The sequence below is a fragment of the Fenollaria sp. genome (assembly GCF_057222035.1).
On sequence record NZ_JBXXYC010000005.1, the window covers coordinates 1 to 114,140 of the forward strand.

Sequence of the window (114,140 nt, forward strand, 5' to 3'; positions counted from 1 at the left end):
ATTGTCCAAGTGGATTTTGTTTTGAAAAGATATCCACCTTTATAAGTTTACCAATGAGCCAAGACAGCGGTAATAATGGGCATGAACAGCAAAACACCAATAAATTTTTCATATTCATATTGATATCTAAAATTGACACAATTACTATCAGAAGCCATATAATCACCGATGCCATGATAAATGGTAATCCTTTTTTCTGCTGAATTGCAATTTCTTTTCTTAATTTATCCATCATTTTCGTCTCCACAACTTCTAATTTATCTAGTTATATTATATCACATAGTCCCTCGCCTGTCTAGACTCTTGCAGTAAATATTACAATCTTGTTATCACTTTTTACTAATATATATATATTGTATGCCCATGCAATTATAAATAAAAGGAATTTCTTGATTCTTAATAAATTTGTAATAAAGCGTTAAAAAAGCTCTCACTAAAGTGAAAGCCTTTAATAATATTTATTCAATAAATACCAAAAATTTCTTTATTTTGCTATACCGTGATTTCGTAAGCACAAAAATTTCGCCTGATTTTTTAGATTAAAGAAGAACCCCACCCTTCCACGATGCTTCGCATCTGGCGGGCACCCGGGAACCTTGGTGCTTCGCACTACGATGGATTTGCGTTTCCCATCAAAAAAGCTCCATTTGCATGGAGCTTAATTAAAATCTTATATATTTCAAAAATTTATTTATTTTGCTATACCGCGATTTTAATGCAAAAGTGCATTAGTCTTGTGTATATGGTAAAAGCGCCACTTGTCTTGCTCTTTTAATAGCTGTTGTGATTTCTCTTTGGTGTTTAGCGCAAGTGCCTGTTATTCTTCTTGGTAAGATTTTACCCTTTTCTGTGATGTATTTTCTTAGTTTTGCTACATCTTTATAATCTATGTGTTCATTCTTTTCTTGGCAGAAAGCACATACTTTTTTTCTAGGTCTGAATCTTCTTTGCATTATATTCCCTCCTTTAATTAAAATGGAATATCCCTATTGCTTCCAGGAGCAAAGCCTTCGTCAACGTTTGAAAAATCTTCGTCGGTACTGAAGTAATCTTCGTGTGATTGGTTAGGAGATTGTGAGGTAATGTTTCTTCTTTCTAGAAATTCTACTGATGAAGCTATGACTTCTGTTACATATCTTTTTGTACCGTCTTTAGCTTCGTATGTTCTAGATTGAATCCTACCTGTTACTCCAACCATGTTGCCCTTTGAAACATAATTACTGATATTCTCTGCAGTTCTACCCCAAGCTACGATGGAAATAAAGTCTGCTGTTGGCATGTTCTTTGCTTCCATTTCTTCTCTTTTTTCTCTTGATAAACCCTTATCAACAGCTATAGTAAATGTGATAACTGCTTGATTTGTGTTAGGTGTGTATCTTAGCTCAGGATCTCTTGTTAATCTTCCGATTAAACTACATACGTTCATCTCTTCACCTCTTATTTATCTTCGTCTGTTACTATCATGTGACGTAGCAAAACGTCAGTGATTCTTGCAATTCTTGTAAGTTCTAGAATTACAGCTTCTTCTGCTTCAAAGTTCATTAAGAAGTAGTAGCCTTCAGTTTTGAATTTGATTTGGTATGCTAATTTTCTTAGACCCCAATCATCAGTGTTAGTTACTTTACCTTCTTGTGCTTCGATAACTGATTTTATCCTATCAAGGAATTTATTTCTAGCTTCCTCACTTGTTTCAGGATAAAAAACATACATTGCTTCATATTTTTTCATCTTTCCACCTCCTTTTGGACTTATGGCTCTTTAATAAATAAAGAGCAAGGTTACCTTGTTAGTATATAATAATTTTCCCCATTTGTCAAGAATTTTTTATAAAGATTATTTATATAAATCATCCGCTTGACGTTTAAGCGCATTTCTAACCCTCTCTACCCTTTCAGGCGCCGCATCCCTCTCATTTACTATATGAATGGCAGTGTTCTCAAGCCTTTCTTTTTTATCAAATTCACTTAAAAGTTCACTGTCAAGATGCTCCCTGCAAATATCTTTGTCAATGGCTGTGAGCATGAAGGCTCTTTTTGTCCTTTCGCTCACCGATTTACCTAGTATCATATCGTCAATGGCAATCTTCATTAAATTCACTCCGCCAAGTGTAGCGTAATAAAAAGTTCTGCCTTGTCTAATATTCATCTCAAGTGTATAAATTTTGCCAGTTTTTGAATCTTTTTTGAAATCAAAATTAAATAGTCCTTTATAATCAAGACTAGAAACTATTTTTTCTGCTGTATTAAACATCTCTTCATCGAAATGATCAACTTGAACCAAATGATTACCGACCCACATAGGCCTCATATCAGAGAGTAGATTTCTTGCTAAGACCATTGATACCTTGCCATCGTGCGCTCTGTAGCCATTAAGTGAGTACTCAGTTCCTTGGCCGCCATGAATATAATCTTGAACTATGATGGAGCCAGTATAATTACTCTTGTAAATCTCTTCAAGTATAGCTAGCGTCTCGTCTTTCTTCATCGCGTGATAACCTTTTTGTATATTGGTAGCATTTGACTCTAAAAAATCATTATACTCATCAGCTTTTAAAAATGCTTCGCCATTGATATTAACGATTTGATAATTATTTTTATTCGCTATAAAAGTTTTTGGATAAGCAACTCCAATATTTTCAAGAATTTTATAAAATTCAGATTTTAGTATGAGTTTTTCAGCCTCTTTTGGATCTGGATATGGTATATGCGCCTTGAAATCGAATTTATTCTCGTTCCTTACAAGTAAGTCAACATAGTGCTCAGTTGGTGCGAAGAAAATAAAGTCCTCTTCTTCTCTTTCTTTTGCAATTTTATTTAATGTATTTACAAAAACATCATCATCGCTTGAAAAATCCTTAACTATGTGTATATCGGCGATTGTGCTTGCAACGAAAGGCACAAGCAGAGCCGCTCCGACAACTATTGGCTTTTCATTATATGCTTCAAAAAAACTTCTTGCAACTGAGTATGAATTGTGATCAGTTCCAAGAATTATAGCGTTATATTTCATAAATTTACCTCCAAATCTAATTATATATTTAGTCTACACCATAGACCACGCTTTGTCAACGATTTGGCATAAAAAAAGAAGACTGAATAATCAATCTTCTTTCATATATTTATCCATGAGTAAAATTTCATCTTTCTCTAGTGTCCTCTTCACATCGATAATCCTTTGATTAGAGGAGCCTCTGAACTTTAGCTTCAAATCTTTTAAGTCTTCTACGAAGCGTCCGTCCACCAAAACATCTATATTCTTCAAGACATCTATAGCCCCTTCCTTTTCTAAAAGTTCTTCAAAAGTGTAGCCGGAGTAAACCCAAATGTCTTTTTCGCTCTTTGCTCTCACTTTTTGAATGAAATCCTTAAGACCAGCTAGGTTATCAAAGGGCTCGCCACCTAAAACCGATAAACCGTGGATGTTTGCATCGCTTAAGCAGTCCATGACCTCATCAAAGGCATTATCATCAAAAACTTTTCCGAAATGAAAGTTTTGATACTCTTTATTGAAACAGTTTTTGCAGTTTAAAGTGCAACCCGTTAAGAATATAGTCGTTCTAACGCCAGGGCCGTTCGCTATGTCGTACTTCCTAATTTGCGCGTAATTCATTTTATATGTGAAGTACCCTTTGCTTTATCTCCTTAGTTTTGCCTTCATTCCAGAAGTTTTCGCCAAGGTAGCCGCATGTCCTTCTTGTAACATTCATCTTAGCTTGATCCTTGTTGTGACATTGTGGGCATTCCCATTCGTTATGATCATTGATTATGATTTCGCCGTCATAACCGCAAACGTGGCAATAGTCTGATTTTGTATTAAATTCTGCATATTGAATATTGTCATAGATATAGTTAACTATAGTTTCAAGCGCTTCTAAGTTATGACCCATGTTAGGTATTTCAGCGTAGCTTATGCAGCCGCCCTTTGAAAGTGTTTGGAACTGAGCCTCAAATTTAAACTTATCAAATACAGATATTTTTTCTCTAACATCAACATGGAAGGAGTTTGTATAATAGCCTTTGTCAGTTACATTTTTAATTTCTCCGAATCTTTCAAGGTCCTTCTTAGCAAATCTATAGCAAAGACTTTCAGCAGGAGTACCATAAAGCGCATAACCAAGACCATCTTCCATCTTCCAAGAATTTAATTTTTCATTCATAGTTCTCATAACTTTTAGAGCAAAATCAGTCGCGTGCTCGTCAGTATGAGTAGTATGGCGAACTAGATAAGTCGCTTCATATAGACCGATGTATCCTAAAGTTACAGTCGCATAACCATTCTCAAGAAGTGGTCTGATTGGCTCATGCTCTTCAAGTCTTGCGATAGCGCCGTGTCTCCAGTGAATTGGAGATGAATCGCTTGTAACGTTCTTTAATATATCGTATCTAAGTAGACAAGCCTTTCTACAAAGGTCAAGCCTCTTGTCAAGAATTTCAAAAAATTTATCTTCGTCGCCGCCGCTAACTATAGCTATTTGCGGTAAATTTAGAGAAACAACACCCATGTTGAATCTACCGTCAAATTTGTAATTGCCGTCCTTATCCTTCCATGGCGATAGAAAGGCTCTGCAGCCCATAGGCGCAAAAACATTGCCTTCGTAATTTTCTCTCATCTTTTTAGCAGAGATATAGTCAGGATACATCCTCTTAGCAGTACATTTTATAGCAGTTTGAGTTAAATAATAGTATTTTGAATCCTTGTGAATATTATTTTCATCAAGCACATAAACAAGCTTTGGAAAAGCTGGTGTTACATAAACACCACATTCGTTCTTGATGCCTTGAATTCTTTGCTTTAAAATCTCTTCGATAATCATAGCAAGCTCTTTTTCGTACTCAAAACCTTCATCTTCCATGTGCATGAAAAGAGTAACGAAAGGCGCTTGACCATTCGATGTCATAAGAGTATTTATTTGATATTGTATAGTTTGTATACCACTTTCAAGATCCCTTTGAGTAAGTTTTCTTGCTAGCTCGTCTTGCTTTGAGCTGTCATCAAACATTTCCTTAGCAAGCTTTAAATTCTTTTCGTAGCTGCGTCTTAAGTACTTTGCAAGACATTTTATGTCAATGGATTGTCCACCATATTGGTTTGATGCGATTTGAGCAATTATTTGCGTCATGACATTACAAGCAACTTGGAAAGATCTTGGGCTTTCGATAAGTTTACCGTTAACAACAGTGCCGTTGTCAAGCATGTCCTTCATATTAACAAGGCAGCAGTTAAACATTGGTTGAATGATGTAGTCCATATCGTGCAAATGGATGGAGCCTTCATCGTGCGCTTGAAGAAGGTCATCATCAATCATAAGTCTTCTAGCAATATCCTTAGATACTTCGCCAGCAATCAAATCCCTTTGAGTAGATGCGATGTGAGCATTTTTATTAGAATTTTCTTTCATTAAATCACTGTTTTTTCTATCAAGAAGACCGATAATGCTCTCGTCAGTAGTATTAATCTTTCTTTTAAAAGCTTGAACAGCCTTGTAATTTTCATAACTTCTAGCAGTAGCCGGATTTTTGTTCTCGATAAGCTTGTAGTAAACCTTGTCTTCGATATCATAAATCGAAAGAGGTCTCTCAGCTACAACAGCTTCCCTTTTAATTTCGTCAGCTATCTTTTCAGCAAGACCTTCTTCATATACCCCAGTTGAAGAATTCATCGCTTTTTTAATAGCTACAACAATCTTAGATTCGTCAAATGGCACTTTTTCGCCGCTTCTCTTGAATATATACATCTTTTACCTCCACAATATTTTGATTGCTTCTCCTCTTCGCAAATATTATTATACTACATATAGTGGCGATTGGCAATAGTAAATTCGGATTAAATTATTAAGATTTCTTCATATTTTTTCTTGTAATGAAGCGATGAAAACGTTGAATATAGTTTTCATAAAAAAAGAAGGCATAAGCCTTCTTTAATAAAATTATTTTATTAGTAACCAGTCCTCTTCTATCATGCCTTTGTAGCGTCTCACATATTCGTGAGTATTAGTTGCCTCAACCATATCATTATATCCCCAGAATGTTTCGTCAAGGTCGATAAATCTCTTTAGCATCAAGGCGTTTTTGCATTTTGCAAGTGACATTGCATCGTAGTTTCTTTCGAATATTTTATTTAGTATAACTGCTGCTTCGGCTCTTGTGATGTCAGCGTCTGGTCTGAATAATCCATCTGGATAGCCTGTGATTCTCTTTGCTTGATATTCACTACCTATTGCTCTTTCTGCCCAATGTCCTTTTACGTCTATAAATGGCGCTTCGCCATATGGCTTGTTATCTATTGTAGATATCATTTGAGTAAATTCTGCTCTGGTGATAGGCGCATTTGGTCTGAATCGTCCGTCTGGGTAGCCTTTCATTATGCCTCTTGCTACAACTGAGTTGATGGCTTTGTTGTACCAAGAGCTTTCTGTGTCTTTGAAGTTTGGTTTTGCTGATGAGCCGATGGCTTCGATGTTTAGTAGTCTTGCTAGCATCGCTGCTGCTTCTGCTCTTGTGATGTTGCCGTTTGGTCTAACTGTTCCGTTCGGATAACCAAAGATATAGGCTTTGTGTTCTTCGCCTCTAATTTCTTCTGGTTCTTCATGTTTTTCTATTTCTGCTTTTTTCCAAATTGCATATAAAATTGTGTCCGAATAAATTCTTTCTTCTGGTTTTACTTCGTCAAGATGTTTTCTATCGTAGCTCCAGCCTCTAAAGATGTATCCTCTTCTGCGTGGAATATATAGATATGGAGCGATTAGCTCTCCTTCTTCTACTTCATGATCTGTAATTTCTCCACCGCGATAGTTTTCGTCTAGTGTTAGGATATATTTATTTGGCTCTTGTGGTGTTGGTGCTGTTTTATCTTCTTCCCAAATTGCAACGAATAAAAAGTTTGACTTTAATGTAACCTTTTCTCCAGGCTTATACATTCTTTCAAACGAAAGAATTTCTTTTTTAACTTTTTCTATAACAAACTTTAAAATTTCATCTATATTGCCACCAGGAATGTATCTTGTGCCTTTCCAGCCCAAGAATTTGTAGCCATCTCTCTTAGGCGCTTGTAATATAATAAATTCTGCACCTTTATCTTCGCCGTTCTCTTTAACTCTATCTTTTTCAGTCACCTTTATATCCTTTGGATTAGCTTCATTTGCAAATTCTCCGCCATTTGGATCAAAATAGGCTCTTATTTTTGTATTTTTAAAATTAACATCATAATTATTTAGTAGTGACTTAGACATATTTTGTTTGCCAAATCTCTCCGTAAAAGTATTTTCAACGAAGCCTAAAAATTTATATTCTTCATAATTATCTGGTGAATCAGCAAAGCCACTTAATGCTAAATTATCTTTAAATAAAGTATCATTACTTATGCTTAAGTTTCTATACCCTTTTTCCTTAAGAACACCTTTATCAACATCGCTTCCATATCCCTCTATTTCATATAGATATGGTATTGTATATATAGCTCCTCCTTGTCCTAAGCCACAAATATTTCCTATAAATTTTGTGCCTTCAGAAATTTCTACACTTATATTGTCCTTCAAAGACTGTATGTCTCTGTTTGCATCATTATGTCTATTAACACCATTGATACTTAATGCTCCTCCTGAGCCATAAGCATAATTACCCTCAAAAGTAGTGCCTTTGATAATTGTTGTGTTGTTTATAACTTCAACAGCTCCACCTGTTCCTGAATAATGCGGATTCTTTTCATCATCACCCTCGCTAAGTGCTGCTTTGTTATTCGTAAATGTAGAGCCAATAATTTCACTTGGTAGCGAAGTATAAATGCCTGCACCTGAATAAGATGTATTATCTGTAAATATGCTTGAAGTAACCTTTATACCTGATTTATTTAGGTCTAGCCCCTCTACATTTATTAAAGTACATATACCAGCCCCTCTAGCTGCATTATTTTTGATAAATCTTGAACCTTCTACTTCTAACTTAGAATTTTTCCCAATAAAAATTCCTGCCCCTCCCGATGGTGCTGAATTTTTCTCAAATAAAGTATTTGTTACCTTTGTAATGTTAGGCGCATTTTTATCAATATATATGCCTGCACCTTGAAATTCGATACCTCTCCAATTAGTATTTTCAATGAATTTACTTTCTGTAACATTTATTCCTTCTCTAGTATATATACCGGCTCCATAATACATCGCAGTATTTTTTTCAAATGTTGTATCATTAAAACTTGAGTTTCCGTCGTCAAAAACTGCTCCGCCAAATTGCGCCTTGTTTTCTGTAAACTTAGAACTATTAATGTATGCAGCTTTTTCAGCATAAACAGCTCCGCCATTTACAGACTGATTATTTACAAAAGTAGCTTTATTTATTTCTGCTTTATCTCTAGCGCAAATAGCTCCACCTTTTTTACTAGCTATATTTAATTCAAAAATACAGTTATCAGATATATTTACTGAACCAAATGCATAGATAGCTCCACCACTAGTGCCAAAGTAATTTCCTTCTTGGGTCATAAATATTCCGTTTCCTCTAAAAGTGGATTTAGAAATATCTGCATTAGCACCATTAACAAGTGCACCTCCGTAATTAGCCATGTTGCTTTCAAAAGTACATTTGTCAGATATACTCACTTCATTAGCAGAATAGATAGCTCCGCCCATATTGGTAAAGAGTATGCCTTGTGGAATAACTAATATACCATTGTTTTTAAAAGTTGATTTTTTTATTTCAAACTTAGAATCATTTCTATGATAGATAGCTGCACCGTAGGCTTGGGCAAAATTACGTGTAAATGTAGTATTTTCTATGCTTGTATTAGATTGAGTATAAATTGCTCCACCATATCCATAGCCATTTTGCGACATTAAAATTGCTTGATTATTATCAAAAGTGGCATTTTTTATATTTATAAAACTATCATCTTTTAAAGAGCATATTGCTCCGCCTAGGTCTGCACGGTTATTTGAAATATTTGAACCATCGATGTTTATGACAGTTTTTGAACTTGAGGCATTTATCGCTCCACCTCTTATAGCAATACAATCTGTAATTGACGAATTATCATACATATTAAGTTTTGTCTCTCTACCTAGGCTAATTCCTGCGCTGAAATTGTCTTGCTCTGTAAAACCTTTTACAATTTGAACATTTTCTAAATTTAATTCTCCCTTGTCATGAAGCTTTATGCAGCTAACTTTTTCACCACCATCAATAGTAAGGTTCTTAAGTGTTGCTGTTACAAGTTTTGCACTAGATCCATAATATTCAGAACCAAGCTCTAAAATTGTATCTTTCTGATTGTCGGACCTATAAATTTTATGTCCATTACCATTTAGCTCTACATTGTAGTACATATATATAGGTCTAGTTCTAGCGTTATCTGTATAGCCTTGTGTCGCTTTAATATCCCAGTCTTTGTTTAACTCTATTGACCACGTTAACTCTTCTTGACCGGCCACTCTCACAGGCGAATAATTTCCAACAATATTAGTATCATAGACCATATAATCTCTAAGATGCATTTCTGTAAGTAATGCATCAGGTTTTCCGGAATAATTTGGTGTTGCATCATTAATATCTCCATCGCCCATCTTGGCATCATTAAGTTTAAAAGGCTGTCCGTCTTTTCTTTTGAAAGTCATTAAAAAATTTTGAGATAAGGTATTATAATCTTCTTCGCTTATTTCGTAGAAATACTTAGTCAACACATTATCCCAAGTGTTTCCATAGTCTTTAACGCCATAAAATTTTCCATCTGCGCCCTTAGCTACTGTATTAATCTTATTTAAATCAAAGGCAGCTGGTTCGCCTACTACCTCGGGTACTCTCTCTTCGCTTATTTCAAGTGTATCATCTGAATTTTCAAGATGATTTTCTTCTTCAAGCGTACTCGCTTCTGACTCGATTGCCTCAACTGGCTTTATGTCCTCAGCTGCTGGCGGCTCTGGATCTAGCTCGTCAGAATTTATTTTTGTGTTTTCAAAATAAAATCCCTTTGCATCTGAAAATTTTATCTCTGAGAAGTTCACTGCTTGCGCTGTGTTTATGCACAGAGAAAACACCATCATAAAGGCTAGTAAATAACCCATCCATTTCTTTTTCATATTAATCCCCCTTAATTATTGTCTCCTTCATTTTTTCTCTATTATTCTTCTGCTATATATAAATATATACCCTATCAACTTAAGTATAACACCCCTTTCCAATAATAATCAAGTTTTAAGCGCTTTTGTAATGGGTTTGTAACAATAGCACAAAAAAAGAAGGCAATTGCCTTCTTATAAAATATATTTATTTAAAATTCTTGAAATAAATTGATTCGCTCCAAAATATCTTTTTTCACAAATTCTTGAAATAAATCGATGCATGGGGCGAAGTTTAGTGAGCGCACGTCCGAGGTGTACATAGAAGTAATCCGCAGGACGTAAGCGAGCGTTACGAGCGCCAGGCGCGATTTAGACAAGAATTTACTTGAAGCGGTAATCTCCAAACCACGGATACACCTTCTCATCTATCTCTTTTTGTGTAATCTTTTGTGCACTAAGCTTTCCAATATGGCCTTCAGTTCCTACTAGTGAAGCTGTTTCCATCTTATCTGCGTGGACTCTACCTATACCAACTTGCAAGATGGATGTGGCTATGGTTCCTCCTGGGATATTTGTTTTAACGTTTTTATTGATTGTGTTCCAAATTGATCCTATCTTTAATATATTTTCTGGTCTTAGAACTTTTTTTGCAAGTGCCTTCATAAAATCTTGTTGTGTCTTTTGTCTACCATAGTCTTGAACGCCGTATTTGTAATCATTGTAGCCTTTTCTAAATCTTAAAAGACCTATAACGTTATCCTTAGTGATAGTTTGCTTGCCTTTTTTAAAGTTGATGTGTAATTCGTTACCCTTTGTTGTGTCGTGGTATTTCATGTCAACTGGCACGTCAAATTCAACTCCACCAACGATACCTACTAGCTCTTCAACTGCTTTGTAGTCAACTCTTACGTAGTAGCGAACATCAAGCTTTAACCAGTCTCTAACTGCTTTAAGTGTTAGCGCTGGTCCGCCGTATGAGTGAGCGTGTGTTAATTTATCATCTTTACCTCTAATCTTTACTATACTATCACGAGGAAGGCTTAGCATCTTGATTGAGCCGTCATCGAAGTTTACTTTGCAAAGCATCATTGTGTCTGATCTTTGTCCTCTCATCTCTTTTTGACCGGCATCTCTTTTGTCTATACCCATAAGTAAGAAGCAAAGCTCGTTACCGTGCTCTTCTTTAAGTACTTTCTGATCGTCTGGGAATATTGGGTTTAGCTCCTCTTCTGTTTCTTTGTTCTCTTCAGACGCTTCGTCCTCTACTTCGTTTTCTTCTATATTATTATCTTTTAATTCTCCGTTATCTATCTTGGTTTGCGCCTTGTAAAATACAAAACCAAATGCCAAGAAGGCAACTATGAAAGATATTACAAATTTCTTTTTCATAATCAAACTCCTTTTACTTCTCATATTATAATACATGGGAAGAGATTTTTCAATAGGCTTTGCAAATTTGTTAAAATTTTGTTAATTCTTTAATTTTTCCATAAAAATAGAGCCGCATAAACGGCTCATGATGATATAAATTTATTTTGCTATAAATTTTTTAAATTTATCTGCGAAATTTTTGATTCTTTCTTTATTTTCTTGAATAAATTTTCCTTCTGCATCTGCAAATGGTACAGCTATGAAATTACTTGCGTCGATATTTGCTCTTAGTTGGTGAAGTATTGCTATGAGTTCTTTTTGTGCAAGTCTTGTTCCATCTAGTCCCATTGTGACTCCAACTAAGGCAAAATTTTTGCCTCCTATAAAGTATTTTCCCTCTTCGTTTGGTCTCGATAACCAGTCAATCATGTTCTTAACTGTGCCTGGAACTGAGTAATTGTACTCAGGTGAAGCAATGATAACGCCTTCTGCTTCTCTGATATTTTCTCTAATCTTCTTAATCCAGTCTTCTTCAGGTTTTTCAAGGTCCCCGTTAAACATTTTAAAATCGTTTGGATAATATTCTACGATATCGTAATCATCAAATTCTTTTTCTATTTCCTTTGCTAATAGTTTATTCAGTGAGCCCTCTCTTTGTGAGCCTATTAAAAATACTAATTTCATTTCATCACTCCTTCCTAAACTATATACCCAAATCTATTAATTATAATGCTTAAGCCCCAAAATCAAGTCTCTGAATACGCTTGCAAGATAGAGTGAACCTGCAACAACTATGAGCGCATCCTCTGTATATAGCTCAAGTGCCTTCTTGTATGCCTCTTTGTTATCTTTAATAAAGTAGATGCCATCCTTGTCGCCGATGGCCTCCTCAAGTTTTTCGAACTCAAAATCTCTGCCCTTGAAAACAAGGCTAGTCACGATAAATTCAGCGTTTAGTCCCTCAAAAGTCTCGAAAACTTTTCTATAATCTTTATCTTTCAAAAACGATGTAATCATGATGACTTTTTTATTTAGTCCAAGCAAATATTTTTTAAGCTCAGCAGCGCTCGCCTCGTTGTGTGCACCATCTATGATGATGTATGGGTCTTTCTTAACAGTCTCTATGCGGCATGGCCACTTAACTTCGCTAAGTCCTTTTTTTATGGCCTCATCGCTTATATCGAGTCTAAATCTATCATTAAGGTCTTTTGCCACCCATACTGCCATGGCTGCATTTTTTGCTTGAAATTCGCCAGCTAGGCTTACGCTATAGTCCTCGCCATCATATGAAAATTCAGTCTCTGTGCCAGTTTTTCCTATGCACAAGGATTTATCATCCAAAACTTTTACCTTGGCGTCAACTTTTTTTGCTTCGTCCTTAATGACATCTATAACATTATCCCCTTGAGGGTAGACGTAAACCGTGTCAAATGGCATAATGATGCCGGCTTTATTGAAGGCAATCTCTTCTAAAGTGTTGCCAAGTACATTTTGATGGTCATAATCAATCTTCATAATGACATCAGCTGATTTTTGTAAAAAACAATTAGTCGAGTCATAAAGGCCACCAACGCCCACCTCGAAGATGGCGAAATCTACGCCTTCATCGGCAAAGTACATAAGTGCGATGAGTGTAACTATTTCAAAATAAATGCAATTTATCTCAAGCTCATTAATTTTATCAACTATGGTTTTTAAATAATGATAAAACTTTTCTGGCGGAATAAAATCGCCATTGATACGGATTCTGTCGTTCATCCCTTCAATCGAAGGTCCAACGAAAAGTCCTGTCTTAAGATTCGCCTCTCTTAAAATATTGTCAAGTATTATACAAAATGAACCCTTGCCAACAGTTCCTGCAACGTGAATCACATTTAACTTACTTAGGTCAACGCCAAAAATTTCTATGAGTCTCTTCATGTTCTCATTGCTAGTCATATCGCGCTTGTGCTTAGTCGCGCCATAAAGCCCATCAAGTATCTCGCTTGATTTTTCAAAATAATTTATCATTTCAATATATAACCTATGGACCAAACAGTTTTGATGTATTTATGGTCCGGGTCAATCTCCTTTAGCTTATTTCTGAGGTTTGATATGTGTACGTTGATGGTGTTGTCTGAGTAGATATCGTCCTCCCAAACTGATCTGTAAAGATTTTCCTTGGTGAAAACTTTTTTCGGATTTTCGATTAAAAGCCTTAATAGCTTATACTCCATGCGAGTTAAATTAAGAGGCACTTCTTTAAAACTGATAACATTGTTATCGTTATCAAGATAAAAGTCCTCGAAGTGCACAGCCTTCTCGCCAAGCCTATTGTAAGCGTTTGAACGTCTTAGCTGAGCTCTAACACGGCTAATAAGCTCGTCTGTATCAAATGGCTTAGTGATGAAGTCATCGCAGCCAAGGTCAAGGCAGCCAAGCCTAGTCGCCTTGTCAATCTTAGCCGATAAAACTATGATTGGCATCTTCATGTTCATGGATCTCGCGTAATTAATCACGTCCTCACCCATTAATTTAGGCATCATAAGGTCAAGAAGCATTAAATCCACCTCGTTATTCTTTAGGAAGTCAACCGCTTCAGCACCGTCAAATACTTGCTTCGTCTCAAAACCGCGCTCACTTAAGAGCTCCTTAATTAAATTGTTTATGTCTTTATCGTCTTCAACTATTAATATCATAAGAACACCTCATCTTAATTATATAATGAAATCGGGATAATAGCAAGAAAAAAGTGGATAGATATCTATCCACTAAGTATTAATACGCATTTATTAAATTGTGTAAACCAATTTTGCTTTGATAAACCTCACGCATAAGCTTTTCAATGGTATAGCCCTCCATGAGTTTTGTTTTAACAAAGGTCCTTAGCTCGTCATAAAAATCAAAGGTGCGCTTAGTGCTCTCAAGCCTTGTATAAACCTTCCAATAACGGCAATAAACGTAGTTTTGGCCTTGATTTTCAATAAAGCCAATAACATCGTCAAGAGGGAAACCTAAAAAGATACCAATTTCATGAGGAAACTCAAAGTGCCTAAGCTTAGATTTAAGAACCGAGATACAAACATCTAAATCGCTTGACTCATATCCGTATTCACTTAAAAATTTAGCAATCCTTGATTTTTTAAGGTGCCTAGCAAGCCTTTCTTCGTTATATACAAAAAGCTGCATCCTCTCCTCGCACTCGCAAAGCTTTTCAATCGCTATGCCATAAGGCTTTAAAAGGCTTTTGTAATTAGAAAGAAATTCTTCATTACTTGCAAAATCCATCTTAGATACAGATATTAAATTCGATAGCTTGGTCCCCATAAGCACAGGAGAACAGTGATTGGCAAGGATATGCTCAAATTTTGCGTCTCGCATGAATCTCTTCCTTTCATTTTATTGGTTAGCCTTAACTAACCTCTTATTGATATATTAGCATAAGCTAACTAATATGTCAAGCCTTTTTTATTCTATCGATAGATATAAAATGAGTGGATATGTTATGAAAACAGCTAAACTGCCAACGAATATACATATATGAGCCTCAAATCTATTTGCTAAAAATCCGTAGAACATATTGCCAAGAGGTATCGATGATAGAACAAGCATTCTAAGTACTGATAAAATCCTACTTCTGTACTCATCCTTGACATTCTTTTGAAAGAAAACCTGTGTCGCTATATTAAGAGGCATAACTGAACTAATTATTAAGCAGTCAAAAATAGTTATTAAAATAACGCTAATAATTGCATTATTTTCCAAATCCAAACTGCCGTAGTAAACAGCGGCTCCCATTAAAAAGATGCATGTGGCTATAGATAAAGAAGCATACTTCAATAATTTTAAAGGCTTAAATTTTTTAACTACAGGAAGTATTATAAATGGCAGAGTTATGCTAACTAATGAAGTTATCGTTCTATAAACACCATAAACATATTCATCAAGCTTAAAAACTTCTAAAAAAACATAAGTTATAATTACCGAGCAAACCGCATCAAAAGAAAAATTTATTAAAGGAGCTACAACGACAAAGACTTTAGCGAATTTATTTTTGCTTAGCTCAAGTAGACCATCTTTAAAATCTATAAAATAGCTTTTAAAAGAATTTTTCTCATCGTGATTGACCTTGACCGCAAAAGGCGTTTTTATAAAGAAATTTAAAATAAATGTTAAACTCATCAAAGCGCAAACCAAAATAAAAGATCCACTCAAAGCAAATTGCTTGTAGATAAATGCCGCAAGCATAGGTGTAGTCACATATACAATGCCATCATCCACCTTTGAAAAAGCGACAGCCTCTTCCATAAGATCCTGATCAATAATCTCAGCGAGTATCGAATTTTCCGCCGCATTGTAAAAAACCTCAATCATCTCAAGAAGAATTACAAGAGCGTAAACCGCAATAAGAGAAATGTTTTTGTAAAAAATTGCAAATATCGCATATATTAGCATAAGAAGAGCCTGGGCAAAGTTTAAAACCTTCATTATATCTATACGTCTTAGCCTGTCGCCTAAAACGCCAGCTATGGGTGTCAGTATTATCCTCGGAATTATGATTATAGAAAGTATAGAGGCATAAATCAAGGGCGAGCCAGTCATATCCAAGATGTATAGAGCCAAAGCAAATTGCAAAATATTTGACGAGCCCATCGACAAAGCGCTCGCGAAAAAATAGCTTAAATAACTTTTGTTTTTAAGTAAATTTTTCATAGAAAGCTTCATTAATAAGCCTCCTTTCTTTAAAAACATTAATATTGATTACATGTTAGCATATGCTAACTAATATGTCAAGAGTTTTTATGTTGATAATATTTTTCGCTCAACAATTAAGGTAGATAAAATGTTTTTAATCCTTCAAAATATTAATCCAAGCAAAAAATTTTAGCAAAAGATATTTATATAAAATAAAATCGTGATCAAAAAACAATTCTTATTCAAAAATAAAATCACAGTAAAAAAACAATTCTTATTCAAAAATATATTTGCATTTAAAAGATAATTTACAGCAAAAAATAAATTTACAGTGAAAAATATAGTTTTGCAAAAAACAAAGCGTTCACCTAAGTGAACGCCTTGTTCTTTATATGGTTTTAAAGAAGAAATTACTTTTTAGCCTCTTCTGTTTTCAATTTTTCCATCTCTTCTATTGCTTCGCTCTTTCTTCTTATAGAGTGAAGTATAAGTGTAACTGTAACGACTGCGTATGAGATGAATGTTCTTAGGTACTCACCTATCATTGAGTTACCTGTGATATTAGCTCCTGCTGTAGGCATTACTATAAACATCAAATGGAAAAGTACTGTACCTACAAGGGCGTTTTTGATTGTCGCCTTCGATACGCTCGCGCCGCCTATTAGTAAGGCCGCTGCTGCATATAGTGCTGTTTGGTCTGCGCCGTTATATGTGTTTAAGTTACCGATGTTTTGTAGGTAGATAATTTGTCCGAATGACGCCATAACTGTTGAGATGACGATGGCTTTAAGTCTTGTCCTGTCAACGTTTATACCTGCGTCTTCGGCTATCTTCATATCGGCTCCAACGGCTCTCATGTCTTGGCCTAATTTTGTTTTTCTAAACCAAACTATGAAAAGACAAGCTAGTACGATAACTATGAATGTTGCTATTGGTAATTGAATACCTAGAACTGATATGTCTTGACCAATGATTCTATCAAATAGTTTATCAAGTCCTTTTTGACTTTGTAGGTCGATTGCATTTCTAACGCCGTAGCCACGTGATAAAATTAAGCTCTTGTTAGCGAATGGAATTACTCCACCAAAAATATATAATACAAAGAATTGATAAACACCTGTCATGAAGTATCCAAGTATCATGGATGTGATCATTTCTCTTGATTTTGCTTTGTTTAATACGCCACCTGCGAATAAACCAAGTATAATTGAAATAGGGATGGATACAAGTGCAGCAATTATAATTGCTGGTAGGCCTGTAATACCCCAGTTTTCAACGAATATAAGTGCAATTTGTCCTGCCATGGCTCCTAGTACCATACCAAAGTTTATGCCTAGACCGGCAACTATAGGTATTAGTAGTGAAAGTACCAAAAATGCGTTTCTTGCAAATCTTATAACTACTTGTGAAACCAAAAATTGTGGTGTGAATCTACTAAAAACTATACCTATCGCGCATATGATGATAAACATCACAGGAACGGTGTATTCATTTACTGTAAAGAATTTATTACGCTTTTTCATTATCTTCCACCCTCCTTACGTGTTAAGGCAAATAGTATAAGTCCGTTTGATATTATAAGTCTTAAAACTTCTGATATATCTACCTTTATTGCTGTGTTAATAACTGTTGGTGTCATTGTTAATATACCTTGGAAAAGTAGTGTACCTATTAAAACGTTCTTTATATTAGCTTTTTTAATGGATGCACCGCCAAGTAGTATGGCTGCAACGCTTGGGAAAGCGAAGAATTGTGGTGCGTTATACATTTGAACGAAGCCGTAACTTTGTTCATAGATAACCATACCCGCTGCGCCTATAGCACATGAAAGGATTACTGCTAGCATCCTTGTCTTGTTGATGTGTGCACCTGCTGCTCTTGCGTAATTTTCGTTTGAGCCAACAGCTGTCATTGTAGTACCTTTTTTAGATTTAAAGAAAAGATAAACTAAATATGCAAATATTGCAAAAACTATAAACATACCTACTGGTATAAGTAATTTGTCTCCTAATTCACTTGCTGTATCAAGCTCTATACCAAGTATACGAGAGAAGGCTTTCTCCCAATATGCCTTTAAAGATATAGTTGTTCTTAAACCTTCACCATTGAAACCCATAACTGATTCTGGATTTCTAAATGGAAGTACTACCCAAAATATATTCATTAGTGCGATGAATGAGAAACCAACGTATGTTGCGATAATCATTTCGTCGCCTTTTACTCTATTTAAGATTAGGCCATAAACCCAGCCAAAGATTGCTCCGAAAAGCATTCCTAGACCAAGTGCAAATGTTACGCCGCCTATACCTGTTAATCTTAATTCAAGTGATAAAACTGCTCCTAGCATACCACCTATAAGTCCAACTGGCAAACCAAAGTTAAGTCCGCAGCCCGCTTGTATCATAGGTATCATTGATAATACTAGTATTGCGTTCATACCGAAACGTGTTAGAACGTCTATGAATGATCTTTTTAAGTCAACGCCTATAAAGGATCCAACTATGAAAAGTCCTACTATGAAAAAGAAAATAATTATTCTAGGAAGTCCGACTCTTTTAACAAAACTTTCTTCTCTCATATTCTACACCTCCTCCGGTTTTGTTCCGGCCATCATTAGTCCAAAGTACTCTACCGGATCTGTAGGTAATAGCTCTCCAAAAACTTTTCCTTCGAATATAACAAGTATTCTGTCAGCTATGCTTCTTAACTCTTCAAGTTCACTTGATATGATGACTATAGATGTTTCATGCTCTCTGTTATACTTTCTAAGTGCTTCAAGTACAAGTGATTTCGCACCGATATCTATACCACGAGTTGGTTCTGATACAAATAAGAATTTTGGCTCAAGTGCAAATGCCTTTGCCAAACATACCTTTTGTTGGTTACCACCTGATAAGTTCTTTGCTTTTTCACTTGGACCTTGAGTCCTTATTTCAAGCTCGTCAATGTATTTAAGAGCGGCTTCTTTCATCGCCTTGTCATCTCTAAACTTAAATGGTCCGACCTTCTTTGTGAATCTATCGTTAACCATCATAGCATCGAAGGCTATGTTCCAGTCAATTCCTTCATCAAGAAGAAGTCCAACACCACGACGATCCTCTGATACAAAGGCTAAATTTTTCTTTAAAACTTCCTTTGTATGATTTATATCTAGCGGCTCTCCTTCGTAGGTAACAGTTCCGCCCGATGGGTATAGACCCATGATTCCGTTTGGAATACCAAGTTTACCTTGACCAGCTAGGCCGCATACGCCAAGTATTTCGCCTTTTTTAACCTCGAAGGAAACATCACGAACCGACTCACCTGGCATATCTACATAAAGGTGTTCAACCTTCATTATAGTCTCATTGCAAACTTCTCTTAGCTCTTTAGTTTGTTCCTTCTTTGACATATCACGGCCAACCATCCAGCTTGCTATCTCCATGATATTAAGGTCTTTATTTTCAGTATCTTTTATAATTTCTCCGTCACGAAGAACTATGACTTGATCACAAACATCGATTATTTCACGAAGTCTGTGTGAGATGAAGATGATGGCTATACCTTTTTTGGCAAGTCTCTTCATCGCATCAATAAGTATATCTGCTTCCGACTCAGTTAGTACCGCAGTCGGCTCGTCCATGATAATAATTTTTACTTTTTCTTTAGAAAGCTCTCTAGCTATCTCCAAAAATTGCTTGTGACCAACTGGCATATCTTTTGCTAGCGTCTTTGTGTTTATGTCTACTCCAAGCTTTTCGATAGCTTCTTTAGCCTTCTCCTCCATCGTAGATCTCTCTAATGTTTCCAATTGTTTGCCAAATACAGCAGAGATTGGATTCTTTTTAGTAATTTCACGATTTAACAATATATTTTCTGTTGCAGTAAACTCTGGAATCAATGAAAACTCTTGATGCACCATACCGATACCGGCATTTAGTGCGTCTATAGGGTTTTTGAAGTTAACCTTTTCACCATTGATAAGAACATCTCCTTCATAGCCACCAGTCTCTTTAATGAAACTCATTCCAAAGAGTATGTTCATCATGGTCGATTTACCAGCACCATTTTCTCCTACAAGTCCTAGGATCTCTCCTTCTTTAAGTTTGAATGAAACATCCTTTAAAACATGGTTACCGGAGAAGCTTTTTCCTACATTTCTAAACTCTAATATTTCGCCCATAAAAAACCTCGCCTTCCAATAATGTTAAACGGAGCAGCAATGAAGCCGCTCCGTCCATTAATCAATATGTCTATTTCTTAGATTGATAATCTTCTAGCATCTTATAGATATCAGGAACTTCTTCATCAGTCATCTTTAAGAAACCTTTACCAAATACGTAAGTGTCTTGTAGTACTAGTAAGTGATTCTTTCTTTCTTCCATGCTTGTTCTGTCTTTATAAACAGTAGCCTTCCAAGCAGCACCTGGAGTCATGTCAGATAATACAGCTGCAACATCGTCAGTGTTCATCATGTCTTTTCCAGATTCAACCATTCTCTTACCAAGTTCGATTAGAGCTTGAGTAGTAGAGAAACCGTATGAATAAGTCCAAGTACCCATTCTACCAGGGTTCTTCTTAGATAATACTTCTTCTTCTTTTTCTACAATCTTAGGGAAATCTCCGGCAGCGTCTTTAAGGTCAAGTCCTAGAGCTCCTGGATATCCAAGTATTGGAGATGGTAAGTCTTGTTCTACGAATAATGCGCCTAATTCAGAAATTTTTAAAAGCATTGGTTCAGTATGAGCATCGTTTGTTGCAAAGAATGCAGTATCTTTACCATATTTTTGTACCCAAGCTGGCATTTGTTCCAAAATAAAGTTTTGTGCGCCTGGGATACCGATATCACTTGTTGGGTCTGGTGCAGTTTCCATAGCAAATTCCATACCGATCTTATCACAAGTTGCTTCCATTATATCTTTTCTTAAAGACAATAGTTCGATTGACATATGTCTTGGGAAAGAAACGTGAACGAATTTCTTAGCGCCCATCTTTTGAGCTGCTAGTGGGATTAAATATCCACGAGTAACGTTATCTGGGTCGATAACTAGGTCAGCTGCGCTTTCGATAAGGTTAGGGTCTTCTTGAGAGTTAGATACGAAGCAGTAGATGTCAGGACGTCTTTCCTTAACTTGCTTAAATGCTGCTGCAGTTCCAGGAACACCTTGGTTAACAACGATAACTTTTAGTTTAGGGTCGTCAGCAAGAGAAACTATTTGTTGGATAGTTGTTTCTTGTTCAGCAGAGAAGTTATCAGGATAGTTCTTGTGAACTATAAGTCCACCTTCCTTAGCGTCTCCGTACTTTTTGATCATAGCTTCACAACCACGTTGTTCGTCTTCAGATTGTGATACAGTACCAGTTACAACACCGATGTGAAAATCACTAGCTTCAGTAGCTTCGCCATCTTTAGCTTCGCCGTCTTTAGCTTCGCCATCAGTAGCTTCAGTAGTTTTTTCGCCTTCAGTCTTGTTAGCGTCAGTAGCAGGTGCATCGTTTTTGTTACATGCTACTAGAGAAAACATCATAATTAGCGCGATTAACATCGCAAGTACTCTTTTCATCATAAAACCTCCTCGTACTTTAATGTCCTCTTAGCTTAAGATAATTTCAAAGGATCTTAAGTTATAATTCAAAGAGCCCTAATCTCGTGATATAACTCCCTTAGCTTGAATAGCCTAACGGTGTTTCTTGTAGTCACGATAGCTATGTTACACTTTATCAAGTGGAAGCTCTTTTATATATTATAGCACTTTATGTTATAAAATACAAGTCTTTTTGAAATTTTTATATAAAAATTTGCAAATATGTGCATACAACACTACTTTATGAGTATCATATGCAATATATGAGTCACTTGCTTGCAATATTTTTACCTACTTAAGCAAGAAAAGTGCTAAGATGCTATAAGGCTTTTCATAAAAAATATAGCACCCATATATATATGAGTGCTACATAGATTATAATCTTTCTCTACAATAGTTTTTCTACTTCTTTCTCTAGTGCCTTTGGTGTCTTTTGTGAAGCAAATCTATCGACAACGTTTCCTTCTCTATCTATCAAAAACTTTGTGAAATTCCATTTGATATCGTCACCTAAGATGCCGCCCTTTTCTTTTTTCAAAAATTTGTATAATGGATCAGCGCCATCACCATTGACATCAATCTTTGACATCATAGGGAAAGTTACACTAAATGTAGAAGTGCAGAAATTTTTTATCTCAGCATTGCCGCCTGGCTCCTGCGATCCAAATTGGTTGCATGGAAAGCCTAAGATGACAAAACCTTGGTCCTTATACTTTTCATAGAGTTCTTCAAGACCTTCGTATTGCTTAGTAAAACCGCACTTACTAGCTGTGTTAACTATGAGTACTACTTTGCCCTTATACTCTGACATAGAAACCTCTACGCCTAATATGTTCTTAACTTTATAATCGTAAAACATTTTTACCTCCTTATATATAAGTAATTGTCCTCTATATTATATATACCCATAAGTACGAAAAAAGTCTTATGGACTTGCCACAAGACTTTTTTTACATTTTATAAAAGCTAAATTAATTTATTCACTGTATAGTAATTGAAGAGCCTCGTCCATAAACGTCCGAGAACCTTGGTGCTATGATGGATTGAGTAAGGTGCCTGTACGAAGTCGCCCAAACACTTAGTTTGCAGAGAAGTTGAGATGATTTTGCGTTGTACAGAATTTTTTGGAGTGAGGTGTGCAAATGCGCACTCCGCAGCGACATAAAATTCGAAACTAGCAAAAGGGCTCAACTTAATGCGAAATAAGTCGAGCATTGCCAGAGCGCGAACGAGCTCAAGGGCTAATTTTAACAAAAATTAACTGTAAATTTAGTCTAGTTCGTCATACATCGCTAACGCTTTCGCCCCATACGCAGTTCCCGGTCCACCATTCATAAGGATACAAGTTTTGATAACGTCGATAAGTTGTTCTCTTGTACCGCCTGCTTTTTTAAAGCTTGTGATGTGAGCTAGCATACATGGGATGCACTTGATTGTGATTGAGATGCCTAGAGCAACCATTTCTTTTTCAATGAGTGTAGCAGCGCTTTCTTTTGTGTAAACAGCGTGTAAATCACCAAATGCTTTCATGATTTCTGGTGATGAATTGATAAGCTCCTTGCTTAATTCTCCGTTTAATTCTCTTTCTTTTTTGTAATCCATAATATTACCTCCTATTATATTTTCTTTCAATTATATATTACCCATTAGCAAATGGCTTTGTTATTGTATTTATTTATAGTTTCGCCGTATATTATAAGATAAAAAAATAGTAGAGAGTATCTACCCCTACTATTTTGATTTCTATAGTTCATATATAAATTCTATACTTATGTTAAACCCTTTTTTCACTCCGCTATAAACCATATCCATATCCAAAACTTCTCTCATAAATTTATCAGCTTCTTCTTTTGTGATATCATCTATATAATAATACACTTTGATTTTAATCTCGTCTATGCGCGGCGCTTCATCAACGCCGACTACTTTTAGCGTGCGAAGTGGGTTTGTCGTCTTTACTTCTGCCTTTGCTTCAATCTCATCTAGTGAAAGCTTCTTAATTTTGGCTTCTCTAATGATTGTGAGCATCATCGACTCCAAAATTCCTGCCAAAAATATCTCCACCGACGATAATTCTTTTTTCTCGTTATCGTATGGCAGCTCTTGGTCTGTGGATATAAAAGCCATGTCGCCGTAGCTGTTAACGGTTTTGATGTCGTTCGATGTCGCTCTCATAGTAAAATCAAAGCGGCTCATCTCTTCCGTGCTATTGAAATTACCGTAGCTACTCATGTTTTTCCTTCAATTCTTTAACTGCTTTTTCAAGCTCTGCTAATTTTTTGTCAATTATTTCAAGTGTTGATACAGGTCTATTTGCAAAAGTAGCGAAACCGCAGTCTGGGTTTAAGAATAATCTTTCTTTGTCGATGTAGCCAAGTGCTTCTTCGGCTCTCTTGACCATATCTTCATGCGATTCAATCTCATCAGTTCTTGGGTTTATAACGCCAAGACCTAGAATGTAATTTTCTCTAATTTTGTCTGAAGCAAATAAACTTTTTAACTCGCCCGCTCTCTTTGTTGAAAATTCAAGGAATAACGCGTCTGTATCTATGTCTTCAAATAATTTAATTAAAGGTGTATATGGTCCTTCTAGCAAAATGCTTTCATCTTTGGACCAATTGCCGCGGCAGACGTGAAGTGCGCGCATCGACTTAGTCCTATCGATATGGCTCATGCATGACTTAATTAAGTGAGTTGCAAATTTTAGCTCCTCTGTCGGATCCTTCTTTTCAGAAAGTGCTGCACACATGAAGGTACGTGGCTTTCCTTCGGTAAATACGACTTCTGTTAAAACTGGTTCATCAAACTGAATTATGTCAACGCCTATCTTTTGAAGCTCTTCTATCTCTTCCTTATAAATCTTGATAACGTCTTCACCAAGCTCTTCCTTTGAGCCATAAGCCTTGCTAGATAAGTTATATAGCCACATTGAACGAGTTACTAGATAAGGTCCTGGCAAAGTGATTTTTACCTTGTGATCAGTTCTTGCCTTTAGTCTCTTTAGCTCGTCGCAAACGATATTGGTCTTACGAGAGACTTTTCCTGTGCATATAGCGTTCTTTATGCTTATGGCTGGAACGTCAAGTATAGAAAGTATTTGCTCGAAGGCTTTTTTATCATCGATATACTCAAGCATCTCAGACATGGACATCATTTTAACACCATTTAACTTTGTCGATATAAATGAAACGTAGTTATCTCTTGATAATTCGCCTGATGTGACGTAGCTGATGCCGTGTTTTTCTTGCATGCGAACAACGGCTTCTTCCTCAGCATCTATCGTCTTAATAAAATCCTCTTCACTTAGAGAACCCTTAGATCTCTTTCTAAGGGCTCTTAATATATCTTCATTTCTTGGCATGCTTCCTATAAGTGAAGTGGAGAATACCCTAGTCACGATACTTGCCGAAGAAGTCTAGATACTTATCGGCATTAGTTATTTGTTCGAAGCCAGTAGTTCTGCCTTCAACCCATTCAGTAAGGCCTTCAAGGTCCATGATCTTCTTGTGTTCTGGATCGTTGTAATCCATTTGAAGAAGAATTTTAGCCCAAGCTTTAAAGTCTTCTGATGGGAAGCCTACGCGAGCTGAGAATATACAGTGATCGAAGTGAGGTGTTTCGCCTAAAACTTCTAATGCGTTTGCATCGATAGTACCGTCTTTTGACCAAGCGTTGAAGTTTAGATCGATAGTGAAAGCGCAGTCAACATCGCCTGCTTCAAGTGCTTTCACAGCGTCAAGTTCGCCGCCAACGTGGTCACCGTTAAGACCAACGCCCTTGTCGAAACGAACTTCTTCATAATCTTTGCCATATTCTAAGCCTTTAGTTTTTAAATAATAGATAGGTATAAGTCTTGCTTGAGGGCTGTCAAATGCACCGAAGCCTATCTTTTTGCCCTTAAGATCTTCAAAAGACTTAATGCCTGAGTCTTTTTTAACTAAGCAGATAGTCTTTCTGTCTCTATCTGTGTCTCTCATAGGACCATTTTCACTTTTTCCGTGAGTCCTGATTTGAGTTTGTAACCAAGCTAATGGTGAGTTCCAAGCGATATCAATATCGCCGTTAACAACAGCATCTACTTGTAAATCATAGTCTTTGAAGTAAACGCCTTCAACTTCCATGCCTCTTTCTTCAAAAAATTTGTGGATCATATCCCAAATGATACTAACCTTTGGATCATAAAGAACTGCTCCAACTTTTATCTTATCAGTCATCTTTCCTCCTATGGTATTGGTTGATCTGTGATCAATTTACCAAGCCAAATTGTAAGCACGTCTACTGATGGTGCCATGATTTGACTTGCGTATGCGTCTCTCATGTATTTTTCTATAGGGTTTTGTTTGTTATAGCCCTTACCGCCAGCAACTCTCATTGCATCGATAGATGTCTCAATAGCTGCTTCACTTGCGTTAACTCTAGCTGCGATGATGTCAACAACTGCATCAGCGTCTCCTCTTTCAGCCTTTTCAGCTGCAAGCTTTGTAAATGCTTCTGCTGCGTGAGTTCTGTTGTAAATCTTAGCTAAGTGTATTTGAACTGTTTCAATATTTGCAAGAGATTGACCTGTAGGGTATTTTCTCTTCATAGCGTGTTCGTTAGCTGCTGTAGAGATGGCTTTGCCTAGACCTGAGTAAACACTTGCTAGACCTAAGATGAAGTATGGTGCAACAACTGAGAATACTTGTGCTTGACCGCTACCCCATTCGCCAATTCTATACATATTTTCTAGTTCAACGTCCTTAAGAAGCATTGGACAAGATGCGTTGCTTCTCATACCCATACCGTTCCAAGCTTTCATTTCAAAATGAACGCCTTTTTTATCTATAGGAACTACCCAGTTATCGATTTCCCCTTCTTTTTTAGAAGGCACTAATACTAAGTAGTAGCTAGCGTATTCAGCCGAAGTAACCATTGACTTAGATCCGTTTAATACACAAGAGTTTTCTTTGTGTTCAATACCCATCTCTGGCATGTAGAAGTGAGTTCCTGTGCCAAATTCGCTGTATGCAAGTGCACATAATTTTTTATCTTCAAGAATTTCTTTAACAATCTTGTTTTTAAGCTCATCATTGCCATTAGCTAAGATACACATAAGTGCTACGTTATGCATCATATAGCATAAACCAACAGATGCGCAGCTTTCAGCTAATGCCATACAGATTTGTGAGTGGTCCTTTATAGTACCGCCTTCACCGCCCATTTCCTTAGGTATCATTATCTTAAAGAAACCTTCTTCTCCTAGTTTATCAAAAATTTCCTTTGGAAATTTTGCTTCTTCGTCTAATTGTTTAGCAACGGGATCAATGTATTTTTTAGCAAATTCCCTTGCTCTTTCAAATGAATTCATAATAAACCCTCCCTTTCGTGATTGTATCGATATCACTATCGATTTAAGTATAGCACAAGATTGAGTTCATTACAAATAAGATTTTTCAATAGTTTCAGCCGTTTGTATAAGATTTTTTTATATATATTTTTCTCTGATATTTTAAAATTATATAAGCTGTATAAAAAAAGAGCTAGACCACTGGTCTAACCCTAAAAATATTTAAGCTCTTAGATTAAATATCATTGCCAAAACTGTTACATTTACGAATATCATTAGCATGGTCGCTGAGAGATAAAAAACAAGTTTTATTTTGCTTGTCTTGTCATTTTGATCAAATTTTTTTCTTGCCCATAAAATAAATTCAGCTAGACCCAATATGCTAAACAATATTAATGGTATGATAAACATAAGATTACTATCTGAGCCAAATTTAAATGTGAAAAGGCTTATGAAGTATAAAATTTCTAGTATTATAGTCATTTTTTTATATAAAGTAGCTCACTACGCCAGCTTCACTGATGTCTTTCATGCCGATGGCCTTGTAAAACGCATTGGCAACTTCATCTTCGCCATCGGTATTAACTTGTATCCAGCGAACGTCCTTGTACTTTTCGAAAACTTCTTTCATAAGCTTTTTCGCTAGACCCTTGCGTCTATAATTCTTCTTAACGATAAGATCTTGCACTAAAACCACGTGTTCAGCGTCTCCTACGCATCTTACAAAGCCTAGAAGCTCGCCTCCATCCATATACGCAAGCGTTAGCAAAGAATTTTTTATAGCATTTTTAAGTTTTTCATCATTACCCAAATATGAGCTCCAGCCCGATTCTTCGTAAAGAGCCTTTATTTGTGATAAATAGCTTTCATCTATTTCTATTAGCTTCACTATTCCACTTCCCAAACTACTGTTACTGAGTCATTGACATCGATATCATCAGCATCTATGTCTATATCGAATGAGTTAGATATCTGCGCACTTTTACACTCGCAGGCCTCAAAACTTATTGGGTGCGAATATATCTCAATTTCGCCCCAAGAGTAGTTAATGTCCACAATCCCCTTAAGCTTAACACCTGCCGCCTCGCTAAGGACTTCAGCCTTCATCTTCGCGTCTTTAACAGCTTCTCTAAGTAAATCATTCTTAGCCTTCTCAATGTCCTTAACAGTGTAGCTTATATCGAATTCCACATCAAGAGGCGATGTGCTCACCTCATACAAAAGCCTACCTAGGACTTTATTGTCATTATCAATCTTGATATGTGAGCTATGAGTGTACTCGTAGCCGATAAACTTTTGATGCATATGGTCTTTGTCGTCATAATAAGATTTGTACTTTGGACTTACTTCAAGATTTCTAGTCTTAAGAAGCTCGCTATCGATGCCAGCCTTTGCTATGACAGCCTTTAAGTCCTTAGTCGCCTCGCTCGCCATGGCAATAGCTTCTGCATAATCATCATAAACTGCACTAGAAGTAAATTTTACGACTATAGTATCCGGCTTTAATGATAATATTCCTTTTCCTGTTACTCTTAATTGTCCCATGTATTTTCCCCTCCATTAATATATCCTTTTGCATTCAATTGGCGGCTAAAACTCGTTCGCTTTTCGGCAATGCTCGAGTACTTGTATGTACACTCCGCTTACCTCAAAGCTCCACTTCGTCCCATCCATCCAATTACTCTGCAAAAGTTTTTAATCATAAATTAATTTTAACATAAATATACCTATATTTAATTATACCCAAAATAATAGCGCTCACTAAGAAAAATTTGTGAACGCTATTATAAAATATTTTTAAAACTAGTTTATATTGTCATTTGCTTTTGGTTTCGCCACTATACTCACCACTATAAATACAATTGCAAAACCCACCATTATTAATACATTCGGAAGCATAGTGCTAAACTCTGGCTTCTCCATAAGCATGTCGTTACTCTGAATGTAGTAAAAACCTGGAAAGACTCTTCCTAATGTCAAGGCTGTATCACCAAGCAGCTCTTGCGGAGCAAAGGCACCGCACAAGAATGACGAGCCGAGTGAAACTACATTCATCACGCCTGAGATGGCATTTTCGCTCTTAATTAGATTTGCTATCATCACCGACATGGCTACTACTGTAATCGTAAATATAAATGAGTTAAGCATCATAAGATTGATGTGCGTCTTAGTAAAGTCGTACTTATACATAAGCACGAAAAGTACCATATAAAATAGCCATAAGAATAGACCTGTAACGATGTGACCGAGCATCATTTGAAGATTAATCTTCGCTCTTGGCATAGGCGATACAAGATTTCTCATAAATATAGGCTTTTTCCTATAAACTTTGACTATGGTCGCTACAACCATGATTGCTTGTGAGAGTAAAACATAATTTAGGAAGTTAAAGTAAATGCGTGAATTATCTCTCTTGGTATCGACGCTGCCTTCTTTTATCTCAACATCAAACTTTTTATCCAAATCTTCTTTAGTATACTTAATGGCATCATCCTCACTAAAGCCTGCCGCCTCGTATGCAGCTACTTGACTTAAGTAGATATTGACCTTCTCCTTAACGCTCATGCCGTACATCTCATCTGGTGCCGCCTTATATAAAACTTTCTTCGTTTGATCAAAGTCCTTAGGTATTTCAATTGCGCAGCTGATGTTGGCGTAGAAAAGCTTGTCTTCTACCAAAGACTCGTCCATGTCTATAGGTTTTGCGTTAGTATTTAAATAATCACAAAGTGCTTTAGAAAGGCTTGTGTTAGCGTTATCTTTTAAATATATTCTTACATCAATACTTTTATAAGAGGCCTCTTTTGTACCCTTTGTACTAAAACTCATTATGACGGCAAAAATAATCGTATAAAGAATTATGGCTGTCTTGTGAGCCCATACTATTTTGAAATAATTTTTAAAGACTTTCATACTCTTTACCTCTCATGAAAAATAGTGAAGCCACTACGAATAACAAAGTAATCAAAGCTAGATTAATCATATCCCAATTAAACCTTGCCATCGAATCGTAGTAGTATAACGAATAAACCGCATCAGTCACTATTGCAACTGGATTTAACTTGTTGATGATGGGTGCCTTCTCAGCGATAATTATCTTTAAGTCCGATACCATCATACCAGCTAAAAACGACATAAGCATAGTTATGGCGATGCCTAAACCAATCTTCGTGTCTAAACTTGCCTTATTTGAAACGCCAAGCAAGACGCCAAAGGCAACACCACTTAGTGACGCTAGTGCGCTAAGCACAATAAGTGGAAGGGCTCTACCACCAAAGTCAATGCCGAGACCATATTTTAAATAAATAATAAATATCAATATTATAACGAAGTTAATAATCCAGCTGACCAAAAGCGATGCCGATAGCATAGTGCTCTTCTTTGTTGGCGAAATCGCATTACGCTTCGCATTAGTCGATAGATTTGCTTCGTATTGATAAATGACAAACATACCCCACATGTAGCCATATATTGCCGTCATACCAAGTAGCGTGTAGAAAAAAGTGTTTGTCATATCCATATTTTTACGCGAAACATCTTTTATATGATCATCCACACCCACAATTTTACTTAAATCAGTAGTCGGATCCTTTTGCATTATCCTAGCTATCATAGAGAACTTTTGTGAGTAAACGTTCATTATGGTCTCAACCATGGTCTCAGATATGCCCGACTTCTTCGTATAAATCTTGTCCATTGATTCGATGTAGGCCTTAGGAGCATCTTTTTCGTCTAAAACATCCTTGTCTTTCGCTTCAGTCACATGGAAATATTCCTCGTCCTCCATCTCCTTCATAAAACGTTTAAAATTCTCATCCTTCATAAGGTTTTCATTCACAGCCACGTCTATGGTCTTGAACTTATCCATCTCAGTGATATTGCCAAAGGCAAGCTTAAAGAATACTCCTAGAACTATAGGAAATATTAAAGCCCAAAATAACATTGCCCTCTGCCTTAAAAGGTATCTAAATGTATTTTTAAATGAGTGCAGCCACATACTAATCCCTCAAATCTTTGCCAGTTAATTCCAAGAAAACGTCATTAAGACTTGGCTTTTCAACATTTAGAGAGCTGTAGTGAATTTTGTTCTCATCAAGAAGCTTGATTAAATTCATTAAGTAGCCATCACCATGAGAAAAGCTTAGTTTGACAGAACCGTCCTTATTCTCATAACTAAGCAAATTATCAAGAGCCTTAATCTTTGTAATAAGATCCTCATTAAGTTCCTTCGATGTAAAGCTAATCTTTTCATTCATAGTGATCATGTCCTTAAGCTCCTCAGAAGTGCCCTTTGCGATGACCTTGCCCTTGTCAATTATGACTATATCATCACACAAAAAGTCAACCTCGTCCATATAGTGCGAAGTGTAAATGATGGTCGAGCCCTCATCGTTAAGCTTTTTGATCCCTTCCAAAATATTGTTTCTTGATTGAGGGTCGACAGCAACAGTCGGCTCGTCAAGAATGATAATCTCAGGTCTGTGAGCAATGCCGCAAGCAATATTAAGTCTTCTTAGTAGACCGCCAGATAGCTTTTTAGGCTTAAATTTTACAAAATCATTAAGACTAACAAGGTCAATCGCCCTTTGTACAAGCGCCTTCCTCTCAGCCTTATCAATAATGTATAGACCGCAAAAGTAGTCGATGTTCTCGTAAACACTTAGCTCATCATAAACAGCCACATCTTGAAAAACAACGCCTATCCTTCTCTTGATATCGTATGCATCAGCGCTCATCTCCTCGCCAAAAATCTTCACAGTGCCCGCATCCTTCTTAAGAAGAGACAAAATGCAGTTTATGGTAGTTGATTTACCACTACCATTGGGACCAAGAAGACCAAGTATCTCGCCCTTTTTCACGTCCAAATCCAAATTGTCCACAGCAGTGAGCTCCTTGTATTTTTTAACAAGACCCCTAACCTCTATAACAGTATCCATAATTACCTCCTATATTACCATTACTATAATTATATCACTAAAACCATTAAGATGTAATAAAAATTATGTAAAATGCATGTAAATATGTCTAAGACGAATAATATTATCATAAAGAGGCCCATATCACTTGACAATATCAGATATAAGTCATACAATATAGGCAAGATTGGGGGTAATAGTTTTGAAAAAAATATACCAAGGAAAAACAAAAGACGTTTACGAACTAAACGACAAAGAAGTTTTATTAAAATTTAAAGACGACGTAACAGGCAAAGACGGCGTGTTCGACCCAGGCCAAAACCAAGTCGGCTTGACAATGGAAGGCGCAGGACACAGTGCTTGCCTACTAACAAAGTTCTTTTATGAAAAATTAAACGAAAAAGGACTAAACACACACTTCGTTTCAGCAGATCCAGATAAAAACGAAGCAGTAGTTAGAAAAGCAAAAGTTTTTGGTAACGGCGTTGAAGTCATCGTGAGATACAGAGCAGTTGGCTCCTTCATTAGACGCTACGGCCAATACGCAGAAAGCGGCATGAAACTACCTTCATACGTTGAAATCACACTAAAAGATGACGACAGGAACGACCCACTAATTACAAAAGACGCACTAGAGATACTAGGCATAATGACAGGAGCTGAGTACGACGAGCTTGTTGGCCTTGCTAAAAAGATAGGCGAGTTCGTAAAAGAAGAGCTTGCAAAGAAAGACCTAGAGCTATACGACATAAAATTCGAGTTCGGCATGGTCGATGGTAAAGTCGCTTTGATAGATGAAATATCAGGCGGCAATATGCGTGCATATAAAGGAGACGAGTACGTAGAACCACTTAAATTGGAAAAGATATTGCTAGAAGACGTTAAATAGATTGAGTTGAATTGAAGAGATAAGAAAAAGGCTGCCATAAAGGTAGCCTTTTTTGTGTGGGTTATTTAATTTTCTTTAACTATACTACTAATCATAGAAACAATATCATCATTTTTTAATTGCTTCTTAAATACAACGTTTACTCCATCCTCTTTCATAGTCTCAAAGAACTTTTCAGCTGATCTTATTCTTAAATCTTCTTCACTTCTAAGAGACTTTTCATCTTTCATGTCCTTTGTCTCTACAATAAAATTAATTTGTGACTCACCATCTTTTTTGTTTATTACATACATAAAATCTGGACTTGTTGTTCCTCCAGTAAATAGTGGTATCTGTATAGATCTACGAGGTATTTTACCAAAAACAACTACATCTGCAATATCGCTTTTTACTAAAGTTTCTTTTTCCTTTGGACTATCGTATACTACAGCATCATAAATGAATTTTTTAGGCACGGCACAATTATCATCTCTATATAAGCCTAATAGTCCTTGAGATATACTGTCTACCACTTCGCCTTTATAGTTAGTTAAACTAGTTTCTTTTATATTTACATCTAGAGCTTTATATGAAAACTTCTTTATAAGTTCTTCATCTAGCCAAGTATTAAACTCACTTACAACAGCTTGTATGCTTTCCTTAGTAAATAGTCTATCATCTATACGTTCATAGTCGTGATAGTACTTGCAAAGCGCTTGATGAATTAAATTTACAGGTACCGCAATTTGTTTATTCATTTGCTTTAAAAATTCAGAATATGTCAATTTTTCATCAACCGTGAAGAAATTACTTACTCTATCTTTTAAAACTACCGCACCATTTTCTGATTGAAGCCTTGATGTTTTTGTCAATATATTAGTGTCTTTATATACATCTGAACTCAATATCTTATATAAGGCATCAACAAGTTCTTGATCTGGAATGCTTTCAAACTTCATATAGTATTTTTGATTTACTTTTTCCCAAAGTTTTCTAATAGAAGTAAATTTATCTTTTCTAATATTAACAACATTTTTCTTTTTTCTTCCATCAATAATTTTACTTGGCTTTAAGTTATTTATTGCTTCAGGATAGTCTTGATACAAGTCATCAAGCTTTTCTGTTTTTATATTGCCATCCATATCAATATATTTTTTGCTAAGCATATCAAGGAAAATATCATCTTTGTCTTTACTCATAATAGTCGACAACTTAGGCAATATAGTTTTAACGTTCATAAGCTTGTTGGCTTGGTCTGAATTTATTTCATCTAAAAGTTTGCTTGCAAAATCTTTTTCAGAATAATCAATCAAATACTTTAAATAAAATTGTTCATCAGAAATTCTTTGACCCTTTTCATCAACTGGTAGTCTTAGTCCTCTGCCTACTTCTTGAAGTTTGCTAATTTCAGAGCCTGAAGACCTTAGTTTTACAATTTGAAAGACATTAGGATTGTCCCAGCCTTCTTTTAAAGTCCACTTTGAAAAAATAAATCTCATTGTGTTCCATTTGCCTTTATCATCCTTAAAATTGAGTAAATAATCTTTATCTTTAAGAATTTTATCAATTTCTTCCTGAATTTCCTTATCAGATGATGCATTGTCTTGACTAAAATAACCGCCATTAGTTTTGCTAATATCTTCTAAAGAACTTTCTAAGTATTCTTTGTACTCTAATAATTTTTCATCTTGTCTAGTATCTAGTTCTTTATCAATATTATTTATTTCATGTTTTATATGCTTTTTAAGTAAATCTTCAAACTTTAGTCTTAAACTACCTTTACCACCGTTTTCATCTCTGTATGAACTAACAGAGTCTATAAAAAATAAACTAAGCGTTTTTATTTTTTTACTTCTCATAAAATTTTCTTTTTCAGATTCAAAATGATTCACTAAGGCTTGTTTAAGCATGAGCTCTTGATAAGTATCTGTATATATGCCACCATATATAATATCAGACTTAGAAAGAACTTGACCATTTGATAATCTGACGCCGCTCTTAATCTCATCGACTCCAAGCTTTCCTATTTCATCAACACTTAGTCCTGAAAAGTCATTACCAAAAGAAGCTAGAGACTCGCCTTTTTTGAATTCAATAGTTTTCTTGTTTATCTCATCTCTAAATGTACATACTTTAGGGTTTTTCTTAAAATCCATTAGTTTTAGTTTGCTTTCATTCTCTTTTTCAGCATCTATCATATATGTCTCTACACCTTTTACAAGGTTTTGATTAAACGCTTGGACTGAATTTAGATTAAAAATTAAATTATTATAATCAATCTCATTATTTTTAATCTCAGGGAATGTCGCCCCAAATCTAATTATACATTGGGGATTAATTTCTTTAATAAGTGTTTTGTATGCTGAATTAGATTTCTTAAATCTATGAGGTTCATCAATGATAACAACTGGTCTTGTTGCTTCAAGAGCCTTATATGGTTTAGTAAATGTACCAATAACAGTTTGATCATAATCAGTATCCATAGTGCTTTTTGATAAAAGCATACCAGAATTCATAAGCAATACTGAAAACTTATTTTTCTCTAAACTTGTTCCTCTTACAAACTCAGCTACAGCTGCTGGAAAAAGTTTTCTGCCTTTAGGATTTTTTTGAGCCTCTAAACTTGTTAAGAATAACTTTTTATTTGGGTAAAGGTCAGCAAAATGCCTCTTAGCATAATCAGCAGTTAAAAAGCTCTTAGATCCTTCTCTAATTGCAGTTGTAGGAACAAGAATTATAAACTTATGAAAACCATATAATTGATTTAGTTCATACATCATTCTTGTATAGCAATATGTTTTTCCTGTTCCTGTCTCCATCTTTATGTCTAAGCCTAAATGGTCATCTCCGTCACTCTTTCTCCACGCTTGAGGAATGCTAGGAAGTTCTTCATATCCGTTCCATAACTCATTAATATTATTATTTATTTTTTCATCCTGCAAATCAATAATTGGATTCGCGTACACATCGTTTGATTTTTCAATAGCTACTCCGTCAAAAGCTTTTTTTATAGCCGTCAAAAAATCATTTTGATGTGGCAGTATTGTTAACTCTATCACGCTTAAAACCTCTCAATCAAAGTTACGTTCTTATTGTTCTTCAAAACTTTTATATTCTTTCTTAGTTCGTTTAGAACGGAGAATTTAACTGAATATGAATATATAACTAGTCTTGTTATATCTAGTGAATCATCTTCAATTTGCTTAATTAATTTCATTACATCATCTGACTCTAGTCCTTCGTCTATGATGTATAGTGTTTTTTCGATTAGCTGAGCTGTATAATTCTCTAATTTGTAGTCTTGCACTTCTTTTGTCAAACCATATCCGTCTTCGTTAAGCCATGTAGCTAAGATATTTTCTTTGCCACTAGCATGTTTGTTATCAAAAACTGATATCATATCGTCTGAAACTAGTTTTATTTCTGGCTTGAACTCTTCTAGATCTAATAATGTTTTTTCACTTGGTTTTTCTAAGTAAAATAGTTTATATCCATAGTCGATATCTGCTTTTGTTTCATCTTTTATCTTTGCAGCTGCTCTTTCTATTCTGTCTCTACCGATTTCATCTACTGTTCTGTAGCCTGCTTTGTATGCTGGTTTATTTGTTGGAATTGTTTCTGGTAATTGAACAAGGATGTATTTTCTATTGCCTCCATCTTCTGCATTAAGCTGCATAACTGCATCTGCGGTCGTTGCACTTCCTGAAAAAAAGTCTAGAATTAATGAATGTCTATCAGATCCAATTTTAGAAAATAACTTAATAAATTCTAATGGTTTTGGAAATTCAAAAATATCTTTGCCTATTAAAGAGTCCACCTCTTTAGTTCCAGTATTTGTTAAATAATTTTTATTAATTAATACAGTCTTAGGCTTTTCAGTAATGGTTCTCATTTTTTCGAAAATTCTTATTGTACCATCAGGTCCTCTTCTGGCACATATGTTATGAATTTGTTTTTGTGCTTTTTCATTCTCTCCTCTTCCCCATCTCCATACACTTTCTTTGCCATTTGTAACTATGGGATATACTTCTTCCCATCCATCAATTGGAATCAGCGAAACATCACTAAACCCATTGTCATCAGTATTTGAAACATCAACATAGAATGGATATCTTAAGTTTGGTCTATTTTCAGAGTTGAAAGCACTTGCATTTTGATTTCTTAAATCTTGAATATTAAAGTCGCCATACTTATCGGAATATTTAAATTTTTTACCATCCACATCAATTTCATTCAATTCTACAGACTCTTTATTTTTAGCATATCCTAAAAAGTAGTCATGTGTTTTTGCAAATCCACCATATCTTCTTCCCTCAGTTTTTACAATTACAGCTCCATCAACAAGTTTTTTATCTTCACCAAATATCTCATCGCACATTAACTTTAGATTAGCTTGCTCATTATCATCTATACTAATAAAAATAACACCATCATCAGCTAATAAATCTCTTGCTAATAATAATCTAGGATACATAAAAGTTAACCAAGCAGCATGAGAACTTTTTCCTTCAAGATTTAAAATTCTATCTGCCTCTTCTTCTGTTATGCCTATCTTTTCAGCAATTTCTTCAGCTGTAAACTTAAAACTATCAGGATAAACAAAGCCGTCAGAGCCTGTATTGTATGGTGGATCTATATAGATACATTTGATTTTTCCTGAGTATGAACCCAATAAATGTTTTAGTGCATCTATATTGTCACCAACTATATAAACGTTTTCACTGTCTTTGTTCTCAGGCTTTTCATTGTGCTCAGCATCTGGCGAAATATATGTTTCAGTGTTTAATGAACTTTGATATTTAGCATAAGATTTGCCTAAGAAATTTAGCTCATAAGCTTCTTTTGTTAGCTCCACTTCTTCCTCTTTTAAAAAGTCTTTAAATGAGTCAAGCTTAAAATCTCCCTCTTTTGTAAAAAATTCAGGAAAATCATCTTTAAGTTTCTCCATCTTTTTACTATTAACTTTAATATCAAGATTATCTTGTAAGTTTTTACCTATCATATATTTCCTCCCAATATATTAAATTATTTGTATTTTATTCTTTTCTAAGTAAAACAAAATTTGGTCTCTATAATCTAACAATATAACATTTAGTTCTTTAAGTAAGTCAATCCAGTTAAGATTAAAATACTTATTAGTTAGTCCGCCGAATAAATCATCTTCAATAATGTCATCGCCTAACGCATTATATAAGCCGTAATGTGCTAGTGCATTTCTTACTATTCTATCTGAATATCGATTGTCGATATTAAAAGTTGAATTAAAATAATTATTTATTGCAGAATTTATTGAACATAAATAATAATATAGTATGTAAGTAGCCCTAAGCTTAATAGGTATATCCTCTAAAATCAGTTTATTTAATCCATACAATATAAAGTTTATATTACAAATTAAATTAAACAAAATAAAATTTTCATTATAGTTTATTGAAAAATTGCTTTTTCTAAAGTATCCATAATCTTTGTCTCTAAATTTAGTATCTTTATCTATAGTAAGAAGATTTTTACTTTTAACTATATCTTCTCCAAGTAATGTAGCTAAAAGTTCCCCTGCATATTTGAAATTTTTTACAAGATATTGAATATAATTATCATCTAATGAAAAATTAGGAAGCATCACAGCACTATTTATAGTATTTGATACTGGAATCTCTTTACCATCCTTTAATAAAAATGTTACCCCATATCTATAGTGTATACCAAAAGGTCTTAGGAACTTCACTACAAGATTGTAAAAGTAATTGCTCATATAATCATATTTATTTTTTAAGCAGGAGTTAACATCGCATAAGCTTTTTTCATAAAACTTTGTATTTAATCTAAGTTTTTCATAAAACTTTGAAAATTCTTCATTTTGTTCAAATCCAATTTTTTCACTTGCGCCCATTTTATCAATAAGTTTTAATGATTCATATATAACTAAGCCAAAAGTTGATACAAACGGGAAAATATAATTTCCCATATCTTTCCTTTTCTTTACACGTTCCATTAAAAATAAAATAGATGAATAATCATAAAAAATTAGTCTTGAAACAGTTTTTTCTCTTGCATACATTTAATGCACCTCAATAAATTAATTATATCACATAAAACTTCACTCTATCAATTATTTAATAAAATAGATGCCAATTTTTAAAATTTAGCATCTATACAAATATTTTTCAAATTATTTTGTTTAATATATGGTTTTTCAGTTCTTATAATAGCTAAGAAATCAAAACTTTAATAGATCCTTCAACTATGTCTGGTAAGTTTTTTGCACTTATTCTATATTTTATCTCTGTTTCTTTAAGACTAACTTCTGGATTAATTAAAATCCTTAAATCTTCTTTAAATACTTGAGTTAAAGTTTTATGACGAATCTTGTCATAACTAGCTATTGCTACTACTGACTCATCCTTCCTTTCAATTTGAGGATAGTAATGTTTTGGTTTGTTTTGTTTCATCTGAATAGGATTTGAATCATCCGGCTTATCATAAATTTTATCAGAAACTAAAAATACTTCTTCGTTAAAAAACATTTCAATTACTACATCCTCTAAAAATTCTAGCCCATCATTATATATCATGCAATTAAATTTATATGAACATTCTTCAAATATATAATAATTATCCCTTTCTTCGTAATCATCATTAATATTTTCTATGTCTTTTAATAACTCTTCTTTTGTTTCATATACTGGTAGATTAAAAAAACTTTTTCCAGCCTTTATGCTTTTATCAGCATCATTAAACTCACCAAACAAAAAACCTCTTTCAGGTGAATGTGTAATATATGATTTGCCCACACCATCGCCTGAGCCATACCTATCGTCTAGTTTTTTAACTAATTTTTCTAAGTGCTTTTTCTCTACAACTGAAGGTAATAATTCTCTCTTTGCCTTACTTTTTTTTATAATTATTTCCTTTTTTAATTCTTCTCCACAGCCAATGATTATTTTATTATCAAACACTAAGTTCTTTTTATTCCTTTGAATTTCATCTAGCTCTGGTCTTCCCAACCTTGATTGTCTAGAGCCTTTTCTAATCCATGCATCGCCTCGTTTTAAACATTTACCATAGTCTTTTTTCATCATATAAGGTCTATCATTATTGTCAATTATTTCAATAATTCCTAAGTTTACTCCTTTAAAATAATGTTTAAAATATCTAAAATTGATTGTTGGTTCAATATTCTCCTGTATTATATTTTCTAATGTTGCTTGATCAGAAATTTCTTCTACGCCTAAAAACTCTTTTTCTTCTCCTGGTTTTTGCTTGACCCCTATAATTATTCTTTTAGTATTTGAATCTAAAGAGTTAGCCATAGACATAACATCTTTTATTAAATCTGTCCAGTTGTCCTTGTTATATTCTTTACTTTTAAAGTCTAAGCAAGTGTGTTCTTCTTCAAATTCAATTAAATCATCTAAATTCAATATATACGTCCTCCTTCATTAAGTTCATATACCATATGCACGATCCTTTCTTTTGTTTTATAAATATATTATACTACATATAGATAATTTATTCAATGAAAAATAGATGCCAGTTTCAAAACTTAGCATCTATAATACCTCTATTTATCTTTTATTCTTAGCAGTGTCGCTATTGCCTGCTCTTTTGTATAATGGCTTTTTGGTGAAAATCTTCTATCGCTTACTCCTTGCATAATTTTTGCTGTATAAACTTTTTTGACGTCGTCTATTGCCCAAGTGGAAATGCATTGGCTATCCAAAAAACTAATATCGCCTGATACTAAATTCATCCCAAGCTTTTCGCTTAGCTTTGACAAGATCACTGCGGCTTCTTCTCTTTTTATTTTGCCATCTGGATTGAATTTATTATTGCCAAGACCATGTACTATGCCTTCGTAGGCTAATTTTTCGACTGAGAGCAAAACGTTGTCGTCAAATTTAACTCTGCCTGTAATTTCCTTTTTTGTCATGCTCTCGTAAAAGTTTACGGCGATGCTGCAAAACTCGCCTCTCGTTATATCATCGCGATAATTATTTTGAAGTATTGCAGGAACTAGTCTTTCGTCTATAGCTCTCGTAATCTCTTTTTCTGCCCAAGCGGATGGTTTTTGCCAAGCTTTTTGCTCTTTGCTTTTGTTCAAATCGATGCTATATTTTTTATTATTTTTATAAGTATCAAATTTGCCTTTGCCTAGATACTCTATCCTATCATACTCAAATGGTATAAGTACTTTTCCGCTTCTATCGATTACGCCGCTTTTTGCATTATTTGTAGTTGACTGAGAGCCAGCGTACCATTCACTTGCCTTGCTTTTAACGATGGCGTAGTCGTCTTCAAAAACTATTCCTGATGGCCAAACTTCATCTATAATAAAATCTAGGACCATATTTTGCTTATCATCAAGTAAGGCTAGTTTAGGAACAAGCGTTTCTTTAAGCGCCTCGCTTTTTTTGCTCAATACGTTTTGTTCGTTTTTTGCATTTATTTTTAAATATTTACAAAGTGTAATGTATCCAGCTTCATCTACTCCGCTTACCATGCCATCGAAATGTGCAGGCGTTAAGGCGCCTTTCATATCTGATATAAAATACTTTTGATCTATATCGGACTTATCTTTTTCTGCCAATAGGAGTTTATTCTCAGGCAAAAAATATATGTCTTTATACTTAAATGGTATTATAACGCTTTTTTCCTCAGTATCTATCACGCCGACAAAGCCACTCGCATCGTGATTTGAAATGTAAACGATGGCATATTGATCTTTGGTTTTGTCAAAGGATATATTGTGCGAGCCGTATTCAAAGTGGTAGCCAAGAACTGGTTTAGGCGCTTTTTCAAGCTCTGATACGATCGCATCTATTTCCTTTTGATTTAGGCTTATACCGCTTACTGCGTATGAGCTCTTGCTAAATGCTACTGCCAAAAATATTACTAAGACTATTTTAAATAAAAAATTTTTAATTTTCATTGTCATTTACCCCTAATACCAACTATTCTTAATTCTTTGAAGATCGTTATTTAGTGTAAATTTATTCATTGCTTACGCCATTGAAGTATTCATCTGTATATAATACTTCTACTTCTCCTGACCAATTAAGAATAGAACCAATAAAATCATTTATATCTAGTCCTGGCATCTCATATATTTCCTCATCTCCAAAAGTTCCACAGGCATCCTCTACAAATACTGTTTCATAACCTCTATCAGAAGATAGGATACTGCTAAACAAGCAGCAATATTCTGTGTTAAAACCACAGATATATACTTTTGATACTTTATTTTCGCTAAATATTTCTTGAAGATTTGTATTATGAAATGGATTACATGATGATTTTGGTATAACATAATCAGCAGCTTCTCTAAATTCATCTAGCAATTCTACATCGCTGGAAGCTTTATAAAACGGACTGTCGCTGTCGTCCGAAAAATGTTGAGTTAAGAGCACGATATCGCCTTTGCTCTTAAAATCATTTATTAATAATCTAATATTCTTTAAAGTGTTTGAGAAATCTTTTTTCTTTAAAACCCCTTTTTGTACATCTAATACGATTAATGCGTTCATAATTGATATAACCTCCTTTTATTATTTATATTATATAACGTTATACTCCTTATAACCTATAAAAAATGGATACCAGTTTTAAAATCAAATATTTTCATTTACTTTTCTATATTCATCGTATAAAACCTTTAAATTATAATCATTAAACTTCTCTATAGCTTTTTTCCAAAGAGGTGCCATCTCGCCAAATATGCTTATATAGTCATAATTTGCACTTATAATTTTTTGTGCCGCTTCATTTACTCGTTTTTCATTTTTATTTCTTCCTAAACCAAGGTATCACTCTATTGACACTTCTTTTATACGCTAGATATTCATCGCCAAAATTTTGATAAAGCCACTTCTCCTCTGTATTTTTCATAAGTATTGTTAAAAATATCCATAAAACTAGTGGCACTACAAAGAGTGCTGCATTTCTCTCGCCTATGATTACTCCTGTGGATATGGCTAGAAATGCTGAATAAACTGGGTTTCTGACTATGCCATAGACCCCAGTTGTAATGAGTTTACCCTCTTTTGCATTTTTATTTATTTTTGAACCGATGACTGAGGCTAACCATAGATATGCGCCTAGCGCTATAAAAATTATCTCAAGTGCAGTGAAGATCCATGTTTCGCCTGTGATTTTGCCATTGACAAGTGCGCCTCTTCTATTCAAAACGACTGAGATAACAGTGACTAAAACTGTTGTTATCACAAAAATCGGTCCAACGCCAAAAACTGGCATACTTTTTTCTGTATCTTTCATTTTAATCCTCCTTATTTTATGTATGCTAGTCTTTTAAATATATGTCCATCTCAATCCTAAGCCATTCATCAACGGTCTCTTTATCCTTAATCCTTGCGTAAAGCTCTTTGCCAGCGTCCATAAGCCTTGAGAATACTGCGTTATCGCCTCTTGGTACATAACCAATCTTTTCCTTTTGAAGTGTTTCTACGCGTATGGCCTTTTCATCATGAGGATTGTCTTCTCTGAAAAATAATAATTTATCGTCAATATTCAAATGCTTTTCTATATCGAAAATATTGTCAACGTGTGTTGTTCCTGCGACATGCGTGGTAAATAGATATATTTCGCGCTCGAATGGTTTTGGCACCACAAGACCGCCAGTGCCATGCAGTACACCTAAAAGGCCGCCGCCATCATCTTTTTTAACTAAATCACTCATCTTTCTCCTCCAATAGTTTTGCTATAGCTTCTTCTAAATCCTTTATTGCATTTTCATAATCTTTTATCGATTGACTTAGCTCATCCTGTTTTTTCTTCATAAGAGCATCATCATCAAGATAAATCTTAAGCGTATATGGGAAGCGGCTCTTGATCTCATCCATGTTCTTTTTAATATTTTCAATAAGCTTTTCAAGACGAGCCTTTTCCTCAGCCATATCCAAGACAGTTTTTAGCTTAGTATCGTCATCTTTTTTCTCTTCATCAGCTCCAGAAACTACATAGATAAGCTTCATGCTAGCGACGTCACCCGCTTTATACGCTTCGACCGCTCTCACAAAAAGTTCTTTCTCAGCCTCAGTTACTTCTGGATTAAGATCTGGATGGAGCTTTTTAACGACTTTTCTATACATATCCTTAAGGTCTTCGCTCTCGACATCAGATAAAAATTCGCCCTCGCTTCTCTTGATTGACTCGTTCACTTCGTTTAGCTTTTCTTCAAGATCTTCCTTATATTTTTCAAACTCTTTGTCAAGTATCTCGTCTATCTCTATAACACTGACTTTTTCATCTCTATAGACCTTCGCCTGAATGAGCTCTTTCTTTCTTTTTAGTCTTTGATAATTAAGGCTTAATTCATAAAGTTTGTATTCAAGATAGCCAGCCTCAAGCATGTACCTCATCTTGATGTTTGGACAAGCCGTGTATATTAAATTGTCGCGCTCCTCAACGAGACTTACAAGCTCCTCTCTAAGCGCCTTTATATCATCTTTTAGTTCAATTTTGCCCTTGAACTCCATAATATCCGCCATAGTCCACCTCTTTAGTTAATTATATCACTAGAGATAATAATTTTCAAGGCAAAGAAAAGCTCTCTACTTAATAAGTAAAGAGCCAAATTTTTTATTCAATACTATTTAATCCATCATAAAGCTCATTGAATGACTTGATCTTCTTCATCCTTCCGTATGAAAGCTCTTTGTTCTCGCCAAACTCGTATAAAAAGCACTTTGCGAGCTCTTCGACTGTCACTTCAAGTGCTGTGAAAAACTCTTGATAAGCAAAGTTTTGCGCCTTGCTGCCTTCGTCGAACATATTTATAATCACAGATTCACAAACTTGATCTAGTGGATACATTTTGATGTGCATTAGCTCATGAACTATGGTCTCTTCGATGTTTTCGTCCTTTGGATTTACTGCGTTTAGCATAAGTACCGCCTTTTTGTCTGTCGGGTCTATCTTGAAATCGCCCGTCTTTTTCCATTCAGGATCTTCGACAAACTCAAGCCTTATGTCCCACTCAGGCACTATACGTAACTTTTTTGTGTATTTATCAAATAATTCTTTTACTTTTTCTCTGTCCATAATTTTACCTCTTTTTAATTTAATCCCATCGATTTCGAGGGGTTTTCCCTTAACTATGGCTATGGTATAGCCACCATCACTAATCACTTCTGCTTTAATTAGTCCGCCATCGTCAATTACTATGGCATCATTTACTTTCCTTACGCTAATCTTCCCTGCATCTTTATGAAAGCCTTTGCCAAGATATTTTAGATAAGCTTCAAGGGCTGTGAAGCGCATAAGAAATTCTTCTTTATTATTATAAGCGCCCTCATCGAAGTTCAAAAATTTTGTTCTTTTAAACTTTTCTATGTCTATATCGCGGCTATTGTCTTCTATATCTACTCCAATTGCTTCACTTGCCACTGCCACGACTGAAAATTCTGTGCTATGTGAAATGCTAAAGTCTTTGTCCCAGCCATTTATATATGGCTTGCCATATTTATTTTGCTGCCAAATAGGCTCCGCTTCACTATTTTCTAGTGAAAAAAGTATATTGATTAGGCCTCTCGTCTTTATATAGCGGATTTTTTCTCTCTCGTCTTTGATCTTTTGCAAATTTTCTAAATTAGCTTGGCTTAAGTGCTTTTGAAAATAATCTATATTTACTAAATCCATTGGCAATTTGAAAATTACTGGCTCAGCTAAATTTGCTTCGCTTAAATCTTTTGGTGAAGTGAGTTCCATTAGCCTAAAATTTTTACTCGTATTCACTAATATCTGTTTTTTCATCTATATTGATTCTCTTAAGCTTTTTAAGCGTTTCAGGAAGTCCCTTTACGATGTAATTTTTGCCCGGCTTAACGCCTAAAGTGACTTTGTAGCCGACTTCTTCAGCGATTAGCTCGCTTAGACCGTCGAAGTCGCCCTCTGGATAAGCAAATACAAGTGGTTCGCCGTCTGCAAACTCTTTGTAAAGCGCCTTGTACTTGGCAGTATCCTCTTTAAAGGCTTTGACGTAAGTCTCCTCGCTCTCACCCGGAAGTCTCTTGGCAGTCCTTCTGAACGTGTATTTATCACTAGGATATGCTTGATGCATCCAGTATGTGTGTGAGCCAAACTCAATCACATCTGACATCTCTTTTGCCTCGGCCGCGCTAAAGTGCTCGTAGATATCTTTATCTGTATCTGGATATTTATTTAGCCCCATGGTCTTGCCAACTGGGAATATTGTCGCCCTCAATCCATATTTTTTTAATAATGGATAGGCTTCGGTGTAGTTTGATCTATAGCCATCGTCAAAGGTGATAATGCAAAACTTTTGAGGTAGATCTGCATCGCCATTAACATAGTCATATAAATCTCTAAATGAGACTGTGGCAATATTATTTTCTTTTAAATATTTCAAAACGCTCTCAAACTTTTCTTTTGTGATGATGTAAGCGTTTTTCGGGTCCTTGTCAATGTGGTGCAGCTCGAAGATGTAAAACTCTTTAGCATCTGGCTTTGCCTCTGTATATAGAGGCGCCTCTGCCTTGTCGACGTAGCGGCCAAAGTCCTTGCGACCAGCGTAAATGGTCTCAAGCATCATCTTGCCAAGGGCGTTTCTGAAGTGAGCTGGATCGTAGAAGAATCTCGGATCGTTCTCGTACTCAGTTCCTGTGAAGTCCCAGAAAGGGCTGATCTCTGCGAGTCCCTTGTAGTAGCTTTCAACCTCGGACTTGTCATAGCGAGCAGTCTCGTCCTTATACATTGGGCATAAAAGCATTGTAAGCTCTACTCCGGCATCGTCACAGGCTTTTTTCATGCGGCGAATTGCCTCAAGCGCATCATTTGCGTGAGCCATCTTAAGCTTTGTGTAGTCCTTATTAAAGCCTTTCTCTGCCTTGTAATCCTCTTCGCTACCGATGTACTCGATGTCCCTTTGGCTCTTGTCATAAGAACCATCAAGGCTGAAGACGTCAAAGCTCTCTTGAACGAGTGACCTCTTGCCCATTGCCCTAAATTTTTCAATCGCATTTCTCGGATTAGCAAAAAGATACTTCGCATAAAACAAAATTTTGCTCTCGCCAGAAACATCCGGATTCATGTAGTAGTTTAAAGAATTCCTCTCTCCGTTGTATCTAAGAGCCGATGGTATCGAAAGTGGCAGTATTACTGACTCCACCTCATAATTTTTCAAAATATAATCTAAATTCTTTTCAACAACATAAAGGTCCGCGCCGTATGAAAATAGATTAAAATACTTTTTGCCAGTGTATTTCTCAAGCTCAGCTGTTGGAATGGATGAAGCGCCACTTGCGCCCAAAATGAAGTTTTTGTAATCCTTTCCCTTGATGTACTCAATCTTGGCCGTCCTTGGGTTTTGTGTAAAATCATAAGTATACCACTTAGTAAATCTATCGCCAAAGACGTTGAATGGATCAGCTAGCACATTCAAAATAGCTACGGCTAGAGCAAGAATTAAGATGCATGCAAAAAATATTGTGATGAATTTTTTCTCTTTCATATAATCACCTAATAATTTCTATAGATAAAGTCTACTTTTGTAAAGCCGCTCGCAAATACACCAAAGTATGTGACAAAGGCCATAAATATAAGTAGTCCCGTGAATAAATAGATTGGCTTAATCTTAAGAATTTTTTCTTTCACATCAATTTCTTTTTCTTCAGCGAGTGAAACGATGAAGACAAGTATAAGCGAAATAAGTATAACGGCGTAATCAAGCCTGCTTAGACCAGTAGCTGCGTGTCTGAAACCTCTATCGACAAGGGTTTTCTTTATCATGTGAAGAGCTGTTCTAAGGCCAGCAGATCTCGTAAAATACCTGCCTACAAAGACTATCATAAGCGTTGAAAATATTTTCGTTATTCTATAAGTAAGTGATGTATCTTTTAAGCCGATTTTATTTCTGAAGGCTTTAAATCTATCTTCAAAAATAAGTCCCAAGCTGATTATGGTACCGTTATATAGACCGAAGGCCAAAAAGTTTAGACCAGCGCCATGCCATATACCTATGATGAAGTAAACAACAAAGCTTGCTATACTTAGTGTTAAGTACTTACCAAATTTGCGGCCAAGGTGCTTTCTTGACTGTTTGTTGATAAACACGAAGGCCTTTGATAGCGATAGACTGTAGAAAACGTAGTCTTTCATCCACGAGCCAAGGCTTGTGTGCCAGCGTCTCCAAAAATCCGCAAGGCTTGTCGCGAAGAATGGCCTTTTGAAGTTTCGGTCAAGCTTCACACCAAATAAATAGGCCGCGCCTCTTGCGACGTCGATGCCGCCTGAGAAGTCACAGTAAATTTGAATTGAATAAAATATAATTGCTATAAAAACAAAGATGCCCGAATATAAATCTGGCTCGGTAAAAACTTTGTTCACAAAAACCGCTGCCCTATCGGCAATGACAAGCTTCTTAAAGAAGCCGTATAGAATTAGCATAAGACCATAAGAAATGTCTGTGGCACTACTATCATCATTGTAAAGGCCATGGGATATATCATCGTAGCGCGAAATAGGTCCTTGCATCATTTGCGGGAAGAATGAAACGAAGAGCGAGTATTTGAAAATGTTTTTTTGCGCTTCGTACTTTGCTCTATAAACGTCGATCACATAGCCACTCGCCATGAATGTGTAAAATGAAATGCCAAGCGGAATGAAGTTTTTGAAGATATTGACACTAGTAAACTTAACTAGGCTTAGCATGCCAAAATTTAATACGAGTGCAAGAGTCAAAATAAATTTATTCTTATGCTTTTCTAAATAAATGGCAGAAAAATAAGTGCTTAAAATTACAAAGATTAAGTAGACAAAGGCCTTTACACTAAAGCTTGCATAATAAGCTAAAGAGATGAGTAAAAGCGCCTGCCACTTGTACTTAGCAATCTTAAACACAATAAAGGAACATAGTAAAAATACTATGAAAGTGAAGCTTGTAAAACTCATTGCAATGATTTAATTAGTTTCTCTATCGCTAAAACGTTTGCGAAATTTTCTGGCAATAGCTCGGAAACTTGTATTTTAACGCCAAAAGCGTCGTTTAATTCTATGACTAAAGTCACTATGTCGAAGGAGTCTAGTATGCCTTCTTCGATGATCTCAGTTGTGTCCTCAACCGCTTCTCCAGTGACGTCTTCGATGATTTCTTTTATTTTTTCTTTCATTGGTCTTCCCTCCAAATATATACGTAGGACTTGAGTCCGTCCTCTTTAAATCCATATTTATGGTATAGTTTTATCGCTCTCGAGCCTTCGTCTGTCCACACATTGACGCGTTTTTTCTTAGAAACAGATCCAAGATAATGGCGTAAGATCTCGCTGCCAAGTCCCTCGCCCCTCTTAGCTGGGTCTATGTAGAAGTGCTCGATACTGTCCTTAAACGCATCCGTGCTAAACTCGATAAAGCCAGCGCCATCTATCCCTATGAAAAGTTTTTTCTCTATGCGCTCCTTAACCTCATCCATGCTAAGCCTTTCGCCTGAGTATTCATCAAAGCTTTGTAACGCACCATAAATAAATTCTGCGTCGTCAATATACTTAACTCGCTTTGATTCATAAGGCTCTTTATGATTTAGGCGCAGTCTCACTCTTGTCTTGTATAGCTCAAAGCCAATATTTTCAAGCGTCTCATCCATTTGTTTAGAAACGATTTCGCTTACAAAAGTGCCTTTAGCATCAAATTTTTCATTGATATCATTTATATAATAATAAAGTTTGTAATAGCCTTCTCTTTTGATTAGGACATAGAAATTCCTATAGCCTTTTATGTAGTAGAGCCTAGCTATATTGGTTTCATATAGCGAAGTATTCATGTAATCATTTGTGATGGAGCCCTCATAAGATTTTAAAATCTCAAGCTCCACAACTCTATTAAACTTCTCCACGTTCATAAATTTCTAAAAGCCTCTTCTTATCAATCTTAGTGTTTTGCGTCTTAGGAAGAGCGTCCATGTGCACAAACTTCGATGGAAGCATATACTTTGGCAGCCTTTCAAGGATAAAGTCCTTAAACTCCTTCCTCGAAAATTCCTTTCCAGAGTAAAACAAAATTATGATTTCATTTTCTTTATCAAAAACAGCGCTCGCCTCGTGTATACCCATGGCGTAGACCTGTCTTTCTATCTCGTCTAGCTCGATTCTGTGGCCAAAGACCTTGACCTGATTGTCCTTTCTTGCCAAAAATTCTATCTCACCAAAATTATTTCTTCTAACAAAGTCACCGCTCCTGTAGACAATCTCTCTATATGCCTTGTTTAGTGGGTTTTGCACGAAAGCCTTCTCAGTTTGATCAAGTTTATTGTAATAGCCATAAGAAACGCCTCTACCCCTGATAACAAGCTCACCCTCGTCAGCTTCTTTGTCGCCATCAAGTATCATGACCTCCATATTCTCACAAGCCTTGCCTATGGGGATGATCTCATCATCTTTAAAGTCCCTGTCAACCTTATAGTAACAACAATCGCAAGTCGCCTCAGTCGGTCCATACAAGTTAAAGTACTCAGCCTCTACAGTTTTGCGCCAGATGTTCAGCTTTTGCGCGCTCATTTGCTCGCCAGCAAAAGTAACTAGCCTTAAGTATTTTGGTTTATCTATATCAAAAACATTTGAATTTGAAAGAATATTAAGCGCCGACACCGACCATAATATAGCCGTAATTTTATTTTCGTTTAAGTATTCAACTACCTTGACTGGAAATAAAAAGTCCTTCGGGTCCATTAAGTATAAAGTCGCTCCAGTCTTCGTAAATAGGCAAAGCTCCTTAAGCGACGCATCAAAGAAGAGCGGCGTTTGATTTGCAAGCCTATCGTTTTCGTTTATTTTTAAAGTCTTCTCTAGCCAATCTTGTAAGTCCACGAGCATGAAATTACTGATAACAACGCCCTTTGGCTCACCAGTTGTACCAGATGTGAATAAAACATAAACAGGATCTGCGTCTATCATCTTTGCTCTAATCCCTTCAAGAGCCGCCTCGTCACAGCCATAATCATGGTTATAGTCATAGTGAAGAGCATAATCTTCGAAAATATTCTTCGTATGATAAATGCCTAAAGTGCTCTCAAGACGCTTTTTGATAGTTTCAATCCTCTCACGAGGCATAGACGCATCGATGGGCACGTAAAAGTTGCCGCTGTAAATAACCGCGAAAAATGAGATTATAGTCTCCAAAAACCTGTCAGTCTCAACCATGATGGGACGCTTCGTTTGTGGATGAATTTTATGTATCTCACTTGCAAGACTAATAGCCCTCGCGCGAAGCTCACTAAAAGTGATGGACTTCTCTTTGTCAACGATGGCTACTTTGTCAGGATATTCACTTGTTATACGGTCTAGTTGATCGATGAATAGCATATTACACCTCATATTAATATTAACACAAGATGTGATGATTGTCAATAATTTCGCATTCAAACGTCGCCTGGAACTCGTTCCCTTTTTCGGCAATGCTCAACTTATTTCGCATTAAGTTGAGCCCTTTTGCTAGTTTTAAATTTTTTGTCGCTGCGGAGTGCGCAGTTGCACACCTCACTCCAAAAAATTCTGCACAACGCAAAATCATCTCAACTTCTCTGCGAACTAAGCGTTTGAGTGAATTTGTATGGTGTTATTAAAAGTCACTTCGTCCCATGCATACATTTGCTCTGCGAAATCTGTTGCAAAAAGAAATAAAGATCTTATCAATATCTCACAAAAAGATATTAATATTTTATAAGTATTATTATAAAACTTTTTTATAGTGTAAGATATGTTACAGAAAGAAGACTTTCTTAAGTATAAAATATAGACAAAATAGAAAATGAAAAATTAAAGGAGGAAAATTATGTTTTGTTACCAATGTCAAGAAACTTTAAACAACAAAGGCTGCACTAAGGCTGGTGTCTGCGGTAAAAAGGCGGATGTTGCCAGCGCGCAAGACCTACTTGTTTATACTACTAAACTACTTTGTGATGTTTTAAATAATCTTAGAGGTGAAAACTACACTATAGATAAAAAGTACAATCACATGGTTACTTACAACATGTTCATCACCATTACCAATGCAAATTTTGACTTAGACATGATACTAGATCAAGTCGTAAAAACTATTGAAGCTAAGGATGAACTACTAGCTAAATTAAATGATAAATCTAAACTACGCAAGCTAAGTCTTTACTCTGACAAGGACAGAGCTAAGCTTATGGCTTTAGCAGAAATAGTCGGTGTTTTAGTAACTAAAGATGAAGATCAAAGATCACTAAAGGAGCTAGCTACATACGGTATCAAGGGTATGAGTGCGTATATGAAGCACGCTAACACTCTTAATTATGATGATGAAAGTATTGATATCTTTATTCAAGAAACACTTGCAAGATTCATAGATGTAGAAATTCCAATTGACGAGCTATATGAAACAGTATTGAAAACTGGTGAATACGGCGTTAAGGCCATGGCCCTGCTTGATAAGGCAAACACTGAAACTTATGGTAACCCAGAGATCACAAAAGTTAATATCGGCGTTAGTGATAAGCCTGGTATACTTATATCCGGCCACGACTTAAAGGATATTGAGATGCTGCTTGAACAAACTGAAGGAAGCGGTGTTGATGTTTACACTCACTCAGAGATGCTGCCTGCACACTACTATCCGAAGTTTAAAAAGTACAAGCACTTCATAGGTAATTATGGCAATAGCTGGTGGATGCAAAAAGAAGAGTTTGAAAAGTTTAATGGACCAGTACTATTTACGACTAACTGCATTGTGCCACCAAAAACTGATTATATAGATAGGATATACACAACAGGAGCCGCTGGCTTCCCAGGATGCAAGCACATCAAAGCTGACGAGAACGGTCACAAGGACTTTACAGAAATCATTGAGCATGCTAAAAAATGCAAGGCGCCTGTTCAAATTGAAGAAGGCGAGCTAGTAGGTGGCTTTGCACACAATCAAGTTCTTGCACTTAAAGACAAAGTTGTAGATGCAGTTAAATCAGGAGCAATCAAAAGATTTGTTGTCATGGGCGGCTGCGATGGAAGACAAAAAGGAAGAAGCTACTATACAGAATTTGCAGAAAAACTTCCAAAGGATACTGTAATACTAACTGCTGGCTGCGCAAAATATCGCTACAACAAGCTTAATCTCGGAGACATAGCAGGTATACCAAGAGTATTGGATGCAGGTCAATGTAACGACTCTTACAGCTTAGCAATGATAGCGCTAGCGCTTAAGGATGCCTTTGGCCTTGATGATATCAATGACTTACCTATAGTCTACAATATCGCATGGTACGAGCAAAAAGCTGTCATAGTCTTACTTGCACTGCTTTCACTTGGCGTAAAAAACATACACCTTGGACCAACACTACCAGCTTTCTTAACAGGCAATGTAGTTAATATACTAGTAGAAAAATTTGGCATAGCTCCAAACTCAAGTGTTGATGAAGATCTAGCAAAGTTCTTCGCATAAGAATATTTAACAAAAAGAAAACCATTGTTCAGATAAACTCTGTTCAATGGTTTTTTCTATAATAGATCTTCTAACTTTGTTCTAGAAAAATATATTTTATTATCCCTTTCTTCGATAAGCCCCTCAGCTTTCATCTGCGACAGCTCTCTTGATAAAGATGGCCTTGGTACACTTAAAAATTCTGCAAAGGCAGTCTTGTTAAATGGCAGCTTAATAAAGCCTCCCTCGTCAATAATCAGAAGGTAATTGATAATCTTGTTACGAATAGACTTAGCCGTGCATATCATAAGCTTCTTGTTTAGGTAGTAGGCTTTGTTTGCAAGTATGCTAATGATATTATTTATTATCATCTTATAATTATCTTCTTGATTTACAATAAAATCTTTCTTTATAATAAGAAGCGAAGTGTCTTTAGTAGCGCTAGCATAGTGATGCAAAGGTTCATCTATAAAAAGATACACCTCAGCAAATACAGTACCAGGCTTGTCAAAGACATTGACTATAGTTTTTTTACCGCTCTGAGTTATATTCTCAACAGTAACCTCACCAGATAGCAAGATATAAAGCTCCTTTACATAATCACCAGCAATGAATACACTCTCTCCACGCTTAAAATTTTTCACGCTGGCCTTTGCGAAGTTTAGGTAATCTTCAATTTCTTCACTTTTCATGCCTTTAAATAGCAACGATTTTTTCAAAATATCTATCATATATCCTCCCTATCAACTGACTTTATCATTCTTACATATAATCCTTATACCCATAATAACTAAGTTTATATGTGTTAAGACGCAAAAAAGAGAGCAAAATTGCTCTCTAAAAATATTTTAATCAATTTTTGTATCGTTTCAACGATCCGTCGCTGTACTAAATTTTTAGATAAAGAAGAACCTCATCCATCATCAAAACTTCGTTTTGGATGGGTCCTGGCCGTAAGTTTAATCAAATCGACGTTCACTACGTTCCGTCTCTTTGTAAACTCTGGCATAAGGCATGCATAGCCAATCGAACTTCATTTCACTCGTTCTCTTGGTGCATGGACTTAACAACCTTAGTGCTTCGCACTGGCCTGAAAAGACCTACTAAAGATTTCCTTTAATAGGTCTGAAATATAAAAGTAACTATTAACTTGTGATTAGGGAAATGAGATAATTAATCGTTCCATTTTCAATCAATATATAGAGGCCGAGCCCAATAAACACGACTGGTACAATTATTTTTTCGTACTTTTCTACAGTTTCTCCGATAGCAGAAATTGAGGCGAGATTTTGAGATAATTTGCATAGAACTAAAACACCTAACGCAAATATTACTAAACTTATACTAATCTCAATCAAACTCTTTCCTGTAAAATAGGGAATATAAATTCCTAAATTATCTCCACCCATTGCCACTGTTAAGCTTGTAAATGCTAAGATTTTTGATCCATCTCTGGTAATTTTTCCCTCGATATCTTCTTCATCAATATCTTCATCCACAAAAATTGATCTTATACCAAGACCTAGTGGAATTAGACCAAGGAGTCCGATAATCCAATCTTGTGGAATAAAATTTAAAAAGTAAGCGGCTATAAGACTAACCAGAACAAGCAGTCCTGTACCTAAATACTGTCCTGCATAAATTGATTTCAAACCTTTCTTGCCTTGACTGGCGAATAAGATAGTCAAAACAACTAAGTAGTCAATTGATGTAGATACAAAAACTAATAAAGCGGATACTATTGTTTCCATTATTTCTCCTTTCAAAATGTTTAATTTTTTTAGACAATCAAAAATTGACTGCAAACACATTGTGCCTTGGCAGTTGCCAATGGAGACACTTGAAGAAATAACTTCACAATTTTCCCACCTTTCCTTTTAATATTTGCTATAGTATACTATAACAGTCGGATTTTGTCAAGTATGCTGATAGATATCCACGCAAACTATAGAGATTGAAATTATATAAAATTAGATATGCCAAACATCATTTATTTAATATTGAACCATCTCATTCACTCTTTTCTGAACTGTGTACTAATCATATCCAGCTTGTAGATTAAGTCCATAACCAGCAGATGCTGGATGGATAATGGCTACAGGAATTTTACCTTGATTCCATTCTTTAAGGCCTTCACTTGTTTTAAGTTCTCATAGATATCTCTTTCTTTATCTGATAGCCTTGCAAAGACTTCAATGTTTACCTTCTCTGGCATTTTTACGTAATCTTAAGCTTTCATAAAAGCTGTTATATCCAATATTTTACTGATTATTTCACTTGTCAAGTCCTGGTCCATCCTGTTAACTCCCCCTAAAATATACATAGTGTCTACACACCCTACAATAATCTACACTTAAAATGTTCTCACAAGGTATTTTTCAAATAGAAAAATGGCTTTTAAGATTTCTTCTGAAATCCTAAAAGCCATTGGTTTCAACAGTCTTATGACCCATCATCTTATTTTCTTGACAAGACTGCGACGGCTTCCATGTGATATGAATGGGCTAAGTTGTTCATCGATGTAATTTAATTCTGTAGGCAAAAGAAGAACCTCTCACTAAAGTGCGAGAACCTTGATGCTTCGCATTGATATGATTGGGCGAAGTGGACCGACAAGCAAAAAAGAGAGCAAAAATTAATTTGCTCTCTAAAATTATTTTAATCAATTTTTGTATCGTTTCAACGATCCGTCGCCAAACAGAGTTTGTAGGAAAAAGAAGAACCTCGCACATAAATGTGCGAGAACCTTAGTGCTTCGCACTGATATGATTGGGCGAAGTGGAGATTTTTGGCAAACGGAGCGTACATATAGTACGTGAGTATTGACAAAAATTGAACGAGCTCAAGGGCTCATTTTAACACAAACTCTTATACTAGCATAAAAAAGAAGGCTTCCGCCTTCTTTTTTATGCTAGTGAACCCATCGGATCCCACGGTTTTAGTACAATTGGACTCTTCTTATAATCTTCTTGTTCTTTCTTAGTTAAATACTTCTTATTAACTACGGCTTGATATACAAAGCTATCGAACCATGCATCACTCATAACGAAGTGGCCTTTGTAGCCGAAGTCGTCGCCCCATGAGTTTTCGACTTTGAATCTGACTGGCTTAGTGCCATCCATTTCAACGCCTGTAAATGTCATGGCGTGTGTCATTAGTGAGTAGCCATAATCAAGACCATCTTCTTTAGAAATTTCTAGATCGATGTCGAATAGTGTTTCGTAATCGATTACGTCTTTAGCAAGTGTTGCTCTCTTGTCGTCTTTTTCGCCTCTATACATGTCTTTACCTACGTCGCAGCCGAACCAAACTGGCATTCCGTCTTGCAATTGCTTAACGATGGCTTTCTTTAGGTCTTCAACTTTTAGGTTAAGGTGCTTAACTTCTTTGCCTTCAACGATGTTGCCAAGGTATTTGATTGTGAATGTCTTGTTGAATGGCTTATCCTTTGTTGGTGCGTTTGTGATTGAAACGAAATCGTCAAGATTTAGTCCAACATATTTTTTGAAGAAAGATTGTGGTGTCAAATTCTTTTCTTCGATAAGTTTGTCGTCTTTGTCATGTGCAATGAAGTCAAATGTTTCTGGAAGCTTACCAAGTGTTGCTGTTAACACATTAAATACGTCTTGTAGAGCAGCTTCTTTAAGTGCATTTACTTCTTGTTTGCTCTTTCCTTCTTTAATTGCTTCTCTTAAAGTAACTGTATTTTTTCTAAGTATCTTTGAAAGGTACTTATTTAGCTCTCTTGTGTTTGATGAAGCGATTGTTTCTGGATAAACGTATTTTGGCACAAGACCATATTTATTAACAATGTTTACAAACATATCCCATTGGCCGCCATCACATAGTGGGTCGCCCATAAGGTATTGCATTACTCTATCTTCTATCGGTTCATCTGCCTTTTCGATAACTGTTTCGAAGTAGTAGTTACTTCTTTCTAATTTATCAAAGAAGAATGGATAGCTTTGTGATAATTCAAAATTTTCTAATTTATATTTTTTAATGATGACATTTCTCATAAAGTTTAGTGAAGCAAACATCCAGCATCTGCCTGATGCCTTTTGGTTACATACGTCACCGTTATTGATATCGATGTTAAACTTATATGGATTTTCTTTAATTTTGTTAATGTCTGTCGCTACTTTTCTGATACCGCTTTGAACTGCAGCGTTCATTGCAACGATATTCTTCTTGTCAGCTAAAAATTCTTTTTCTAATTCATATAATTTATCTGTGCTTAATTGTCTCATCTTCTACCTCCTATAGCTCCCATGGCATTAGCTTGATTGCTTCTTCATCAAATGCTGCAAGCTCTTGTGCGTTTAGGTATTTTTTCTTTGGAATGATTTCGAATGCATAGTTATCAAACCAAGCTTCATCCATAACTAGGTAGCCTCTGATGCCAGCTTTTTCGCCCCAAGAGTTTTCTACTCTAAATTTAAGTCCTTCATCAGTTCTGTCGTAACCAACTATAACCATGGCGTGAGTGGCAGCGCTTTCTTCAGTTTCCATACGTTCTACCTTTGTTTGTTTTGTGTCAATATTAAATAAACTGTCTCTGTCAAGTAAATTATATACAAGGTGACCAGTTCCGTCGCCGTCACGTGATACGAATGAGTCCTTACCTACGTCACAAGCAAACCATACAGCTTCGTCCTCATCAAGCATAGATAGGACTATGTCCTTCATTCTTTGCATTGAAACGTTTAGATATTTTAGTGAACCACCAATTCTTTGTTGAATGTAGTCTCTTTCATAAACCTTGTTTTCTTCCTTGCCCTTGCCAGGATAGTTACCTAATTCAACGTATTCATTCATATCATCAGCCATAAATTCTCTGTAGAAATCAATAGCTGTGATATTTCTTCTCTCAATAAGTTCATCGTCCTTATTTTTTAAGATTAAATCAAATCTCTTTGGAGGTACGCCTAAAGCGATGGCTGTGATCTTGTAAACATCTTTAAGTGCCTTGTCTTTAATCTCGTCTATCTCTTCATCAGTCTTTGCATTTCTAATGTCTTTAGCAGCTATCTTTAATCTTTTGTCTAAAACAAAGATTAAACTGTCAGTTCTCATAACATCAGCTGTGTCTGGATAAACATATTCAGGTACTATACCATATTTGCTGATTAGTCTTGCAAATGTTGTCCACCAAGCTCCGTCATCAGCAGCATAGAAGACAACGCCTCTATTTAGCCTATCGTCAAGGTCTTTGTCCTTAAGTGCGATAACGTCTTCAAGATATTGATTAGCTCTTTCAAGCTTATCGAAGAAATATAGATACTTGTGTGAAAATTCAATATCACCAAGCTTAAATTTCTTCATCATATTTACTCTGATAGTGTTAAGACCAGCAAACATCCAGCATCTGCCAGATTGTCTTTGGTTAGTCATCTTACCTATCTTGATAGTTTTTTTGAAAACATCTGGGTTTTTATTAAGCTTTGCATAATTTATGGAAGCGTCCATAATGCCAGCAGATGCTATCATATTTTGTGCTGCCTTGCTAAAATCTTCATCATAAGACTTTTTGAACTTAGCAAGAACATCTTTTGTAATTGATTTTTGCATATTGTCCTCCTTTATATATAAAAATATTTCATCTCTCGTAATAATTATAACTCTTTAAAATATTTTTTGCAAGATAATTACAATAAAAGAGCATATTTAATTTTAAAAATGGAGGGACCATAAGTCCCCCCTATATATCCAGCCGTATAAATAAAACTATTTAGATCCTAGTTCTCTGTCTATAGTAATCTTTGCTGCGATGTTATCGCCCGCAAGTGTGAAATTATCTACGATATCAAGAGCAAGTTCTTCTTCTTCGATTTGTTCGTTGATAAATTGATGCATAAAGATTTCAGTTGCATAGTCATCGCTCTTCTTAGCTACGTCATGAATCTTGTAAATTCTTTCAGTTACTTTATTTTCATGATCTAAGATGATCTTAGCTACTTCTAAAGGTTCTTTTACATCAAAGTTTTTCATTTCGATAGGCATTAATTCTGGTTTTGCATCACGTTTTTGAATAAACTCGATGAATTGATCAGCATGAGCTAGTTCTTCTTTGTAGTGATTAGCAAGCCATTTTGCATAACCTTTGTAGTTTTCTCTTTCCATAGCGATGGAAAGGTTTAGATAAATATAACCTGAGTATAGCTCAAAGTTAATTTGTTCGTTTAATGCGTTTAATACTTCTTTCTTCATTTCTTTTTCCCTCTTTCAAAAGATTTTTTAATTATACGGCCGAATAACAAAATAATTATATGAAGAAAGCCGGCACAAACCGGCTCTTCACATATTATATTAATTAAGCTTCTTTCTTATCGTTTTTCTTCTTAAGCCACTCTTCATAGCCCTTTTGGAGCTCTGCGTTTTTCTTATCGCAGTCACATTTGTGAGAGCAGCCTGCACAGCCGCCTTGTTTTATTGAATTTTTCACTCTCTTTATACCCAAGAAAGCAAAAATTAAAACAAGAGCAACTATAATTATATCAATTGCTTCTGAGGCCTCTTCAGCGGCACCGTAATCAAGCATAACTTTTTCAGTAAGCTTAGTACCGCGGAAGATCAAGTTACCAACTTGGTTAACGATTAACGCTAAGACATAAGCAAGTCCTGTTTGGAATCCTGCTGTGAATAAGGTGTCTTTAACGTTACCAAGCTCTCTTTTCATTGCACCGATAGCTGCAAAACAAGGGGCTGCAAACATTGTAAAGATAATGAATGCAAAAGCGCTAACGTAGCTGAAGTAGATAGGTGCCTTGGAACCAACAGTTGCAAATGTAGCAACTACAACTTCCTTCGCAACAAGGCCAGTTATAGAAGCAACAGCTGGTGCCCACGAATCACCAAAACCTAGAGGAACGAAAATGTATCTTAATGCACTACCGATCTTAGCTAGCATTGAGTCTTCGATTGCGTCTCCTAAGAACTCAAGTCTGAAGCTAAACCTTTGTAGGAACCAAAGTGTTAAGCAAGCAAGTAAGATAACTGTTCCGGCTTTGATGATAAAGCTTCTGCCCTTTTCCCACATATGAATAACAACATTCTTAAATGTTGGTATTCTATATGGAGGAAGTTCCATAACGAAAGGAGCAGGGTCGCCTTTAAATCTATTAGTGCGTTTTAAAATTATGCCTGCTATAATAACAACCACTATTGAAATAAGATAGATAAGTGGAGCGATCCAAGATGCGTTATTGAATACTAGGGATATAAACATAGCGAATATTAGTAATTTTGCTCCACATGGAATAAATGGTGTTAATAGTATAGTCATACGTCTGTCTGCGTCAGACTCAATGGTTCTAGTAGCCATAACGCCAGGGATTGAACAGAGCGTACCTATAAGCATAGGTATGAAACTCTTACCAGATAGGCCGAATTTTCTAAATAATTTGTCCATGATAAAGGCAACTCTCGCCATATAACCTGAGTCTTCTAATAAAGAAAGGAAGAAGAAAAGTAGCATAAGTTGCGGAACAAATGTAAATATCGAACCTATAGGTTGAACGATACCGTCATTGACAAGCGATGTAACAAGTTCAGAAGCGCCTAATTCAGGAAGCTTTGTAGTTATAAAATCGCCAATGTTTTCAAAAGTAGTTTCGATGAAGCCTATGCAATAATCTCCTAGGTTAGAGATTGATACATAATATATAAACCACATAATAGCCAAGAATATTGGGATAACTAGGAATCTGTTTGTAACAATTCTGTCAATCTTGTCAGATAAAGTAAGTTTCTTTTCGCTTGACTTTTTAACAATTCCTTTCATATCCTTTTGAATGTTTTTATATCTTTCACTTGTGATGATTGATTCAGAATCATCATCATCTTTTTGAAAATGATATTGTTAGTCTATGCTAACTATTAAATTATACACCGCTAACTTGTAAATGTCAATAGTATTTCGCAAATATATTCTTATAACAAGCATTTATAAATTTTATTTATAGTATTGCATCTTAATATAAAATTTTCATATAAAAAAGAGACCTTAATTGGTCTCTTAAAAATTAATATTCATCTCTGCGGCTCTGTCATTTAACCAAGATGGAATGGTAAGTGTTTTTCTAACAGATTTATTACCTTTGTTAAGGTTAACATCTGCTCTAATTATGCTCACAAAAGAGTTCTTGTCTGTCTTTATAGACTTAATGTCACTTGGCGGATTAAGCTTCTCACCATCTTTAAGCATTTCGAATAAGTGAAGCTCTAGAGCTAGAGTTGCATCTTCAATAATTTCATCTATAGTGTCGCCTTGAGCATGACAGCCCTCTACGTCTGGAAACTCTTCCCATGAAGCGTTTTGTCAAGTACCTTTTCTTATTTATTGACGCCTTATTTTGAACAGCAAAAAACAGCAAACCTGTTTGATTTGCTGTTAATTAAACCGATACATAATATTAAATGATAACTATCTTTAATACAAAATTTTTGAACGATAGCTATTTCTTCAACTCAAGTCAATCAAATAATTATTTACTAGATAACTTAAATTGTTCTTCTTTCTTATCAAAACTTAGTAAATAGTCTTTTCCTCTTTCAACATTAAGCTCCACTTTTGCAGGTCCCCATGTTGTAGTAACGTTTTTATGTAACACTCCAGGTCTAGTATATGTGTAAGTTACTTCTAAAACAATATCTCCTGGATCTGCACAAACTATATACTTTGCTTTTTCATTAAAAATAGCAGCTTCACCACTGATTACTCTAGCATATAATTGTTTTTGAGTGATTACATTATTTCCGGAAGAAAGCTCAATTTTCACCGCATTAGGATGTACAGCTAACCATTTAGTCAAGGCATTTTTGTTCATTTTAATTGACACAAACGAAAAAACAGCCGCTAATATAAAAATTGCAATCACAACATAGGCATATACTCCCATTGAAAAAAATGCTTCTAAATATTTCTCCATTTTCATTCTCCTTTTTAATTATTTTTATTAACATCATTTAACTTAATTGTTTTGCTTTTTACTCCAACCACTCCTAAATCTTCAATAAGTTCATTATATTTTCTTTTTCCTAGCGAAGATAAATCAAACATTTCCTTATTACCATCTTCTGTATAAATATATAAGAAAAACGAGTCATTGTTTCTTTGTTCTGAAGAAATATGAACTTCATTTAGATTATAGTTAAATTCCTTTTTCCCATCGTTTATCGATAAATCATTTCCATTTATAATTATTTTAGTTCTCAATTGCCTAAATATACTTATTACAACCAAAATAATGATGATAGAAGATATAATAATTGCAACTTTATATCCTCCAATTACTCCGGAAATTAAAAATGCAACAAGCGCTCCAAAAATCATTATTATTAAATTATAAATAAACGCAACTAGGCTTCTTCTATATATTTTCTCCAAAATCAACCGTCCTTAAAGTACAATAATGATACTAACGTATATCTAATTTTAAGCACAAAATTACGTATAAATTATATATCTTTATATACAAAATGTCAATATTATTTTTTCACCATGCACGCAATATTTATTCATATTTCTTCACTCAAAAATTCGTTTAGTATCATACTATTATTTTAATTTTATTCGAATTTTATACCTCTAACTCTTTCTTATTTACCTGTGTTAATCCTCTTTTCTGATATGGATATGGTGGCGATGATAAAGACTTCCTAATAAAAAGAGACCACTTAAGGTCTCTTATATAATTATCCTGCTATGGTTTTTAATTCCTTCACCATATCAATCCTTTTAATCTTCCTTCTCTCAATCCATTGACAAAGTATAAAGACTACAACTGTCATCAAATAGCTTGTTACAAAAACTCTCACTGGTACTGTTACTTCTAAATATGCGTCAAACTTTTGCATTGCTATAAAATAAAAATATTTAACGAGTTTATCTAGGATTGGAATTAGTATTATTTGAAAGATTATTAGCATGGCAAAGCTTGTGTTTACATAAAATTTCGCGACTTCTTTATCTTTATATCCAAAAACTTTTAGATAGGTCATATTGAGTTTTGCTTTGTCTATGATGAGCTCTGTTACCATGAGTATCAATATAAAGAAGAATGCTACGGCAACTAGCTGAATCATGGTGAAAACAGCTGAGAATGAATCTAAAAAGTGTCTCATGAATCTCGACATTTCTTTTCTATCTATATGTGTAAGTAGATTTTCTTTAGTAATTTTTAACTCTTTATCGCTAAGATAAGCGTTGTAATAATCACATTCTTTGCCGATAATTTTATTTAAAATCTCTCTTTTTGTAAAAATTTGGAAATAATTATTGGTCTTATCTATGTCCTTGACCACAAGATATTTTTCTTCTGTATTGTATGGCTCTCTAATCTTAATTTTATCGCCTATTTCGTAGTTAAATCTCTTTGAAAGACCAAGGCTGATAACTACTTCATCACCTTTAAGGCTTTTTACATCAATCTCATCATATTTTGTATCAGCGTCTATGCCATAAGTTTGGACTTTTTCCTCATCTCTTTCAAGTAGTTCAACGCTTACTAAGCTTATCTTGCTCGCATCTAAATCATCCATATCGCTCTTGACAATGTAGGTGTGGGCGTATTTCATCTGATTTTGCATATCATCAGCATATTTTGTAAATATGGGTTCGGCGGAAACACCAAAGATGAGTAATAAATTTGCTATAAAAACGCCAAAAAGCAAGGAAACGTAGCTAAATTTATTTGCAAATATAACTCTTAATTTAAATTTATTTATAAAATTCATATTTTTTAGCTTAAATCTACTTCTTGTTTTTGCCTTTTTAAAGTTTTTTCTCAAGAAATCAACTGGTCTCATCTTAAGGCTCTTTGCTATAATGATGTAGTTGATCACAAGATATAAAACTAGTGGCATAATTGATGTTATCAAAAAGGAGCGAAGTGTGATATATGGCTCAAAGACTGGTAAATCATAGGATTGATAATAAACGTTTGCATATATTTTATACACACGAAGATAACTTATCGCATTTCCCGCTATTGACGCAATTATTACTATGAATAGTGGCATTGCCATGTAATTTAAAAGAAGCTCTCTCTTTTTATAGCCTGAAGCAAGCAAAGTTCCGATGATTGGCGCTTCTTCTTCGATGATGGATTTAACTTCTGCGCTCGAAATGAAAGCGATTGCAATGAAGAGAAGTGCTGTAACTATGCTCATTGTAGGTACGTCGCCGCTCATGTCATCTGCAATGTATGTGATGCACTTGTTGTCAAAGCGTGTGACAGCGTCAACCACAAGATTATCCTTGTTAACTATCTTGACTATATCTTTTAATTTTTCTCTCGCATCTTTTTTATTTAAAGCCTCGTCTGTGTGATAAGAGTAAAGATATTTCACTTTAGCGTCCTTCATACCGTCAAAAGCTTCTTCAGATATAGTCGCTATGCCGAAGTGACCTGTGTCCATGGTCAAGTCGTTTCTATTTCTAAGTGCTGAGGAGTAATCAGGGAAGGATGCTAGTGAAGACACTTTAAATTTTTTATTTTGTATAGTGATTTCATCACCAATATTTATTTTATTATTTCTAGAATAATTAGCAGAGATGTTTATCTCATCATCTTTTTTAGGCAAAGCACCTTGAAATATTTGTGCTTCGTTTATATCTTTTCTATTTTTAAAAATTCTTAAAACTTTACCACTAGCTACTTCTTCTTCAAAATAATAATTTTCATAAAGTTTTACACCAATATCTTTTATCTCATCTTTTGCCTCATCGCTAAGCGCATAAATTGCTTCAAACTCGCCATCTTCAACTTTTCCATTAATTATTTGCTTATTATAAAGCTTTTCAACTGATTCTTGTGAAATGAAGAATGACGATGCGAAGACAACTATAAAAGTAAGTGCTAGCAAGATGGGTATGACTTTTAAAGGCTTGTATTTAAACTGCCTGTAAATACGTTTATTAATAGGACATCTCATCTACCAAGTCACTTCCTTTGCAGAGATTTTCTCTGTATTTCTCTCTACGCTCTTGATGCTGCCGTTATGCAAGGACAAAATTACGTCGCTCATCTTGGCAATCTGTGTGTTGTGGCTCGCGATGATGACTGTGGCGCCGTATTTTTGATTAAGTTTTTCGATTAAACACAAAACATCTTTTGCGCTCTCATAATCAAGTGCTCCAGTTGGTTCGTCGCAGATAAGTAATTTCGGGCTCTTAATCATAGCTCTTGCAATCGATGCTCTTTGCGCTTGACCGCCAGAAATTTCATTTGGGTACTTGTACTTGTGCTCATCAAGTCCTAAGTCCTTTAGAAGCTCGTCTATATCAAGCGGCTCCTTCGATAGATACTCACCCACTTGAACATTCTCAAGAAGATTAAGGTCGCTGATTAGATTATAGAATTGAAAAACAAAACCAAGGTAATCGCGCCTATAATTTTCAAGTGCCTTCTTTGACATAGATTTAAGATCCTTATCAAATACACTTACATCGCCTTCGTCAATAGTTTCGATCCCACCTAAAATATTTAATAAAGTTGACTTGCCAGAGCCAGATGGACCTAAGACGCAGATGATCTTGCCATCTTCAAGTTCAAGGTCTATGCCCTTTAATACCTCCACCCTATTGTCTTTTGTGCCGTAGTACTTATGCAAATTTGAAATTTTTATCATATAAACACCTCATTTCAATATAGTATTATAATTATTGAAATAACCTTTCAAGATAATAATAGCACAATTTTTGGTTAGCGTCAACTAACTTTTTTTATATTTTTATTTTTTCCACACAAAAGGCCTAAGGAAGTGTATAAACAAAATACATTCGGACATTGGGAGGCAGATACAGTTGTTTCAGGTAAAATAAACAACTATACTTTAAAAAGCAAATATTGTTTTGTTTCTCTTGCAGAGAGAAAGACAAGACTATATCTAGTTAAATTAATTCCAGATCGAAAAGAAGAAACAGTTACTAATGCTATCATAGAATTATTAAAAGACTTGCCAAAAGGAGCTGTAAAAACAATAACTTGTGATCGAGGAAAAGAATTTGCTGGATGGAAAAGAATTGAAGAAGAATTAAATACTAAAATGTACTTTGCAGATTCGTATTGTGCTTGGCAGAAAGGAACAAATGAAAATTCTAACGGTTTATTAAGAGAGTTTTATCCTAAACATATGGATTTATCTAAGACAAACGAAAGAGAAGTTCAAAATGTTCTTAAACTTCTCAATAACAGACCAAGAAAATGCATTAACTATAAAACACCTCAAGAGTTATTTGATAAGTATTTATGTGAATGTTGCACTTGATTTGACAAATTATCTCACTAAAAAATCGTGCTGACAGAAGTTTCATCTACTTCTACCAACACGATTTATTATAGAACCTTTTTATCAGGATTAAGGTTGATACACAAATTTGTTTACAGACCCGGGTCACCTTATTTAATTTGGTAGCTCTTTTTAATTGTATCATATTATAATTCTTTTATATTTGTACAAAGTATAAAACATAGTTTATCGTTTATTGGCTAGCTTTCAAAACCATAGTAAATACAGATCCACTTGGTATATTATCCGTTACACTTATTTCGCCACCATGGGCCTTAACTATAATCCTACAAAGATATAAGCCTAGACCTATACTCCTCCTGCTATCGATGATTTTGTTATTAGCCGAATAGAATTTTTGGAATATTTTTTTCTTATCGGTATCCTCAATTCCTTTTCCATTATCTGCCACTTGGATTATGACTTTGTTTGCATCTTGGTAGGCTCTTATATTGATACTTGACCCTTCAAAAGTATATTTTATAGCATTATCTACAAGGTTTATGATGACTTGTATTATTAACCTCACATCCATATCAGCCATTAGGTAGTCATCATCTATATCAACAGTTATATTGTGATTTTTTTTATCTCTGCTTACATGCTTTAGGGCCTCTTCTATGACTTCTTCAACCATTTGTGGCTCTATTTTTAGTTTGCTTTTACCTTCTTCAACTCTAGTTACTGAAAGTAAATTTTCTATAAGATTCAGTAGCCACCGTGAATCATCATAAATATCTCTATATAGCCCTAATTTCATTGTTTCTGTTAAGTTTTCCGAATTATTAAGTAGTATATCAGAATTTCCATAAATAGTTGTTAGGGGCGTTCTTAAGTCATGGGAGATTGATCTTAAAAGATTTGTTTTCAATTGCTCATCTTTTATTCTCAAATTGGCTTCGTTTTTATCTTTTAAAATTTTTTCTTTCTCTAAAGCCAAAGACATATCTCCAAGGATTGCTAGTAAAATTTTATTTTCTACGGAATCTAGCCTATCTTTACCCAAATGTATACCTATAACCCCATACACACTTGTATTAAATCTGATTGCATAATATAAGTACTTGGCATCTGGCAAATATTCTGTGCCAGCACCTGCACTTTTGTTTTTGGCAAATACCCACTTTACTATTTCTAATTCTTTGAGAAATTCTTTATCAGCATCCCTAAAATCATCCTTGAAAATTAGTGGATCCTGAATTTCCCCATCTACTATATCGTAATAAACTATATTTCTATTTAGTAGGTTTGATAATTGATTACAGCCTGTTTCTATGATTTCGTGTTTGGATATTTTAGTCTGTAAAAGTTGATTTGTTTCTAACAAAAGCTTTGTTATATATGTCATATTTGATGAGTTCTTTGCATTTTTTCTTATCTTGCTTGCTAGCTTACTTGTCAAAAATGATACTATTAATAAGACTAAAAAAGTAATAATATATTCAGGATTAGATACTGATAAACTTAAAGTTGGCTTAGTAAAACAATAATTAAAGGCTAATACGCATATTACAGATGAAATAAAACTCACTAATTCATCATAAGTTACAAGGGCAATAAAAAATACACCTAGTATATAGATCATTATTATATTTGCATCACTATAGCCAAAATCATAAAATATATAACCTATTAGAGTGCTGATTGCTAGTATTATAAAAGCAATTAACAAATCTTTTGATATATTTTTGTTTTCTTTAAATCCATAAGTTTTGACCTTATCATTTATTGGAACAGCGTAAATATCTATTCTGTCAGATTTTTTTACCACTTGATCATATATGCTGGTATTTAAAGATAATAGCTTAAAATCATTTCGGTTTTTTCCTATTACAATTTTTTTTACTTTATATAGTTTTGCAAAGTTTACTATTTGGCTTGCTATATCGTCATCATATATAATCTCAACCATGGCCCCCATGTTTTCCGCTAGACTTAAATTGTCTTGTAGGTAGTCATTGTCCTTTTTTTCCTGAAACTTATCTCTATCAGATACATATAGAGCAATTAGTTTAGCTTTTTCATTTTGAGCTATTTCATTGGCTTCTTTTATTACCTGAATATTAGATTGGGATTCAGATATACACACTAATATCAAATCTCTATCAATTAAATCCATTTATTTCATCTTCCCCCAATTTATTGATTCTAATCATCTTGTAGCCAACTCCAACATGAGTTTGGATATACTTATCGTCAGTTAATTTTTCTATCTTTTTTCTAAGAGAGGTCATATACACTCTCAAAGAAGAGAGATCAGATGCTAGGTAATTGACCCAAATGTTTTTTAGGATGTATTGATGTGTGAGAACCTTGCCAACATTTTCTGCTAATAAACATAATAAACTATATTCTATTGGCATTAAATGTATTTCTTCACCTTTAATAAATACGCTTCTCGAAGGATAATCTATTCTTATATCTCCATTTTCAAATGAAATTTTGTCTTCAACACTATTATTTTCAGCATAGTTTATTCTTCTTAAGGTTGACCTAACTCTTGCAAGAAGTTCATCAACATTAAATGGCTTGGTCAAAAAATCATCTGCCCCTGCGTCCAAGGCTTCTATTTTATCTTCATCATTGGTCCTAGCGCTAATTACTATAATTGGAGTAGTCGAAAAATCTCTGAATTTTTTTATTATTTCTATTCCATCAATGTCAGGCAATCCCAAGTCAATAAAAACTATGTCATATTTATTTGAAGTCATTAGCTGTAGAGCATTTTTACCATCAATCGCTAGGTCATATTCATAATCATTTATCTGCAATGTTGTTGATATCAAGTTTCTCACAGCTCTGTCATCTTCTACAATTAATATTTTTATATTTTCATTCATATATACTTACCTTCTTTATAGCAAAATATTGGTCAAATCATCCTAGGCCTCAAGTTATGATTACCTGAGGCCTTATATTACAATATTATTTTTTCATTTCACTTACTAAGTCTATGTTTAGTTTCAATACATTTACAGTTTGTTCGCCAAAGATTCCCAAAGCTTTTTCACTAGTATTTTGTTTTATCAGTTGTTCTAAGTTTTCTTTGGAGAGATTTGTATTTTTTGCTACTCTATCAACTTGTAATTGAGCTGCTTTGACAGAAATGTGTGGATCGAGACCTGAGCCTGATTGGCTTATGATGTCTTCAGGGATATCTTCTTTTGATACAGTAGGATTTTCTTTAATAAACTTATCTATATCTTCGTTAATTCTTTTCTTTAGGTTAGGGTTACTTACTGCTAAGTTTTTACTACCAGAAGCTAATCCATCATACTTGTCTCCATCTTCATAGACATTGTAGTTAATAGCTGATGGTCTCGAATGAAATAATTTTGGATCAGTAAAATCTTGACCTATTAATTCTGAGCCAACTACTTCATCTCCCATCTTTATTAAACTTCCATTAGCTTGTTTTGGAAAGATAATTTGTGCAAGTACCGTCATTAAAAGTGGATATATAATACCACAGACTATAAATGCAAATATTGTAACGAAAAAAACTTGTTTATATTTTTTAATAGTTCTCATTATAACTCCTTAAACTCCTTAAATTACTTAAATTCCTAACATTCCAAGTAAAGGAAAAACTAATATATCTATTAGTTTTATACCAATAAAAGGACAAATCACTCCACCAAGTCCATAAATCAACATATTCTTTCCTAACATTTTTGAAGCTGACATCGGTTCATATTTAACACCCTTCATTGCCAAAGGAATTAGACAAGGAATAATAATTGCATTAAATATTAGTGCTGAAATAATAGCACTTGATGGACTATTCAATCCCATAATGTTCAATACTTTCATTTGAGGTATAGCAAGAGTAAATATAGCTGGTATTATAGCAAAATATTTAGCAATATCATTGGCAATAGAAAATGTTGTCAAAGAGCCTCTGGTTATAAGTAGCTGTTTACCAATCTCTATAACTTCCAATATTTTGGTTGGATCTGAATCCAAATCAACCATGTTTGCTGCTTCTTTTGCTGAACTTGTACCAGAATTCATTGCAATACCAACATCAGCTTGAGCTAGGGCTGGAGCGTCGTTGGTTCCATCTCCTGTCATGGCTACAATTTTACCTAGGGCTTGTTCTTTCTTTATGGCTTCTATCTTATCCTCAGGTTTACATTCTGCTATATAGCCGTCAATACCAGCTTCTGCTGCAATTGTAGCTGCAGTAAGAGGGTTATCTCCAGTACACATTATAGTTTTGATTCCTATTTTTCTAAGTCTTTCAAATCTTTGTCTTAGTCCTGGTTTTACGGTGTCTTTTAAATAGATTATTCCATAGATTACATTGTCTACACAAACTACTAGTGGTGTTCCTCCTAGTTTAGATATACCTTCTACTTTTGCTTGCAAATCACCTGGTACACTCCCACCTTTTTCTGTGACAAATTTTATGATGGATTCTCCAGATCCCTTGCGTATCATGACACCATTTTTTAAATCAATACCACTCATCTTGCTTGAAGCAGTAAATTCTACAAAAGACGCATCTTCGTAATCTGCTGGATTAACTTTAGAACCCAATTTTTTTGCAAGTTCGACTGTAGATTTACCTTCAGGGGTGTCATCTTTTAGTGATGATATCATGGCATATTCTATTAAATCTGATTTGTCGATTCCATCGACATTTATAAAATCACTAGCTAACCTATTTCCAAAGGTTATTGTTCCTGTTTTGTCTAGAATCATTGTATCAACATCACCACAAGCTTCTACAGCCTTGCCTGACATTGCTATGACATTGAATCTAGTAACCCTATCCATACCAGCTATACCGATTGCGCTAAGTAATGCACCAATTGTAGTAGGGATTAGGCAAACCATTAAAGCTATCAATGTAGAAACTGAAATTTTTACATTAGAATAGTTAGCTATTGGATATAGGGTTATGATAACTATCAAAAATATAATAGTTAAGGAAACCAACAAGGTATTTAGAGCAATCTCATTTGGTGTTTTTTGTCTAGAGGCTCCTTCTACAAGAGATATCATCTTATCCAAAAATGATTCACCAGGATCTGAGCTTATACGAACTTTAATCCAGTCTGATACAACAAGTGTACCTCCCGTCACTGAAGAAAAATCTCCTCCACTTTCTTTAGTTACTGGTGCGGATTCACCAGTGATTGCAGATTCATCAATACTTGCTATACCTTCAATTATTTCACCGTCATTAGGGATTATTTCGCCTACTTTTACTAAAACTACGTCTCCTTTTTTTAGGTCATTACTAGAGATTTCAATTTCTTTTCCATCATCTAAAATTTTTCTAGCCTTAGTATCCTTTTTTGTTTTTTTCAATGTCTCTGCTTGTGCCTTTCCCCTACCTTCAGCTACGGATTCGGCGAAATTTGCAAATAGTAAAGTTATAAACAAAATAATGGAAACAAGCATATTATATTTACTTGCATTGTCGCTTCCATCATATATCAAATTTGGGAAAAAAGCAAGCAATAGACAAATTATAAATCCAATTTCTACTACAAACATTACAGGGTTTTTTATCATATACTTAGGATTTAATTTTAAGAATGCCCCTTTAATAGAAGTCTTCATTATATCTTTACTTACAAATTTTGTTTTCTTATTAACCATATTTCCTCCTATAGTACCAACCATTCTGCTATTGGCCCTAAAGCTAGTACTGGCAAAAATGTTAGTGCTGCAAATATATAAACAATTATTACTAAAATAATTGAAAAAGTTAAGTTATTAGTTTTTAATGTTCCAGCAGTTTCATTGATATCTATTTTTTTAGAAAGATTTCCTGCTATTGCTAGCTGGATAATAATAGCTAAATATCTTCCAAAAAACATTACTAATCCACAAGTTATATTCCAAAAGATTGTATTGTCAGCCAAACCTTCAAAACCAGAGCCATTATTCGCTGCTGATGAAGAATATTCGTATAGTATTTGACTTAGTCCGTGGAATCCTGGATTAGTAATACCCTCAAGTCCAGGATTTATACTAACTGCTAGTGCAGAAAAACCTAGAATCAAAAGTGGGTGAATGATAATTGATAAAGCTGCAAGTTTCATCTCATTACCTTCAATTTTTTTACCTAGATATTCCGGTGTCTTACCAATCATAAGACCGCATATAAATACTGCTAAGATAGCATAGATTAACATATTCATAAGTCCTACACCTGCTCCACCAAATACAACATTTAACATCATGTGAAGCAAAGGAACTAGGCCACCCAAAGGTGTAAGTGTATCATGCATATTGTTAACAGTACCAGTAGTAAATGACGTTGTAACTGTTGTAAATAATGAAGATTGGGCAATGCCAAAACGCATCTCTTTTCCTTCCATATTTCCCATAGTTTGAGATATTCCAGAAAGACTTGCCCCATTTACACCATTAAGCTCATTATGATAGCAAACACCTAAGCCTATTACAAATAATATGGACATGGCAATAAATATTGATTGGCCTTCTTTGCCCAGCCAAACTTTCTTAGCCATAGCTTTATCTGTATGCTCTGGTATTTGTTCATTTCCACTTGCTGATTTTTTAATAAACTTATCATGTGCCATCTTTCCAAAAATGAAAATACATGATCCTGGCAATAACATCATAGTAATTAATTCTATAATATTTGAAATAATATTAGGGTTTTCAAAAGGAGTTGATGAATTGGCTCCGAAAAATCCTCCACCATTAGTACCCAAATGTTTAATTGCTTCCAAAGCAGCTACAGGACCAGCACCAAGTTCTTGGTTTTTGCCCTCAATAGTTTTAATTAAAATATTAGAATTAAAGTTTTGGATAACTCCTTGAGACACCAATAATAATCCAACAATAATAGATGCTGGTAATAAAAATCTTGTTATGATTTTTATAAAATCTACAAAGAAGTTTCCCATCTTCTCTCCAAGTATTCCTCTTATCATTGCTACGCAAGCTGCATATCCACTAGCTGCTGAAGTGAACATCATCATAATAATCACAAACATTTGAGAAAAATATGACAAGCCTGATTCACCAGCATAGTGTTGCAAGTTAGTATTAGTCATAAAAGAAATAATTGTATTAAAAGTTAAAGTTTCCTCCATAGGGCCTATTTTATTTGGATTAAATATCCCTATAGATTGAATTCTAAGAACTAGATATGAAAGTAGAACCAAACACGCATTTAAAAGAATCAATGACAATGCATATTCTTTCCAGTCCATATCACTTTTTTCAATCTTTAAAATTTTAAAAATTCCTGAATCCACTTTATCAAATAAAGGATCAGCGAATGTTTTTTTATTGTTAGTCATTTTATATAAGTAATTTCCACATGGAAATATAATGACTAAGAATATTAGTAATGTTAATAATATTTGTAACATAATCTCTCCTACTTACACAATTTTCTTACGAAAATATATATTTTTTATTTGTGCCATATATTGCTAAATTTTCCAAATTTTTACTAGCAGGTTCATAGCAAGGGTCTAATGCCCAAGCAGCCCTGAAGTGATTCATAGCCAATTCATGGTCTCCTCTTATTTCCATCAAAATACCTAACAAATTGTGAGGAACTGGACTATGTGGATATTCTTTCATTTTATCTTTTACCAATTCTAAACATTCGTCAAGGTTTCCCAAATCAATTTCTAATTTTATTAAGGAACAAAAATCATTCAAACAATTATTATAATCACATTTAGTTAAATTCATAATTTCCTCCATACTTATCTCCCAAAACTATATTTAAAATTTCTCAGGGTTAATCAGTGCATAAAACAAATAGCATAAAACCCCTAAAATAACAATTAATAATAGTAACATATAAACCTCCACAATAATTAATTACTTGTAATCTTTTTATCTATCCAATGGACAAATAATTTTAATATTAAAAATGAAATGATAATTATAGCTATCATAATAAGGTCTAACATTAATCACTCCTCCTATTCTCTAACTATATGTATAATATACCAGCTTTTACCTTAAAATGGTTTTAAAATATGCACCATAGACATTAAAATTGTATTAAAATTCACTGATTTTGCCTTTTTTTTAAATATATATAGTAAAATAAAATCAGAAATAAATAAATAAAGAAGGATAATTTTATGGAAAAAAAAGGTGAATTGACAATCTTCTTCGGATACTGTGCAGGTGTCGGCAAGACATACAATATGCTAGAAGTTGCCCACGAAAAGTACCTAGAAGGCATAGATGTGGTTGTTGGTTATGTAGAACTTCATGATAGAAAAGATACTCTAGCATTAATGAATGGTCTAGATATAATAGACTATAAAAAAATAAACTATAAAGATCATATTTTTAATGAACTGGATATAGATAAGGCTCTAAATAGAAAACCTGACATCATATTAGTAGATGAACTTGCCCATACAAATGCACCAGGAAGCAGACACAAAAAAAGATACCAAGATGTAGAAGAATTGCTAAGAGCCGGAATAGATGTATATACAACTTTGAACGTTCAGCATCTAGAAAGTCTTCATGATATAGTTGAGTCAATTTCAAGAATAAAAGTAAATGAACGTGTACCTGATTATGTATTTGATAATGCTGATCATATAAAAATAATTGATATCGAAGTAGAACAGCTAATCGAAAGATTGAAAGAAGGAAAAATATATAAGAATGCGCAGTCAAAAAAAGCTTTGGAAAATTTTTTTACAATTGATAACCTGGTATCACTTAGGGAGATAGCCTTAAGAAGATGTGCTGACAAAATAAATTTGTATTCTGACGATAAAAATAAACCATTTTTAAAAGAACATATACTAGTGTGTCTTAGCCCATCACCTACTAACCAAAAAGCAATCAGAACTGCTTATAGGATGGCTAACTCTTTCCATGCAGAGTTTAGTGCCCTATATGTAGAAACATCTGAAAGCAAAAATTTTTCTAATACAGAAAAAAATAACTTACAAAAAAATATAGACTTGGCTAAACATCTAAAAGCTAATATCGTTTCTTCTTATGGTGATGATATATCATTTCAAATTAGCCAATATGCAAAACTTAGTGGAGTATCAAAGCTTGTCTTGGGAAGATCCTCACAGAAAATATCATTTTTGAATAAAACAACTATAATTGATGAGATTACTAAGTATGCTCCAAATCTTGATATATTCATAATCCCTGATGCTAACAGTGAGTATAAGAAAAAAAATATAAGGCTAGATGAATTTGTGCATTTTGATAGAGAAGATCTGATAGTAACTTTGCTCATACTGTTAGCTACAACTATACTATCTTATGCCTTATTTATTTTTGATTTTAATACAACTAACATAGTTTTGCTTTATACATTATCATCCTGCATAGTTGGATACACAACAAAACACCCTATATACAATATGCTTGCTCTCTTGCTAAATATATTTATTATAGATTTTATATTTATACCACCATATTATTCTTTGAGGATTTACTCAAAAGAATATCTAATGATATTTATAATAATGAGCATAGTTTCTTTTTTCATAAGTCTAATGCAAAATAGACTAAAAAAAGAAAATATACTAACAACTCAGCAGTCACACAGCTTAGAAGTTCTGCTTAAAACAAGCCAGAGATTGCAGCTAAGCAAAAACTATGATGAAGTAATGTATGAAACCTGCTATCAACTATATAAGCTCCTAAACAAGGTAATAATATTTTATCCTGTTTTCAAAAGCTCGCTTTTGTCGCCAATAATTTATAACCCAAAAAACGTCGCAAATATGAAAGAAATATATTTACAAGACTCCGAGAAAACTGTAGCAAAATGGGTATTTTTAAATAATGATAGTGCTGGTGCAGGCACAAATACTCTAACTAATGCTAATGGCTTATATTTTGCCATTAGAAAAAATAGTGCAGTCTATGGCGTTGTCGGCATAGATATGTCAGATAAAAGTATCGGTAGTCAATTGTCAGTAAATGATAAATCTCTGCTTATAGCCATGCTAAACGAGATCGCTCTGGCAATTGATTCATTGGAAAATAAGTCTTGATATATAAACCTTAATAAAATTTAATATTATAACTTCATAACCTTTCTATTGAATACTTTGCTATATTATGGGGGTATTTTTATGTCCGAACTAATGAACAAATAATAAAGTATTAAGATCATTTCATAATTAATATATAAATGAGCAAATCAAAATTACCAGCTCAGCTGGTAGTTTTGATTATAATATAAATAGAGGTATGCAATGGTTATTTTAAAGAAGATTTCATTTTCAAATGAGGAAGTTGTTTATGAGTATTACCCGGAAGGGAAAACTGAATTTCTGGGTGTAATCGTCGCAGATTTAAAAGAAAGAAAAGTTTTTCTTAAAGAAAGCTCACAAAAGGATTTCTATAGAGAAATAATTGGATCAGAACTTAATGGTACGAGGTATAGTATTAATAAGATGCGAGTTGAAAATGGCGAAGAGCCGTATACTGAAGAATTGTACATTTGTAATCCTGATAAAGATTATGGTAGTTATGTATATGCAGAAAAAGCTCTATCTAAACTTGAAGAATTTCTTGAAACTAATAATTACAAAGATTAACGTGTAGTTGCTTGGTATTAGCAAAAATTATGTTACTAAATTTTTATAGATTTTTAAAATTTTAATTCAAATAAATGTAAAGAAAAATTTACAGATATGAGTGGAGATTCAGCCATTCAAATATTTTTTCACAGGTATATTTGTGATAAAATATTAGACAAGAATGCTTTATCTTTATAAATAGAAAGCAATGGAGGAAATTATGATTGAAAAAATTATTGACGACAATGAAAATATATTGTGGCGAGGAAAGCCCAATGCCTTTCTTTATATTGTAGGCAACCCAAGCATTTATTTAATTGCATTAATCTGGGGGATCTTTGACTTCTTTTTTATTTCTACTTTTCTAAAAGAATTTAATTTTATACAAGGATTTTTTATAATTTTCTTTATAATTCATCTTTTTCCTGTCTGGTTTGCAATTTTAATGCCGATTTACAGGGTTTTAAATTATGGGACTATAGAATATGCAATTACAGATAAGAGAGTTTACATCAGTCAGGGCATTTTTGGAAGAGATGTAAATAATTATGAGCACAGAGAGCTTACAAACTTGAAAGTAGATGTAAACTTTATGGAAAACATCAAGGGACTTGGCACAATTATCTTAGTTTATAATGGCGAAGGGGGAAATTCATCTTACAGCTTTAAGGCTGACGCAAATAAATTTATTTCCATTGAAGATCCCTACAATGTCTACAAACTTCTTAAAAAAGTATCTCTCGATGTTGCAACAGATCAAGCCTATCCTAACGCCTATAGGCCAAAAGAGAATGAAGGCTACAACACAAAATATAAAAGATAACTTAAAAGACAACAAAAAGGTCACTGAGAAAATTTTCATTTCAGAATTTTTTCAGTGACTTTTGATTAATGAAGGAAATTTCTGTAATATTATATTTTAATAGAGCCTTCTTTGTGTTATTTTATTAATAAATAAGAATAAATAATAGGTTATAAGAAAGAGTTGACAGGTGATGCGTATCCTATGTTACCTTCTAAATATTCTTTTACTATTTTTAGTTTGATTTCTAAATTGTATTTTGACAAATTATCACACAAAAAAAAGAGACCGATTAAGGTCTCTTTAAAAATTAAATGATTTTTCTTGTTAGTGCTTCCTGTAATGTCTTAGAAAAATTAATATTCATCTCAACAGCTCTATCATTTAACCAAGATGGTATGGTTAGTGTTTTTCTAACAGATTTATTGTCTTTATTAAGATTAACATCCGCTCTAATTATACTTAAAAAAGTATTTTTATCAGTCTTGATAGATTTAATATCGCTTGGCGGATTAAGTTTCTCGCCATCTTTAAGCATCTCAGACAAATGCAGTTCTAAGGCTAAAGTTGCATCTTCAATAATTTCATCTATAGTATCTCCTTGCGCATGACAGCCCTCTACGTCTGGAAACTCTCCCCAATAACCATCATCGTCGTGTATAAGCAATGGATAATAAAAAATCATATTTACCTCCTATTTAAATCATACATATCAATAATCTTCTTAGCTAGCTTTGGGTTGATCTCTTTGTTATGAACAGACAGTGTTTCTCTATTGCCGTCTTTAAATAAATGGTGGTAACTTCCAGTTATTCGTCTAAGTTCCCAGCCATTCTTTAAAAATTTGTTTAAAAGCTCTCTATCTTTCATGTAATCCTTCCTTACTTATATTGTGTACGTGTATGCGCATACTTGTCAATAGTTTTCACAAAAAAAGAGACCAATTAAGGTCTCCTAAAAAATTATTTATTGTTTTTTGAGCGATTTGATTCATCGCAAAATTTGTTTATTCACAGATTTTGCTGGAAAAGTCGATGGATAAGGCGATGTGGAGCTCTGAGGCAAGCGGAGTGTACGTACAAGTACTCGAGCATTGCCGAAGAGCGAACGAGCCTTAGGCGCGACTTTAACGCAAAATTAAAATTACTTTAGAACACGGCTACTAATCCATCCCGAGTAAGAAGCTCCATCCACATCTATCGCATCAACTAAATACCAAGTTCTTCCGTCATCAGTATGCTTTTCATCTTTAACAGTTACTTCTGCTCCGTCTGATAGCTTAACTATAACATCTGCATCTAGCGAATAATCTTCTCTTAGATTGCCTTCGTTTTTAACGTGAAATGTTTTTCCGATATCGCTTGTTTCTTCCTCGTCTTCTTCCTCGTCTTTTTCATCATCTTTATCTTTATCTTTATCTTCGTCAGCATCTTCATCTTTATCATCATTCTTTTTTGGCTCAGCATTTGCTTGTTTTTCGTCTAAAAGCGCATAGCCTTTAAAGCCAAGATTGTTAACTAATTCATCGTAATTGTCATAGTAACCATCGAAATAGAATTCTGATATAACTTTTCCGTTAGCTTTTTCAAAATCGTAGCTATCCATGATGTAGTAACGAGTCTTTCTTGTCTTAGTGCCACTCCACCAGTCGCTTTCATTGAAGCTTGCTTGATAAATTCCTAGTAATCTGTATTTTGATTTGGCATCGTAAGAATTACTTACTTCATAAATTTCAGCCTCGTCCATAGCTTTTTCCATTAGAGCAAGTCTTTCTATCTTAAGTCCATCTGGCTTATATAGTGAATCGTAGATGCTCTTATTAGCTCTCTTGTCAAGTCTATCAAGAAAATCGCTTGGAAGCTCGCCAAAACTATTAACAAGTTCAGCAAGTCCTTCAACAGTCATTTCTTTTTCTATAGTGTCATTATCAAATTTAATTTTGAATTTATCAGAAGCAAGTTTAACTTTGGCAATGATCTTATCGCCATTCTTAAGATTTTCACTCTTATCAAATGTAATTTCGCCATAGCTAATGCTATCTAAAATTTCATAATCCTTGTCTTTTAGCTTAGACTCAGTAATTTCAGGCATGCCGTTAAGTGAGCCAGTCGCTACAGCGTGGCCGTCAAAGCCTTTAACTTCAATACTTATGTCCATGTTTTTGCTTGAGACAAGAGCATCTGGTTTTAGTGCATAAATTATCTTTGGAACTACAAATATCGCTATAAGAACAAGTACTAGTGCTGCTACACCTAGGATTATAGGCTTTTTATTGACAGGTTTTGCTCTGTATGCTGGTCCATAGTCATCGTAATCATTGTCATAAGCATCGTCATAGCCGTCATCGTAGTTGTCGTCATAATTGTCATCATAATCATAATTATCATCATAGTTATCATCATATCCATCATCATAATTATCATTATAATTGTTATCGTTATACTCGTTGTTGTCGTTATAATCGTTATAATCGTTATAATCGTCGTAATTATCTTTTTTATTTATTTTTCTAGGGCCTCTGTTTTCCCTGTACTCTCTATTATTATCTTTATTCGTCATAGCCGTTACCTTCATCAAGATTTTCGTTTTGTGGTCTTGGTCTTCTTGGTGCATCTGGTCTTTGTGGTCTTTGAGGCGCATCTGGTCTAGCTGGTCTTTGTGGCGCATCTGGTCTAGCTGGTCTTTGAGGTGCATCTGGTCTTGGTCTTCTTGGTGCGTCTGGTCTTTGAGGCCTAGCAGGTCTAGCTGGTCTTTCATCGTAGTAATCATCATACTCAGCATCACGTTGTGGTCTAGGTCTTCTTGGTGCTCTTGGCGCTTCATCGTATACACCGTAGTCGTCGTCAATGTATTCCTTTGGAGCTGGTCTTCTTGTATTATAATCTTCAACATTGTCAGGATTTCTCAAATCTTCTGCTGCGTTTTGTGCTGTTTCTTTTACAGCGTTTGCAGCGTTTGAAACGCCTCTACCAACTGCATTTATTTGTCTTGATACATCTTTTGGTCTAACTCTTAAGAATATCTTTCTATAAAGAAGTATACATCCTATGCAAAGTGTAATTAAGGCTAAAATGCCGATGATAACTCCAAATATAGGCTTGTAGTTTTCAATATCAGTATCGCCTAGACCCATTCTAGCGATATCGCTCCATGATTTCAATGGATCTGCAAATACTTTTAAAATCTTTCTCATCTTGCTCATCGCGAAGAAGTCTATGAATGTGAATAATAGTCCAAAACCTATCATAACGTTGTCAAGTGTCTTGGCATTTCTTCTCATACCTCTTCTTAAAAGCATAGTGTAAATGAATGCAAGTGTAGTTGTTACAAATGTTATAACGATAAATATAAAGTATATACCTGTTCTTTTTCCAAAGCCGGCTACCTTATCTAAAACGTCAAAACCATCTGCATTGTTCATAGCTGCTCCACTAATAATCCAATCAAGTGCAAAAATTAAAGTGAATGCGAATAATAAAAGTGCGCTGAAAAATAGCACTTTGTCGTACATTAATAATGACTTTCTAGGTCTTCTTCTTCCTTCCATAATAAGTCCTCCTTAAAATATTTTTCTACATCTTAATTATACAATATTTAGATAAATATTGCAATTGTATTTGAATTTTTGATTATGGTATGATAATTATAAAAAATGCAGCTAATTTATATAGCTGCATTTGATAAATAGATTTATATTTTTTATTTTGATTAATTTTGATTCATTCTATACATCAAAAAGTGTCAAATCAATAATTATTTTATTTTGCTGCTCTTTCGTAGGAAAAAGAGTCAAATAAAAATTTATTTATTCTCTAATTTTGCGGAGCAAACGGATGAATGGGACGAAGTGGAGCTTTGAGGCAAGCGGAGCGTACAAGCAAGTACTCGAGCATTGCCGAAAAGCGAACGAGTTCCAGTCGCCGTTTGAACGCGAAATTAAATTTGATCTAATTGAGATTCGATGTATTGATTCCTATACAACTGATAATACATACCTTTTTTTGCGATTAGCTCTTTATGCGTACCCATCTCGGCTATTCTTCCTTGATGTATATATAAAATTCTATCGCTAGTAACTATGGTCGATAATCTGTGAGCAACGGTGATCGAGGTTCTTCCCTCAAGAAGTTTCTCGATTGCATCTTGTATTCTTTTTTCTTGATAAGTATCGACTGATGATGTCGCCTCATCTAGTATCAATATGGCTGGGTCCTTGATCAAGGCCCTTGCAAAGCTCACTAATTGCTTCTCGCCTTGTGATAGTTTTCCTCCGCCTTCACCGACGTCTGTATCGTAGCCATCTTTGAATGACTTTACAATCTCATCTAGCCCAACAACTTCAGCTGCTCTTAGCATCTCCTCTTCTGTCGCATCATCTCTGCCATATAAAATATTATCGCGTATACTTCCTCTAAAAAGATAAGGCGTTTGCAAAACGTAGCCCAAGTTCATTTGCACCCACTTAAGCGGCATCTCTTTATAATTAATGCCATCGATAAAAACCTGGCCCTTTGTTGGTTCGTAAAATCTTGATGCTATGTTAATGATGGTCGACTTACCTCCGCCAGTTTCTCCAACTAGAGCAAGTCTTTCGCCATCTTTTATTTTTAGAGAAAAATCCTTTAGTATATAGTCATCATCTTTATATGCAAAATACACATCTTTAAACTCAATCTCGCCCTTCATCTGTGGAAGTGACTTTTTAGGCGCATCAAGCGCATCGCCATAAACTTCTTCTATCTCTTTCGTGTCATAGACATCGACATCCGCCTCTAAAATGCTGTTGACCCTATCCATTGACGCTTGCATCGATATAAGCTCTTTCAAAACCGAGGCAACTTGTCTAATGGGCTCGTAAATCTCAGTCGAGTACTGAACCATGGCAAAGAGCGCACCCACTGTCAAAGTACCTGCTATGGCTGCTACCCCACCATCTTTAAGTATAAAAGCTGTGGCAATTGAGCCTAAGAATGTTAAGGACGGAATATATAGACTTTGAAGCGTAACTGAGTGTTTACTGCGTCTTTCGTATCTTTTTGATATTTCTTTGAACTCTTCAAGATTTTCCTTTTCTCTAAGAAGGGTCTTGATAGTTTTTTGTCCTTGTATGTCTTCATTTAGCTTGCTTGTAAGGTCTGACGATGCTGCCTTTATCTCCTTTTGTGCCTTCATCATCTTATCTTGGAAAATGTAGGTAAATATGGCTATGAATGGCATACTTGCTAAAACATAAAGACTTAGCCTTGCATTAAGTAAGTACATAGTTATAAATATGATGACTAGCCTCGATAAACCATCTGCCATATCGAAGAGGTTCCACGCAACCGATTCCTTGATTGACATCGTGTCATGAACAAGTCTTGAGACCATCCAACCAACTTGGTGTGTGTCCATGTACTTGGCTGATAGTTTTTGCGTCTTCAAAAATGTCTCACTTCTTAAGTAAAGTATAATCTTTTTTTCAAATTTTCCTGCCATAAAGCAATATGATAGCTCGGTTAATGATATCATCACAACAAAAAGCAGCATGATGACGATAAATTTCGGAAAGCTTTCCATATCACTTTTGTAGATGTAGTTATCGATGATAAACTTTGTTAAAAGTGGCCAAAACGCAAGAAGCACTGCATAAATTAGGTTAAGCACCGAAACTATGGCAGCTTCAATCTTAAATTTTTTCACTAAATTAAATAAACTTATCTTCATCTAGTCCACCTCGATGTTTTGTATCTCATAGATAGTTTTGTAAAGGCCATCCTCACGTATAAGTTCATCATGAGTGCCCTCTTGGACCTTCTCGCCCCTCTTCATAACGATGATCTTGTCAGCGTTCATAAGAGTTGAGATTCTGTGCGAGATGATGATCTTCGTTTGAGTCTCTTCGCTTTGACTAAGTGCAGTCCTTATGTTTATGTCTGTTTGCGTGTCAACTGCAGAAAGCGCGTCATCAAAGATGATTATAGGCGTGTGAACAAGTATGGTTCTTGCTATGGCAAGCCTTTGCTTTTGTCCGCCCGATAGGCTCACGCCCCTCTCTCCGACAATTGTGTCGTAGCCTTCCGGGAACTTCATGATGTCATCGTGAATATCCGCAATTTTAGCCGCTTTGATGATCTCATCATCGCTCGCGTCAGGATGTCTATATGCAATATTTTCTTTTATACTCTTGTTAAATAGATATGGTTCTTGTAAAACTATGGAAGTGTTCTCTCTAATCTTACGCTTAGCAATAGTATTTAGCTCTATTCCATCCACCTTAATGGATCCTTCGTAGTCCATAAGCCTAGGTATAAGCGAAACTAGAGTAGACTTGCCAGAACCAGTAAGCCCACGCACTCCAAGTGTCTTGCCAGCACCTATACTAAAGGATAGGTCCTTAACTGCATCATGTACCCCATCATAAGTGAAAGACACCTTGTCAAAGTCTATAGCTCCCTTGATGTTCATGTCTTTGATGCCCTTGTCAAGGTCTTCAGAGTCCATCTGTAAAACTTCGTCGAAACGTCTGATGGCAACAGTTACTCTTGTAAATCTTGAAAGCATTCTGCCTGTTCCTAAGACAACCCAAACCATATTCAAGGCAACAGCAAAGACTGCTGTAAACTCACCAACGGAAACAGCTCCATTTTTGTGCATAAGAACCCCAAATATCGCAATCAAAGCTATTTGCAAGAAGCAAAGAAATTCAGCTACTGACCAAAAGTATGCAAAATACGCCATAATCTTGTAATCTTTATTCGCAAGGTCCATGCTGGCCTCTTCAAATTTCTCAATCTCGTGCTTTTGCTTGAAAAATGCTCTAACAACTTTGTATGAGGATAAATTTTCTTGCACAGTCGAAGTTAGTCTCGCCTCCGACTTTTCGAAGGCATCGAAAACCTTGACTACGCTTCTATCGAATAGGTAGGTTCCTATGAATAGTATAGGCATCAAGGCTACGGATATAAGTGCAAGCTTCAAATTTATTGTAAATAGTGTGATTAAAGAGATTACGATGTAAGAGATATTTCCTAAAAGCGCCATCATGGTAGTAGAAATAATGATCTCAAATTGAGTGATGTCGCTCGACGCCCTTTGAAGCATGTCACCAGTTGTGATTGACGCCATGTCTTTAATACTTAGTGACGAAATCTTCGCGTAAATATTGTCACGAATGCCCTTGCTAATGGTGTAAGTCGCCTTGCCACTCATGTATGGCCTTAAGAAATTTAGTAGAGCAATTAAAAAACTAACTGCGATGAAGGCCGCGGCAATGAGTCCAAGACGCTCCCTCACTAAGTCTCTGCCGCCTAAAAGTTTTATAAAACCCATCATGATCTTATTAGTCGGCTCCTCACTGCCAATTATGCTGTCTATAGTTGTACCTAAGATTATAGGTATAAGCATTTGCAGTGCGCTCGATAGAATTTCAAATAAAAATGCTAAAAAATAAATAAATATGTATGGCTGTATGTATTTTTTAACTAGAGAATATTTTTTCATTGTATCACCTCATTTTGCCAATGGTATTATTATACTACTTATTATCACACTTGTCAAAATATTTGCATTCGAACGATTCGCATTCAAGCGAGCCCTTGAACGAAAACCTCTAGCATTGCACATCGAAAAGTGTTTTCCTTCGCTTGCTACGTCTACATAAATTGTTAATTTCTAAGCTTGTTCACCTGTGGTCTCATATTCGTTTCACTAGATGAGCCCACGGGCGGCTCACTGCGCTAAGAAATTAATGCAATTTATTCCGAAGGCTGCGCTCGTGAAAATCACTTTTCTCACTATTTATGTGCAAAAATAAAAATGGATACAAACTTAATTGTATCCACTAAACTATTTATAAAATTATTTTCTATTAGAACTTTATTCTACCCCGTGTCAACTAAGACTTAAGCTTAAAATTTTAATTTTAAGTTTAAGTCATTCTTCAAGCAGAATTTTAGCATAAGGCGCAGCATAACGAGCGACCGACTGAGGTGTACGTACGGGTACTCCGCAAGGAGGAAGCGAGCGCGCAAGCCTTAGGCGCAATTCTGCTAAGAATTAATTTGCTCTGACCATTATATTATTAATATCAACAATCCTATCACATACATGTTCAAGTAGCTCCACATCATGACTCACAAGTATAATGCTCATCCCATGTGTTTTTCTATACGCATCAAGTAGCTCTGTGATCTTGAGCTTCAGATTAACATCAAGTGGTGATGTAATCTCGTCTGCTAGTAAAACCTTTGGCTGTGTTAGTAGTGCCCTAATTATTTGCGCACGGCTAATCATGCCGCCTGATAATTCATTTGGAAGCTTTTGTAAAGAGCTTCTATCTAGCTCGAAGTCATCCATGAGTTTTTCAAGCTCTTCTTCGTTAAAATCTTTTTTAGAAAAGTGAAGCGCCTCTTTAAAGCTAGCTAGTATAGTTTTTTTCGCATCGAAGGATGAGACAGCGTTTTGAAATATTAGCTGTACTGGAAAATCATCGAGGTTCCTTCTTTTATCGCCAACTATGGGCAAATCGCGTCCCTTGTAAAGAATTTCACCTTTATCAAGAACTATGAGACCAGCTATGAGCCTAAGAAGGGTTGTCTTGCCGCTACCTGATGGGCCGATGATGCCTAAAAATTCATTCTCGTATAAATCTAAATTTAAATCGGAAATGGTCGGTGCGTCTGACATTTTAAATGTCTTTTTTAAATTTTTAATCTCTAAAATTTTTTCCATATATTTTCCCTGCCGCATCTAAAAGTAATTTCGTATTCTCTTCTTCGCTTTCAAAAATCTCGTCTGACGCTCTATTCTCAATGATACTGCCGTCTTTAAAAACACAGATCCTATCTGTAAGCGCTATGCCGTCAAAGGGGTTGTGTGTGATATAGATAAGGCTCATCTTGTTTTTGTCCATGTGATTTTTAATCATATTTATCGCCATATCGGTCGATTCTCTGTCAAGCGCGCTCGAAATTTCGTCCGCAATCAAAAGCTCTGGCCCTCTGTTTAATATCATGGCGATGACAACTCTTTGCTGCATGCCGCCTGAAAACTCATCTGGGTACTTCTTTGCATTGTCTTTACTGATTCCAATCGCTTCCAAGGACTCAAGTGCCTTTTCTTTGGCCTCCAATTTAGAAATGCCTTTTGCAAAAACTAAATCGCTCGTCATCTGATCAATGACTTTGATGTAAGGATTTAGCGAGTTTTGTACGTCTTGCGTGATATAGCCGATTTCATTTTTTAATTTATCTTTTAAAGTTTTTACTCTTTCACCTTTGTAGTATATCTCGCCATCTATTTGTGCTTTGTCCACTAAACCAAGTGCTGACCTAAAGGTCATGCTCTTACCTGCTCCTGAAACACCAATAACGCTCATCGACTTGCCATCATCAATTAAAAGGTTTATATCTTTGATTATGGATTTGCCAGCTATGCTCACTGAATAATTTCTTAGCTCAATCATACGTTCACCTCATCAAATGTGTAGTGAAAAATTAAGCTTAGGAAAAATATGCCAAGTGCTGGCCACAAAACTATAAGCGGTTTGTCAATGATGTAGCCTCTGTACTGATATAGCATGGTTCCAAAATCCGGCGCTGTGATGTCTGCGCCTAAACCGATAAATGTTAGTGAAGCGTAAGCTAGTATATGGTTTGAGGCTTTATTGCCCATAAGATTTAGGCTCGGTGCAAGAAGCTCTGGCAGCAAAAACTTTCTCATGATGTATGAGTTTGGTGCTTGCAGCATTCTAAGCGTATCAACATAAGGATCTCTAAGAATAATTTCGCTAAGTTTATAGCTTTGGTTTGCGAAGAAACCTATATTTGAAAAGCCTAGTGCAAGACCAACGGCTAGAACCGTGTCCGAGAAGATGATTGACGCGATCAAAGCAACTATAAAGGTTGGTATGATTAAGGTTAAGTCCGTTAAAAAACGTATGACGCTTAAAAATGCCCCGCCATAAAAGCCAGCTACTATGCCAAGTGCAAGTCCAGCTGCGTATGAGACGGCGCTCGCTATCAAAACAACGCATAAGGTTCTTAAAAAGCCTTGTGCCATAAGCGAGAAGATATCACGGCCCAAGTGGTCTGTGCCCATGATGTGTTCAGCCGATGGCGGCAAGAATTTATTTTTGATGTCAACGAATTTTGGGTTTTGTGTCGGGATTATTGTGAGGACTATCGCTACCAAAAGTATTATGACTACTGATATTATCATCTTTTTCATTATGCGCTTCCCCTCTTTATCACAAATTTCGAAAATACACTAAAAATTAAGTGTACAAAGAACATCCATATAATTATCATCATGATATATGTTTGTATGATTAGATAATCTCTGTGGGCGATGGACTCGATCAAGAATGTCGATAGTCCTTGTATTGATAAGGCGAACTCTACAACTGAGCTGGCGCCTATCACGTAAGCACTTTGACTGATAAGTAAACCGGAAAGGCCTTGTAAGGGCTCGTGGTAGCAGTACTTTAAAAGAGCCTTTTCTCTTTTGTAGCCTCTTTCAATATAAAAGCGGAAGAATGGTTTTTTCATCACTTCTAAAAAATATATCCTAACCGTTCTGGACATAGGTCCAATAAGTGGAAGACCTACAAAAAACGTTCCAACTGCTAGGCTTGCGATTGAGCCAGTTTTGAAGAACCTGATGAATCTGTATTTCACGCCAAAGAAGTACACAAAGAGAATAATAAGTATAAAAACTGGAACTGTTTGAGTGAAAAGAGCGAGTGCCCTTGTGAATTTATCAAAAAAGCCATCTTTAAGGCTTGACAAATAGCCTAGCCAAAAGGCTAATATACTCGCATATATTAGCCCTAATAAGCCAAGCATAAGTGAAACAGGAGCTCTCCTTAATATTTCAGGCTTCAAATCGACGTCTGTCATGTAGCTCTTGCCCCAATCGCCTTTGATAAAATCACTTATCCACTCAAAATACTGCATGCTAAGTGATTTATCAAGGCCGAATTCTTTTTTCAAATAGCTAATATTTTCTTCAGTCGCAGGGAGGTTTCTCTCACTAAGCGCCATCATAACTGGATCGCCGCTCATAAGCCTAACGATGCCAAAGGCGATCAGTGAACCTACTATGAATATCAAAAGCCATTTGAAAAAAAAGTTTATGACTTTCATTTATCTAACTGTTAGTGTTGGATTTGTTACAAAATAGTCTCCGTTCCAGATTTCATAATTCTTAATATTGTCAGAAAGCATTACAAACCAGTGCGGATCAACTGTGTATAGTATTGGAAGATCTTCATAGATCTTTGCTTGAATTTCTTTTGAAAGCTCGTCTCTCTTAGCAAGATCAGCTGTTACGCCAAGTTCGTCGATTAATTTATCAACTTCAGCATTAGTATAGTAGCTGTGGTTCTTAACAGCGTCTGTCTTAAAGTGTTGAGCGAAGAAATAGTGTGGGTTGCCGCTTGCTGTTGGGTTTTGAGCGTATAATAAGATATCGTGATTGCCCTTAGCAGCTTCTTCATCGATGCTGTCAGCTAGTGAAACGCTTGCTTCTATACCCACTTGTTCTAGGTCAGATACAAGTACTTGGCCAATAACTGGTAGATCTGGTTTAGCAGAGTATGTTAATATAGTTAATTTAACAGGATTGCCGTTTTTATCCATAAGTTTGTCACCTTCATAAGTGTAGCCAGCAGCCTTAAATTCTTCTTTAGCCTTGTCTACATCAAAAGTTAATTTTTGATCGCCATTGAAGCTGAAGTTCTTCGCAAATAGTCCTGTAGGCATGTCTCCTCCGCCAAGTGCATCGATAATCTCTTGTCTATTAAGAAGAAGGTCAAGTGCCTTTCTGAAGTGAAGGTCGTTTAAGTGATCTCTCTTAAGATTTAAGAAGCAGTAGTATTGGTATCCAGCATTGTAATCAAGCGCTTTGAAGCCCTTGTCCTTTAAACCGACAGCCACATCGTTTGTAAGGCCGAAAGCTAGGTCCACTTCACCGCTTTCATAAGCAAGCTTAAGTGCGTTTCCGTCCTTGAAAGCCTTGATAATAACTGTTTCAGGTCTATTTTCAAAACCATCGTAATATTCGTTTCTCTCTAAAACTACTTCAGCGCCTGGTTTAAGCTCTTTAATCTTGTAAGCGCCTGTAAAGATGTATTTGTCACCATCTTTCTTGAACATAACGTTAGTCCACTCAGCGAAAATTGATTCAAGATTAACTGCAGGTAGCTCAGTAACTATCTCTACTTTGTAGTCTTCTACTGGAGTGAAAACGATCTTACCAGCAGAAGCGCGAGCAAATTCGTTATTTTCCATGATCATATTCATTGCTTCACAAAATGCCTTAGCATCAACTGGGCTGCCATCAGCAAATAAAACACCTTCGTTTAATTCTGCTGTGAAATGAGTTTCGTCTTGAGCCTCGATGGACTTAACAAATCTTGATTTTAAAGTACCATCAGCTTGAAGAGTGTATACGTACTCACTTACGCCGTGGTTTGTGATGCTCCAGCCGTTAGATCCATCAAGTGGGTCATCACTTGTAATAACCCAAGTTTGACCAACAGTTATCTCTTTAACATCAGACTTTTCATTAGCTTCTGTTTTTTCTCCAGAGGCAGTTTCTTCATTCTTGTCTGCGCCTGTGTCATTAGTTTTGCAGCCAAATGTGAATAATAGTGATAAGATGACTGCTAAGAAAATAAGTTTTTTCATAAAATCTTTCTCCTTTAATATAATATAGTATAGAACTAACCGTGCTAAAAAAACTAGCCTTGCTCTGAACCGGAGCAAAACTCAAATACAAGTATCGGACTTATGCGTAGTGCAAATACCGTAGCGGCACTGTGTAGGACTCTAACCCACTTCCTTGTTATATTCTATCTAAGATGATTATACTACAGAGATTAAATTTAGTCAATTGAAATGTGATTGTATAAATAGAAATAGATACATAGAGAGTATGTATCTTGACAATTGCACATCGAAAAGTGCTTTCCTTCGCTTGCTACGTCTACATAAATTGTTAATTTCTAAGCTTGCACATCGAAAAGATAGTTCCACGCAGCTTAGTTCAACAAATTGACAATTGCTAAGCTTGTCCGACTATAAATCCATATTCGTTCCGCTACGCTTCACTAGATGGATTTATGGCCGTCGTCCTGCGCCAAGCAATTGAAGCAATTTGTCTCAATGCGCTGCTTTTGGAACATATCTTTTCTCACTATATAGTCTCAAAAATAAAAATGGATACAAAAAAATGTATCCACTAAAATATTTATAAAATCAAATTTTTACCCCGTGTCAATTAAGGTTTTAGTGTTTAAACTTTAGTTTAAACCTAAAGCCATTCTTCAAAAAAAATTTATGGATAAGGCGAAGTGGAGATTTTTGTCAAACGGAGTGTACACAAAGTACTCGAGTATTGACAAAAATCGAACGAGCCTTAGGCGAAATTTTTTTAAGAATTTTGAATTACAGCGAAATTTTATCTAATATACCATTTAAGTAAGCAATGGTAATCCCGTAGTTAGTCATCGGCACATTTTTATCCTTCGCCTTCATAACACGATTAAAAACAAGTGTTTTATTAAACATACAAGCACCACAATGAATAATCATGTCATATTTTTCAATATCATCAAAGTCGTCAGCTCTTGTAAATGTAAACTGAAGTCCATCGCCGAAGCGTTTTTTAAGCATGGCAGGTATTTTCACGGTTCCGATATCTTCGTTAATGGGTGGATGTGTACAAGCCTCGGCTATTAAAATCTTTTCGTCGCCCTTAAAATTATCGAATTTTTTCGCTGATTCGATGAAATAATCTATATCACCTTTCATTTTTGAAAAAAGTACCGAAAATGAAGTGACTTTTGTTATTCCGCCAAAAACGTCATAAACTTTTTTAAAAACTCTTGAGTCGCAGATCACAAGGTCCGCACCATAAAATCTATCTCTCACGCTCTCAAGGTCCTCGTCGCCCACGACTATGCTTGTCATGCCTTTGTCAAGCGCTTCTCTTATGGCTTCAACTTGCGCTTTTATCAGTCTTCCCTTTGGTGCTGCTGCATCTTGCGGCATAACCATGATGATGATCGCTCTGCCATCTACAACACCATCTAATAATGATTCTTCTTTTGTATCTAAAACTTTTTTAAGCACTGAAAATATTTTTTCTCGAGATGAGTCATCTCTATAAACAATTGCATCTCCATTATCATAGCTCACGTCTCTATCAATCGCCATAATAACTTTGATGACTGGCTTATTGTACTTTTCTAGCTCTTTTAAAATCGCTTCATCATCATTATCAAGGGTATATATAAAGGCATCGGCTTTAGAAAATTCGGCGCGAGTCTTTTTTAGCCTCTCATCTGAAAGGGCTGTATCGTCGCCAAATCCAGCTGTATCAATGAATACGACTGGTCCAAGTCCCGGAACTTCGATGGATTTACGAACTGCATCTGTCGTCGTGCCTCGTTTGCTTGAGACTATGGCTGCATCGGAGCCCATGATGGAGTTAAAAAGCGTTGATTTGCCTGCATTTACTCTGCCTGCGATGACAATGTGCTTTTGCAATGAACGCGCCATCATAGTCTGAAGTCTCTCTCGCCATTTTCAATCTTTTTAAGATTGTCTCTAACTATCTCTTTAACTTTTTCCTTGCCAATATTATTTATTTCTCTTTCGATAAGTGCTTCGCCTTTTTTTCTTGTCTCTGGCGATGCATAATCCATTAAATATTCTTTAAGTGTCATAAGTGCGTTTGGTTGACAGATGTTGCCGATTTGTCCTGCTTTAACAAGGCTCATGAATCTATCACCTGTCCTGCCTGCTCTGTAACAAGCTGTACAGAATGATGGTATGTGATTTGTATCCATCAGCCATGAAACGACCTCATCAAGTGTTCTTTGGTCCGATGTGAAGAACTGCTCTGTATCGGCTGAGGACTCTTCTTCCTCGTGTGCATAGCCGCCAACTGATGTTTTTGAGCCGCCACTGATTTGGCTTATACCAAAGTCGATTATCCTTGCTCTAGTCTCTACTGACTCTCTTGTTGAGATAATCATGCCTGTGTATGGTACTGATACTCTGATACAAGCAACTATCTTTTTAAATATATCGTCACTGATTGCATTTTCAAAAGTTTCTGGGTCTATGTCGTCTGCTGGTCTGATTCTTGGCACGCTAATTGTGTGTGGTCCAACGCCGAAGCGCGCTTCAAGGTGCTCTGCGTGCATCAAAAGACCCACGAAATCGTATTCGTAATTATTTAGTCCAAATAAAACGCCGCAGCCAACATCGTCTATGCCGCCTAATTGTGCTCTGTCCATGGCCTCTGTGTGATAAGCGTAGTCATGCTTTGGTCCTGTTGGATGAAGTGCTTCGTAATTTTTTCTATGATATGTCTCTTGGAATAAAATATAAGTACCTATGCCGACATCCTTTAATTTCTTGTAATTTTCAATGGTAGTCGCTGCAATATTAACATTGACTCTTCTAATGTCACCAGCTTTGTGATGAACGGAGTAAATGGTTTTGATAGACTCAAGTATGTACTCGATCGGGTTATTGACTGGGTCTTCGCCTGTTTCAAGCGCAAGTCTCTTGTGTCCCATGTCTTGAAGAGCGATTACCTCATTTTTTATCTCTTCTTGAGTTAATTTTCTTCTGCGAATAGTTTTGTTCTTTAAGTGATATGGACAATAAACACAGCCATTGACACAGTAGTTTGATAAATATAGCGGAGCAAATAGAACTATCCTATTGCCATAAAATTTACGCTTGATATCGTTTGCAAGCTTGTAAACTTCTTCGTTTAAGTCCTCTTCTTCAGATGATAATAAAAGAAATGCTTCTCTGTGCGAAAGTCCTTTAACTTCCTTCGCCTTCTCAATCGCAGCCTTAATCAGCTCTCTGTTGTGCTTATTTGCCCTGCCGTACTCAAGAGAGGCAAGAATTTCCTCATGATTTATAAATTCATCTGCTTTTTCAGAATTAACATCGTATTTATACATTGTAGTCTCCTCTCGTAAATTCAATCTCATATCCAAATTCTTTTAAATATTCATTTAGTTCGCGAACGCCTTCAATCGCCTCAAGGCCTGATGCCTTCTTGCCGTCGTATAGATTATAGCTCTCGCGTGCAAACTTTGGTGACACGTTTGGCATGATTACATTCGCCCCTGATAATATACCCAATTTTCTGCCATTTTCAACAATAGTATTTAAAGCTGTAGTCGATGGTATTAGCGCTTTAGGATGCTCAAGTCTAAGTATTGCGAGTAGTTTGCGTGTCATTTCTAGCGTTCCAGCTGGATAAGACTCAAAGCGCGTTCCCTTCGATGGGATGAAGGGCCCCATGCCTATCATGGCTGGATCTATCTCTCTAATTAATTTTATATCTTTTATAAAGCTCTCTATATTTGTAAATGGCGCTCCGACCATAAAACCCGTTCCGACTTGGTAGCCAAGCTCCTTTAAATCATAGATTGCTTTAAGTCTCCTATCTAAGCTTTGCTCAGCAGGATGAAGCTTTTGAAATATATCTTTATCTGCCGTTTCGTGTCTTAATAAAAATCTATCTGCACCAGCATCTTTAAACATCTTGTAAGACTCATAGCTTCTCACTCCTAAGGATAAAGTGATGGCTGCGTCATAGTTTTTCTTTAAATGAGAAATAATTTCAGAAAAAATTTCGTCCGTGAAATAAGTATCTTCCCCGCCTTGTAAAACGAAGGTTCTAAAACCTGCTTCATAAGCCGTCTCTGCCGCAGAATAAATCTCTTCTTTACTCAAGCGAAATCTATGGACAGAAGATTTATTCCTGTTTATGCCGCAGTAGTAGCAGCCCTCCTTGCAATAGTTTGAAAATTCGATCAAAGCCCTTATGTAAATCTTGTTCGAGAAAGTAGCTTTGGCCGTTTCGCGTGCTTTTTCATATAGCTCTTCTAAAAAATTTTGATCCTTACTAAAAAGTATTTCTCTAAGCTCCCTATCAGAAAAAAGCATTAAACTCCCTCCAAATCAAAGTTTGGCGTGTAATTCTTGCCATCTTGCTTATCTTGAACAAAGGCCTTCGAAATGCCAAGGTCCGCCGCATAGTCGACGAAGCTATCGTATTCTAGGTCGCTAACAGTCCTATTGATCTTCTTATAATTTTTAGCTAAATGCATTGGCTGATATTGGTTCATTAGTGAAAATATCACACTATCGCCATATTTGCCATAAAGAAGACGAACTATCTTTTTCGCATCGAAATATAAATTCGGTAGCAAAAGTAGTCTTATAATGACTCCCTTCTTCATTATCCCGTCCTCGATAATTACTTCAGGGACTTGTCTGTGCATCTCGTCAATGGCCTCAAGAGCATACTTCCTATAATTAGGCGCGTGTGAAAACTCATTGGCATAAGTGTCTGAAAAGTACTTGAAATCAGCTAAGTAGACGTCGATGAGACCGTCAAGATTTTTGATTGCCTCTTTAAGCTCGTAGCTGTTTGTGTTGTAGACGAATGGCAGATCAAAGCCCTTTTCCTTCGCCAGAATGATGGCGTCCTTGATAAGATGACTAAAGTGCATTGGCGAGACCAAATTGATATTGTGAACACCCTTTGCTTTTAGCTCGAAAAATATTTCCACGAGCCTTTCTTTGCTTATGTACTTAAATATAGCGTCCTTATTTTGAGAAATTTCATAATTTTGGCAAAAGACGCAAGATAGATTGCATCCTGCGAAAAAAACCGTTCCCGAGCCGCGTGTGCCCGAGATGACAGGCTCTTCAAAGACATGAACAGACGCCTTTGAAACTGCAAGTTCATTCTTCATTTTGCAAACACCAAGTTTTTCATCTCTGTCTATGCCGCACTTGCGCGGACATAAATTACATATATACATCATATCACCATGAATATTATATAACTAATGAAGGATTATTGTCAATAAATATGTATTGACATAAACTTTATAAAAATATATAATATAATCAGAAAGTAAGAAATTCTAACTAAGGAGGTAAGACTATGTTAGTTGAGTTAAAAGCTAAGTCGCAAGTGACTATACCTAAGGAAATAGTGAGCTTGATGAATTTAAATCAAGGAGATAAATTTGAAATTATCGAAGAAAGTGGCAGGATAGTTTTGATACCGCTTGAAGTCTACCCAAAGAACGTGATAGATGAACTAAAGGCCTCAGTTGAAGAGATAAAGGCAAGTATTGATAATGGTGAAAGACCTGTCTTTGACTCGATAGATGCCTTGTTTGATGAACTTGATAAGTAATATAAAATGCTAGAGACATCTCTAGCATTCTTTTATTTCGTCAAGCTCCTTATCAAGCTTCATTATTAAATTTTCTATCATTGTTCTAAAGCTCTTGACCTCAACAAGCTTATCTTTTATCTCTTTTGCAACTCTTACATCGGTAAAGATATTATCAAAGTATATGTCCGCAATATTATCTCCCAAGGTGTCGCTTATCTCTTCAGGAAGCCTCATGCCAATGTCGCCGAGCTCCTTATTAAGGCTCTTTAGGTATATGCCAGCTTCCTTTATACTAAGGTTCGCTTCTTGTATGTGCTTTCTCTTAATCACGCTGAAGAAGGCGCCTCCAAAGATATCAATCATGCTCATCTTTGACGCACCATCAAGAGACTTCACCGCCTCATCAAGCCTTAACAAGACCTCGACCGCAGCGACCTTTGCTTCTTTTATTTCCTTTTCCTTATCCATGGTTTTCACCTCTATATATATTTACCCAAATTATTTCTTTTCTTTAAATAAAGATATGCTATTAATCAGTATCGATCCTACTGAGCAAACAAAAAGGCCATTTATCAATGTTGGAGCAGTATCTTCAAGTGCAGTGAAATCCTTTATAAAGAATAGATTAAGCTCCTCTTTAAGAGCCACCCACAAAGTAAGTATAGTTAGGGCCATGCTCATAAATCTAAAATATTTTGCCTCTTTTCCCTTAAATGCAAAAACTAAATTTAATATGGCAAATATTACTGCCAAAATACCGAATGCTAACCACATAGCTAATCCCCCTTATTTATTCAGAACATTTTTAATAAAGTACTCAGTAAATTTTTTTGCTCCTACACTATTCAAATGAGATGCATCATAATAATCATCAAATCCTAGCTCCTCACCCATCACTTTGGTAAAATCTATAAAGTCCGCACCTATACTATCAGCGTAGTTCTCAAGTGCAGCGATGTTCTCATCGTAAACATCTTTTGTATAAATCGGCGTCTTTATAAAATGCACTTCAACGCCATTTTTCTTAGCGAGTTCATTTATCCTCTTTAGCGCGGCGTATTTTTTCTCTCTAAAGCCCTTATCGCGTGCTTTTGCGATATTATCAAGGTTTTCCTTACTTAGCTCAGGATTTTTTACAAATTCTTTGCTCTGACGCTCGAGCTTCACAAAACCATTCAAATCATCGTGGTAGTCCTTCCACTTGGCCTTGTAATCTTTTTCTTCAAGTGCCCTCCATCTTGTGTGGTACTTGATTAAAGGCATCACATTCTCCGCCCATTCCTCAGGAGAAAGGCTATCCTTAATCATCAGCGCCTTATTTATGCCCATGGGGAAGTAGTCGGTGTAAGTGTGAACGCTGCCCTCGTCTACATCATTCATCGCCAAGGCATCGAGCACGTCAACGTATATGGCCTTTGGCTTTGACCTCTTAATCGCTTCTTTGATGTAATAGTATGTCGCCTCAAGTGGCTGCTTTTGGCTCGCTAGTATATATGAACTAATACCATGCTCCGCCAAATCCTCTGTATCGAAGGAGCAATATGCGTGCGAAGTGCCAAAGAAGATGACGTCATAAGGCTTGTCCTCGTTGAAATATCCCGAAATCTTGTTAATCATGTCCCAAGGCTTCACATCGGATTTTCTGATGAAGATGATATTTAATTTTGCAAGCACAAGGCTCAGAATTATAACAAAGCCCGCGATTTTTAAAATTCTCTTAATATATTTCATCTCTCTCACCTTTTAGAATTGGAAATAAATGAACTGTGCTTCGCTGTATCCCGGTCCATATATGCCAAAAATTAGTATCACTACTAGTAAAAATATATATATCGGCCATCTTATAATCAGGCTTCTCTTTTCAATTCTTTCAACCATGTTCACCTTATTGTAAATAAGTATGTCAATCACCACGAGCATGGCGATGGCAATGAGTAAGATGACTGTGTCTTCGTATGGAAAAGCGATAGACGCATCCAAAGTCCCTGCCTGCCTCTTAAGTATGCCAAGTATAAAGGCCTTTGCCGCGCCAATATTTTTGCTTCTAAAAATTACAAAACTGATGACTGCAACGACAAAAGTTATAAGACGACGAATATTTTTATAAATAAAATTATTGCTAATATTTTTTGTGATGCCTTTAAAACTATCTTCCAAAATGTTGAAAATACCGTGAATTAGGCCCCAAAGAACAAAGGTGTAGTTCGCTCCGTGCCAAAGACCGCTCACTAAAAAAACTATCAAAACGTTTAAATGCTTTCTGAAAGTGCCTTTTCTATTCCCTCCTAAAGGGATGTACAAATAGTCCTTAAACCAAGTAGATAGCGAGATGTGCCAGCGTCTCCAAAATTCTGTGATTGATTTCGAAAGATATGGCGCTTTAAAATTATCCATAAGATCGTAGCCCAAAATTTTGGCAGAGCCCTTTGCGATGATTGAGTATGAATAAAAATCGCAATATATTTGCACCGCGAAGAGTAAAGCGGCGTAGCATAAAAATACGTATGAGTAGCCTTGGTATGAGTCGTAGACTTGATTTACAAAGATTGCTGCCCTATCTGCAATGACTAGCTTTAGGAAAAAGCCCCAAAGTATGTATAAAAGTCCTTTTGATAGGTTTTCGTAGCGTCTGTGGCCTAAGTTATCTATTTGCGTTAAAAGATTTTTTGATCTCTCTATAGGTCCAGCGACTAATTGTGGGAAGAATGAGACGAAGAGAGCGTAATTGATAAAATTTCTCTCAGCCTTGATTTCGCCTCTGTAAACGTCAACGATGTAGCCAAGCGCTTGAAATGTGTAAAATGAAATGCCCACCGGAAGTAAAACGTTTATTACGGGCAGATTGACACTCGCGCCAACAAGGCCAAGTATTTTATTTAAAAAATTAACTGTAAAGCCGTAGTACTTAAAGACGAAAAGTATCGCCAAATTGACAAAGAAACAAAGTCCGAGATAGATTTTTTTCTTTTGTTTTTCGCCCGCCATGTCCATGGCGATGGCTGTTAAGTATGTCGCTACTGTGCTAAAGAGCATTAGTAGTGAGTACTTAAGGTTCCAGCACGAATAAAAGAAATAGCTTGCCAAGAGCAAAAAGGCTCTCTTGACTTTTTTTGGCAATATGAAATAAACTAGGCAAACGATTGTGAAAAACACAAGGTAGCCAGCTGAATTAAATAGCATATATATTCTCCTAAATATTTAAAATGGACAAAGACCTCTATTTACGCGCCTTTGTCCAAGTTCATCATATAGTTTTGTCTGAAAGTTTTCTAATATCGTTAATAATAATCTTGTTACGTTCGAGCGTGATTATGCCCTCATCTTGAAATTGGCTAAGCTTTCTCGAGATAGTTTCACGCGTAAGTCCTGTGAAAGAGCCCATCTCCTCGCGATTGATCTTAAGGTCAACTGTGATTACGCCATCCTTGATTGAGCCCGATATTTTAATCAGATTGATAAGGGCCTTAGCAACCTTCATATCCGCGTTTATAACTGAGAGCCTGTCAATAAGCTCTTCTGACTTTCTGATTCTGTAGTAGGCTTCTTCCAAAACCTTCAAAACGAAATCCTTGTTCTTTAGCATGATATTTTCGAAGTCATACTTATTTATAACTATGATCTTTGCGTTCGTTGTGGCAGCAGCATTGTAGACATATTTGTCCTGATAAAGTATGTTGAAGCCGCCAACGAAGTCGTCTTTTTTGTAGATGTAGAGAATTTGCTCTCTTCCATCCGAAAGAAACATAGATATCTTCATAAATCCTTCGTAGACGATGAACATCCTGTCCGCGCTGTCGCCTGATGAGAATATGGCGTCGCCACGCTTAAGCGTCTCAAGCTTAAGACCTTTTCTGATCTCGTTAAGTTCTTCGTCTGAAAAATATGAGAATAATGGTATCTTCTTTAAATCGATGCTTTCTGGAAATTTATTAAGCATTTTATTCTTTATTAACTAGCACAACAAGGCTTTCACTATCGTCCAAAGCCACTGCGCTTATAGTATTAGTGCCGTCGAAATTAAGTGCTTCGCCAGCCTTTACAAGGTGTTTTTCTTCTTCGCCAATAGTAATCTCGAAAGAGCCCTTCATCACAGCAAAAACTATTTCCTTATCTGGATGATTGTGTTTATCAATTACATCGCCCTTTTTCAAAATTTTGTGAACAAAATTAACCCCATTTATGCTTTTTATTAAGCCTTCATCTTTTAAAACTTTTGCTAACATCTTATCACTCCTCTAATATATTTCTGATTTTTTCTTTGTAAACTTCTACACCCGGCTGACCATAAGGCTCTACCTCATCCATAACAGCGTTATAAACGCAAGATGCCATGTAAAATATAGAGAGCTTTGCAAGGCTTTCTTCGCTAATGGTCTTTAGCTTAATCACGCAGCTTGGCACGCCGCCCATGTGATGCGCCTTAACAGTCGCTTTGAAGGCAATTTCATTAATCTTATTTATATTCATGATAGCCTCATCTTGAGTTTTTTTCGCCTCCGCAAATAAATGCGTCTCGATTATATTGCGCCTGCCCTCTTGCAAAAGCTGACCCATAGAGTGCAAATCCTGTGTATACTTAAGATTAGAAACAATGAGTCCCTTGCCGTCCTTGGCAAGCGATTCGCAAAGAAGCTGCTTTATCCACTCAGTAAATGAAGCAAGCCTTTCCTCGTAAACGCTGATAAACTCAAGCGCATAAGTCTTTCCAGCTAGATGCCTATAGTAAGCGTAGTCAAGAGCTGTGTTTATGGTGCCGTCGCTTTCAAAATATTCTTCCTTTGCACTTTTTATACCCATAATTACTTTTTCTATATCAAGACCACTGGCCGCCATTGGTAAAAGGCCAACTGCAGTGAAAACGCTGTAGCGCCCACCTATATCTTCGGGTATGATAAAAGTTTTCATCTTATGTAATAGAGCAAAATTTGCTAATTCACTAGTTTCTGAGCTAGTCACTATAACGCTATTCTTAAGGTCAATTCCTTTTTTCATCATATCGTTAAGGAAAATTTCGAATACAAGCTTTGTCTCCATAGTTGTTCCTGACTTGCTTATAACGTTTATAGCGTAGCGCTTATCTTTCAGTTCATTAATTAAATTAATAAGGCACTCGCCATCAAGATTATTTCCGGTGAAATATATTGGGAAATCATTTCCTAAAGCGTCGATGAATGCCTTTGCACCGATAAAAGATCCGCCGATCCCGATAACTACAAGCGCATCAAAAGATTTGCGTATGTAATCAGCTGTTTTTTTGATATCACTAATAAAGGCTTCGTTCAAATAATCAAGCCTAATCCAGTCAGACGCATATTTCGTATGAAATTGTTTAAATGCATTAAGCTTTTTCTCAGAAGCACTCGCCTCGAACTGAAGCGGCTCCTTATATATTTCAAGCTGCATAAGATTCACCTCGCTTATAAGTATCTATATTATAACACGAAAAAGCATAAATTTCCAGATATTAATATAGTCTTTGATAAGATTGAGCCTATTGATGAAGAAGAAATTAAATAAATAGTTTAAAATTTTTAATTTCGGGTAAATAAATTACACTAGGGGGTAATAAATATGAATGAAAGAAAAGGTATAATTACATTTGCTGGAGGTCCAGTAACTTTAATTGGTGAAGAAACAAAGGTAGGCAGCAAGGCGCCTGATTTTAAGGCTCTTAAGAATGACTTATCAGAGTTTTCTCTTGACGAAGTGAAAGGTAAAGTAGTTATCATCAGCTCAGTTCCTTCAATTGACACACCTGTTTGCGAATTACAAACAAAGAGATTCAATGAAGAAGCCGCTAAGCTTGGTGATGCAGTTGTTTTAACACTTAGCTGCGACCTACCATTTGCTCAATCAAGATTTTGCGCTGCAGACGGCATTGACAAGGTTATAGTTTTATCAGACCACAGAGACCTTGATTTTGGTACAAAGTACGGTCTTGTGATCAAAGAGCTTCGTCTACTTGCAAGAGCCATCACTATTATAGATAAGGACGGCACAATCAAGTATCAAGAAATTGTTAGCGAAGTTACTAAGCATCCTGATTATGATAAGGCTTTGGAAGAAGCAAAGAAACTTATTTAAGTAAATATTTGTAAACATGAAAATGGCTGGATTTAATCCAGCCATTTTAAATTTGTATTTTTATTATTTATTATATCTATCTAAATTTTTCAGAGCAATTGGATGAATAAGGCGAAGTGGACCGACGAGGCAAGCGGAATGTATAGACATACCTGAGCATTGCCGAGGAAGGAACGAGCCTTAGTCGCCAATTGAATGAAAAATTATTTATTCAAGTAATTCATTGCACAAATGGCAAATATCGCCGTACCGTATTTTAACGCATCCTCGTTAAACATAACTTTAGGATTGTGATGAGCTGCTTCACAGCCCTTTACCTTCATATTAAGCATTAGATATGTTGTTTTAACTTTTTCTGCAACACATGCCATGTCTTCAGACGCCATAATTTTGTTATCTTTAATCGCTTTTAGATCCATATTGTCTTTGATAGTCTCTGCGAAAAATTCTGTTAGCTCTGGGTCTGAGTAAAGGCTTGGCACGCCGCTAAAGTAGTCTACTTCAATCTTAGTTTGTGTAAGAACTTCTATTGCCTTCATTGCGTCAGCCATCCTATTCTTCATATACTCTCTTACTTCTGGATTATATGTTCTAAGCGTTCCTTGCATAACGCATTCATTTGGGATAATGTTTGAGTTGCTTCCAGCTACGAATTGGCCAAATGTTAGTGTAGCTACCTTATTTGGATCCTTTTCTCTCGATATTAGCTCCATAAATTGTGTATATAATAATACTCCTGCATATATTGGATCGTGCGCTGTGTGCGGATAAGCACCGTGTGAGCCTTTTCCAACGATAGTGATCTTGAAGTTATCGCAAGATGTAGTCATATAGCCAAGATTGTATCCAAAAGATCCCGGCTCTTCGTCAAGCGATGTATGCATTGCAAGAGCTGCGTCTACATGAGGATTTTCAAGTATACCATGCTCTATCATAAAGCGTGATCCCTTAAAAATCTCTTCAGCTGATTGGAACATAAGTTTTACCTTGCCCTTGAAGCTATCCTTATTGTCATTTAAAATCTTTGCTGCGCTTAAAAGCATGGCTGCGTGCGTATCGTGGCCACATGTGTGAGCGTAGCCATTAGTTGCCTTGAATGGCAAATCGTTATCTTCAGCCATTGGGAGTGCATCCATGTCAGCTCTTAATAAGATGCATTCGCCGTCTTTACCCGAGTCGATGACAGCCGATACACCAGAGTTACCGTATCTTACTGGTTCTAGGCCTATCTCCTTAAGCTTTCCTTCGACATAGTCGCAAGTTTTTTGGACTTCTAGGCCTATTTCAGGCATTTGATGAAGATCACGTCTCATCTTTATAGTTTCATCTTGCATTTTTTCTGCTAATTCATAAAATTTATTCATAATTTCTCTCCTTAATATTTATTTATCTCTAAACCCTTTTTCTTTGCAAGCATCTTCACAAGTATAGGTGTGATAACTGAAGTGATTACAACAGCTAGAGCTATTTGCGAAGCACTTTGACTAGCGATTGATGCTAGATAATCAGAATTTTGTGATAAAATTAATGGTACTGAAACAGTTAGTCCAGCAACCGAAGACATTCCAAGTGCGCTAACGCCATTACTCTTAAGCACTTTAATTTCAAATAAGAATATTGGAAGCGCTATAAGCACGTAGAAAATAATTACTAAAACAATTCCTTGTACACCTGATTTGAATGATTCAATTAGATTAATTCCGGTTCCAAAGCTCCATCCCATAAATGGTGTAAGCATAGTAGTTGAACCTTTGAAAATATTTGCAAATTCTTTATCAAAGTTCGCTACCAAAATACCCAAAACAAGAGGTATAAGTGTTGAAATTATCGGTGAAAAGTCAATAGCTTGCGATTGAGCAACGGAATACACTATGATTGGAAAAACTGGCAAACATAAAAGGCCAGTCAAACCAAAAGCGCTCTCATCAGTCTTTGTCGCATAGTCCTTAGTCAAGGCCAAGTAAAGTGATGGGTTTAGTGATGCCAAAATGCACACAAAACTTAGTAAGCTGATGCCAAATACACCTGTTTCGCCGAAAAATTTGAAAAATAATAATGAAAATACCATACATAAAATAATTTTTACAAGAAGCATAAGTCCTTGTTTTTTCAAAACCTTTGCAAGGCTCTTAAAATCAAGTGATGTCGCTGAACAAAATGTTATTAAAGCAACGATGTAGTTAATTCCTTTTTTAGTAAATAAAGCCTCAGTAAGTCCTCCGATGTAGAATAAATTTGGCCAAAATGTTGCAAATACCGCGCTTATAAGCATTGGTATCAAAAGCAAGCCACCAGGGACTTTTTTCATAAATTTGTACATAATTCACCCTCCTTTGCACATTAATATTTTACCCTAAAACAATATTTTGCAAACAAAAAAACGCTCGGCCAATGAACGTTTTTTTAGGTGGTGTAAATTATGTGTCTAAGATTATTCTTACAATTAATTATAATATAGACCATAATCCTAGATATGTCAATGGATTTAGCTAAATTACTCGCTTGTATAATAAATTGCAATACATGCCCCACTTAGTATAGATAAAATTTATAATTATAGTAAAAAATTTTTATTTTTCATAAACGTATATTAATGGTATACTATTTAAGAATAGGAGTGATTTTTTTGAATACAATATTTGGAATAATAATCGTGGCGGCGGTGACACTTGTGAGCGACTATCTCTCAAAAACCTTGCCAGTCTCGATGCCAGCAAGCATTTACGGCATAGTAATACTTTTTTTGCTTCTGCAAATGGGTCTCGTTAAAAAAGAAAAAGTTGAAGGCGTTTGTAAATTTTTGATTAAAATAATGCCGCTAACCTTCATACCAAGCGCTGTTGCACTTATTGACAGCTTCATAGACCTTAAAGTCATTATAGTCCCAGTTCTAGTCGCAATCGTTTTCTCAACAATTTTCGTTATGGCTTCAACAGGTACTTTTTGTGAAACGCTATTAAAGATAAGGAAGGTGAAGTGATGACAGCCATCTTCATGCTTTTACTAACAGTAGTGCCATATTTTTTCTTTGTTTACATAAAAAAGAAGCTTAAGTGGTCTTTTATCAATCCACTTCTATTTGCAATAGCTGTCGATATGGCTGTGCTACTGAGTTTTAAAATTGACAGCAAAACTTATGCATCGGGTGCAAAATATGTTTCGCTATTACTAACACCGGCAACCATTGCCCTAGCCTTTCCTTTGTATGAAGAGCTAAAAACCATAAAAAAAGACATAGTCCCAATACTTATGAGCATAGTCTTCGGCGTATTCTCTTCAGTTTTGACAGTTTTTGCAATTTATAAGATATTTGTGCTTGAAAAAGTTCATTTTGCAACGCTTTTGCCAAAGTCCATCACCACAGCTATAGGCATAGACGTATCTAGATCGATGGGCGGTATCGTTTCAATTACAGTATTTACGATAATATTTACAGGCATATTCGGAGCCATGGTGAGTGATGCTGTTTTTAAAATTATGAAAATTAAATCAGACGTTGCTAAGGGAGTTGCCTTGGGAAGCGCATCGCACGCGATAGGTACAGCGAAGGCAAATAATATGAATGAATTGACTGGTGCGGCGAGCTCGATGAGTTTAGTCATCAGTGGCATTCTAAGTGTAATAATCTTGCCTTTCTTCGTATGATTTTTTGTTCAAGCGCGCCCTTGGGCTCGTTCCTTCCTCGGCAATGCTCACGTATTGAATATACGCTCCGCTTGCCTCGTCGGTCCACTTCGCCCAATCATCACGCTTGCTACAAAAAATTTGTTTGGCAATGATTCATTGACAAGGCTAAAATGCATCGCCTTATCCATCCGTGCGAAGCACCAAGGTTCACGGGTACCCATCCAAAGCTTGCTTTGTTAATGGGTGTGGTTCTTCACTTTCTCTGCAAAAACAATTATACTGAGTTAATTTATTGTAAAAAGAAATTAAAATATACAAAAAGGGACAGATTTGCTCTGTCCCTTCTTATATCTTATAAACCTATTTAACTATAGTTCAAAATTCTTTATAGTACATATATGCACCGTACCAGGTCCTGTATGAGCGCCTATGCATACCGCAAATGGGTTTAGCTTTATTACCATGTCTGGATACTTTTCTACGAGTAGCTCCTTTACCTTATTTGCAAGGTCTTCGCAGTCCGCATGACATACGTATATCGTGTTAGCGTACAAGTCATGACCCACTTCATTTTCGAAAAAATCAACAGTCCTTGCAATGGCTCTCTTAGTACCTCTAACCTTGTCTTCAGTGTAGATCACGCCATCAGAGTGCACATCAAGCACAACCTTCATATTGATAAGCTTGCCTATAGCAGCACTTAGCTTTGAAACCCTGCCGCCCCTTTGCAAGTACTCAAGCGAGTCAACAAAGAAGACATACCTTGTATTCTTGACAAAGCCATGTGCATAAGCCTTAAGCTCATCAAAAGTCTTGCCTTCTTGATTAAGCTTTGCTAAAGATAAAGCTTGCAAACCTTGGCCCATAGACGCACCACGCGAGTCCACAATAAGTAGCCTGTCGTCACCTATGTCAAGCGAGTTCTTCGCAAGCACAGCGTTGTTATATGTAGAAGACATGCCCGTCGACAAAGATACATATATAGCCTTGTCATACTTTTCCAAAACTTCCTTGAACTTCTCCTCATACTCATTGGGAGCTATGGCACCAGTTTTGTAAACAGTCCCCTGCCTCATATCGTCATATATCATCTTGCCACTTATGTCCACACCATCAAGGTAAGTTTCGTTACCCTTCATGATGACTATGGGCATGATGTCTATGTCATATTCACTTGCTAATTCATAGCTTATATCCGAAGCCGAATCCGTTATAATTTTGATGCTCATGGTATCCTCCTTTTTGCTAATATATATTATATGATAAAATTATAGATTTTTCAAGTTTTTAATAGTATCAAGAACTATAGCCGCAGCAGACTCAAGCTCTTTCTCACTCATAAGGCCATAGCCAAGTAAAAGAGCATCTTCACTTACGCTTTTTTTGCCAAAAGTGTAGCTCGATATAGTTTCAGCCTTGACACTTCTCTTATCAAGCATTTGAACTAGCCTACTGTAATCATCAAGACCACTCACATAAAGCTTAAGGTGCATGCCAGCCATGGAGTCCATAAGCCTAATGCCAGAAGCGTCCTTGAGAGCGTCTAAGAGCGTAAGCCTCTTTCTGTTGTAGATACCCTTCATTCTGTTGAGCTGCCTTTCAAAGTGGCCCTCCTTCATAAAGTCCTTCACGAGAATTTGGACAATGTTTGAAACAGGCGAGTTCATGAGCGGCCTTATGCCATGGTACTCGTGCAAAAGTGCGTTTGGTAAGACCATGTAGCTCACCCTTAAAAGCGGGCTTATGGACTTAGAAAAGTTTCCTATGTAGATTACCCTATCCATCTCATCAAGGCTCTTTATTGGGGATATGGCTCTGGGTGCATAACGAAATTCACTGTCGTAGTCGTCCTCAATAATGTAGCGGCCACTTGCAGCATTCGCCCAGTTTAAGAACTCCAGCCTTCTTTTGATAGGCATAACAGTCGCAGTTGGAAACTGGTTAGATGGCGTAAGTAGTGCAAGCTCGCAGTCCGCCTTTAGAAAGTTTTCAAAGCTCATACCACTTTCATCGATGTCAATCGGCTCGTAGGCTATACCATTGACCCGTAAAAGCGTCTCCAAAACCTTGTAGCCCGGGTTCTCCAAAGCAAGCTTCACCTTGTTTTGCAAGATTAAAAAGAGAGTCATAAGTAGGTACTCAAGGCCCGAACTTATAATGATATTGTCTTCATTAGTCTTGATGCCCCTCGCCTTGAATAGATAGTTTTTAATCTCGTGCCTAAGACCATAGAGCCCTTGGTAGTCTCTTTCGTAGAACTCAGTGTCATAGATGAGCTCCTGAGTAAATATCTTTCTAAATCTATCTATAGGGTAGGACTCAGGATCGCCCTGTGTAATTAAAAATGAGTACTTATAAGACTTCTTCTCCTTACGCGTGCTTATCTCTACATCATCATGCTTAAGAGTATATATAGTTCCTATGTCATTGACGAAGTAGCCACGCTTCTCCTCGCTCCTTATGTAGCCTTCAGAGATCAGCATCTCGTACGCACTTGTCACCGTGTTCACCGCAACAGATATGTCCCTTGCAAGAGTCCTCTTCGAAGGCAGTTTCTCTCCTTTTTTGAAGCGTCCTTCAAGTATTGCATCCTTAAAATATTCATATATCTGTTCATAAATAGGCCTATCGCTTTTTAAATCTATTTGCATAGCTCCTCCTATCTGGTACCATCAAAATAATCATAATTGGTACTTTTAATTATACCATAATTCAAGTATAATTGCTATAAAAGAGGAGGAATATTATGAATAAAAAATTTTTAGACTTTACAAATACACTTAAGGGCGGCGTCATCATGGACGTTACTAATCCTGAGGAAGCGAAAATTGCCGAAAGTGCTGGAGCATGCGCTGTCATGGCACTTGAGAGGGTACCTGCGGACATCAGACGCGAAGGCGGCGTTGCTAGAATGAGCGATCCACAAATGATTTTGGAGATAAAAAAAGCTGTTAAAATCCCTGTTATGGCGAAGTGCAGAATCGGTCACTTTGTTGAAGCAGGGGTTTTGGAAGCGCTTGGCATTGACTACGTCGATGAATCAGAAGTTTTGTCAAAGGCTGATAACGACAATCACATAGACAAATACCAATTCGACGTGCCATTTGTTTGCGGTGCAAGAGATCTTGGCGAAGCACTTAGAAGAATCGAAGAAGGTGCATCGATGATTAGAAGCAAGGGTGAAGCAGGTACTGGCGACGTTGTACAAGCTGTAAGCCACTTAAGACAAATACTTGGCGGTATCTCGCTACTTGTTTCAAAAAGAGAAGACGAGCTATATACTTTTGCAAAAGAATATAGAGTTAGCTACGATATAGTAAAGTACGTTCACGACAATAAAAAACTACCTGTACTTAACTTCTCAGCTGGCGGTGTCGCAACACCTCAAGACGCAGCACTAATGAGAAGACTTGGTGCTGAAGGTGTCTTCGTTGGAAGCGGTATATTTAAGAGCGAAGACCCAGAAAGAAGAGCTAAGGCAATAGTTAAGGCAGTGAAAAATTATGAAGATAATAAGATTATAGCTGAGGCAGCGACTGGATTAGGTAAGGCTATGTTTGGGATTAATGAAGATGAACTTGCTGTTCACATGGCTGACAGATAAAATTTCACGCCCGTGCGAAGCACCAAGGTTCTCGTCCGTTTGGACGAGGTTCTTCAAACTAGCCCTTACGCTCATTCAATTTTTGGCATAGCGCAAAGGTTCTCGGACATAAGGACGAGGTTCTTCAATTTGTTTGGCTATGACTCATTGACAAGGGTAATTAATTTGTGAAAATTATATTTTTAGGCAAAAATAAAGGATAGAGATTTTATTTTCTCTATCCTTTATCGTTATTGTGTTAAATTATTTAATTAAATTGATTTAGAACTTTCTTTGTTTATTAATCAATCCATACACATTAATTTTGCTGTTAAATTTTAATAAACAATTTTACTAATTAATTTCGCTTTTTCTAATTTTGCAGAGCAAAGAAGAACCACGTCTATATCTTTGCTCGAGCTTAGTTCGAAGATAGAGTCGATGGATGGGACGAAGTTTAGAATAAGCCCCGACGCAGTCGTACGTACGGGGTACGTCGAGGAGGGAACGAGTTCAAGGGCGCCTTTAGAGTGAAATGTAATTTCACAGGATAAACGTGATGATTGAACGAAGTGGACTGACGAGGCAAGCGGAGTGTACAAATGAGTACTCGAGCATTGCCGAGGAGGGAACGAGTTCAATGGCGCGTTTAGACGTGAAATTAGCGTGAAATAAGCTTTGCGTTCTTAATTACAGCTAGTGGAAACGGAATCTCCTCACTATTAAAAACAGTTAGTTCCCCCTCTACTGTGATGATTTCTTGTGGTTTTGGATATTTTTGATTTTTATCTTTTAACACATATTGCAAACCTTGTTGGCAGCAGGCTTGGCGGTCGTTGATGACGATGTAGTGATCCATGCCGGATGTGTCTGTGGTCTCTAGATCTACGGCGATGCCTTGTAGCTTAATCTTGACTCCTTCGAAGCTTTTTGGATCTTCAGCTATCATGGCGACGATGACGTAGTTCATGTCTAGATCATTGCCTGTTAAATCATAGTATTGGCCGCTTTCGTTTGTGATTTCGTTTTTCTCAGCACCATCATTTGTATCTGAGTTAATATTTTCATCAGAATTTTCATTTGTATCAATATTTTCATCTGAATTAGCATTTTCTTCTGGGTCAATATTTTCGTCTGCATCATCATTTTCAGTATTGGCATCAGCATTATCAGCATTTTTAGCTTTTGAACTTTCTTTCATCTTTTTAACTGTCTCGTTCACGGCGCTGTTAGGCATATAACGGTATATAACTTTTTTATTTGTGAAAAATACGAGTATCAAAACCAAAATCAATATCCCGACTATGGCCAAAATTCTCTTTCTTGTTTTATCCACGTTTCATACCTCCAATTATTGACATGATTAAAAATATTACGAGATTCATCACGACGATTGTCGAGCCAACTGGTGTTGCCGCAAGTATTGCAAATATCGCGCCTCCAAGTGCTGATACTAGCGAGATTATGGCTGAGGCGAAGGCAATCTTTCTAAATGAATGAAAAACTTTCATCGCTGAGACTGCTGGGAAAACGATTAGTGCTGCGACTAAAAGTGAGCCCACTAGCCTAATTGCAAGTGTTATCACGACTGCGACGACCATGGACAAAACTGTGTTAAGTCTTTCAACCTTGATGCCTGACGCGTTTGCAAGGTCTTCGTCGAAGACCGTGATGTAAATTTCTTTATAATAATAAATGAAGAAAAGTATCACTAGTATCGATAGTGCCACGGATATGATGACGTCTAGCTTTGTTAATGTAAGTATGGATGTCGAGCCAAAAAGTGTTGTGCACACGTCAACTGAGACGTTTGGTCCGACTCTAAATACGTTCATAACAAGGTAGCCCATAGCTAGCGCTGATACTGAAACCATGGCGATGGCTGCGTCTGAGATGATTTTCTTAGAATTATTTCCTTGTAAAAGTATTAGCGCAAAAAATATTGTTAGTGGTAGTGCTAATACTAATTTTTGTGTGAAGCCGATGGCTGTCGCGATTGATAGGGACGCGAATGCTACGTTTGATAGTGAATTTGCGATGTATGAGTAGCGTTTCAAAACGAGTATCACGCCTAAAAATGCTGATGCAAGCGCTATGAGTGAGGCGCACACTAGTGCGTAGCGCACGAATGGGTAGCCTAGATAGAAGACAAATTTATTGATTAATTCCATTCATTTTGCCTCCTTCCTCGTAAATCACACGTCTTCCGTCAAGCTTAATGACTTTGTTTGCGTATTTAACTGCTCTTTGGCTATCGTGTGAGACCATGATGATGGCTGTGCCACTTTCGTTTATTTTTTCAAGCATTTCGTAAAGGCCATCTTGTGCCTCTGGGTCGAGTCCAGCAAGCGGCTCATCTAGTATAAGTAGCTTTTTTTCTTCTACAAAGCTTCTTGCGAGCAAAACTCTTTGCCTTTGACCGCCCGATAAAGAAGAAAATCTTCTGTCTTTAAGATGTGCTATGCCAAATTTTTCTAAACATTCAAGCGCTTTACGCTTTTCTTCTTTTGTGTAGAAAAATCTTTTTTTAATCTTAAAGCCTGATAAAACGAGCTCCATAATCGAAGTTGGAAAATCGGCTGCTATTGATAATATCTGCGGTAGATAGGCGATTTCGTCTTTTGAAATGCCCTCCATAATTATCTCTCCAGATATTTTTTTATTTAAGCCTAAGATGGTTTTGATTAAACTTGACTTTCCCGAACCATTTTCGCCCAAGATGACTATGTAGTCACAATCATTTAATTCTAGGTTTATAAAATCACTTAGGACTTGACCTTTATAGCCAAATCCTAAGTCTTTTAATATTAATTTCATTAGTTTAGAGCCTTCTTTAAAGCGTCTAAGTTCATTTGCATATAGTCAATGTATGACTTGCCGTCCTTTGAGCTAACATTTTCCATAGATGTCATCTCAAGTATATCTTGGTCTTTTGTCTTTGTAGAATTTTTTACTGTGTCGGCGATTTTGCCGTCTGAACCCATTAACTTGATTATGTGTTTTAAACCAAGCTCGTCAAGTTTTTGTGCTAAGAAGCTGATAGTTTCAAAGCTTGCTTCACATTCAGCTGAGCAGCCAACAAAGGCAGCGAAATAATCAAGGTCAAGGTCACTTACTAAGTAACGGAATGGGAATCTGTCTGCAACTAAGATAGTATCAACTTTTGCAGTTTTTCTTGCTTCGTCAAACTCATTTTGAAGAGCATCAAGTTTTGCTGCGTATGCTTCGTAATTTTTCTTGAATGTATCAGCGTTTTTCGCATCGATTTCGCAAAGAGCGTCAGTAATCGCCTTTGAAATAGTTTTTGCATTCTTTACAGATAACCAAACGTGTTCATCATATTCTACTTCTTCATGATCATGATCATGGTCATGGTCGTGGTCGTCGTGATCAGCATGTTCGTGGTCATGATCATCATGGTCGTGGTCGTGGTCGTCGTGATCAGCATGTTCGTGGTCGTGATCAGCATGTTCGTGGTCATGATCGTGTTCCATACCTTCTTTTACTTCTTCTTCCTTAACAGTATCGCCTAAAATTTCAAGCATGTTAAGAACTTTTGCGTTAGGCGCTTGTTTTGCAGCGTCTGGAGCCCATTCATCAGATTCGCCTCCAACATATAAGAAAAGATTTGATTTAGCAATCTCTTCGATGTCTTGAGCAGATGGCTCGTAATTGTGAAGGCTAACACCATTGTCTGTAAGGTTAAGTACCTCTACATCAGTTCCTTCAGTGATATTTTTTACCCAATCATAAGCTGGGAATATGTTAGTAACTACTTTTACAGCTCCGTCCTTTTGTATGCTCTCAGCTTCACTTGCTGGGATTGACTCAGTAGCTGGTTCTTCTGCCTTTTCAGGCGCTTTATTTGAATTGCAAGCAACTAGCAAAACGACTGCTAGTAGGCAAGCTAAAAATTTATTTATATTCTTCATTTTATCTCCTTTATATTTATATATTTATATTTTGTATATTTTGTATATTTTGTATATTTTACCGATATTAAATTTTGCCGTCATTATATTTGGGGGTCAATCTCTAATCGTTCATGCGCACCATAAGATCGACAGGTGTCTTCACCGCTACCATAGTCATGGCAATGTTTGTGATCCTTATCGATACTAGCACCCAAAGTATTATAAGTACAGCCGCATTTGAATGATGCAAAGACCTTTGAAGGTCCGAGACCATGTCCATAAAGCGGCAAATCGGGCAAGCAGAACGCTTGCAGATGTGGAAGGCGCTTGTAGCCGCGACGAAAAAGCTTAGTAGCGACATTGCGACTAAGATGATACAAAGTATAGAAAGTAGTATTTTGATACGCTTTGGCATTTTGCCCCTCCTTTTTACACGCCTTATTATATAGCAAGGCCTTAAGAATGTCAAGATTTAGCGGTTTATATGAATTAAAATATATATGTAAAAGCGTTTATATTTGCTATTTTACGTCTAAATTGCGTCTAGAACTTGTTCCCTCCGCGAGCTCCCTCAACGTACGTATTTGTACGATGTCAGTCGCTCGCTTCAGTCCACTGCGTCCTATACATCAATTTATCCTGTAAACTAGCTGTTCGGTGTATTAATTTAAGATCTTTTACTTTTTTTATATATTTTTTTAAGAAATTTATTTGATGTGGTTCATTGACAAGAGTAAGTTTTTGTGAAAATTATAAATTTAGACAAAAATATAGGATAGAGATTTTATTGATGTGTACCCAGAAAACTGGACACATTAATATTTAGTTTACACTATGGATGCTAACCTATACAAAGTAGGTGGCATCCATTTTGTTTTCTTCTGAATTCTTTCGTTATTATAGTAGTATATATATTCATCAATAGCTT

The 114,140-nt window shown here is 35.7% G+C and carries 105 protein-coding genes, 1 pseudogene and 1 riboswitch; of the genes and pseudogenes, 11 read left to right on the forward strand and 95 right to left on the reverse strand.

Annotated elements, in window-relative coordinates:
• From AC2UOP_RS04735 to AC2UOP_RS04880, 30 genes are all read right to left on the reverse strand, one after another.
• Positions 1–235 (reverse strand): DUF7010 family protein (locus tag AC2UOP_RS04735; protein WP_484832816.1); only part of this gene is annotated, 235 nt, incomplete at its 3' end.
• A 493-nt stretch (positions 236–728) separates the two neighbouring features.
• Positions 729–953 carry a 30S ribosomal protein S18 gene (gene rpsR, locus AC2UOP_RS04740; protein ID WP_019214270.1) on the reverse strand — a complete coding sequence of 75 codons (225 nt, stop codon included), beginning with the start codon at positions 951–953 and terminating at the stop codon, positions 729–731.
• Positions 954–970: 17 nt separating this feature from the next.
• A complete protein-coding gene (locus AC2UOP_RS04745; protein ID WP_480020061.1) occupies positions 971–1,426 on the reverse strand; it encodes a single-stranded DNA-binding protein in 456 nt (151 codons plus the stop codon).
• A gap of 11 nt (positions 1,427–1,437) precedes the next feature.
• On the reverse strand, positions 1,438–1,728 hold the full coding sequence (gene rpsF / locus AC2UOP_RS04750; RefSeq protein ID WP_019214268.1) for a 30S ribosomal protein S6: 291 nt from the start codon (positions 1,726–1,728) through the stop codon (positions 1,438–1,440).
• Between the two features lie 105 nt (positions 1,729–1,833).
• Entirely contained in the window at positions 1,834–3,009 is a 1,176-nt protein-coding gene (locus AC2UOP_RS04755) for a carboxylate--amine ligase (RefSeq protein WP_484832817.1), read from the reverse strand.
• Between the two features lie 90 nt (positions 3,010–3,099).
• Positions 3,100–3,609 carry an anaerobic ribonucleoside-triphosphate reductase activating protein gene (gene nrdG / locus AC2UOP_RS04760; RefSeq protein ID WP_484832818.1) on the reverse strand — a complete coding sequence of 170 codons (510 nt, stop codon included), beginning with the start codon at positions 3,607–3,609 and terminating at the stop codon, positions 3,100–3,102.
• A 1-nt stretch (position 3,610) separates the two neighbouring features.
• Positions 3,611–5,734, reverse strand: a complete 2,124-nt coding sequence (nrdD, locus tag AC2UOP_RS04765) for an anaerobic ribonucleoside-triphosphate reductase (protein WP_484832819.1) — start codon at positions 5,732–5,734, stop codon at positions 3,611–3,613.
• Positions 5,735–5,926: 192 nt separating this feature from the next.
• Entirely contained in the window at positions 5,927–10,063 is a 4,137-nt protein-coding gene (locus AC2UOP_RS04770) for an S-layer homology domain-containing protein (protein WP_484832820.1), read from the reverse strand.
• A gap of 363 nt (positions 10,064–10,426) precedes the next feature.
• Entirely contained in the window at positions 10,427–11,434 is a 1,008-nt protein-coding gene (locus AC2UOP_RS04775; protein ID WP_484832821.1) for an LCP family protein, read from the reverse strand.
• A 141-nt stretch (positions 11,435–11,575) separates the two neighbouring features.
• Complete coding sequence (locus tag AC2UOP_RS04780; RefSeq protein ID WP_484832822.1) at positions 11,576–12,100, reverse strand: NADPH-dependent FMN reductase; 525 nt, start codon at positions 12,098–12,100, stop codon at positions 11,576–11,578.
• Between the two features lie 36 nt (positions 12,101–12,136).
• Positions 12,137–13,426: a bifunctional folylpolyglutamate synthase/dihydrofolate synthase gene (locus tag AC2UOP_RS04785; RefSeq protein WP_484832823.1), complete on the reverse strand. Its 1,290-nt coding sequence runs from the start codon at positions 13,424–13,426 to the stop codon at positions 12,137–12,139.
• Positions 13,423–14,094, reverse strand: a complete 672-nt coding sequence (locus tag AC2UOP_RS04790) for a response regulator transcription factor (RefSeq protein ID WP_484832824.1) — start codon at positions 14,092–14,094, stop codon at positions 13,423–13,425. The genes AC2UOP_RS04785 and AC2UOP_RS04790 overlap by 4 nt, the downstream gene beginning before the upstream one ends.
• 79 nt (positions 14,095–14,173) lie before the next feature.
• On the reverse strand, positions 14,174–14,776 hold the full coding sequence (locus AC2UOP_RS04795) for a DUF3793 family protein (protein ID WP_106018214.1): 603 nt from the start codon (positions 14,774–14,776) through the stop codon (positions 14,174–14,176).
• 87 nt (positions 14,777–14,863) lie between these two features.
• The gene (locus AC2UOP_RS04800) at positions 14,864–16,120 is read right to left on the reverse strand and encodes an MFS transporter (protein ID WP_484832825.1); all 1,257 of its coding nucleotides are present in this window, start codon (positions 16,118–16,120) and stop codon (positions 14,864–14,866) included.
• A gap of 380 nt (positions 16,121–16,500) precedes the next feature.
• Positions 16,501–17,613: an ABC transporter permease subunit gene (locus AC2UOP_RS04805; protein ID WP_484832826.1), complete on the reverse strand. Its 1,113-nt coding sequence runs from the start codon at positions 17,611–17,613 to the stop codon at positions 16,501–16,503.
• Positions 17,613–18,668, reverse strand: coding sequence for an ABC transporter permease subunit (locus tag AC2UOP_RS04810; protein ID WP_106018216.1), 1,056 nt, complete (start codon positions 18,666–18,668; stop codon positions 17,613–17,615). The genes AC2UOP_RS04805 and AC2UOP_RS04810 overlap by 1 nt, the downstream gene beginning before the upstream one ends.
• A 3-nt stretch (positions 18,669–18,671) precedes the next feature.
• The gene (locus AC2UOP_RS04815) at positions 18,672–20,252 is read right to left on the reverse strand and encodes a sugar ABC transporter ATP-binding protein (protein ID WP_484832827.1); all 1,581 of its coding nucleotides are present in this window, start codon (positions 20,250–20,252) and stop codon (positions 18,672–18,674) included.
• Between the two features lie 70 nt (positions 20,253–20,322).
• On the reverse strand, positions 20,323–21,636 hold the full coding sequence (locus tag AC2UOP_RS04820; RefSeq protein WP_249242754.1) for a DUF3798 domain-containing protein: 1,314 nt from the start codon (positions 21,634–21,636) through the stop codon (positions 20,323–20,325).
• A 406-nt stretch (positions 21,637–22,042) separates the two neighbouring features.
• Positions 22,043–22,513 carry a glutathione peroxidase gene (locus tag AC2UOP_RS04825; RefSeq protein WP_484832828.1) on the reverse strand — a complete coding sequence of 157 codons (471 nt, stop codon included), beginning with the start codon at positions 22,511–22,513 and terminating at the stop codon, positions 22,043–22,045.
• Between the two features lie 410 nt (positions 22,514–22,923).
• Positions 22,924–23,256: a carboxymuconolactone decarboxylase family protein gene (locus AC2UOP_RS04830; RefSeq protein WP_106018220.1), complete on the reverse strand. Its 333-nt coding sequence runs from the start codon at positions 23,254–23,256 to the stop codon at positions 22,924–22,926.
• Positions 23,257–23,397: 141 nt separating this feature from the next.
• Positions 23,398–23,886 (reverse strand): OsmC family protein, encoded by a 489-nt coding sequence (locus AC2UOP_RS04835; RefSeq protein ID WP_484832829.1) that lies wholly within the window; start codon positions 23,884–23,886, stop codon positions 23,398–23,400.
• Positions 23,879–25,051, reverse strand: a complete 1,173-nt coding sequence (locus AC2UOP_RS04840) for a hypothetical protein (protein ID WP_484832830.1) — start codon at positions 25,049–25,051, stop codon at positions 23,879–23,881. The genes AC2UOP_RS04835 and AC2UOP_RS04840 overlap by 8 nt, the downstream gene beginning before the upstream one ends.
• A complete protein-coding gene (locus tag AC2UOP_RS04845) occupies positions 25,044–25,868 on the reverse strand; it encodes a phosphate/phosphite/phosphonate ABC transporter substrate-binding protein (RefSeq protein ID WP_480021538.1) in 825 nt (274 codons plus the stop codon). Before AC2UOP_RS04845 ends, AC2UOP_RS04840 begins: the two co-directional genes overlap by 8 nt.
• A gap of 8 nt (positions 25,869–25,876) precedes the next feature.
• Entirely contained in the window at positions 25,877–27,001 is a 1,125-nt protein-coding gene (locus AC2UOP_RS04850; protein WP_085839695.1) for an acyl-CoA dehydrogenase family protein, read from the reverse strand.
• Between the two features lie 201 nt (positions 27,002–27,202).
• Positions 27,203–27,463: a hypothetical protein gene (locus AC2UOP_RS04855; RefSeq protein WP_480019605.1), complete on the reverse strand. Its 261-nt coding sequence runs from the start codon at positions 27,461–27,463 to the stop codon at positions 27,203–27,205.
• Between the two features lie 4 nt (positions 27,464–27,467).
• Positions 27,468–27,869, reverse strand: a complete 402-nt coding sequence (locus AC2UOP_RS04860) for a GNAT family N-acetyltransferase (RefSeq protein WP_484832831.1) — start codon at positions 27,867–27,869, stop codon at positions 27,468–27,470.
• The gene (locus AC2UOP_RS04865; protein WP_484832832.1) at positions 27,869–28,525 is read right to left on the reverse strand and encodes an SIMPL domain-containing protein; all 657 of its coding nucleotides are present in this window, start codon (positions 28,523–28,525) and stop codon (positions 27,869–27,871) included. Before AC2UOP_RS04865 ends, AC2UOP_RS04860 begins: the two co-directional genes overlap by 1 nt.
• 258 nt (positions 28,526–28,783) lie before the next feature.
• Positions 28,784–29,893, reverse strand: coding sequence for an ABC transporter permease (locus AC2UOP_RS04870; RefSeq protein ID WP_484832833.1), 1,110 nt, complete (start codon positions 29,891–29,893; stop codon positions 28,784–28,786).
• Complete coding sequence (locus AC2UOP_RS04875; protein WP_484832834.1) at positions 29,880–30,923, reverse strand: ABC transporter permease; 1,044 nt, start codon at positions 30,921–30,923, stop codon at positions 29,880–29,882. The genes AC2UOP_RS04870 and AC2UOP_RS04875 overlap by 14 nt, the downstream gene beginning before the upstream one ends.
• A 55-nt stretch (positions 30,924–30,978) precedes the next feature.
• Positions 30,979–31,917, reverse strand: a complete 939-nt coding sequence (locus AC2UOP_RS04880; RefSeq protein WP_484832835.1) for an ABC transporter ATP-binding protein — start codon at positions 31,915–31,917, stop codon at positions 30,979–30,981.
• Positions 31,918–32,098: 181 nt separating this feature from the next.
• Here AC2UOP_RS04880 and AC2UOP_RS04885 point away from each other — a divergent pair, with 181 nt between their 5' ends.
• Positions 32,099–32,785, forward strand: coding sequence for a phosphoribosylaminoimidazolesuccinocarboxamide synthase (locus tag AC2UOP_RS04885; protein ID WP_484832836.1), 687 nt, complete (start codon positions 32,099–32,101; stop codon positions 32,783–32,785).
• A gap of 65 nt (positions 32,786–32,850) precedes the next feature.
• Here AC2UOP_RS04885 and AC2UOP_RS04890 read toward each other — a convergent pair whose 3' ends face one another.
• The 15 genes from AC2UOP_RS04890 to AC2UOP_RS04960 all read right to left on the reverse strand — a co-directional run bounded on the left by AC2UOP_RS04890 (position 32,851) and on the right by AC2UOP_RS04960 (position 51,090).
• Entirely contained in the window at positions 32,851–35,823 is a 2,973-nt protein-coding gene (locus AC2UOP_RS04890) for a type III restriction-modification system endonuclease (RefSeq protein ID WP_484832837.1), read from the reverse strand.
• A gap of 2 nt (positions 35,824–35,825) precedes the next feature.
• Entirely contained in the window at positions 35,826–37,766 is a 1,941-nt protein-coding gene (locus tag AC2UOP_RS04895; protein WP_484832838.1) for a site-specific DNA-methyltransferase, read from the reverse strand.
• Positions 37,767–37,784: 18 nt separating this feature from the next.
• A complete protein-coding gene (locus AC2UOP_RS04900; RefSeq protein ID WP_484832839.1) occupies positions 37,785–38,822 on the reverse strand; it encodes a hypothetical protein in 1,038 nt (345 codons plus the stop codon).
• A 151-nt stretch (positions 38,823–38,973) separates the two neighbouring features.
• A complete protein-coding gene (locus tag AC2UOP_RS04905) occupies positions 38,974–40,185 on the reverse strand; it encodes an AlbA family DNA-binding domain-containing protein (protein WP_484832840.1) in 1,212 nt (403 codons plus the stop codon).
• Between the two features lie 140 nt (positions 40,186–40,325).
• The gene (locus AC2UOP_RS04910; RefSeq protein ID WP_484832841.1) at positions 40,326–41,693 is read right to left on the reverse strand and encodes an S-layer homology domain-containing protein; all 1,368 of its coding nucleotides are present in this window, start codon (positions 41,691–41,693) and stop codon (positions 40,326–40,328) included.
• A 61-nt stretch (positions 41,694–41,754) separates the two neighbouring features.
• Positions 41,755–42,288 carry a cysteine hydrolase family protein gene (locus AC2UOP_RS04915; RefSeq protein ID WP_484832842.1) on the reverse strand — a complete coding sequence of 178 codons (534 nt, stop codon included), beginning with the start codon at positions 42,286–42,288 and terminating at the stop codon, positions 41,755–41,757.
• Between the two features lie 256 nt (positions 42,289–42,544).
• On the reverse strand, positions 42,545–43,036 hold the full coding sequence (locus AC2UOP_RS04920; protein WP_484832843.1) for a methyltransferase family protein: 492 nt from the start codon (positions 43,034–43,036) through the stop codon (positions 42,545–42,547).
• Between the two features lie 25 nt (positions 43,037–43,061).
• Positions 43,062–43,457 (reverse strand): HIRAN domain-containing protein, encoded by a 396-nt coding sequence (locus AC2UOP_RS04925; RefSeq protein WP_106018239.1) that lies wholly within the window; start codon positions 43,455–43,457, stop codon positions 43,062–43,064.
• Positions 43,450–44,268 (reverse strand): hypothetical protein, encoded by an 819-nt coding sequence (locus AC2UOP_RS04930; RefSeq protein WP_484832844.1) that lies wholly within the window; start codon positions 44,266–44,268, stop codon positions 43,450–43,452. The genes AC2UOP_RS04925 and AC2UOP_RS04930 overlap by 8 nt, the downstream gene beginning before the upstream one ends.
• A gap of 91 nt (positions 44,269–44,359) precedes the next feature.
• A complete protein-coding gene (locus tag AC2UOP_RS04935) occupies positions 44,360–45,532 on the reverse strand; it encodes a 4'-phosphopantetheinyl transferase family protein (protein ID WP_484832845.1) in 1,173 nt (390 codons plus the stop codon).
• Positions 45,501–47,249: a polysaccharide deacetylase family protein gene (locus AC2UOP_RS04940; RefSeq protein ID WP_484832846.1), complete on the reverse strand. Its 1,749-nt coding sequence runs from the start codon at positions 47,247–47,249 to the stop codon at positions 45,501–45,503. Before AC2UOP_RS04940 ends, AC2UOP_RS04935 begins: the two co-directional genes overlap by 32 nt.
• Positions 47,250–47,257: 8 nt before the next feature.
• Positions 47,258–48,688 carry an MBOAT family O-acyltransferase gene (locus AC2UOP_RS04945; protein WP_484832847.1) on the reverse strand — a complete coding sequence of 477 codons (1,431 nt, stop codon included), beginning with the start codon at positions 48,686–48,688 and terminating at the stop codon, positions 47,258–47,260.
• Positions 48,685–48,906, reverse strand: coding sequence for an acyl carrier protein (locus AC2UOP_RS04950; RefSeq protein WP_070599521.1), 222 nt, complete (start codon positions 48,904–48,906; stop codon positions 48,685–48,687). Before AC2UOP_RS04950 ends, AC2UOP_RS04945 begins: the two co-directional genes overlap by 4 nt.
• On the reverse strand, positions 48,903–49,631 hold the full coding sequence (locus AC2UOP_RS04955) for a GNAT family N-acetyltransferase (protein ID WP_484832848.1): 729 nt from the start codon (positions 49,629–49,631) through the stop codon (positions 48,903–48,905). The genes AC2UOP_RS04950 and AC2UOP_RS04955 overlap by 4 nt, the downstream gene beginning before the upstream one ends.
• Complete coding sequence (locus AC2UOP_RS04960; protein WP_484832849.1) at positions 49,612–51,090, reverse strand: amino acid adenylation domain-containing protein; 1,479 nt, start codon at positions 51,088–51,090, stop codon at positions 49,612–49,614. The genes AC2UOP_RS04955 and AC2UOP_RS04960 overlap by 20 nt, the downstream gene beginning before the upstream one ends.
• A gap of 469 nt (positions 51,091–51,559) precedes the next feature.
• Between AC2UOP_RS04960 and hcp the strand changes: the two genes are divergently transcribed.
• Positions 51,560–53,185 (forward strand): hydroxylamine reductase, encoded by a 1,626-nt coding sequence (gene hcp, locus AC2UOP_RS04965; protein ID WP_484832850.1) that lies wholly within the window; start codon positions 51,560–51,562, stop codon positions 53,183–53,185.
• Between the two features lie 56 nt (positions 53,186–53,241).
• Here the strand turns inward: hcp and AC2UOP_RS04970 are convergent, their stop codons facing one another.
• The 11 genes and pseudogenes from AC2UOP_RS04970 to AC2UOP_RS05020 form a co-directional block, all read right to left on the reverse strand.
• Positions 53,242–53,895 (reverse strand): Crp/Fnr family transcriptional regulator, encoded by a 654-nt coding sequence (locus AC2UOP_RS04970; protein ID WP_484832851.1) that lies wholly within the window; start codon positions 53,893–53,895, stop codon positions 53,242–53,244.
• 414 nt (positions 53,896–54,309) lie between these two features.
• Positions 54,310–54,915 carry a CadD family cadmium resistance transporter gene (locus AC2UOP_RS04975; RefSeq protein ID WP_484832852.1) on the reverse strand — a complete coding sequence of 202 codons (606 nt, stop codon included), beginning with the start codon at positions 54,913–54,915 and terminating at the stop codon, positions 54,310–54,312.
• A 1,155-nt stretch (positions 54,916–56,070) separates the two neighbouring features.
• On the reverse strand, positions 56,071–57,414 hold the full coding sequence (locus AC2UOP_RS04980; RefSeq protein WP_484832853.1) for a C1 family peptidase: 1,344 nt from the start codon (positions 57,412–57,414) through the stop codon (positions 56,071–56,073).
• A 10-nt stretch (positions 57,415–57,424) separates the two neighbouring features.
• Positions 57,425–58,735 (reverse strand): C1 family peptidase, encoded by a 1,311-nt coding sequence (locus tag AC2UOP_RS04985; RefSeq protein ID WP_484832854.1) that lies wholly within the window; start codon positions 58,733–58,735, stop codon positions 57,425–57,427.
• A gap of 156 nt (positions 58,736–58,891) precedes the next feature.
• Positions 58,892–59,374: a ferritin gene (locus tag AC2UOP_RS04990; RefSeq protein WP_070599532.1), complete on the reverse strand. Its 483-nt coding sequence runs from the start codon at positions 59,372–59,374 to the stop codon at positions 58,892–58,894.
• A gap of 103 nt (positions 59,375–59,477) precedes the next feature.
• Positions 59,478–60,947 (reverse strand): ferrous iron transport protein B, encoded by a 1,470-nt coding sequence (gene feoB, locus AC2UOP_RS04995; protein ID WP_484832855.1) that lies wholly within the window; start codon positions 60,945–60,947, stop codon positions 59,478–59,480.
• A 234-nt stretch (positions 60,948–61,181) separates the two neighbouring features.
• Positions 61,182–61,451, reverse strand: a pseudogene (locus AC2UOP_RS05000) (type II toxin-antitoxin system HicB family antitoxin); the annotation flags it as partial.
• Positions 61,452–61,650: 199 nt separating this feature from the next.
• The gene (locus AC2UOP_RS05005; RefSeq protein ID WP_019214207.1) at positions 61,651–62,094 is read right to left on the reverse strand and encodes a hypothetical protein; all 444 of its coding nucleotides are present in this window, start codon (positions 62,092–62,094) and stop codon (positions 61,651–61,653) included.
• A 14-nt stretch (positions 62,095–62,108) separates the two neighbouring features.
• A complete protein-coding gene (locus AC2UOP_RS05010; protein ID WP_215492087.1) occupies positions 62,109–62,552 on the reverse strand; it encodes a hypothetical protein in 444 nt (147 codons plus the stop codon).
• A 308-nt stretch (positions 62,553–62,860) separates the two neighbouring features.
• Positions 62,861–65,101, reverse strand: a complete 2,241-nt coding sequence (locus AC2UOP_RS05015) for an FtsX-like permease family protein (RefSeq protein WP_484832856.1) — start codon at positions 65,099–65,101, stop codon at positions 62,861–62,863.
• A complete protein-coding gene (locus tag AC2UOP_RS05020; protein ID WP_019214204.1) occupies positions 65,102–65,797 on the reverse strand; it encodes an ABC transporter ATP-binding protein in 696 nt (231 codons plus the stop codon).
• Between the two features lie 96 nt (positions 65,798–65,893).
• Here AC2UOP_RS05020 and AC2UOP_RS05025 point away from each other — a divergent pair, with 96 nt between their 5' ends.
• Entirely contained in the window at positions 65,894–66,436 is a 543-nt protein-coding gene (locus AC2UOP_RS05025; protein WP_106018260.1) for an IS30 family transposase, read from the forward strand.
• Positions 66,437–66,650: 214 nt separating this feature from the next.
• On the opposite strand, the gene AC2UOP_RS05030 is transcribed toward AC2UOP_RS05025, so the two are convergent.
• From AC2UOP_RS05030 to kdpF, 7 genes are all read right to left on the reverse strand, one after another.
• Complete coding sequence (locus tag AC2UOP_RS05030; RefSeq protein WP_484832857.1) at positions 66,651–68,576, reverse strand: ATP-binding protein; 1,926 nt, start codon at positions 68,574–68,576, stop codon at positions 66,651–66,653.
• Positions 68,563–69,297 (reverse strand): response regulator transcription factor, encoded by a 735-nt coding sequence (locus tag AC2UOP_RS05035; RefSeq protein WP_249242708.1) that lies wholly within the window; start codon positions 69,295–69,297, stop codon positions 68,563–68,565. Before AC2UOP_RS05035 ends, AC2UOP_RS05030 begins: the two co-directional genes overlap by 14 nt.
• Before the next feature lie 85 nt (positions 69,298–69,382).
• Positions 69,383–69,988: a potassium-transporting ATPase subunit KdpC gene (kdpC, locus tag AC2UOP_RS05040; protein ID WP_484832858.1), complete on the reverse strand. Its 606-nt coding sequence runs from the start codon at positions 69,986–69,988 to the stop codon at positions 69,383–69,385.
• A gap of 27 nt (positions 69,989–70,015) precedes the next feature.
• Positions 70,016–72,070, reverse strand: a complete 2,055-nt coding sequence (gene kdpB / locus AC2UOP_RS05045) for a potassium-transporting ATPase subunit KdpB (RefSeq protein WP_484832859.1) — start codon at positions 72,068–72,070, stop codon at positions 70,016–70,018.
• Between the two features lie 8 nt (positions 72,071–72,078).
• Positions 72,079–73,821: a potassium-transporting ATPase subunit KdpA gene (locus AC2UOP_RS05050; protein ID WP_484832860.1), complete on the reverse strand. Its 1,743-nt coding sequence runs from the start codon at positions 73,819–73,821 to the stop codon at positions 72,079–72,081.
• Between the two features lie 25 nt (positions 73,822–73,846).
• Positions 73,847–74,152, reverse strand: a complete 306-nt coding sequence (locus tag AC2UOP_RS05055) for a hypothetical protein (protein ID WP_484832861.1) — start codon at positions 74,150–74,152, stop codon at positions 73,847–73,849.
• A 33-nt stretch (positions 74,153–74,185) separates the two neighbouring features.
• Positions 74,186–74,263, reverse strand: coding sequence for a K(+)-transporting ATPase subunit F (gene kdpF, locus AC2UOP_RS05060; RefSeq protein ID WP_099321785.1), 78 nt, complete (start codon positions 74,261–74,263; stop codon positions 74,186–74,188).
• Between the two features lie 290 nt (positions 74,264–74,553).
• Here kdpF and AC2UOP_RS05065 point away from each other — a divergent pair, with 290 nt between their 5' ends.
• The 3 genes from AC2UOP_RS05065 (at position 74,554) to AC2UOP_RS05075 (ending at position 77,809) form a co-directional block, all read left to right on the forward strand.
• Complete coding sequence (locus AC2UOP_RS05065) at positions 74,554–76,455, forward strand: sensor histidine kinase (protein ID WP_484832862.1); 1,902 nt, start codon at positions 74,554–74,556, stop codon at positions 76,453–76,455.
• 204 nt (positions 76,456–76,659) lie between these two features.
• Positions 76,660–77,004: a hypothetical protein gene (locus AC2UOP_RS05070; RefSeq protein ID WP_484832863.1), complete on the forward strand. Its 345-nt coding sequence runs from the start codon at positions 76,660–76,662 to the stop codon at positions 77,002–77,004.
• Between the two features lie 202 nt (positions 77,005–77,206).
• Entirely contained in the window at positions 77,207–77,809 is a 603-nt protein-coding gene (locus AC2UOP_RS05075) for a PH domain-containing protein (RefSeq protein WP_484832864.1), read from the forward strand.
• Between the two features lie 289 nt (positions 77,810–78,098).
• On the opposite strand, the gene AC2UOP_RS05080 is transcribed toward AC2UOP_RS05075, so the two are convergent.
• The 15 genes from AC2UOP_RS05080 to AC2UOP_RS05150 all read right to left on the reverse strand — a co-directional run bounded on the left by AC2UOP_RS05080 (position 78,099) and on the right by AC2UOP_RS05150 (position 95,639).
• Entirely contained in the window at positions 78,099–78,473 is a 375-nt protein-coding gene (locus AC2UOP_RS05080; protein ID WP_484832865.1) for a type II toxin-antitoxin system HicB family antitoxin, read from the reverse strand.
• Between the two features lie 2 nt (positions 78,474–78,475).
• Positions 78,476–78,658: a type II toxin-antitoxin system HicA family toxin gene (locus tag AC2UOP_RS05085; protein ID WP_484832866.1), complete on the reverse strand. Its 183-nt coding sequence runs from the start codon at positions 78,656–78,658 to the stop codon at positions 78,476–78,478.
• A 273-nt stretch (positions 78,659–78,931) separates the two neighbouring features.
• Positions 78,932–80,347, reverse strand: a complete 1,416-nt coding sequence (locus AC2UOP_RS05090; protein ID WP_484832867.1) for an SH3 domain-containing protein — start codon at positions 80,345–80,347, stop codon at positions 78,932–78,934.
• The gene (locus tag AC2UOP_RS05095) at positions 80,337–81,335 is read right to left on the reverse strand and encodes a hypothetical protein (RefSeq protein ID WP_484832868.1); all 999 of its coding nucleotides are present in this window, start codon (positions 81,333–81,335) and stop codon (positions 80,337–80,339) included. Before AC2UOP_RS05095 ends, AC2UOP_RS05090 begins: the two co-directional genes overlap by 11 nt.
• Before the next feature lie 389 nt (positions 81,336–81,724).
• Positions 81,725–83,494 (reverse strand): ABC transporter ATP-binding protein, encoded by a 1,770-nt coding sequence (locus tag AC2UOP_RS05100; protein WP_484832869.1) that lies wholly within the window; start codon positions 83,492–83,494, stop codon positions 81,725–81,727.
• A complete protein-coding gene (locus AC2UOP_RS05105; RefSeq protein ID WP_484832870.1) occupies positions 83,495–85,270 on the reverse strand; it encodes an ABC transporter ATP-binding protein in 1,776 nt (591 codons plus the stop codon). It lies immediately after the preceding gene.
• Positions 85,271–85,825: 555 nt separating this feature from the next.
• Complete coding sequence (locus AC2UOP_RS05110; protein WP_249242695.1) at positions 85,826–86,500, reverse strand: ABC transporter ATP-binding protein; 675 nt, start codon at positions 86,498–86,500, stop codon at positions 85,826–85,828.
• Positions 86,478–87,233, reverse strand: a complete 756-nt coding sequence (locus AC2UOP_RS05115) for an ATP-binding cassette domain-containing protein (RefSeq protein ID WP_484832871.1) — start codon at positions 87,231–87,233, stop codon at positions 86,478–86,480. The genes AC2UOP_RS05110 and AC2UOP_RS05115 overlap by 23 nt, the downstream gene beginning before the upstream one ends.
• The gene (locus AC2UOP_RS05120; protein ID WP_085839734.1) at positions 87,230–87,997 is read right to left on the reverse strand and encodes an ABC transporter permease; all 768 of its coding nucleotides are present in this window, start codon (positions 87,995–87,997) and stop codon (positions 87,230–87,232) included. Before AC2UOP_RS05120 ends, AC2UOP_RS05115 begins: the two co-directional genes overlap by 4 nt.
• Positions 87,997–88,881, reverse strand: coding sequence for an ABC transporter permease (locus AC2UOP_RS05125; RefSeq protein WP_249242693.1), 885 nt, complete (start codon positions 88,879–88,881; stop codon positions 87,997–87,999). Before AC2UOP_RS05125 ends, AC2UOP_RS05120 begins: the two co-directional genes overlap by 1 nt.
• Positions 88,882–88,914: 33 nt before the next feature.
• Positions 88,915–90,459 carry an ABC transporter substrate-binding protein gene (locus AC2UOP_RS05130; RefSeq protein ID WP_484832872.1) on the reverse strand — a complete coding sequence of 515 codons (1,545 nt, stop codon included), beginning with the start codon at positions 90,457–90,459 and terminating at the stop codon, positions 88,915–88,917.
• Positions 90,460–90,528: 69 nt separating this feature from the next.
• Positions 90,529–90,659: riboswitch (cobalamin riboswitch) on the reverse strand.
• Positions 90,660–91,218: 559 nt separating this feature from the next.
• Positions 91,219–92,337: a [FeFe] hydrogenase H-cluster maturation GTPase HydF gene (hydF, locus tag AC2UOP_RS05135; RefSeq protein WP_484832873.1), complete on the reverse strand. Its 1,119-nt coding sequence runs from the start codon at positions 92,335–92,337 to the stop codon at positions 91,219–91,221.
• On the reverse strand, positions 92,334–93,761 hold the full coding sequence (hydG, locus tag AC2UOP_RS05140; protein WP_484832874.1) for a [FeFe] hydrogenase H-cluster radical SAM maturase HydG: 1,428 nt from the start codon (positions 93,759–93,761) through the stop codon (positions 92,334–92,336). The genes hydF and hydG overlap by 4 nt, the downstream gene beginning before the upstream one ends.
• Positions 93,754–94,755 (reverse strand): [FeFe] hydrogenase H-cluster radical SAM maturase HydE, encoded by a 1,002-nt coding sequence (gene hydE / locus AC2UOP_RS05145; RefSeq protein ID WP_484832875.1) that lies wholly within the window; start codon positions 94,753–94,755, stop codon positions 93,754–93,756. The genes hydG and hydE overlap by 8 nt, the downstream gene beginning before the upstream one ends.
• The gene (locus AC2UOP_RS05150; protein ID WP_484832876.1) at positions 94,755–95,639 is read right to left on the reverse strand and encodes a radical SAM protein; all 885 of its coding nucleotides are present in this window, start codon (positions 95,637–95,639) and stop codon (positions 94,755–94,757) included. Before AC2UOP_RS05150 ends, hydE begins: the two co-directional genes overlap by 1 nt.
• 125 nt (positions 95,640–95,764) lie before the next feature.
• Here AC2UOP_RS05150 and AC2UOP_RS05155 point away from each other — a divergent pair, with 125 nt between their 5' ends.
• On the forward strand, positions 95,765–96,022 hold the full coding sequence (locus AC2UOP_RS05155) for an AbrB/MazE/SpoVT family DNA-binding domain-containing protein (protein WP_070599559.1): 258 nt from the start codon (positions 95,765–95,767) through the stop codon (positions 96,020–96,022).
• Positions 96,023–96,043: 21 nt separating this feature from the next.
• Here AC2UOP_RS05155 and AC2UOP_RS05160 read toward each other — a convergent pair whose 3' ends face one another.
• From AC2UOP_RS05160 to AC2UOP_RS05190, 7 genes are all read right to left on the reverse strand, one after another.
• On the reverse strand, positions 96,044–96,472 hold the full coding sequence (locus AC2UOP_RS05160; protein ID WP_070599561.1) for a hypothetical protein: 429 nt from the start codon (positions 96,470–96,472) through the stop codon (positions 96,044–96,046).
• A gap of 30 nt (positions 96,473–96,502) precedes the next feature.
• On the reverse strand, positions 96,503–96,778 hold the full coding sequence (locus AC2UOP_RS05165) for a hypothetical protein (RefSeq protein WP_484832877.1): 276 nt from the start codon (positions 96,776–96,778) through the stop codon (positions 96,503–96,505).
• 12 nt (positions 96,779–96,790) lie between these two features.
• Entirely contained in the window at positions 96,791–97,735 is a 945-nt protein-coding gene (locus tag AC2UOP_RS05170) for a hypothetical protein (RefSeq protein WP_484832878.1), read from the reverse strand.
• 12 nt (positions 97,736–97,747) lie between these two features.
• Entirely contained in the window at positions 97,748–99,184 is a 1,437-nt protein-coding gene (locus tag AC2UOP_RS05175) for an MBOAT family O-acyltransferase (protein ID WP_484832879.1), read from the reverse strand.
• Positions 99,185–99,248: 64 nt separating this feature from the next.
• Complete coding sequence (locus AC2UOP_RS05180) at positions 99,249–99,941, reverse strand: Crp/Fnr family transcriptional regulator (RefSeq protein ID WP_484832880.1); 693 nt, start codon at positions 99,939–99,941, stop codon at positions 99,249–99,251.
• Between the two features lies 1 nt (position 99,942).
• Positions 99,943–100,227, reverse strand: coding sequence for a cupin domain-containing protein (locus tag AC2UOP_RS05185; protein ID WP_019214182.1), 285 nt, complete (start codon positions 100,225–100,227; stop codon positions 99,943–99,945).
• Positions 100,228–100,231: 4 nt separating this feature from the next.
• Positions 100,232–101,407 (reverse strand): glucose-6-phosphate isomerase, encoded by a 1,176-nt coding sequence (locus tag AC2UOP_RS05190; RefSeq protein ID WP_484832881.1) that lies wholly within the window; start codon positions 101,405–101,407, stop codon positions 100,232–100,234.
• Positions 101,408–101,575: 168 nt separating this feature from the next.
• On the opposite strand from AC2UOP_RS05190, the gene tpx reads away from it, so the two are divergent.
• Entirely contained in the window at positions 101,576–102,088 is a 513-nt protein-coding gene (gene tpx, locus AC2UOP_RS05195; protein WP_484832882.1) for a thiol peroxidase, read from the forward strand.
• A gap of 203 nt (positions 102,089–102,291) precedes the next feature.
• On the opposite strand, the gene AC2UOP_RS05200 is transcribed toward tpx, so the two are convergent.
• Together AC2UOP_RS05200 and AC2UOP_RS05205 are read right to left on the reverse strand one after the other, a co-directional pair.
• Positions 102,292–103,452: a M20 metallopeptidase family protein gene (locus tag AC2UOP_RS05200; RefSeq protein WP_484832883.1), complete on the reverse strand. Its 1,161-nt coding sequence runs from the start codon at positions 103,450–103,452 to the stop codon at positions 102,292–102,294.
• A gap of 11 nt (positions 103,453–103,463) precedes the next feature.
• Positions 103,464–104,408 carry a 2-keto-3-deoxygluconate permease gene (locus AC2UOP_RS05205; protein WP_484832884.1) on the reverse strand — a complete coding sequence of 315 codons (945 nt, stop codon included), beginning with the start codon at positions 104,406–104,408 and terminating at the stop codon, positions 103,464–103,466.
• Positions 104,409–104,714: 306 nt separating this feature from the next.
• On the opposite strand from AC2UOP_RS05205, the gene AC2UOP_RS05210 reads away from it, so the two are divergent.
• The gene (locus AC2UOP_RS05210; protein WP_484832885.1) at positions 104,715–105,068 is read left to right on the forward strand and encodes a CidA/LrgA family protein; all 354 of its coding nucleotides are present in this window, start codon (positions 104,715–104,717) and stop codon (positions 105,066–105,068) included.
• Positions 105,068–105,733 (forward strand): LrgB family protein, encoded by a 666-nt coding sequence (locus tag AC2UOP_RS05215; RefSeq protein WP_019214178.1) that lies wholly within the window; start codon positions 105,068–105,070, stop codon positions 105,731–105,733. The genes AC2UOP_RS05210 and AC2UOP_RS05215 overlap by 1 nt, the downstream gene beginning before the upstream one ends.
• A 350-nt stretch (positions 105,734–106,083) precedes the next feature.
• Here the strand turns inward: AC2UOP_RS05215 and AC2UOP_RS05220 are convergent, their stop codons facing one another.
• Positions 106,084–106,944, reverse strand: a complete 861-nt coding sequence (locus tag AC2UOP_RS05220; RefSeq protein ID WP_484832886.1) for a DegV family protein — start codon at positions 106,942–106,944, stop codon at positions 106,084–106,086.
• 39 nt (positions 106,945–106,983) lie between these two features.
• The gene (gene pdxR / locus AC2UOP_RS05225) at positions 106,984–108,366 is read right to left on the reverse strand and encodes a MocR-like pyridoxine biosynthesis transcription factor PdxR (protein WP_484832887.1); all 1,383 of its coding nucleotides are present in this window, start codon (positions 108,364–108,366) and stop codon (positions 106,984–106,986) included.
• Positions 108,367–108,461: 95 nt separating this feature from the next.
• On the opposite strand from pdxR, the gene pdxS reads away from it, so the two are divergent.
• Positions 108,462–109,319, forward strand: coding sequence for a pyridoxal 5'-phosphate synthase lyase subunit PdxS (gene pdxS / locus AC2UOP_RS05230; RefSeq protein WP_484832888.1), 858 nt, complete (start codon positions 108,462–108,464; stop codon positions 109,317–109,319).
• A gap of 640 nt (positions 109,320–109,959) precedes the next feature.
• Here the strand turns inward: pdxS and AC2UOP_RS05235 are convergent.
• The 6 genes from AC2UOP_RS05235 to AC2UOP_RS05260 all read right to left on the reverse strand — a co-directional run bounded on the left by AC2UOP_RS05235 (position 109,960) and on the right by AC2UOP_RS05260 (position 114,135).
• On the reverse strand, positions 109,960–110,634 hold the full coding sequence (locus AC2UOP_RS05235; protein WP_484832889.1) for a hypothetical protein: 675 nt from the start codon (positions 110,632–110,634) through the stop codon (positions 109,960–109,962).
• A complete protein-coding gene (locus AC2UOP_RS05240) occupies positions 110,627–111,469 on the reverse strand; it encodes a metal ABC transporter permease (RefSeq protein WP_083304689.1) in 843 nt (280 codons plus the stop codon). Before AC2UOP_RS05240 ends, AC2UOP_RS05235 begins: the two co-directional genes overlap by 8 nt.
• Entirely contained in the window at positions 111,453–112,115 is a 663-nt protein-coding gene (locus AC2UOP_RS05245; protein ID WP_484832890.1) for a metal ABC transporter ATP-binding protein, read from the reverse strand. The genes AC2UOP_RS05240 and AC2UOP_RS05245 overlap by 17 nt, the downstream gene beginning before the upstream one ends.
• A complete protein-coding gene (locus tag AC2UOP_RS05250; RefSeq protein WP_484832891.1) occupies positions 112,115–113,230 on the reverse strand; it encodes a metal ABC transporter substrate-binding protein in 1,116 nt (371 codons plus the stop codon). Before AC2UOP_RS05250 ends, AC2UOP_RS05245 begins: the two co-directional genes overlap by 1 nt.
• 103 nt (positions 113,231–113,333) lie before the next feature.
• On the reverse strand, positions 113,334–113,627 hold the full coding sequence (locus tag AC2UOP_RS05255) for a hypothetical protein (RefSeq protein WP_484832892.1): 294 nt from the start codon (positions 113,625–113,627) through the stop codon (positions 113,334–113,336).
• 412 nt (positions 113,628–114,039) lie between these two features.
• A complete protein-coding gene (locus tag AC2UOP_RS05260) occupies positions 114,040–114,135 on the reverse strand; it encodes an IS3 family transposase (RefSeq protein ID WP_484832815.1) in 96 nt (31 codons plus the stop codon).
• Between the last annotated feature and the right edge of the window lie 5 nt (positions 114,136–114,140).

Coding starts and splice junctions, on each gene's coding strand:
- rpsR (WP_019214270.1), bottom strand. CDS start 953: ATGCAAAGAAGATTCAGACCTAGAAAAAAAGTATGTGCTTTCTGCCAA.
- AC2UOP_RS04745 (WP_480020061.1), bottom strand. CDS start 1,426: ATGAACGTATGTAGTTTAATCGGAAGATTAACAAGAGATCCTGAGCTA.
- rpsF (WP_019214268.1), bottom strand. CDS start 1,728: ATGAAAAAATATGAAGCAATGTATGTTTTTTATCCTGAAACAAGTGAG.
- AC2UOP_RS04755 (WP_484832817.1), bottom strand. CDS start 3,009: ATGAAATATAACGCTATAATTCTTGGAACTGATCACAATTCATACTCA.
- nrdG (WP_484832818.1), bottom strand. CDS start 3,609: ATGAATTACGCGCAAATTAGGAAGTACGACATAGCGAACGGCCCTGGC.
- nrdD (WP_484832819.1), bottom strand. CDS start 5,734: ATGTATATATTCAAGAGAAGCGGCGAAAAAGTGCCATTTGACGAATCT.
- AC2UOP_RS04770 (WP_484832820.1), bottom strand. CDS start 10,063: ATGAAAAAGAAATGGATGGGTTATTTACTAGCCTTTATGATGGTGTTT.
- AC2UOP_RS04775 (WP_484832821.1), bottom strand. CDS start 11,434: ATGAAAAAGAAATTTGTAATATCTTTCATAGTTGCCTTCTTGGCATTT.
- AC2UOP_RS04780 (WP_484832822.1), bottom strand. CDS start 12,100: ATGAAATTAGTATTTTTAATAGGCTCACAAAGAGAGGGCTCACTGAAT.
- AC2UOP_RS04785 (WP_484832823.1), bottom strand. CDS start 13,426: ATGATAAATTATTTTGAAAAATCAAGCGAGATACTTGATGGGCTTTAT.
- AC2UOP_RS04790 (WP_484832824.1), bottom strand. CDS start 14,094: ATGATATTAATAGTTGAAGACGATAAAGACATAAACAATTTAATTAAG.
- AC2UOP_RS04795 (WP_106018214.1), bottom strand. CDS start 14,776: ATGCGAGACGCAAAATTTGAGCATATCCTTGCCAATCACTGTTCTCCT.
- AC2UOP_RS04800 (WP_484832825.1), bottom strand. CDS start 16,120: ATGAAGCTTTCTATGAAAAATTTACTTAAAAACAAAAGTTATTTAAGC.
- AC2UOP_RS04805 (WP_484832826.1), bottom strand. CDS start 17,613: ATGAAAAAGCGTAATAAATTCTTTACAGTAAATGAATACACCGTTCCT.
- AC2UOP_RS04810 (WP_106018216.1), bottom strand. CDS start 18,668: ATGAGAGAAGAAAGTTTTGTTAAAAGAGTCGGACTTCCTAGAATAATT.
- AC2UOP_RS04815 (WP_484832827.1), bottom strand. CDS start 20,252: ATGGGCGAAATATTAGAGTTTAGAAATGTAGGAAAAAGCTTCTCCGGT.
- AC2UOP_RS04820 (WP_249242754.1), bottom strand. CDS start 21,636: ATGATGAAAAGAGTACTTGCGATGTTAATCGCGCTAATTATGATGTTT.
- AC2UOP_RS04825 (WP_484832828.1), bottom strand. CDS start 22,513: ATGTTTTACGATTATAAAGTTAAGAACATATTAGGCGTAGAGGTTTCT.
- AC2UOP_RS04830 (WP_106018220.1), bottom strand. CDS start 23,256: ATGGATTACAAAAAAGAAAGAGAATTAAACGGAGAATTAAGCAAGGAG.
- AC2UOP_RS04835 (WP_484832829.1), bottom strand. CDS start 23,886: ATGAGTAGCTACGGTAATTTCAATAGCACGGAAGAGATGAGCCGCTTT.
- AC2UOP_RS04845 (WP_480021538.1), bottom strand. CDS start 25,868: ATGACTGATAAGATAAAAGTTGGAGCAGTTCTTTATGATCCAAAGGTT.
- AC2UOP_RS04850 (WP_085839695.1), bottom strand. CDS start 27,001: ATGAATTCATTTGAAAGAGCAAGGGAATTTGCTAAAAAATACATTGAT.
- AC2UOP_RS04855 (WP_480019605.1), bottom strand. CDS start 27,463: ATGACTATAATACTAGAAATTTTATACTTCATAAGCCTTTTCACATTT.
- AC2UOP_RS04865 (WP_484832832.1), bottom strand. CDS start 28,525: ATGGGACAATTAAGAGTAACAGGAAAAGGAATATTATCATTAAAGCCG.
- AC2UOP_RS04870 (WP_484832833.1), bottom strand. CDS start 29,893: ATGAAAGTCTTTAAAAATTATTTCAAAATAGTATGGGCTCACAAGACA.
- AC2UOP_RS04875 (WP_484832834.1), bottom strand. CDS start 30,923: ATGTTATTTTGGGCTTTAATATTTCCTATAGTTCTAGGAGTATTCTTT.
- AC2UOP_RS04880 (WP_484832835.1), bottom strand. CDS start 31,917: ATGGATACTGTTATAGAGGTTAGGGGTCTTGTTAAAAAATACAAGGAG.
- AC2UOP_RS04895 (WP_484832838.1), bottom strand. CDS start 37,766: ATGATAGGTAAAAACTTACAAGATAATCTTGATATTAAAGTTAATAGT.
- AC2UOP_RS04900 (WP_484832839.1), bottom strand. CDS start 38,822: ATGTATGCAAGAGAAAAAACTGTTTCAAGACTAATTTTTTATGATTAT.
- AC2UOP_RS04910 (WP_484832841.1), bottom strand. CDS start 41,693: ATGAAAATTAAAAATTTTTTATTTAAAATAGTCTTAGTAATATTTTTG.
- AC2UOP_RS04915 (WP_484832842.1), bottom strand. CDS start 42,288: ATGAACGCATTAATCGTATTAGATGTACAAAAAGGGGTTTTAAAGAAA.
- AC2UOP_RS04920 (WP_484832843.1), bottom strand. CDS start 43,036: ATGAAAGATACAGAAAAAAGTATGCCAGTTTTTGGCGTTGGACCGATT.
- AC2UOP_RS04925 (WP_106018239.1), bottom strand. CDS start 43,457: ATGAGTGATTTAGTTAAAAAAGATGATGGCGGCGGCCTTTTAGGTGTA.
- AC2UOP_RS04930 (WP_484832844.1), bottom strand. CDS start 44,268: ATGGCGGATATTATGGAGTTCAAGGGCAAAATTGAACTAAAAGATGAT.
- AC2UOP_RS04935 (WP_484832845.1), bottom strand. CDS start 45,532: ATGAAAAAACAGATATTAGTGAATACGAGTAAAAATTTTAGGCTAATG.
- AC2UOP_RS04940 (WP_484832846.1), bottom strand. CDS start 47,249: ATGAAAGAGAAAAAATTCATCACAATATTTTTTGCATGCATCTTAATT.
- AC2UOP_RS04945 (WP_484832847.1), bottom strand. CDS start 48,688: ATGAGTTTTACAAGCTTCACTTTCATAGTATTTTTACTATGTTCCTTT.
- AC2UOP_RS04950 (WP_070599521.1), bottom strand. CDS start 48,906: ATGAAAGAAAAAATAAAAGAAATCATCGAAGACGTCACTGGAGAAGCG.
- AC2UOP_RS04955 (WP_484832848.1), bottom strand. CDS start 49,631: ATGAACGTGGAGAAGTTTAATAGAGTTGTGGAGCTTGAGATTTTAAAA.
- AC2UOP_RS04960 (WP_484832849.1), bottom strand. CDS start 51,090: ATGCTATTCATCGATCAACTAGACCGTATAACAAGTGAATATCCTGAC.
- hcp (WP_484832850.1), top strand. CDS start 51,560: ATGTTTTGTTACCAATGTCAAGAAACTTTAAACAACAAAGGCTGCACT.
- AC2UOP_RS04970 (WP_484832851.1), bottom strand. CDS start 53,895: ATGATAGATATTTTGAAAAAATCGTTGCTATTTAAAGGCATGAAAAGT.
- AC2UOP_RS04975 (WP_484832852.1), bottom strand. CDS start 54,915: ATGGAAACAATAGTATCCGCTTTATTAGTTTTTGTATCTACATCAATT.
- AC2UOP_RS04980 (WP_484832853.1), bottom strand. CDS start 57,414: ATGAGACAATTAAGCACAGATAAATTATATGAATTAGAAAAAGAATTT.
- AC2UOP_RS04985 (WP_484832854.1), bottom strand. CDS start 58,735: ATGCAAAAATCAATTACAAAAGATGTTCTTGCTAAGTTCAAAAAGTCT.
- AC2UOP_RS04990 (WP_070599532.1), bottom strand. CDS start 59,374: ATGAAGAAAGAAGTATTAAACGCATTAAACGAACAAATTAACTTTGAG.
- feoB (WP_484832855.1), bottom strand. CDS start 60,947: ATGAAAGGAATTGTTAAAAAGTCAAGCGAAAAGAAACTTACTTTATCT.
- AC2UOP_RS05005 (WP_019214207.1), bottom strand. CDS start 62,094: ATGGAGAAATATTTAGAAGCATTTTTTTCAATGGGAGTATATGCCTAT.
- AC2UOP_RS05015 (WP_484832856.1), bottom strand. CDS start 65,101: ATGAGATGTCCTATTAATAAACGTATTTACAGGCAGTTTAAATACAAG.
- AC2UOP_RS05020 (WP_019214204.1), bottom strand. CDS start 65,797: ATGATAAAAATTTCAAATTTGCATAAGTACTACGGCACAAAAGACAAT.
- AC2UOP_RS05030 (WP_484832857.1), bottom strand. CDS start 68,576: ATGGATTTAATTGATAGAGATTTGATATTAGTGTGTATATCTGAATCC.
- AC2UOP_RS05035 (WP_249242708.1), bottom strand. CDS start 69,297: ATGAATGAAAATATAAAAATATTAATTGTAGAAGATGACAGAGCTGTG.
- kdpC (WP_484832858.1), bottom strand. CDS start 69,988: ATGAGAACTATTAAAAAATATAAACAAGTTTTTTTCGTTACAATATTT.
- kdpB (WP_484832859.1), bottom strand. CDS start 72,070: ATGGTTAATAAGAAAACAAAATTTGTAAGTAAAGATATAATGAAGACT.
- AC2UOP_RS05050 (WP_484832860.1), bottom strand. CDS start 73,821: ATGTTACAAATATTATTAACATTACTAATATTCTTAGTCATTATATTT.
- AC2UOP_RS05055 (WP_484832861.1), bottom strand. CDS start 74,152: ATGAATTTAACTAAATGTGATTATAATAATTGTTTGAATGATTTTTGT.
- kdpF (WP_099321785.1), bottom strand. CDS start 74,263: ATGTTACTATTATTAATTGTTATTTTAGGGGTTTTATGCTATTTGTTT.
- AC2UOP_RS05065 (WP_484832862.1), top strand. CDS start 74,554: ATGGAAAAAAAAGGTGAATTGACAATCTTCTTCGGATACTGTGCAGGT.
- AC2UOP_RS05070 (WP_484832863.1), top strand. CDS start 76,660: ATGGTTATTTTAAAGAAGATTTCATTTTCAAATGAGGAAGTTGTTTAT.
- AC2UOP_RS05075 (WP_484832864.1), top strand. CDS start 77,207: ATGATTGAAAAAATTATTGACGACAATGAAAATATATTGTGGCGAGGA.
- AC2UOP_RS05080 (WP_484832865.1), bottom strand. CDS start 78,473: ATGATTTTTTATTATCCATTGCTTATACACGACGATGATGGTTATTGG.
- AC2UOP_RS05085 (WP_484832866.1), bottom strand. CDS start 78,658: ATGAAAGATAGAGAGCTTTTAAACAAATTTTTAAAGAATGGCTGGGAA.
- AC2UOP_RS05090 (WP_484832867.1), bottom strand. CDS start 80,347: ATGACGAATAAAGATAATAATAGAGAGTACAGGGAAAACAGAGGCCCT.
- AC2UOP_RS05095 (WP_484832868.1), bottom strand. CDS start 81,335: ATGGAAGGAAGAAGAAGACCTAGAAAGTCATTATTAATGTACGACAAA.
- AC2UOP_RS05100 (WP_484832869.1), bottom strand. CDS start 83,494: ATGAAGATAAGTTTATTTAATTTAGTGAAAAAATTTAAGATTGAAGCT.
- AC2UOP_RS05105 (WP_484832870.1), bottom strand. CDS start 85,270: ATGAAAAAATATTCTCTAGTTAAAAAATACATACAGCCATACATATTT.
- AC2UOP_RS05110 (WP_249242695.1), bottom strand. CDS start 86,500: ATGGAAAAAATTTTAGAGATTAAAAATTTAAAAAAGACATTTAAAATG.
- AC2UOP_RS05115 (WP_484832871.1), bottom strand. CDS start 87,233: ATGATTGAGCTAAGAAATTATTCAGTGAGCATAGCTGGCAAATCCATA.
- AC2UOP_RS05120 (WP_085839734.1), bottom strand. CDS start 87,997: ATGAAAAAGATGATAATATCAGTAGTCATAATACTTTTGGTAGCGATA.
- AC2UOP_RS05130 (WP_484832872.1), bottom strand. CDS start 90,459: ATGAAAAAACTTATTTTCTTAGCAGTCATCTTATCACTATTATTCACA.
- hydF (WP_484832873.1), bottom strand. CDS start 92,337: ATGATGGCGCGTTCATTGCAAAAGCACATTGTCATCGCAGGCAGAGTA.
- hydG (WP_484832874.1), bottom strand. CDS start 93,761: ATGTATAAATACGATGTTAATTCTGAAAAAGCAGATGAATTTATAAAT.
- hydE (WP_484832875.1), bottom strand. CDS start 94,755: ATGCTTTTTTCTGATAGGGAGCTTAGAGAAATACTTTTTAGTAAGGAT.
- AC2UOP_RS05150 (WP_484832876.1), bottom strand. CDS start 95,639: ATGTATATATGTAATTTATGTCCGCGCAAGTGCGGCATAGACAGAGAT.
- AC2UOP_RS05155 (WP_070599559.1), top strand. CDS start 95,765: ATGTTAGTTGAGTTAAAAGCTAAGTCGCAAGTGACTATACCTAAGGAA.
- AC2UOP_RS05160 (WP_070599561.1), bottom strand. CDS start 96,472: ATGGATAAGGAAAAGGAAATAAAAGAAGCAAAGGTCGCTGCGGTCGAG.
- AC2UOP_RS05165 (WP_484832877.1), bottom strand. CDS start 96,778: ATGTGGTTAGCATTCGGTATTTTGGCAGTAATATTTGCCATATTAAAT.
- AC2UOP_RS05170 (WP_484832878.1), bottom strand. CDS start 97,735: ATGAAATATATTAAGAGAATTTTAAAAATCGCGGGCTTTGTTATAATT.
- AC2UOP_RS05175 (WP_484832879.1), bottom strand. CDS start 99,184: ATGCTATTTAATTCAGCTGGCTACCTTGTGTTTTTCACAATCGTTTGC.
- AC2UOP_RS05180 (WP_484832880.1), bottom strand. CDS start 99,941: ATGCTTAATAAATTTCCAGAAAGCATCGATTTAAAGAAGATACCATTA.
- AC2UOP_RS05185 (WP_019214182.1), bottom strand. CDS start 100,227: ATGTTAGCAAAAGTTTTAAAAGATGAAGGCTTAATAAAAAGCATAAAT.
- AC2UOP_RS05190 (WP_484832881.1), bottom strand. CDS start 101,407: ATGCAGCTTGAAATATATAAGGAGCCGCTTCAGTTCGAGGCGAGTGCT.
- tpx (WP_484832882.1), top strand. CDS start 101,576: ATGAATGAAAGAAAAGGTATAATTACATTTGCTGGAGGTCCAGTAACT.
- AC2UOP_RS05200 (WP_484832883.1), bottom strand. CDS start 103,452: ATGAATAAATTTTATGAATTAGCAGAAAAAATGCAAGATGAAACTATA.
- AC2UOP_RS05205 (WP_484832884.1), bottom strand. CDS start 104,408: ATGTACAAATTTATGAAAAAAGTCCCTGGTGGCTTGCTTTTGATACCA.
- AC2UOP_RS05215 (WP_019214178.1), top strand. CDS start 105,068: ATGACAGCCATCTTCATGCTTTTACTAACAGTAGTGCCATATTTTTTC.
- AC2UOP_RS05220 (WP_484832886.1), bottom strand. CDS start 106,944: ATGAGCATCAAAATTATAACGGATTCGGCTTCGGATATAAGCTATGAA.
- pdxR (WP_484832887.1), bottom strand. CDS start 108,366: ATGCAAATAGATTTAAAAAGCGATAGGCCTATTTATGAACAGATATAT.
- pdxS (WP_484832888.1), top strand. CDS start 108,462: ATGAATAAAAAATTTTTAGACTTTACAAATACACTTAAGGGCGGCGTC.
- AC2UOP_RS05240 (WP_083304689.1), bottom strand. CDS start 111,469: ATGGAATTAATCAATAAATTTGTCTTCTATCTAGGCTACCCATTCGTG.
- AC2UOP_RS05245 (WP_484832890.1), bottom strand. CDS start 112,115: ATGAAATTAATATTAAAAGACTTAGGATTTGGCTATAAAGGTCAAGTC.
- AC2UOP_RS05250 (WP_484832891.1), bottom strand. CDS start 113,230: ATGAAGAATATAAATAAATTTTTAGCTTGCCTACTAGCAGTCGTTTTG.
- AC2UOP_RS05255 (WP_484832892.1), bottom strand. CDS start 113,627: ATGCCAAAGCGTATCAAAATACTACTTTCTATACTTTGTATCATCTTA.